The organism is Ruegeria sp. CDSA034, from assembly GCF_059612275.1.
In genome coordinates this window covers 1-113490 of the sequence record NZ_JBXWQH010000011.1, presented here as the reverse complement: position 1 = coordinate 113490, position 113490 = coordinate 1, and the positions used below count along the sequence as shown (strand labels likewise).

Genomic DNA, 113490 nt, shown 5'->3' with positions numbered 1-113490 from the left:
TCGCGCCTTCACCTTACGACCCGCAGGGCAAAGCGATGAGGGGCTAAGCATGATCGGACAAACATCCGAACGCGGGCGACGACGGCGCGGGCGAAGCGCCGAGGCCGCCCCTGCGCCCAGTCGGGACGTGAATTATCGCCAGTTGAAGAATCCCTTCCCGTTGATGGAGGTGTTCCCGGCTGACCAGATTGCGGATATGCACGAAACGGCCTTGCGAACACTTCAGGAGTTGGGCGTCAAATGCCTGCTTCCGGAAGCCCGGCGTCTCTTTGCGAAAGCGGGCGCGCGGGTGGATGAAGATACCGAGATGGTCTTCATCGGCCGCGACATTGTTGAAGCCGCCGTCGCATCAGCACCAAAGTCGATAGCGTGCCATGCAGGCGCGCGACACAGAGACTTCACCCTTGAGCTAGGTAGTCTGGTGTTTCAACCGGGGGCAGGGGCACCGAACGCGACAGATCTTGAACGCGGCCGCCGTCCCGCCACAGGGCAGGATTATCTGGAGTTCCTAAAGCTTACGCATCATTTTGATGTGTTCCAGATGATCTCGCCTCAGGTCGAACCGCAGGACGTGCCGACCCATCTGCGCCACTATTTCACGACGCAGGCGCAGATGGAGCTGACCGACAAGTTCCCGTTCTTTTTCTCACGCGGGACGCCGCAGGTGATGGATTGCTTTGAAATGCTGTCCATCGCGCGGGGGCTGTCGGACGATGAGTTTCAGGCGGGCGCACACTGCTACACGATCATCAATACGAACAGCCCGCGCACACTGGATATTCCAATGGCGCAGGGTCTGATTGATTTCGCCCGCAACGGCCAGATGTCGATCATCACACCGTTTACGCTGATGGGCGCAATGGCCCCGATCACCGTGGCCGGAGCTATCACCCTTTCGCATGCCGAGGCGCTGGCGGCGCTGACGCTGACACAGCTGACCAAGCCGGGTGCGCCGGTGTGTTATGGCACGTTCACCAGCAACGTGGATATGAAATCGGGTGCGCCCGCATTTGGAACACCCTCACATTTCCAGGCTTCGCTTGCCGCAGGTCAATTGGCCCGGCACCTTGGTCTGCCTTGGCGGTCAGCTGCCGGATCAGCGTCGAACATCAACGATGTACAGGCGGCGAATGAAAACCAATTTGGTCTTTGGGGCTGTCTGATGGCAGGGGCGACGGTAATCATTCACTCGGCCGGTTGGCTGGAGGGTGGCTTGACAGTTTCTTTTGAGAAAATGATCTGTGACGCCGAGGTCCTGAACATGGTCGCCGAACTGAGCGCGGGGGCGCAGGCGGGCAAAGCTGAGATCGGTTTCGACACCGCGCTGAGCGAAGTCGAACCCAGCGGGCACTTCTTTGCCTCTAGCCAGACGATGGAGCGCTACAACACCGAATTCTATGAACCGCATTTGCACGATTATGCAAATTTCGGAACCTGGACAGAGCGCGGATCGATGGATGCCAATCATCGCGCAACCGCGGTTTGGAAGAGTATTCTGTCTGACTTCAAAGCGCCTTCATGTGACAGCGACCGCATGGGTGCCTTGCATGAGTTCATTGCGCGCGGTACCGCTGAGGGCGGCGCTCCACCGGAGAGCTGAATGAGTACCAAGCCCATCCTGCACAGGGACGACCCCGAAGCCGAGCCTTTGGTCGGCAATATTAAGGTCACGCGTGACGACTGGCTGAACGTGGCTATGGATGTGCTGATCTCGGACGGTGTAGATCAGATCAAGGTCCTGAACCTGGCTGAACGAATGGCTGTGTCGCGGTCGTCCTTCTATTGGTACTTCAAATCCCGGCAAGAGCTTTTGGATGCCCTGCTAGCGCGCTGGCATGCGACGAATACGGCGGCTTTGGTCGCGCAGGCCAATGCCCCGGCGGATACGATAACCGCAGCCGTTTGCAACGTGCATCGTTGCGTGGTGAATACTGAACTGTTCGATACCGCGTTGGATTTTGCCGTCCGGGATTGGGCGCGCAAATCGGGGAAAGTACGCCGGGCGCTTGATCAATCGGATGCGCGCAGGCTCGAAGCGCTTCACGCCATGTTCGCGCGTTATGGCTATTCCGAGGTCGAGGCCGAAACGCGTGCCCGCGTGCTGTACTATATGCAGATCGGTTATGATCTGGCGCAGCTGAACGAGCCAATGTCCACGCGGATCGCAATGGTTCCGCATTACCTTTATGTCTTCACTGGGGTTGAGCCCAAGTTCGAAGAAGTCGAAGAATTCAGCGCCTATTCAATGCGCTATTGGAAGGGAGAAGCCTCATGAGTCAACCTGACGCAATCATCATCGGAACAGGTGTGATCGGCGCGGCCATCGCCTTTGAAATGGCCAAAGCAGGCTGGAAAACCCTGTCGCTGGACCGAAACAGTCAGGTTGGCCACGGTTCGACCGCGGGGTCATGTGCGATTATTCGGATGCATTATTCGACCTTCGATGGAACGGCGTTTGCATGGGAAGGTTACCACTATTGGCGCGATTGGGCGGACTACCTCGGCCTGCCCGAGGATGTTAATCTGGCGCAATTCCGCGAGACCGGCTGTCTGGTGATGAAGACTGATGCCAATGGTTTGCTTGAAAAGCACATGAAGAACAGCGCCGATCTGGATTGCCCGTTCGAAGAATGGTCATCAGATAAAGTCAGTGAGCGCCTGCCGATCTACTCGCAGGACAGTTTCGCGCCGGCGCGCCGGATGGATGATCCGGAATTCGGGCACCCGAACGGGCGCAAGATGCAGGGCGGCGTGTTCTGGCCGCAGGCGGGATATGTCACGGACCCGGCTTTGTCCGCGCAGAACTTGATGGATGCTGCTAAGCTGCATGGCGCAGAAGTGCGCACTGGTGCCGAAGTGGTCGAGATATTGTCCAGCGACGGTCGGGTTTCGGGTGTTAAACTTGCCTCGGGCGAAGAAATCCACGCAAAAGTCGTTGTGAACGTCGCGGGCCCCGGCTCAGCGATCATCAACAAGATGGCGGGTGTCCTGGATGATATGACGATCGAAACCCGCCCGTTGCGGCAAGAGGTTGTGCACGTCCCCGCACCCGAGGGGTTTGATTTCGAAAACGACGGAACGATTGTCTCGGACAGCGATATTGCCTGCTACTGTCGACCCGAGCACGGCAACCACATTCTGGTTGGCTCGGAAGATCCGGAATGTGACCCGCATCAGTGGTGCGAGGATGATGTGGATTACAACCACGACTTCACCGACCAGTGGACAACGCAGGCCATGCGATACGCGCAGCGCGTCCCAAGTCTTGGCATCCCGTCCAAAACGCGCGGAGTTGTGGACCTGTATGACGCATCCACAGACTGGATTCCGATCTATGACAAATCCAACCTGCCGGGGTTCTACATGGCCTGCGGGACCAGTGGGAACCAGTACAAGAACGCGCCGATCGCAGGCAAGATGATGACGGCCCTGATCGCGTATTGTGAAGGGGGCGCGGATCACGATGCGCAGCCGCTGCAATACGAACTTCCCTATATCGGGCGGAGCATTGATGTGGGGTTCTATTCCCGCAAGCGCCCGATCAACGAAGAAAGCAGTTTTTCTGTACTGGGGTAGTTAAGGAAAAAAAACGCTCTATCCTTCCGGGGAACTAAAAAGGGCAGGGCCCAGAATGGTCGAACCGATGCATCGCGTTTTGATACTTGGAAGTGCACCGGCCGCCGCTGCAGCTCGGGAGTGGTCGCGGGATCCGTTTACCCACATCGTTGCAATCAACAACGCCTGGCGTATCCGCGACGATTGGGATTTCCTCATCCATCCCGAGGACTTCCCTATCTGCAATCGCCCGGACGAGCTGGTTCGCAGCCAAAGCATCGTCGAGGCGGATGAATACGTTCCGCATCAAAACAAGTTTGGCGGATTTGTTTATGCCGGTGGCACGATGGCGTTTACGGCTGGTTACTGGGCTTTGGCCGCGCTTCAGCCAGCCGTCTTGGCCTTTTTTGGCTGTGACATGATTTACCCGAATTACGGCAAGACCCATTTTTACGGCAATGGAGCAGCCGACCCTTTGCGCGCTGATGTGACGCTGCGATCGCTCGAGGCAAAATCCGCCCGGTTGGCTTTGTTCGGTGCCGCGCAGAACTGCCGCGTGGTTCGACTGTCGCAGGGTGAAAGCCGGCTGGTCTTTCCTTCGGTGACGACTGACACCCTAATGTCTGACAGGCTGCTTTCGACAAAGGGTATGCAAGCGGCACTGCAGGCAGAGGCACAGTTGAATTACTTCGTTTCGTCTGGTCGCTATTGGGAGGAAGAAGAACGTTTCGATGCCGCTAGAATCGACCAATTGGATCGAATGTGGCTGGACGCGTATTGTCCGCAATCCCTGGAAAACGTCGCCTGAAGCAATCGCTGATCAGGTCGCGAATTCAGCCCAGGCCCAAACCATGGCGATGTATGTCAGGTTGTGCAGGCACTGGTCCAGACCCGCAGCCCGCCAAAACGCGGCTTGCGTCGGCATCAGTTGTTTTTTGTCCGAATAGCTAGCTTTGGCGAAATCAATATTGAAGTGAACAACCCATTCCAGTGCAGCAATGATCAAAATAAACGACCACGGCGCGCCAAAAATCAAAAAGACAATCACTGACCCGATGACATGCACGCCCGCATGCTGCGCACGGCCCACGTGAAAATACTCACCGCGCCCTGCCAACATTTTCGGAGTCTGGAGAAAAAAATCCGCAAACATATGTTTGATCTGCAACAAGCAGAGCATCAATAGCACTGCGCCTATACTGGCAGTCAAATGAGTCCTCCCGATATCGTCCCAGACAGAGTCTAGGCACTAATCTGTGGTTGCGCAAATGAACTTGTTCACACTCGGCAATTAACTGATCAGATTGGAAACTATTTGCCTCTTTTGGCTGGACTAAGGTAAATTCAGAGTGTTGGGTTTACGACACTTTCGTCAAGATCGTTTCGGTGATCCTTAGTAGGGGCAGGTTCCATAGAACGTTCAATTTTCCAGTTTATTTGGAAATACTCGAAACGCGACCAGTTGATTCTGCTGGCCGTGACCTCGACGTTGTTTCCACTACTTTATTTGACGCTCGAATTGCCCAAACGCATCATCAACGATGCGATTGGCGCGGCCAGCCCGGTTGTAGATGTCTGGGGTTATAGCCTGCCTCAGACGACATTCCTCATCATTCTGTGTATCGGGTTTCTGATCGCGGTGCTGGCGCATGGACTGATGAAAATGCGCATCAACACAATGAAAGGCGTGCTGAGCGAGCGTATGTTGCGCCGGTTCCGGTACGTGCTGATCAGCCGCGCGTTGCGTTTCCCTCAACCCTATTTCGAACGCGTCAGCCAAGGTGAGCTGGCATCGATGGTCACCGCCGAAAGCGAGCCGATGGGCGGGCTCATGGGGGACGCGATCAGCCAACCGGTTTTGCAGGCGGGTCAGATGATCACCATCCTGTCCTTCCTTTTTCTGCAAAGCTTCTGGTTTGGGCTGGCGGCAGTCGCGCTGATCCCTCTGCAAGCCTGGCTGATTCCGAAACTGCAGCGTCAGATCAACCTTCTGAATAAAAAACGCATTCAGGAGGTTCGGCTGCTGGCTGCCCAGATTGGCGAGAACGCGGCGGGCGCATCCACATTGCGGGCCAATGGCGGGTGGCGATACCGCCGGGCGATGGTGTCCGAGCAGCTGGGGCGCCTTTTTGGTATCCGGTTCGAGATCTACCAGAAGAAGTTCTTTATGAAATTCATAAACAACTTCATCTCGCAGATGACACCGTTCCTGTTCTATTTGGTTGGCGGTCTTCTGGTCCTGCAGGGTTCGGTTTCGCTTGGTGCGCTGGTTGCGGCCCTGGCTGCGTATAAGGATCTCAGCTCACCGTGGAAGGAACTGCTGACCTATTATAACCAGACACAGGACATGTCGCTGCGCTGGGACGTGGTGACGGAACGGTTTGCACCTTCCGGAATGCATGACGAAAAACTGTTCGATGGCGAACCCGAGGCCACGCCAAGGCTGAACGGTGACATCGTGCTCGACCATGTTTCGGTCCGCGATATGGACGGTAACCAGGTTCTGGATGATTTGGACCTGTCCTTTCCCAGCGGGAAAATCATCGGGATCGCGGCCCCCAGCGAAGAAGATCGCCGTGCGATGGCCGAGTTGCTGACGCGGGAAATTCTGCCCAGCTCGGGCCGGGTGCGGATCGGTGATATCCGTTTGTCAGAGCTGCATCAAAGCGTTGTGGCCGCCCGTATTGGGTATGCTTCGTCACGACCCGTAATGTTCCAGGGTACGCTGGGCGACAACGTCATGATGCCGATGCGGTTCAAGCCACAGACATCCGAAACAAACGACCCCGGATATGATGAGACGTTGCGGGCCGGCAATAGCCCGGACCCCTTCAAGGCAAACTGGCTGGACCCGACGACTGCGGGATTAGACAGCGCTGAAGAGGTGCGCGACTGGTGGTTGAAACTGATTGACGGGATGGGTTCCGGCGCGGCGCTGTTTTTGCGCGGGGCCGAACAGGTCTTCGATGCCGCCGAGCATCCCGAGCTGGCCGACAAACTGGTCGAACTGCGACCTTTGGTTCAGGATGCGGTGAAAGCAACAGGGCTAGAGCAACAGGCCCTGATCTTTGACCGCAATCGCTATAACCCTGCCTTGCCGGTTGCGGAGAACTTGTTGTTCGCCACCCCCAAAGTCCCCGTCACACAAGAGCTTTTGGCGCAGCAGACCGTGTTCCTTGAGCAGTTGCGCGAATTTGGTTTGGACGAGACACTGGTGAGCCTGACACGCGATGTGATTGAGATGCTGCGCCAGATTTTCGGCCTGGACGGCACCGATCACCCGCTGTTTCGCAAACTGGGACTAGAGGCGCAAACGTACGAGGCTGCGGTCGAGCTTGTCGAAAAGACCCGGAACGAGGGCGTATCGGGGCTGAATGATGAACAGTTGGCAAACCTGCTGGCCGTTCCGTTTGTGATTTCGGCGGAACAGATCGGACCAGCCTTCACCGACGACCTCAAGGACCGCATCCTTGAGCTGCGACATAGCCATTCCGAAAAGCTGCTGGAGCGGTTGCTGGATGTATTTGTGCCCTTGGACAAATCAAAATTCGCGCCCGGATTGACAGTTCTTGAGAACGCCCTGTTTGGAAAGGTCAGTCAGATCGGCGGCGCCCGTTCGGACGAGGCGCGCAAACTGATCGTGGATGTATTGAGCGAAAACGGTGCGCGCCCGTTGGTGGTTGAGCTGATCTATGACGTGCCGGTGGCGCTGGGTGGTCAAAACCTGCCAGCGGTCTTTGCTGAACCTCTGTCTTTTACGCGCGCGACGATCAAGAAACCGGATATTCTGATTCTTGAGGACGCGTTGGCCAGTTATGACATGGCCTCGAAAGTGGCCGTGTACAAAAATCTACGCGCTCTGCTGCCGGATACCACGGTGATCTACCTGAACGACCAGTTCGAAAACCCGAGCGTGTTCGACATGTATGTGGAAATCAGGCAAGGTCGGGTCGTCTCGGATGAAGGACCTGCGGACGTGGAAGAAGACAGTGCCGCCTCGGCTGACCTCTCGCGCAAGCTGCGCGCGCTGGAACAGACACCGCTGTTTTCCGGGCTGGACCGCCGACAGCTGCGCCTGCTGGCCTTTGGCGCGCGCTGGTTCGATGCCAAAGCAGGAGAGGTTGTTTTCCTTAAAGACGATCAGCCAACCGACGGTGCCTATGTGGTGCTGGACGGGGAGGCCGGGTTGTACCTTCCGCAAACTGACGGAGTGGATCAGTTGATTGCCACGGTCGGCCCCGGTGCCCTGGTCGGAGAGTTGGGCCTGATCCGCAAGGAACCTCGAGCGCTGAGCATGATCGCCGAGACGGAACTGTCGTGCCTGCGTATTGGTGAAGAGGAATTCCTGGCCGTGGTCGAAAACGACGCCGCAACCGCGTTCAAACTGTTGCAGGTGATCGCGGGCTATGTATCGAACTAAGGGTTATTCGCTTTCGGGGCTGCAGAACATGTCGTAAAGTACAGCGATCACCTGCGCCGCGCCGTCGTTGTTCAGCGAGTAATAGATGGATTTTCCGTCCCTGCGCGTTGCAACAATGTTTTCAGCGCGCAGGCGCGCCAGCATCTGACTGACCGCAGCCTGACGGATACGCAACAAGGCCTCCAATTCACCCACGGATTTTTCGCCGTCGGCCAGATGGCACAAAATCATCAACCGACCCTCATGCGCGAGCGTTTTTAGAAACGCAGAGGCCCGAGCCGCGCTTTCTTTCATTTCAGATAGCGCAGCTTCGGTTTGTTCGGTTTGGTCGTCTTCGAGTGTCACGCGTGGCCTGTTTAACACCTATGGGTTGGGTCAATGTGCCCCAAGACCTATTGGGTTGTCACCCCTCGGTTGCAGGGGCACCACCTTGAAAGGCGTTTCCGTTCACGTAATCACAGGGCTCTTCCTGCATCTGCAGATGCAGGCCATCACCGTTAAAAGGGTGCGCCCGTGCAAGGTCTTCGTTCACCTCGATGCCAAGGCCCGGTGCGGTCGGCGCGGGGACAAATCCGGCCTCAACCTGCAATGAGCCGTTGATGAGTTGATCGTGAAACGGCGTGTCTATGGTCTCAAGCAGCAGCAGGTTGGGGATGGACGCGGCCAGATGGATATTCGCGGCCCATTCAATCGGGCCGGCGTATAGGTGTGGGGCCATCTGGGCGTTGAACACTTCGGCGATGGCCGCGACTTTCTTCATCTCCCAAATTCCGCCGGCACGCCCCAGCGCGGGTTGCAGGATCTCCGCCGCCCCAGCCCGCAAAACGGCAGAGAATTCGGCCTTGGTCGTCATGCGTTCACCGGTTGCGACCGGGATCCGAACGTTCCGCGCGACACGAGCCATATCTTCAATCATGTCCGGAGGTGTCGGTTCTTCGAACCAAAGCGGTGAATAGGGTTCAAGCGCCTGACCCAACCGGATTGCGCCCGCGGTGTTGAATTGCCCGTGGGTGCCGAACAGCAGATCGGCTTTGTCGCCCACGGCCTCTCGGATTGCTTTGCAGAACGCAACAGACATCGAGATATCGGACATCGCAGGCATGTGCCCGCCCCGAACAGTGTAAGGCCCGGCGGGGTCGAACTTGACGGCTGTGAACCCGCGCCGGACCATTTCGGCGGCACATTCGCCCGCTTGTTCAGGCGACGTCCAGAAATCGTTCAGATTATGTTGGGGCAGGGGATACAGATAGGTGTAGGCCCTTATGCGTTCGTTCACCAATCCGCCCAGCAAGGCGTAGACCGGGCGATCGCGATCTTTGCCCAGAATATCCCAACACGCGATTTCCAATCCGGAAAAAGCCCCCATGACCGTCAGATCGGGGCGCTGTGTAAACCCGCTGGAGTATGCTCGGCGGAACATCAGCTCGATGTTTTCGGGGTTCTCGCCCTGCATGTGCCGTTCGAACACGTCCCGAATGACATGGCGCATCGCCTCGGGGCCAACCGAGGATGCATAGCATTCCCCCCAGCCCGTAATCCCAGTATCGGTCGTGACTTTGACCAGTATCCAATATCGCCCGCCCCATCCGGGCGCAGGAGGGGCGGTGACAATGATATCGAGGTCTTGCAGCTTCATCAGGTGGTCTCCTGCCCTGCCGGGTTAATCCCTGTCGAAAACGATCACGTTACGCTTGGCGGATCCGGTTTTGGTGTCCTCGATCGCTTCGTTGATCTGCGACAGCGACCACCGGCCCGAAATCAGCTCATCCAGTTTCAGGCGTCCCTGATCATAAAGGTCGATCATCCACGGAATATCCCGCTGGATGACAACATCGCCCATTTTTGATCCGATCAAACCCTGACCCAGCGCGGCCAGAACTACCGGCTCGTAGCTTGCCATATCCCCGGAGTGCGGCATCCCGATCATTACCGCCTTACCACCCGGACCCAAATAACGAGGGGCCTGATCGTAGGCAGGAATCGCGCCGACGGTGATCAAAACGGCATCTGCACCGCGACCCCCAAGCGCCTTGTAGGCGGCCTTCCAGGGGGCTTTCTGATCGGCCAAAACGCCGTGAGTCGCGCCGAATTCCTTGGCAATGGCTAGCTTCTCTTCGGTCATGTCCACGGCCACAATGCGGCGTGCACCGGCGATGCGGGCGCCCTGAATTGCGTTCAGCCCGACACCTCCGGCGCCGATCACCACCACATCCTGTCCGGGCCGCAACCCGGCGGCGTTGACGGCGGCGCCGACGCCCGTGATCACTCCGCAGGACAGCAGGCTGGCGACGTCTTTGGGCATCGACTGTGGTATTTTGACAATTTGCCGGTGGCTGACCACAACCTTTTCTGCAAATGCTCCGCAGGCCATTGCCTGCTCCAGTGGTCCGCCATCTGCTGTGCGCAACGGCCCGTTGACCTTATCATAAGGCGTTTCGCAGACAGTTGGTTTCCCCCCCGCGCAAGAGGGGCACGAGCCACATGCCCGGATCAGGGTAACGACAACCGGGTCCCCAACCTGAAACACACCTGCCGAGTCGCCGACCGCAGTGATAATGCCCGCAGCTTCGTGCCCGTAGACGGCAGGAAGATGCCCGCCCCACGCACCACCGGCAAATGAAATGTCCGAATGGCAAATTGCCACCGCATCCAGTGTCACCTCGACCTCATCTGACTTGGGCGGCGCGATCTGAATATCTTCGATGACCAGAGGTTCACCGAACGCCCGGCAAACGGCGGCTTTGATGGTTTGCATGCTGTCCCTCTCTCGCTTTGCGCTACGGTGGCGCGCTTATGGGGACGCTGCAAGGCGGAATCCGTCAAAGGGATGTCGTAGTTATGCCATGACCCCACGTGAACGGGAAAACACAAGAAGACAGATCACCATCATGACGAATGCCAAGAGGAATGGTGCGCCTGGCAAGTAGATCGCCGCGTCGGGCTTGATGAACTGAGCGAACACGCTGGTCATGAGCAACGGTGCGATGACCATCGACAAAGCGTGCAAGGATGTCAGTACACCCTGCAGTTCACCCTGTTGCGAGTCGGGCGTCTTGCGCGACATCAGGGCCTGCAGGGCAGGTGTCACAACCGCTCCGATGGCGGTGATCGGGATCAGCATCAAGGCAATGATCCCATTGGTCAGGAAGGCCAGAAGAAAAAAGCTAAACAGCTCGAACCCCATGCCGTAGATGATTGTGACGCGTTCACCCAAGTATTTGGTTGCGGGCCGGATCAGGCCACCCTGAACGGCCGCCATGCCGATTCCGTAGACGCCCAGTGACACGCCGATCATTTGTGGTGACCAGCCAAACCGCTCGGTTGTGAAATACGCCCAAATTGCCGGGTAGACATAGATCGAGATGGAGTACAGGAGATAGACCCACAGCATCGGCCGGATACCGGGCAACGCAGCAATCGCGCGCAGCGAGTTCACTGGGTTTGCCCGCCGCAGGCTGAAGGCCCGGCGTGTCTTGTCGGTGACCGTCTCGGGCATGACACATACACCGATGACGAAGGCCAGGGCAGACAAACCTGCGGCAGCCCAAAATGGTGCACGTGTGCCATATTCGCTCAGCAGCCCACCAAGTACTGGGCCAAAGACAAACCCGACGCCAAATGCTGCGCCCAATAGACCAAAGTTTGCAGCCTTTTCGTGGGGTTTCGACACATCCGCCATGAAGGCCGCCGCCGTTGCATGCGTGGCGGCCGTAATGCCTCCGACGATGCGTCCGGCCAACAGCAACCAGATGCTGCCCGCAAGCGCCATGACAACATAGTCCAGTGACATGACGAACAGCGAGACCAGCAATACCACCCGTCGCCCGTAAGCATCCGAAAGGTTACCCAGAACCGGTCCGAACACAAATTGCATGGCGGCAAACGCGGTGCTGAGGATGCCACCCCAGATCGCAGCTGTCGCCAATGTGCCGCCCTGAACTTCGACGATCAGTTCCGGCATGATAGGCAGGACAAGGCCGATGCCCATGGCGTCGATCATGACCGTGAGAAGGACGAAGAAAAACGGAAGGCGCATTTGAACCGCAAGGATGATAATTTGGGCGGACCTTATCCGCAGACGATGCGGGTTGAAAGGGATGTGCTCAGACTTGTGACCCTGGCAGGTCTTTTGCGATTTTGTCCAACAAATCGGCGAGTTTTTGGGGTTGCGCAAAAAACGGGGAATGCGACGTGGCAATCGTATGCCGCATAGCTTCGGGTGCTTTATGGCTCATCTGTTCCTGGTATTCAGTCGGAATTGTCCGGTCCTTGGTTGTCCGAATATAAGCCTTAGGAACCCGGTCGAATTTGTCGCTCAGGGACAGGGGGGTGTCCTGTGGTGCGATGGCTTGAGGGCACAAGCGTGCAAACGCGTACGGCACCGTTTTGGGTGGGCAGTCATGATAGAACAGATCGTGCATTTTGTCCGGCTTAAACATGTACGACTGACCGTCGGTTGATTTTTCGACGGCATCATGGATTGTCTGCCGGGGTGCTCGCCTGCGCATTTCTACCATCGACAGGCCATCCTGCGGGACGTAGGCGGCGAGGTAGACAAGGGCGCGCATGGCCTCCGGCGTGGCTTCAGCCGCGGCACTGATCGGGTAGCCACCCCAGGAATGACCGACAATGATTGTATTGCGCGAGGTCGCATCCAAAATTGTGTCGCGACAGCTTTCCAACGTCACATCGGCAACGGGCGTCGGATCCGAGCCGTGGCTGGGCAGATCAATGGCGCGGACCTCGTGTCCCAGCGCTTCCAACGCCGGGATAAGATCGCGCCAACACCAGGCACCGTGGCAGGACCCATGGACTAATAGAAGATCGGCCAAACCAAGGCTCCTTCAAACATGTCCGATTTCGGTCAGAAAGCTGTGCAGCAATGCCGCGTATTCTGCCGGTTGTTCCACGCAAGGCAAGTGCCCAGCGCGTCGCATCAGCTCGAACCGAGAGCCGGGGATCAGTTCAACGGTTTCCCGCACAAGATCCGGTGGGGTCGATCCGTCCTCGCTGCCGGCGATGCCAAGGGTCGGCAGGCGTAGGCCACTGGTGGGGGTGTAGAAGTCTGTGCCAGAGATTGCCGCGCAGCAGCCCAGATAGCCATCCACTGGCTGGCGCACCATCATGTTGCGCCAAAGCAGATGCTCGGGCGATGCGCGGAATGCCTTGGAAAACCAGCGCTCCATGGTTGCATCAGCCAGGGCCTCGATCCCGCCCTTTTGTACCGCGTCCATGCGGTCCTGCCAGATCGAAGGGATGCCGATCTTGGCTGCAGTGTTGGACAGCACCAAGGCGCGGACCTGATCCAGACGTTTGACGGCCAGCCCTTGTCCGATCAGTCCGCCGATCGAAAGGCCGACAAAAACGCAATCGCGCACCTCCAGAAAATCAAGCAGATCTTCCGTATCGCGCACGAGGGCGCCCATCGAATAAGGCGCCGGGGGTTGAGAGGACAGGCCGTGCCCTCGCTTATCAAAACGGATGATGCGCAGCCCGGCAGGCAGGTGCGGCAGCAAATCGTCCCACAGCCGCAGGTCGGTTCCCAGAGAATTGGCAAACACAATTGGCGCGCCGCCTGGATCACCATCAACCCGATAGTGGATTTGAACGTTTCCAATGTCTGCGATCTGCACGACTCAATCCCCTGGCGTCATACGCCCAAATGTCAGGTTGCCCCAGCCTAAACGACTTGTCAGGTCAGGTATTCCAGCGCTTTTCCAAAGACTTCGGGGTCGGCGTTGCCGCCCGATGCTACCACGATCACTGCATCGCCTTCGATTTCGTCCGCGCGGTACAGGACCGAGGCAAGCGACACCGCTCCGCCCGGTTCCAGAACGATTTTGAGGCGCAAAAACGCATGCGCCATGGCGCGAAGCGCGTCTTCCTCGGACACCGACAGGCCTGGGCCGCACAGCCGGTTCAGGATCGGAAAGGTAATCTGGCCCGGTTGCGGCGTCAGGATTGCATCGCAGATATTGCCCGATGCGGCGTTGTTGCTTTGAATATGCCCGGTTGCCAAAGACCGTTTGACGTCGTCGAACCCCTGGGGCTCGCACGGGCGGGCGCGCAGCCCCGGCGCGTGGCCTTCCAGCGCCAGCGCAATGCCCGAGGTCAACCCGCCGCCGCCGCAGCACACCAGAACATCCGCCTTCTCGATACCCAAATCGGCCGTCTGTCGCGCCAGTTCCAGCCCGACGGTGCCTTGACCTGCGATGACCAAAGGTTCGTCGTAAGGCCGGATCAGTGTTAGGCCACGTTGAGACGCCAGTGCCTCGCCAATTTCTTCGCGGCTTTCGTTCGCGCGGTCATACAGAACGACCTCGCCCCCCAGCGCGCGGGTGTTGTTGATCTTTAGCTGGGGTGCGTCAGAGGGCATGACGATGACCGATGAAATCCCATGCTGTGTGGCCGCATAGGCCACGCCCTGCGCGTGATTGCCCGAGGAATAGGCGATGACACCGCGTTGTCGTTGCGCGTCGCTGAGCGCCGAAATGGCCGACCAAGCGCCGCGAAACTTGAAGCTGCCGGTGTGTTGCAGGCACTCGGGTTTCACCAGCACGCGGCGGCCCGCGATTTCGTCCAGAAACGGCGAGGTTAGAATCGGTGTCTCGCGAACATGCCCCCTGAGGCGCTCGGCGGCGGCCTCGATCATTTCAAGTGTGCTCATGCGGTGATCAGTACCTTGCGAATGAGTTCTAGCGACTGCGGTTCATCCAGAAACGGGGGATGACCACGGTTGGGTATTTCTGTCGATATAAGATCAGGGTGGCGGTTGTGCATTTCAGTCAGCGTGTCTTTGCCCAAAATATCCGAATTTGCGCCGCGAATGACGCCGGTTGGAATGCTCTGCAGTGCTTCAAAGAGGGGCCACAGATCAGGCGCGGGCCCTGCAGCGGCCTGTTCCAGAAGCGCTGTACGCAGCGCAGGATCATAGCTGAGGGTCAGGCCATCAGGCGTTTCGTCGAATTGGACTTCCGCCTGCTGCCGCCAACGCGCTAGTGACACGCCGGGAAATTGGGGTCCCAAAACGTGCTGCAACGCCCGAGCCGCCAAATCATATGTTTTGGAAACGGGCTGCTTGCCGACAAATTCCATGATCTTGGCGATACCCGATTGTTCCAGCACCGGACCGACGTCGTTCAGAACAATGCTCAACAACCGTTCGGGATGGCTGGCGGCCAGCGCCATGGCAATCAGTCCCCCACGCGAGGTGCCTATGACATTCACACGGTCCAAACCAAGATGGTCCAGCAACTCGATCGCGTCTTGAGATTCGCGAAGGACGTTGTAGTTCATGAAGTCCGGGTCATGGTCCGATCGTCCGCGACCGCGGTAATCCATCGCAATTACTCGCATGTCGCCCAGATGCGGCGTGAGGAACGAAAAATCCTTGCTGTTGCGGGTCAACCCAGCAAGGCAAAGCACAGGTGTACCAGAGCCGGTGTCCTCGAAAAAAAGACGCCTGTCATCTGACGAAGTGAAAAATGCCATTAAAGTCCAGCCAGTTGCGGAATCGTCGTCAGGTCGGACAGTACATGCGCAGGTTTCCATGGCAAGCGGTCCATCGGCTCCCCGGCGCGATTGACCCAGGCGGTTACAAAGCCATACCCGCTGGCACCAGCCGCGTCCCAGCCGTTTGAACTGACGAACAGCACCTCGTCGCGGGCGCGGCGGAAACGCTCTTGCACAAGGTCATAGACACGCGAGTCCGGTTTGAACACGCCGACGCTTTCCACCGACAACACATCGTCCAATACGTCTCCGATACCCGCAGACTGGACAGCGCCATCCAGCATCGGTGGTGAGCCGTTCGACAAAATCGCTGTTTGCAATCCACCCGATTTCAATGCGCGCAGCATTTCCGGAACTTCCGGATAGGCCTGCAATTCCCAGTAGAGATCCAGCAGCCGTTGCCGCAGGCTGGCGTCGCCGTGTAACTCAGTCGCCTCGAGCGCCCAGTCGAGACCATCCTGGGTAACATCCCAGAAATCTGAATGGGCGTCCGTAACCGCGCGCAGCCAGGTGTACTGCAGCTGTTTCAGGCGCCAATGATTGGCCAGTTCGGGCCATTTCTGTCGCAGTTTCTCAAAGCCCGGTTCATCGGCCGCCTGCCGTGCGGCGGCGGCCACGTCGAACAATGTCCCATAGGCATCAAAAACGCAGGTTGTGATTGGCATCCGGTCCCCTCCTGATCGTCCGGCGCAGGTTTGCACAACAATAACGGGCATGAAAGAGGGTGGGGTTTACAATGTCGTGTTACCTCCTAGGCTTGGCCGCTAAACCCCTAAAGAGGCCGGAGACCAATATGACCGAAATCAAACAAGGCGACACGGTTCGCATCCATTACACAGGAACGCTGTTGGACGGAAACGTCTTTGACAGTTCCGAAGGACGTGACCCGCTGGAATTTGTCGTTGGTACGGGCCAGATTATCCCGGGTTTGGATTCGGCGATGCCGGGTTTGAACATTGGCGACAAAAAGCGGGTCGAGATCGCCTGCGTGGACGCCTATGGCCCGATCAACCCCGCGGCACGCCAGCAAATCCCGCGCGAAGGCATTCCGGATGATATTCCGCTGGATCCCGGCACCCAATTGCAGATGCAAACGCCGGACGGACAGGCCGTTCCGGTAACGGTGGTAGAAGTCGATGAAGCAACCGTCACGCTGGATGCCAACCATCCATTGGCCGGTCAGGATCTGATATTTGATATCGAGGTCGTTTCGATCAACTGACCTAGGAAACGAGTTGGATCAGCCTGTTATGAGGCTGATCCAAGCTTTGACGGTTTCCCGCATCTGCGGCTGTGTGAAAAACACAAACAACAATAGGGTGGTCAGGGCCAATAACGCGACAATGCCACGCGTGCCCAGAAATCCGGATCTGCGGCGCGACCGGATGCTGCGAGTGTTGCTGGAAAGGATATGTTCGGCTTTGCTCATGCCGCTATCCCTGCCCGTGAAAGATGGTGAAATCTTGGCACCGGCAGGGAAAGATCGGGTCACATGTGATCGGGCTGCGGCATACCCAAAACGTGGAAGCCACCATCAACGCGGATGATCTCACCCGACGTGCATGCTCCGGCATCTGAAGTGAGGTAAACGGCCGTGCCGCCAACAGCCTCGAGCGTTGCGTTCGAGCGCATGGGCGCGTTCTGATCGCAGAATTTGTAGGTCTTGCGGGCACCGCCGATTGCAGCACCTGCCAGCGTCTTCATTGGGCCGGGCGAGATCGCATTGACGCGAATGCCTTCCGGGCCCAGATCGTTGGCCAGATAGCGGGTCGCCGATTCCAGCGCGGCCTTGGCCACACCCATGACGTTATAGTTCGGAACAACCTTGTTCGATCCCTGATACGTCAGCGTCAGCAGTGTGCCGCCATTCTCTTGCATCAGCGGATAGGCGCGGCGCGCGACCTCGATGAAGGAATACGCCGACACGTCCAACGAGTGCTTGAAGTTGGCACGCGTGGTGTTCAGAAAACGTCCCGTCAGTTCGGATTTATCCGAATAGGCGATCGCATGAACCACGAAGTCAATGGTGGGCCAGCGCGCGCCAAGCTCTTCGAATGCGCGATCCAGCGAGGCGTCATCCGTGACGTCCGCGTCCACCATGAAATCACTGCCCAGGCTTTGCGCCAACGGTTCAAGACGCTTTCCGAAGGCTTCGCCCTGATAGGTGAATGCCAGTTCAGCACCGGCCTCATGCATGGCTTTGGCAATGCCCCACGCGATCGAGCGGTCATTGGCCACGCCCATGATCAGGCCGCGTTTACCTTTTAGAAGATCCGACATTACATTCACCCGTTATACTTCGACAGAATCATGGAGCCGTTGGTGCCGCCAAAGCCGAAGCTGTTGGTCATCACACTGTCCAATCCTGCGTTTTCAACTACTTGAGTTGCAATTTCACCGGGCAAGATGCCTTCGGCAAGCGTGTCGACATTGATCGACGGCGTAATAAAATCATTTTCCAGCATCAGCAGGCAGAAGATCGCCTCAAGCGCGCCTGCGGCGCCCTGTGCGTGTCCGGTCATCGACTTGGTCGATGAAATCGGGGGCACATTGCCTTCGCCAAAGATGCGGCGCACAGCTTCAACTTCGCCTACATCTCCGACCGGGGTCGAGGTGCCGTGGGCGTTGATATAGCCGACTTTGCGCCCTTCGGGCATGGTCGACAGAGCCAGACGCATCGCGCGCTCGCCACCTTCACCGGAGGGTGCCACCATATCGTGGCCATCAGACGTGGCCGCATACCCGGTCACTTCGGCATAAATCTTTGCGCCGCGGGCCAACGCGTGTTCCAGATCCTCTAGAACGACGATCCCGCCACCGCCTGAGATGACGAATCCATCACGGTCCTGGTCAAACGCACGCGAGGCTTTGTCCGGCGTGTCATTGTATTTCGACGACATCGCGCCCATCGCGTCGAACAGGCAGGACAGTGTCCAGTCCAGCTCTTCTCCACCGCCAGCGAACATCACGTCCTGTTTGCCGAGCATGATCTGTTCGGCTGCGTTGCCGATGCAATGCAGCGAGGTCGAGCAAGCCGAGGTGATCGAGTAGTTGATACCCTTGATCTTGAACGCGGTCGCAAGGTTGGCCGAGATCGTCGAACACATGCATTTTGGCACGGCGAAGGGGCCGATACGCTTAGTCGCACCAGTTTTCAGAACTGTCTGATGCGCTGTCAGCATTGCGCTGGTTGACGGACCACCGGAACCGGCAACCAAACCGGTACGCGGGTTCACGACCTGGTCTTCTGTCAAGCCCGCGTCGGCGATAGCCTGGTTCATGGCGATATGTGCGTATGCTGCACCGGGACCCATGAAGCGAAGGGTACGCTTGTCTACATGCTCAGCCGGATCAATCTTAAGCGTTCCGGCGATTTGGCTGCGAAAGCCGTGTTCGACCATCTGCTCGTTGGCCTCGATGCCGGACTTTCCGGCCTTTAGAGAGGCCATTACTTCCTGGGCATTGTTCCCGATGGAGGAGACGACCCCCAAACCGGTGACAACTACTCGACGCATGTGCGTGCTCCTTATTTCGGGCCGGTCAGGCTCAGGCTTCGGACAGAACGACTTTCATGTCTTTGACATCGTAAATCATTTCACCGTCCGCTTCGACGATACCATCCGCCACACCCATGGTCAGGCGGCGGGTCTGGATCGCTTTTTTGAAGTCGATCTTGTAGGTCAGCATCTTGCGGTCAGGGCGGACCATGCCGGTCAGTTTGACCTCGCCTACGCCTACGGCCATGCCGCGTCCCTGCCAGCCACGCCAGCCCAGGTTGAAACCGGTCAGCTGCCACAGGCCATCCAGCCCCAGACAGCCGGGCATGATCGGGTTGCCGGGGAAGTGGCAATCAAAGAACCACAAGTCAGGGGTGATGTCGAATTCAGCCAGAATATGGCCTTTGCCATGCGCGCCACCATCGGCCGAGATGTCGGTGATCCGATCCATCATCAGCATCGGAGGTGCAGGCAATTGCGCATTGCCGGGGCCGAATAGTTCGCCACGGGCGCATTTCAGCAGATCGTCCTTGTCAAAGCTGCTCGGGAATTGGGCCATTCTGCCGCCTCTCCTGCCAGGGGTCCGTTCGTTATATCTGGCCTCGTCTAGCACCCGTATGCAAGGTCCTGCAAGAGCAGCACGTCACATCCTGTTGTGCAGACGGCATTCTTTGCGAATGAATTTCATTTGAAATTACCCGAACACAGCACCTATATATGGTTCAGCAACAATTGGGTTTCGGATTGATGACACCTCAGAGCCAGAACAGAGCTACAGATTGGTTGGTTGACGCGGGGCTGCGCCCAACGCGCCAGCGTGTCGCTTTGGCCGAGCTTTTAGTCGGCGATGGACGCCATCGGCACGTCACTGCCGAAAGCCTGTTTGAGGCGGCCAAAAAGAATGGGGACGCGGTATCTCTGGCAACGGTCTACAACACGCTGCGCGCGTTTTGTGATGCCGGAGTTCTGCAGGAGATTACGGTTGATGGTTCGAAAAGCTATTTCGATACCAATACCCACGATCATCCGCACTTTTTCTGGGAAGACGAAAGCCGCCTGAGCGATGCGCCGTCGGATCAATTGGTGATTCAACGCCTGCCCGAAGCGCCCGAGGGCGTTGAGATCGCGTCGGTCGATGTGGTGATCCGTCTGCGGAAAAAATAACTCAGGCCAAAAACTCCATCAGAATCTGTTCCGCCTGCGCGATGTGTGGCTCTGTAGGGCCGGTGCCATGACGGGCCAGGACCACAGGTTCCGCAGCGATGTCATCCAGGATTCGATGGCTGACCAAGGGCATTCCGTCATAGCTGACGTCCGAGGGCGGGGTGGCATAGCTGATCGCAACCCCCTCGTGATGAGCGGCAAGACTGCGCTGGATTTCCAGCGTTGCCGCCCGGTGTGCCACTGAAGGTCGCAATCCGATCTGCCGAAACAGTCCAAGCACGTGCTGTGATGAGAGGCCTTCGTTTGACAGGATCAGCGGATGGGCGGCCAGCTCGCTCAGCGAAACAGACGGCGCGCGCACCAATGGGTGGTCCGGGGCCATGATGGCGTTTGGCCTGCTGGGGAAAAGGGTCTGCTGTTGAAATCCGGCATCCATGCTCAGGCCGTAAGTCAGCGCCAAATCTATGCGCCCGTCGATCAGGTCGGTAATCAGCCCTTCGAACCCGTCTACCTTGTACGAAACGGTCAAATCCGGCAGTGCCATGCGCAGTGGGCGCAGCGCCTTGGCCAGCAAAAACGGGGCCAAATCCACGAAACACCCCAATCGTAACTGTGCCCTGGTTGCACTGACTTGATCCGCTTTCTCAAGCCGGGCCGCATTGGTCAGCAAGTTTTCCGCGTCTTCGATAAATCTGCGTCCTTGCGGGGTCAGCGCCAGCGCGGCCCCGCGTTTTCGCGAAAATAGCGGATGGCCAAGATGCGATTCGACGCGCGTCAGAGCGGTGGACAGCGCCGGTTGTGACACGTTCAGCTGCTGCGCGGCGGCAGACAAGCTGCCGAAGCGGCCGATAGCACAGACATATTCGTATTGGCGAAGTGAAATATATAACATGAAATTAAACCTACCTTAGAAAGATATTATTTGAACAGAGGGGTCATCCATGTGCAGATCGTCGTACCACCGGCACGGAGACAGACATGACGCACCCCTTGGTTACTCACGAAATGATCGACACCTATCAACGGGACGGCGTGGTCCTGATCAAAGGGCTATTTGCCGATCACGTTGAGGCCCTGCGCGAAGGTGTGGCAGCGAATATGGCGGATCCCGGACCTTATGCATCCGAGAACAAGAAAAAAGGCCAGACGGGTCGGTTTTTCGACGATTATTGCAATTGGTCGCGCATTGAACAATTTCAGACGGTAATTCACGAATCCCCGGCGGCAGAAGTCGCGGCAGATTTGATGCAGTCGGATACAGTGCAGATGTTCCACGACCACGTTTTGGTCAAAGAGCCCGGAACCTCGATGGCGACGCCGTGGCATCAGGATGGGCCCTATTACTTTGTTGAAGGGCAGCAAACGATCAGCTTTTGGTCGCCGCTTGATCCGGTCACGCAAGCCACACTGCGCTGTGTGGCAGGCTCGCACCGGTGGGAGAAAGAGGTCTTGCCGACTCGCTGGGTGTCGGAAGATGGGTTCTTTCCCGACGAAGGCCAGTACATCCCGGCCCCGGACCCGGATGCCGAAGGGATGCGGGTTGTCGAGTTTGAGATGGATCCGGGCGACGCGGTTGCTTTCAACTATCGCACGCTTCACGGTGCGCGAGGAAATCAATCCGACAGCCGCCGCCGCGCGTTTTCACTGCGTCTGGTTGGTGACGATGCGCGATATGTCGAGCGGCCAGGCCGGACATCGCCGCCGTTTCCGGGGCATGACATGGTTCCGGGCCAGCGCTTGCGCGAGGATTGGTTTCCGATGTTGCTGCGGCGGTGATCAGACACCGGATAGGTCATTGAGGCGGGTCAGAACCACTGGCCCGTTTCGATCAGCCCCAACTCAAGCAACTGATTTGACGACCATTCGAACGGAATCGAATTGCGCCAGCGGAATGTCGGAATGTCGAAAGTAGATCCTGCGTTGGTTTTCAAGGCTTTGGCAGCCCGGAACGAGCACACCGCAGCCGTTAGGTTGTGGTGCCACGGGCAGGAATACGTGTTGTATTCTTCGTCGTTGAACGTGTGATCCGGTCGCAATGACAATCCTTGCTTGGATTTGAATAGGGCGATCCGATCAATTCGGCGGCTTTGAGCGGGAACGTGTTCTTCGAACCGCCATCGCAAACCACCAGACATATCCAGCTGGCGCTCCTTCGGGTGCTTTATCGAATCCAGCCGCGCCTGGGCGAAATACCCGGTGCGATCCATCATCGCGTGTTCAGGTGCGACGCCGTTCGGGAATTCGTTCAGATCCTCGGCATAAAGATCGACAACATGGCTCAGCATCGAGTCGCGGCGTTCTTCGGTGTGAAACGCCAGCATTTCACCGATTGTGCGCGTCTCGCAAAAGGGAAAAAAGAGGTACTCGGCGTTGAAGCAGTAATACATCCACAAACTTGGCGCCGCCTGAATGATCCTGTTGATCGTCTCAAACACGACGGTGCGCGGGACGCAGCTGAGAGAGACGCGGTGAACTCGGTCCTCAAGCTCGGGGTCCAGCGCAAATTCCTGCGGCATGAACACGATCAGGGACTTGAAGCCCAGATTCAGATGATGACGGATGGTGCTATCAGTTTCGACGTCATCTTCGACAAAAACCAACGCGAGGGGTCCCTTTGCCAAAGCGGCCTTGTTCGTTTGCAGGAAAGAGTCGAGAGATTCGTATTGCATTGCCTGTCCGCTGCCGCCTTGCTGGAGTTTCGGGTCAAAATCGGGTAATCGCGTCGCCATTGCAAGCGGCGTTCGTAGGGTATAGACGACGCCGATCCCGCGAATGCAAAGGCCGTTTTCATGTCAGAACCCAAAAAGCTGTACATCAAGACCTATGGTTGCCAGATGAACGTATACGACAGCGAGCGTATGGCGGAAACACTGGGCGGTCAGGGCTACGTGGAAACCAAAAGCCCCGATGATGCGGATATGATCCTGCTGAACACCTGCCATATTCGGGAAAAAGCTGCGGAAAAAATCTATTCCGAGCTTGGCCGGTTTAAAGGTTTGAAGACCGAAAAGCCCGACCTCAAGATCGGTGTTGCTGGATGTGTTGCACAGGCAGAAGGCGAAGAGATTATGCGCCGCCAGCCGATTGTTGACCTTGTTGTCGGTCCGCAAAGCTATCACCGCCTGCCCGAGATGGAGGCGAAGACGCGCACCGGTGCCAAGGCGCTGGACACTGATTTCCCCGAAGAAGACAAGTTCGAGAAACTCAAAAACCGTCCCAAGGCGAAACGCGGACCGACCGCATTTCTGACGGTGCAGGAAGGCTGCGACAAGTTCTGTGCCTTCTGCGTAGTGCCGTATACGCGGGGGGCCGAAGTCAGCCGTCCCGCCGATCGTATCCTGCGCGAGGCGAACGATCTGGTCGAACGCGGGGTGCGCGAAATCACTCTGCTGGGGCAGAACGTCAACGCCTATCACGGCGCTGGTCCGAATGGTGACATGACGCTGGCCGGTCTGATCTGGGAGCTGAACAAGGTCGACGGGCTGGAGCGGATCCGGTTCACCACCTCACACCCCAACGACATGGCCGACGACCTGATCGAGGCGCACGGGACGTGCGACAAGCTGATGCCTTATCTGCATCTGCCGGTTCAGTCGGGTTCGGATCGCATCCTCAAGCGAATGAACCGCAGCCACACCGCCGAGAGCTATCTGCGCCTGATCGAGCGCATTCGCGCCGCGCGCCCGGATATCGTGATGTCCGGCGACTTCATCGTCGGCTTCCCTGAAGAGACCGAAGAGGATTTTCAGGCCACCATGGATTTGGTGGAAGAGGTCAAATACGGATATGCGTATTCGTTCAAATATTCGACCCGCCCCGGAACACCGGCGGCTGAGCGGTCTCAGGTTGATCCCAAGGCTGCGGATGACCGTCTGCAGCGGCTTCAGGGGTTGATTACCCGTCACCAGCGCGAGATTCAGGACGCGATGGTTGGTCGGGACGTGAAAGTTCTGTTTGAAAAACCGGGTCGTCTGCCAGGTCAGATGGTCGGAAAATCCGAGTATCTTCATTCGGTTCACGTATCTGACGCTGATGTTGCGGTGGGCGAATTGCGCGATGTCCGGATCATGTCATCGGGCGCAAATTCACTGGCGGGTGCGTTGCGCTAACGCGTCCGTTATTTGGATTTTGGAAACCATACGGATTTGTTAATTCCAAATTTACCCTTGATTTATTACTCGGAATTATGTTCCGAGAAAAATCAGGTTGCTTAGGGGTCGAGTGTTTTGTGCCTTTGGGAAACCTCATCTCTTGCCGACGGGATGGGCAGGTCGGTGAATGGAAAGGGTACGAGTGAAGACTTTGAAACGTTTTTCTGGGCGGCTGTTGAGATCCGCCCTTACAACCGCGATCGCTGTTTCGGTGCTTCCCGGCGTGACCGCTGCAGGCAATCTGGATCAAGGTCTCTCTGACCCTCCTGTCGTCAACCCAAAACGGTTCGGCAGTGACGTCAGCGCCTTTTATCTGGGTGCTACGGGCGCGTACGCTTTCGGGGGCGACGATCGATTTGGACTGACTGGACCCGGCGGAACCTCGGAAGTAGGCGACCTGGACCTGAGCGGTTCGTTGGGTGGCGTGCGTGCCGGGTGGCGCGGCGTTTTGCCTGCGCGCGGCGGGCGCGACTATGTTTACGGGTTTGAGCTTGGGTACGAGTTCGGCTCGCTTAGCGATGACGCCTCCAACCAGATCAACGGCCAGACGGTCACGGGCGGGTCCGAAATATCGGACGTGTTCTCGATTCGGCTGCGCAATGGCCTGACCAATAAAAGCGGTACAGTGTTGTATTTTGTGTCGGCTGGATATGTGAATGGCGACATCAACACAACAAGCAGACAGGCCGTCCAGGGGGGCTCTCAATTCTTCGAAAGTGGCGGCCGACGCAGCGGCTTTACCGCCAGCATCGGAGCCGAACATAACCTGACCGAACACTGGTCGATCACGGGTGAGTTCGAATACGTTCAGTTCAGCGCTGAAAACGTGGATTTCGGCAATGGAACCTCAACCAGATCGACACCAAAATATCGCGGACTGAAGCTGGGTTTGAACTATCGGTTCTGACACGCCGACTAAAACAGCGGCGCCAACAGGTGCAGCGCACGGGCCGGGCGCATTGGCGGTTTTGCCATTTGGGCGGAAAAAATGAAACTGTGGCTTGCGCCCACCAAGACTTCCTGTCTACGCTCAAGGTGAAACGCCAAGACAGGAGAGCGGATTGGCCATCGGTGCCCTAAACCCACCGCAAGATGAAATGCCTCAGCGCGAAGCGTTTGTTGAGTTTCCAGACAACCGATTGTTAATAGACCTGTGCGGGGAATATGACCGCAATCTGACAGATATTGAGCAAAAGCTCTCAGTTCAGATCGTGCGCCGCGGGAATCAGCTGGCCGTGATGGGTGACGAAGACGCCCAGAAGCAGGCCATCGAGGTTTTGCAGGCGCTATACACGCGCTTGGAAGGCGGACGTGACGTCGAAGCGGCCGATGTCGACCGCGAGCTGCGAATGGGTGGCTCGGAGACGGGAACCGGCAGCCGCGACGGTGACCAGCTCGAAATGTTCAGAGGCGGCACGGTCGAAATCAAGACGCGCAAGAAACTGGTCGAGCCGCGCACGGATGCGCAAAAGGCTTATGTCCAGTCGCTGTTCCAGAACGAACTGGCCTTTGGAATTGGCCCTGCCGGTACAGGTAAGACCTATCTTGCCGTGGCCGCTGGCGTGTCGATGTTTATCGGAGGCCATGTAGATCGGATCATTCTCAGCCGCCCTGCAGTCGAAGCTGGCGAAAAGCTGGGCTATCTGCCCGGCGACATGAAAGACAAGGTCGATCCTTACATGCAGCCGCTGTACGACGCATTGAATGACTTTCTTCCCGGAAAGCAGTTGGCCAAACTGATTGAAGAAAAGCGAATCGAAATTGCGCCGCTGGCCTTCATGCGGGGACGTACGCTGGCGAATGCGTTTGTTGTGCTGGATGAAGCGCAGAATGCCACGACCATGCAGATGAAAATGTTCCTGACGCGTCTGGGTGAAGGTAGCCGAATGGTGATCACCGGTGACCGCTCGCAGGTTGACCTGCCGCGCGGTGTTCAGTCAGGGCTGGCCGATGCCGAGCGTTTGTTGAATACGATACCAAACATCAGCTTCAACTACTTCACGTCCAAGGATGTTGTGCGCCACCCGCTTGTGGCCGCCATTATCGAAGCGTATGAGGCCGACTCGGGCCGCGAGAAAGCATAGTCGTCCCGGTTGCAGCCACAGGGCTTTGGACACGGTGAGATGAACCTGGAAGTGACGATCGAAGATGCGCGCTGGCAACAGCTTGAACCGTTGGCTGCGCGCGCGATAAAGGCTGTTTTGGACTTTTGCGATCTGGACGCCGAGCTGTGCGAAGTCAGCCTGCTGGCCTGCGATGATGCGCGAATTGCTGATCTGAACGCGGAATTTAGGGAAAAGCCCACTCCGACCAATGTGCTGAGTTGGCCAGCCGAAGAGCTGACCGCTGACGAAGCGGGGCAGAGACCTGCCCGACCCGCGCCAGACTTTACGGGCGAAATCGCGCTAGGCGACATTGCGATTTCCTTTGATACTTGCGCACGCGAAGCGGACGACGCCAACACAACTATGGACGATCACGTCACGCATCTGATCATTCACGGAGTGTTACACTTGCTGGGCTATGACCACATCCGTGACCCCGACGCCACTTTGATGGAAGAGGTCGAAGTCGAGATACTTGGCAAAATGGGTATAGATGACCCATATAGTATGTAACAGTGGCCGCATTGGCCGATCATTTGGAACAGGATTATGGGCGATACAGACGGCAGTTCTATGGCGGCGCAGAGCGCGCAACCGAAGGACAGCGGTGAAAATGCCAGCAAAAATGCTGGCTTCTTTTCTCGAATAGTGGACGCGTTCTCGCCGCAGAGCGACGAAGAGGTCAGCGCGACCAATGGACATGAGGTCGACATGGTTCAGCCTCGCGGCATGATTAATCTGCGGCGAATGCGGGTCGAAGATGTGGCTATTCCGACGGCGGAAATCGTGTCTGTGCCCTCGACAATCAGCAAGGATGAGCTGGCCCAGGTTTTCCGCGACAGCGGCCTGTCCCGGATCCCCGTCTACGAGGGAACGCTTGATACGCCTTTGGGGTTTGTGCACCTCAAGGATTTTGCGCTTACGCACGGATTTAATGGCACGGGTTCAGAGTTTGATCTGGTCTCGATGCTGCGCACTTTGCTGTTTGTGCCGCCGTCGATGCCTATTGGCGTGTTGTTGACGAAGATGCAGACCGAACGCCGCCATATGGCGCTGGTGATTGACGAATACGGCGGTGTTGATGGTCTGGTGTCGATCGAGGATCTGATCGAACAGGTGGTCGGTGAGATTGCGGATGAGCACGATGCCGACGAAGGCCAGCTTTGGATACAGGAAAAGCCCGGCTGCTATGTCGTGCAAGCCCGCGTCCCCTTGGAGGAATTTGAGGCCGAGATAGGGCGTTCTCTGACAAGTCACGAGGACGTGGACGAGGAAGAAATCGACACCTTGGGCGGATTGGTCTTCATGCTGTCTGGTCGCGTCCCAGCACGGGGCGAGGTCGTGTTGCATCCCGAAGGTCCCGAGTTCGAGGTGATTGACGCCGACCCGCGCCGGATCAAACGTCTGCGTGTCATGTTGCCGGATCGCGTTGAATGAACCCTGCACAGGGCTGGCCGTTTTGGTTGCGGTTAATATCCGTAGCTCTGCTGGGCGCGATCGCGGCGTTTGGGCTTGCTCCGTTCGGCATTTGGCCGGCAACAGTGATCGCACTGATCCTGCTGTCGCCTCTGTTTCTTACGACTGAGACGCGGGCGAGGGCGGCGTGGTTGGGCTGGGCCTTCGCGACCGGGTATTTCGCACATGCGCTCAGTTGGATTGTCGAACCGTTCCTCGTTGATGTCCAGCGTCACGGATGGATGGCGCCTTTTGCCCTGACATTCATGGCAGGCGGCCTCGCTCTGTTTTGGGCGCTTGCCTTTTGGCTGGTGCGGCGTCCCGACAGCGATGGCGTATCACAGGCCGTGTTTCTGGCGATTTCAATCTCACTGCTGGAATTTGCCCGAGGCTATGTCCTGACGGGGTTTCCCTGGGCGGGGCTGGCGCAGGTCTGGGTGAATACACAGGTCGCGCAGCTATTGTCTCTGTTCGGGCCATATGGGCTGGGCGCGGTGACTTTGCTGGCGACTTTGCCGCTCGGGGCCGCGCTGTCGCGGCGCGATGGCTATGTGGTTCCGTCAGTCCTGACCGTTGGAACCGCGTGTTTCGCATTGATTTATGCCATGTCGCGCCCGGTTGTTACGGACACTGACAATGTTGTCCGCCTCATTCAACCAAATGCACCCCAGCATCAGAAATGGGATCCGGATTACGCCCCGCTGTTTTTTGCCCGACAACTAGAGTTTACGGCGGCGGCCCCGCGACCGGATTTGATTGTCTGGCCGGAAACCTCGGTTCCTGCATGGCTGGGCAGTGCGCAGCCTTATCTGACCGCAATCGCCGATGCCGCGCAGGGGACGCCCGTATTTCTGGGTATTCAGAGAGGGGACGGCCCGCGCATTTACAATTCGATGATCTATCTGGATGAAGATGGCCGGCAGCAGGGGCTTTATGACAAGCATCATCTGGCGCCCTTTGGCGAATATGTCCCATTTGGTGACATCTTGGCTCAGTTCGGAATTTACGGAATGGCTGCCACCACCGGTAATGGCTTTAGCGCCGGACCGGGGGCTTCGCTGATGGACGCTGGCAAGCTGGGGAAAGCCTTGCCGCTTATTTGCTATGAGGCGGTTTTCACTCAGGACGTCTTGTCTGCACCGGGTCGTGCCGATTTTCTGCTGCAGATCACCAATGACGCTTGGTTCGGTACGCGCTCGGGACCTTACCAGCACCTGGCTCAGGCGCAAATGCGCGCCATCGAGCAAGGGTTGCCAATGATGCGGTCGGCAAATACCGGAGTGTCAGCGATGATTGACCCGCTGGGTCGGGTTACAGAAGCTTTGCCGTTGGGGCAGGCCGGTTTTGTCGATGCGACATTGCCCAGTGCGCTGGCTCCGACAGTGTACGCCCGGCTGGGTGATGCACCGGTCTTTGTCGCGCTGTTGGCGCTCTATGCGCTGCTTTCACGCAACGCCAGAAGACAACAACGGTAATTTTGGATTGACGCTGTGTTTCATGGTGCGTATCCCCTTGCATGCTCATCACAACGGCTTCCTGGCGTGATGGGAAAACCTTAATGGAGCACTTTCATGTCCCGACAGAACTACACATTTACTTCGGAGTCCGTTTCCGAAGGACACCCGGATAAGGTTTGTGACCGGATTTCTGATGCCGTGCTTGACGCATTTCTGAATGAAGAACCCGAAGCGCGCGTGGCGTGCGAAACCTTTGCTACGACCGACCGGGTCGTCATCGGTGGCGAAGTAGGTCTGACTGATCAGGAAAAGCTGCACGACTACATGGGCCGCATCGACGAGATTGCGCGCGCCTGCATCAAAGACATCGGATACGAGCAGGACAAGTTCCACCACGAAACCGTCGAGGTAACGAACCTGCTGCACGAACAGTCCGCACATATCGCCCAAGGTGTGGATGCCGCCGCAGACAAGGACGAAGGTGCCGGTGACCAAGGCATCATGTTCGGTTATGCGACCACGGAAACGCCTGCGCTGATGCCGGCACCGATCCAGTATTCACACGCGATCCTGCGCCGTCTTGCCGAAGTGCGCAAGAATGGCAGCGAACCCGCGCTGGGTCCTGATGCCAAGTCGCAATTGTCGGTCGTTTACCGTGACGGCAAACCTGTGGGTGTCAGCTCGATCGTATTGTCGACACAACACCTGGACGAAGCGCTGAGTTCCGCCGACATCCGCGCGATTGTTGAGCCTTACATCCGTGAAACACTGCCCGAAGGGTGGTTGAGCGACGAAACCGAGTGGCACGTGAACCCCACTGGCAAATTCGTGATCGGTGGCCCGGATGGTGACGCAGGTCTGACCGGGCGCAAGATCATCGTAGACACTTATGGTGGCGCAGCCCCGCACGGCGGCGGCGCGTTCTCGGGTAAGGACCCGACCAAGGTGGACCGTTCGGCCGCGTATGCCGCGCGTTACCTAGCCAAGAATGTTGTGGCCGCCGGAATGGCAGAACGCTGCACGATCCAGCTAAGCTATGCGATTGGTGTGTCCAAGCCGCTGTCTATCTATGCCGACACTCACGGCACTGGTGAAATCCCGGACGCAGAAATCGAAAAGGCTGTTGGTCAGGTCATGGATCTAACCCCGCGCGGTATCCGGCAGCACCTGCAGATGAATAAGCCTATCTATCAGCGCACGGCGGCTTACGGCCACTTTGGCCGCGAACCCGAGGCGGATGGCGGTTTTAGCTGGGAACGGACCGATCTGGCCGATGCGCTGAAAGCCACGGTCTGATCCGAATTATCAAAGCGCGCCGACATCGGCGCGCTTTTTTGTTGAACGGTGATTACTACGCCCCTCTTGAACCAACCTCGGCGTCGCAGTATGGCCACCGCCATGAGCACCCAGACCCCACAACGCCCGCGCAGAAACTTCTATGGCCGCTTCAAAGGGAAAACCCTGAAGCCCAGCCAAAAGACCTATCTGAACGAAGACCTTGATGCACTGTCACCGGGTGCGGTGGATTGGGAAACCAATCCCGAACGCCATCCGCTGGATCTGAACGCTCTGTTCGATGGCAGGGACGTCTGGCTTGAGGTCGGCTTTGGTGGGGGTGAGCATCTTGTGCACCAGGCTGCCAGCAACCCCGATATCGGCATTATTGGGGCCGAACCGTATATTAACGGCGTCGCGATGCTGTTGGGTAAGATTCGTCAAGCCGGGGTTGAAAATCTGGCGGTGCATCCGGGCGATGTGCGCGATCTGTTCGATGTTCTGCCCGGGGCCAGCATCTCTCGCGCCTTCCTACTGTATCCCGACCCATGGCCCAAGACACGGCACCACCGTCGCCGTTTCGTGACGCAGGAACATCTGGAGCCTTTGGCCCGTGCCCTGAAGCCGGGGTCTATTTTTCGCGTTGCTACGGACATTCCCGACTATGTGCGCCAGACATTGGAAGAGGTGCCGCGCGCCGGGTTCGAATGGCTGGCCGAGCGTCCTGCTGACTGGCGCGAGCCCTGGGATGACTGGATTTCCACCCGCTATGAACAGAAGGCCCTGCGTGAAGGCCGTACGCCACACTACCTGACCTTCCGCCGCAAAGACTGATTGCGGCTGGACCAACCGGCCCCAATTCGCTAATCCGCCTTGAACTGATAGCGAAAACAGGAGCCCCCATGTCCGGACACGGCACGCCCATCCCGATGACCTCGCATCCCTGCGGCCCGCTGACCGGAACCGCAGAGGTGCCCGGTGACAAGTCTATTTCGCACCGGTCGCTGATCCTGGGTGCGATGGCCGTGGGCGAGACCCGGATCTCGGGTCTGTTGGAAGGTGAAGATGTTCTGGACACCGCCAAGGCCATGCGCGCCTTCGGGGCTGAGGTCACTGACCATGGCGGCGGCGAATGGACTGTGCATGGTGTAGGTGTCGGTGGCTTTGCCGAACCCGATCAGGTGATTGATTGCGGCAACTCGGGCACCGGTGTTCGCTTGATTATGGGCGCGATGGCGACCTGTCCGATTTCGGCGACTTTTACGGGCGACGCTAGCCTGAATAAACGCCCCATGGCGCGGGTCACAGATCCGCTGGCGCTGTTTGGAACGCAATCGGTGGGCCGTTCAGGGGGGCGCTTGCCGATGACTATCGTTGGCGCGGCTGACTCCACGCCGGTGCGCTACGAGGTACCCGTGCCTTCCGCCCAGGTAAAATCTGCGGTGCTGCTGGCTGGCCTCAATGCCCCCGGCAAAACTGTGGTGATCGAGAAAGAGGCCACACGGGACCATTCCGAGCGGATGCTGGCGGGCTTTGGTGCGGAAATCACCGTTGAGGACACCGATGAGGGCCGGGTTATCACTCTGACTGGTCGCCCCGAGTTGAAACCGCAGGTCATCGCCGTGCCACGCGACCCGTCCAGCGCGGCCTTTCCGGTCTGCGCGGCGCTGCTCACGCCTGGGTCGGACGTTTTGGTGCCGGGCATCGGCCTGAACCCCACCCGTGCGGGGTTGTTCACTACGCTGCGCGAGATGGGTGCAGACCTGACCTATGAGAATGAGCGCGAAGAGGGCGGCGAACCTGTCGCCGATCTGCGCGCAAAGTACTCGCCGGATATGAAGGGGATCGATGTTCCACCGGAACGCGCGGCCTCGATGATTGATGAATACCCGGTTTTGTCCGTGATTGCGGCAAATGCCACCGGTGTCACGATGATGGGCGGCGTAAAAGAACTGCGCGTAAAGGAAAGCGACCGGATCGACGCAATGGCCCAGGGCCTGCGCGCCAATGGTGTAACTGTCGAAGAAGGTGATGAATGGTGGTCGGTTGAAGGGTTGGGCATCGGCAACGTCCCCGGTGGCGGCACCTGCGAAAGCTTTCTGGACCACCGGATCGCCATGTCGTTCATGATTTTGGGGATGGGGGCCAAAAAGGGTGTAACCGTCGACGATGCGGGCCCGATCGCCACTTCGTTCCCGATTTTTGAACCTTTGATGGCCACGTTGGGTGCGAAACTGCAGCGAAATAATCGGTAGGTTTGATGTCGGATTTAAAGTTCACAATCGCCATTGACGGACCAGCTGCAGCGGGCAAGGGCACGATCTCAAAAGCGGTCGCGGCCCGGTTTGGGTTCGCGCATCTGGACACCGGGCTTTTGTACCGCGCGGTCGGCAGACGGACCTTGCAAGGACTGGAGCCGATTGCGGCAGCACAAGCATTGACCCCCGAAGAGTTGGAGCAGGGCGATTTGCGCACGGCCGAGATTGCGCAAGCAGCCTCAAAAGTAGCCGTGATTCCCGAGGTTCGGGCCGCGTTGGTTGACTTCCAGCGGGCGTTTGCGCGCCGCTGCGGGGGCGCTGTGCTGGATGGTCGCGACATCGGTACTGTGATTTGTCCCGAGGCCGAGGTGAAACTGTTCGTCACCGCCAGCCCCGAAGTTCGGGCCGAGCGTCGGTTCCTTGAGCTCAGCGCGAAGGGCAATGATATCTCGCGTGAACAGGTGCTGTCGGACGTAAAAGAGCGCGACGCGCGGGATACGGAACGCAGCACTGCGCCGATGAAGCCAGCAGAGGATGCAGTCTTGCTGGACACGTCAGATTTGAGCGTCGAAGCCGCGTTGGAAAAAGCCATCAAGGTCATTGAAGCAAAAAAGCCTGCACGGTCGTAACCGTGCAGGCCTTGGTCTTTTGTGGCCAGATTACAGTTCTCCGACCGCGATACTTTTGATCTTGGACCACTGATTGTCAGCGGTTTCGGATGTGGCAGAGACATCTTCAAGGAACGCCGCGCGAGTATCAGCGTTCAGGAACAGATACAGCTTTCCGTCAGCCACAAGGTATTGATCCGGATCGCCGTCGAATTTTTTGCCCACAGAAACGCCGAACGAACAGAACCCGCCATGTTGTGGCAGGTAGGCCGCCGGGTTGGCCTCGAACGCTTCGCGGTTGGCGGCGCTGGTGAAGTAATAAGATGCGCCGTCATAAGTGGCCGAGTGGGTGGCAAAGCCATCGACCGGGTTGCCGTCGTTAACGAGAGTCACCAGATCGACCCCATGCGCGGCAAGCGGCGCACCGGCGGCAGAAATACCGTTTGATACGTTGATCTCATCCGCAGCAAAGGCCGGGGCTGCGATCAGGGGCAATGTGGCGATCAGGGTGGTAAGAACGAGAGACTTCATTTGTATTTCCTTTCCGGTTCAGAGTCCGGCCAGCAGGTCTGCCAGCCGCTGAACTAAAGCTAGGAACTAGGTTCTGAACGAGCTATCGCAGAAAGCCCCGAGTATCTTGCAGATCGTTCAAAGCTGTCGGTGCCTTCGAAATACTGTTCACCAAGCTTTGTTTGGTCAGGTCTGCGCCCCGACCCTATTGTCGATCCATAGCCTGCAGGAGCGATGCCATGATCCGACTAGCCTTATTGATGATTTTCCTTGCCGGAGGTGCATTGGCCCAAGAGACGGCTGAGCCGGAACCCCCAATGACGTATGAGCGGTTGGGAAAGATCATCTTTGCGCTCGATCCTGACGCGAAACCGTTTGGACCGGGGTTTGAACTGAAGGTTGGGGACGTAACGGTGCTGGTTGTTACGGATATCAATGCGGATCGGATGCGGGCCATGGTCGCGATTGGCAGCGCCGAAGATTTGTCGCCCGCTGACCTTGAACGCGTGATGCAGGCGAATTTTGACAGTACGCTAGACGCGCGTTACGCGCTCGCGAATGGTATCTTGTGGGCTGCGTACATCCATCCGCTATCCCGGCTGGACAAGAACCAACTGATCTCGGGGCTGGCCCAGACAGTGAATATCGCCAAGACTTATGGCACCTTGTACACCGGTGGCGCGGCGGAATTCGGAGGGGGCGACAGCCAGGATTTGCAGCGCGATCTGATCGAAGAGCTTCTGAAAAAAGGTGAGGAAATCTGACACGCGCCCGGGAATTGCGTTTGCTCTGATTTCAAGTTGCCGCGCAGAAGCTGCGGTCCATCGGCGGCCCGGTCTGCCTTTAACACATCGCGGTTATGTGTACTGCCCGGGGCAGGGTGCCGTGACTGAGCGTCGCTTTGCCGAAAGAAGGAAAGTACATTCAAGACAGGGCGCGCTAGACCCTAGCTGGACGCAGGAAACCTGCTATGCTTTGCCCATGCCAGAAGGGAAGGCTGCCATACAATCCTCAAAAACAAAAAGGGGAAGCAGCCAAAAAATCCCTCAAGCCAACAGGGACAGAACAATATGAATAATCGTTTGCGTAAGATCACTATCGTGGGTGGTGGCACAGCGGGTTGGATGACCGCGCTGATACTGGACATGGTGTTTTCACGCACCTCGGCCCGCAAGGATCGCCCGCGCATCTGCCTGATCGAAAGCCCCAATATCGCCACCGTGGGTGTCGGTGAGGCCACGGTGCCGCGTATGCCGGTCACACTGCGCCAAGCGGGCATTTCCGAGCGGGATTTTTTTCGCGAGACCAATGCATCGTTCAAGCTGGGCGTGAAGTTCTGCAATTGGAACAAGGACGCAAAGGGCAACCGCATCGACTACGTGAACCCTTTTGCCCACGGTCAGTTGTTGGAAGGATTGGAAGCCGCCGAATACTTCTTGCGCTTTGGCAATGGTGATCGGGACTTTACGCAATCCATCTCGCCGCATGACGATCTGGCCCGCCTGTGCAAGGGCGGGCGACCGCTGGGTCAGCCCGAGTTCGAACAACGGTTTGGCTACGCATATCATCTGGACGCCGTGAAATTTGCGGGCATGCTGACCAAGGTCTGCACCAAGCGCGGGGTTGAGCACATTCAGGATGAGGTGCAGGCGGTTGAGCTGGATGAACAGGGCAATGTCAGCCATCTGATGTTAGAGCGTAAGGGCCGCCACGACATCGAGATGGTCATAGATTGCACCGGGTTCCGCGGTTTGATCATCAACAAAGCACTGGGTGAGCCGTTTATGGATTACTCGGATTACCTGCCCAACGACCGCGCCATGGCGTTGCAGATTGAACATCCCGACCCAGAGAAAATCGAAAGCGTCACCCGGTCTACCGCGCTGGGCGCCGGTTGGACATGGCGGGTGCCGCTCTACAACCGTGTGGGCACAGGATATGTGTATTCATCGGCGCATCGCACGGATGATCAGGCGGCAGATGAATATCTCGAATGGCTAGGCGACAGCGGCAAAGGTTTGACACCGCGCGTGATCCCGATGCGCATCGGGCGCGTGCGCAATGCCTGGGTCAAGAACTGTCTGGCAATCGGTTTGTCTGGCGGGTTCATTGAACCGTTGGAAAGTACCGCAATCCATATGGTTGATCACGCGGTGCGCTGGTTCGCAGAACACCTGCCTACACGCGACATCGAACCATCGCTGCGGGCAAGATATAACCGGCAAATGAACCAGATGTATGATGAGGTCCTAGATTTCATCTGTCTGCACTATCGCCTGGGCAACCGCACGGATGATCAATATTGGATCGATGCGCGCACAGAGATGAAGATACCGGATCGTTTGGCCGAAAACCTGGAATTGTGGCAGCACCGCCTGCCCATGGAACACGATATCGAATTCGCCACACTGTTTAATTTCCGCGTTTATCAGACGGTTCTTTTGGGCAAGCAGGTCTATGACACCGGCTATGGGACCGGCATCCGTGATCGTCTGCGGCCGTTGAAGAAACCGATTTGGTTCCAGTGGTGGAAGGGCGCGAAGGTGGATCTTGCGCAGATCCTCAAGGCGATGCCGGATCACAAAACACTGTTGCGCGATATCCGAGGAGAGCTGGAGCAGCCCCCAGCCTTTGGTATGGCGGCTGCGATGCAACCGACCGTCGCGATGCCGGGCGAACAACTTGCACCCGTGGCAATCCAGAACATGCCGAACCTTGCCGAAATCCAAAGCGGCAAGAAGGACCTGCAACTGTTCTAGAAGGTCCTAGCGCTCGGCGCAGCTTTGCGGTGGTGGCAGCATTGAACTGCGCTGCGCGGACCGAGGACCCACTGGAGAAATGCAAAATACCTGCGCTAAAGCGCGGGTCCTTCACGCAGCTTTTCCTGCTCGGACGGGATCGGCGTGTGATTGAAGACAAAGGCCGTGCGGCAGGCTTCTTCTCCGCCTAGGTCTTCGATTTTCTTGCGTTGATCGGCAAAGGCGCAGGAGTTGACCTCTTCGGGGTCGCAGATTTCTCGCAGACGGCGTTCCCCTTCGACCAGCGCAGCCTGAACCTGCGGGTCATTTACCCGATCCAGCGCGCGGTTGGCCTGTTCTTGAGGATCGGTTGACAGGTCGAACAATTGCGGGGGCTGTCCGACATAATAGACGTATTTCCATTCGTCCCATCGCACCATGAAACTGCCGGTTCTTGACCCACCATCGTGGTATTCGCTGAAGCCGGTTCGGTCGGGGTCGTCCGGCGCATTTGCCAACTCGATCAGAGACAAGCCGGGTTGACCCGCGTTGCCCTCGTCGGCTTCGACGCCGCAGACGTCCCGGGCGGTTGCAGCGATATCGGTCAGATTGGTACATGTGGTGACGCGTCGCCCCGACGGGATACCCGGGCCGGCCGCGATCATCGGAATTCCTGCACTGGCCTCATACATTACCTGTTTGGTCCAAAACCCCTGATCCCCCATCATGTCACCGTGGTCGGATACATAGATCACGACCGTATTTTCAGCATGACCACTGTCGGACAAGGCTTTCAGGATGCGCCCCACGCAATCATCCATCAGTGAGGTCAGGCCATAATAAGCCGCCTTGGCTTCGCACATTTTCTGTTCGTCAAAATAGTCATCGTAGTTGAAGAACGCGGCGATGTTGCGAAGCTCTTCATGATCCGGCAGCCCTTTGCCATACCCGACCGGCAAATCCATCTGAGCAGGGTCGTAAAGGTCGTACCATTCCTTGGGACAGGTCAGGGGATAGTGCGGACTGACCAGCGACACAAATGCTGCCCAGGGTTTGTCCTGGCGGGTGGGATCGGCCAGCCAGGCCTCGGCTGCTGCGGTAATGTCCAGATCGTAATCGGTGTAGGTGCTGGGCCCGACGCCCACATCGCCTGCCAGCTCGGATGCCGAATCATAGTCTGGTGGGTTTTCGCGCAAAAGCCCAACGGCCCAGCCGACACCTCCGACCACGTGCATCGGCAGGATCTCCTCGGAGAAGCCATTGTCGTCTTGGTTGGACCTGAAGTGCAGTTTTCCAATAGCGACGACCTCGCGCCCGGCGTCGTGCACCTGCCTCATCCAGCTGCGCGGGTGCCCGTCATAGGGGGTTGCGCTGTCCCAGTTTCCTGTCGTGTGAACCCAGTCTCCGGTCGCAAGCGCCGCCCGTGCGGGTACGCACATGGGTGAAGGCGTGTAGGCGGACTCAAACATCGTTCCGCGCGCGGCCAGTGCATCCAGATTGGGCGTTTTGACAATCGGATGGCCAGCGCATCCCATTGCGTCTTTGCGGTGTTCGTCTGAAATGATGACGAGAAAGTTCAGGTCTTGACGCATGAGATCCTCCGACTTTTTCAAAGCTTCGCAAGTGGCGCAGACTTTGCTGTTCGAAACACGACATTCTTCGCAGGAATCGAGCAATGCCATTACGAGTGCGGTTGCACATGGATATTACCAATGTAATAACATAGCAAAACTATCGAGCGAGCATGGCAATATCCACTGACACCTGACAGTCTAGGTTCGTGCGCGCCGATGAACGGAGCGCACAATGACTGACCGCAGAAAGAACCGAAACCTGCGCAGCCAGATCAAACGCCGCCGGCGGACGGGATCACCAATGCAAGCCTATGACGCGTTACCTGCTGAGTTGCGATTGTGGCTTGCCTCGGCTTGTTTGCCGTGGAGCCCGGCCTCGGCGCTGCGCATTTGGGATAAGGTAGGCGGAGCGAATGATCCCGATGATGCCTATTTGCGTTTGAATGCGATTGAGCACTCCATGTTGCAACGGGACCGGCGCGTTTGGGACATGGCGAGCCAGGTGTGACGGCGGCCGATGCCCTGTATTTCAAGGCTTTCCTCTTGCACATGTCGGGAATTCCGCATATACGCGCGCTGTCACCACAAGGGCGGTCAACGTCCGGATGACGTTACTGAGCAGGGCCGGGTAACCTCGGCCCTTTGTGTTTGTTTGCTCAGGGGCGCACCGGATCACGTCCGATGACACCATGAAACAAGACCGGCGGAGACAACCGCTCGGCCAGTAAAAACGTATGTAAAGGAAAACACTGCCAGATGGCTGATACAACCATGGAGGAATTCGAAGCCCTCCTGAACGAAAGCTTCGAAATGGACACGCCCGAAGAGGGTTCTGTTGTCAAAGGCAAGGTACTGGCGATCGAAGCCGGCCAAGCCATCATCGACGTTGGCTACAAAATGGAAGGCCGCGTTGATCTGAAAGAATTCGCAAATCCCGGCGAAGCCCCTGAAATTGCTGTTGGTGACGAGGTAGAAGTCTACCTGCGCGCCGCAGAGAACGCCCGTGGCGAAGCCGTTATCTCGCGCGAGATGGCCCGCCGTGAAGAGGCATGGGACCGTCTTGAAAAAGCATATGCCGACGACCAGCGCGTCGAAGGTGCAATCTTTGGTCGCGTCAAAGGTGGCTTCACCGTCGATCTGGGTGGCGCAGTTGCGTTCCTGCCCGGTTCGCAGGTTGACGTCCGCCCCGTACGCGACGCTGGCCCGCTGATGGGTCTGAAGCAGCCGTTCCAGATTCTGAAAATGGACCGCCGCCGTGGCAACATCGTTGTTTCGCGCCGCGCTATCCTGGAAGAATCACGCGCCGAACAGCGTGCCGAAGTCATTGGCAACCTGACCGAAGGTCAGACCGTCGAAGGCGTGGTCAAGAACATCACCGAATACGGTGCGTTTGTTGACCTGGGCGGCGTTGATGGCCTGCTGCACGTCACCGACATGGCATGGCGTCGTGTGAATCACCCGTCCGAGATCCTGACGATCGGCGAAACCATCAAGGTTCAGGTCATCAAGATCAACAAAGAGACCCACCGCATCAGCTTGGGCATGAAGCAGCTGCAGGAAGATCCATGGGATCTGGTTGCTGCCAAGTATCCGCTGAGCTCGGTCCATCAGGGTCGCGTCACCAACATCACCGACTACGGCGCGTTCGTCGAGCTGGAAGCCGGTGTCGAAGGTCTGGTGCACGTGTCCGAGATGTCCTGGACCAAGAAAAACGTCCACCCCGGCAAGATTGTTTCGACCAGCCAGGAAGTAGACGTCATGGTTCTGGAAATCGACGGCGCCAAGCGTCGCGTGTCTCTGGGTCTGAAGCAGACCATGCGCAACCCGTGGGAAGTGTTTGCAGAAACACACCCCGAGGGCACCGAAGTCGAAGGCGAAGTCAAGAACATCACCGAATTTGGTCTGTTCATTGGCCTCGAAGGCGACATCGACGGCATGGTTCACCTGTCCGACCTGTCGTGGGACGAACGTGGCGAAGATGCGATCCAGAACTACCGCAAAGGCGACATGGTTTCGGCCGTTGTCTCGGAAGTTGACGTGGAAAAAGAGCGTATCTCGCTGTCGATCAAAGCCCTGGGTGGTGACAAGTTCGCAGAAGCCGTTGGCGGCGTGAAGCGCGGTTCGATCATCACTGTAGAAGTCACTGCGATCGAAGATGGCGGCATCGAGGTGGAATACGAAGGCATGAAGTCCTTCATCCGTCGTTCCGACCTGTCGCGTGACCGTGCAGAGCAGCGCCCCGAGCGTTTCTCGGTTAACGACAAGATCGACGTCCGCGTCACCAATGTCGACAGCAAGACTCGCCGTCTGGGTCTGTCGATCAAGGCACGTGAGATCGCCGAAGAGAAAGAGGCCGTGGAACAGTACGGTTCTTCCGACTCGGGCGCATCGCTGGGCGATATCCTGGGTGCAGCGCTGAAATCCGGCGACTAAGCTCAGGCTGGATTTTCAGCCGAATTTACGGCCCCGTGCAGACGCGCGGGGCCGTTTTTGTTGCGAATCAATATGTTCCAAAATTTGGGCTTATTGCGGCCGTCGTTCACGCTTTAAGAGCGGATTTTGCCTGAACAAGCAAAAAATCGCGCGACTTTGCTGTAAAATGAATGCTTTGCACACAGAGTTTACGTTCCCCCGATCACGGTTTTTTCCTATACTGTCCAGAAGTATAGACATGGTTAACCGGTCGCCTGGGAGGGTAACACTCATGATCCGTTCAGAACTGATTCAGAAAATCGCCGACGAAAACCCGCATCTCTATCAGCGTGATGTCGAGCGGATTGTGAATACCGTGTTCGAAGAAGTGACAGATGCCATGGCGCGTGGCGACCGTGTCGAACTGCGCGGCTTCGGTGCGTTCTCGGTCAAACAACGTGACGCGCGTGTTGGCCGCAATCCTCGTACAGGTGAGACCGTGCAGGTCGAAGAAAAATGTGTTCCGTTCTTCAAAACTGGCAAGTTGCTAAGGGACCGATTGAACGGTAAAGCCTGACACCATGATGCGTTACCTTCGATATGCTTTCCTGGCGATCCTCGGGATCGTTCTTGTGTCAATCTCGCTGGCCAATCGCCAGATCGTCGAGTTGAAGCTGATGCCGGATGCCCTGGCCGAGTTGCTGGGGCTCAATTTCTCAACGTCTTTGCCACTGTTCATCGTGGTGCTGGGCGGCGTCGTGGCCGGTTTGATCATCGGCTTCCTGTGGGAATGGCTGCGCGAGCATAAACACCGCCGCGATGCCTCGACCAAGACCGGAGAAGTGCGCAAGCTTGAGCGTGAGGTCAAGAAGCTCAAGAAAAAGCAGAACGAGGGCAAGGACGACGTTCTGGCTCTGCTGGACGAAGCCAGCTAAGGCACTTTTATGACGAACGTAGCTGTTAAAATCTGCGGGCTGACCGCACCTGATCACGTGCGCGCTGCGGCTGATGCCGGTGCACGCTATGTCGGCTTTGTCTTTTTCTCAAAATCGCCGCGGCATCTAGCCCTTGATGCAGCGGCAGGGCTGGCGCAGCTTGTTCCTGCAGGCGTGGCCAAGGTCGCGCTGACCGTGAATGCGACGGACGAAGAACTGGACCGTATCATCGCACGCGTGCCCTTGGACATGTTGCAATTGCATGGCAAGGAAACACCGCAGCGGGTTTCAGAAGTACGCGACAGATTTGGCCTGCCGGTGATGAAAGCAATCGGCATCGCCGAGGCCGAGGATCTGAGCGCAATTGACCTGTATTCCGAGGTTGCAGATCAGTTGCTGATCGACGCGAAACCTCCGCGTGCATCCGAACTGCCGGGCGGGAATGGATTGGCCTTTGATTGGCGGCTGCTGGCCGGCCGGAAATACTGGCGAAAGCCGTGGATGCTGGCCGGGGGACTGACGCCAGACAACGTTGCCGAGGCGATCCGGATGACCGGCGCAAAACAGGTTGATGTATCTTCCGGCGTCGAAAGTTCGCCCGGAGTTAAAGACTCCATTAAGATTTCTGAATTCGTGTCCGCCGCCCATTGATCTGCTTGCTGACCTCCCCCGTATATAACGTCGGGGAGGAGCAATGATGCTTGCAGCGATTGGCGGGGTTACCCTGAACCATTGGTACAACGCGCCAGAGTTCTTTTGGCGCGCGGGGCAAGCGTTGAAGCAGGCGCGTGGTGACCCATTGTGCGTTCATGCGCAGTTGTTCCCGCACGGTGGGCTCTACTTTTCGCTCAGCGTTTGGCAAGACGCCGAGGCCTTGCTGACATTTGCCCATTCGGGACCACACAGGCGGGTTCTTGAGGCATCGGACCGGTTGTCCATCACGCATGAGTTCCATCATTTCTCATGCATCGCGGTGCCGACCGAAGAACAGGCCCTGCGGATCTGGAAGCATCGCTACAGACCCGCGAAATGATACGTTTTGCCATGGCAAAACCTGGCAGCACCTCCTATGAACAACGGGTACGACGAGGGAGACACCCATGGCCAACGATCTATTCAATTCCTTCATGTCCGGTCCCGACGAACAGGGCCGGTTTGGCATCTTCGGCGGACGGTTTGTCAGCGAAACGCTGATGCCGCTGATCCTGTCGCTTGAAGAGGAATATGAGAAGGCCAAGGATGATCCGACCTTCTGGGCCGAGATGGACGATCTGTGGGCGAACTATGTGGGTCGCCCCTCGCCGCTGTATTACGCGGAACGCCTGACCGAGCATCTGGGCGGCGCGAAAATCTATCTGAAACGCGACGAACTGAACCACACGGGCGCGCATAAAATCAACAACGTGTTGGGCCAGATCATTCTGGCGCGGCGCATGGGTAAAACCCGGATCATCGCGGAAACCGGTGCGGGGCAGCACGGCGTGGCGACAGCTACCGTCTGCGCCAAATTCGGCCTGAAATGCATCGTTTACATGGGCGCACACGACGTTCAGCGTCAGGCGCCCAACGTGTTCCGTATGCGTTTGCTGGGTGCCGAAGTGATTCCGGTGACCTCGGGCCGTGGCACGCTTAAGGACGCGATGAACGACGCGCTACGTGATTGGGTGACCAATGTGCGCGACACGTTCTACTGCATCGGCACTGTGGCGGGCCCGCACCCGTATCCGGCGATGGTGCGTGATTTCCAGTCGATCATCGGCAAGGAAGCTAAGGAACAGATGCAAAAGGCCGAAGGCCGTTTGCCCGACACGCTTATCGCCGCCATCGGCGGTGGGTCGAATGCGATGGGCCTGTTTTATCCGTTCCTTGACGACAAGAGCGTCAACATCATCGGTGTTGAGGCGGGCGGTAAAGGCGTGAATGAAAAGATGGAACATTGCGCCTCGCTGACCGGTGGTCGTCCGGGTGTGCTGCACGGAAACCGTACCTACCTGCTGCAGGATGATGACGGCCAGATCCTCGAAGGCTATTCGATCTCGGCCGGTCTGGATTACCCTGGTATTGGCCCCGAGCATTCTTGGCTGAATGATATCGGTCGCGCGAACTATGTCTCGATCACCGATAAAGAGGCGCTGGAAGCGTTCCAGCTGTGCTGTGCAACCGAAGGTATCATCCCCGCGTTGGAGCCCAGCCACGCGTTGGCGCATGTCATGAAGATCGCGCCGGAACTGCCCAAGGATCACCTGATCTGCATGAATATGTGTGGTCGCGGCGACAAGGACGTTCAGACGGTCGCCAAATACCTGAACTTTGATATGTCCGACACCGAAGGCCGTTCGGCCGGATAACGCGCGCCCGGGGCTTTGCGCCCCGGGTCTTTCATGCCACGCTGCGTGGTATGCAGGACGCGTCCAGTTCAGATAAACTCGCTCAAAAGTACGATGCCGCAGCCCCCGGCTGGGCGGATAAGATGCGTCTGCTGGGCTATTTTGATGCCTATCTGGGGTTTCTATCGATCGGTTCAGCGGATGATCTAGGCCGGAACGGGCTGGATGTGGGGTGCGGGACAGGTGCTTTTGCCGAGGCACGGGCGGTCATTCAGCCCGAAGGTAAGGTCACACTGCTCGAGCCGTCCGGGAAAATGCTGAAACAGGCCGAGGGTGCGCTGGCCCTAAGGGGCGTTACAACCCATACCGCGCGATCCCGGTTGGAGGATTTTCCACCAGCCCAGCCTTTTGATTGCGTTCTGGCAGCCCATGTCCTTGAACATTGCGATAATCCTACCGATGCCCTGCGCCACATGCGCAGGCAGGCCGCGCCAGCGGCAAAGCTGTGGTTGGTCGTCAGTAAACCACACTGGTGCAACGCGATTATTTGGCTTCAATGGCGTCACCGGTCGTACAGACCGCAACAGGTGGCCAAGATGCTTAAGGAGGCGGGGTGGGTGTTGGAGGCGGAGCACAGTTTTCCAACTGGTCCGCCCTCGCGCACATCGCGCGGCTATCTGGCGCGCGCCGTGTAATCATCAATCCGGTGTTGGCGACATGGATTGATCAGTTCTGATACAAAACCGTTTCGAACCCCTCGAACTGAGGTGGTCCGATCAGAGCCGACTGCGTCTTGCCGTTGCCAGCGTTTTTGTGCGCGTCCCGGAATTGTTGGGATTTGGTCCAGGCCGCGAAATCGCTGCGATTGTCCCAAATCACGTGGCTGGAATACAGCCGATACCCGTCGCCCTCGGGGCCTTTCAGAAGGCGGAACTCCTGAAATCCTTGCAGTTCTTTCAACCGGCTTTCGCGGTCTTTCCAAACGGATTCGAAATCGGCTTCGCTGCCCAAACGGACTTTGAAGCGGTTCATGGCGATAAAGCTCATAGCCTACCTCGTTTTTTGACGGTTTCGCGCTTGCTAAACAAAGTGTCGGCTGGCGGGCTTCTTTGATGTCTTTTTGCCCCTGAGGTCAATCAGGTTCGACGGCATTTTCGCGTAAAATTCCAATAGGGACAATGTCCAGCGCCTGCTGATGCGTGGCCTCCAGATCAACCTTGGGCGCGCAGCCTTCGTCATGGGCCTGCAGGAACCGCCCGGCACACAGGCACCAGTTGTCACCGGGCTTGAGACCGGGAAAATCGAACTCGGGGCGCGGTGTGCTGAGGTCATTGCCAACATACTTGGAATAGGCCAGAAACTCGGCCGTCATGACCGCGCAGACCGTGTGACTGCCCTGATCTTCGGCGCAGGTGTTACAGGCCCCGTCCCGAAAAAAACCGGTCTGTGGATCGCGGGAGCAGGGGGCAAGGACGCCCCCCAGAACGTTTATGCTGTCCAGTTTTTGCATAGGCACACCTTACAGGCTTTGGGCGATTGTGCGGAACATTTCTATGTTTGTTTCGTTGACGCCATCGTCACGGAAACTGCGATCAGCCCCGGTTGAAACGATAACAACACCGCGCGGTTGGTCGAAATAGATGTACTGACCATAAACGCCACGGGCCAGAAACTCGCCTTCATGCGCGCCGACGGGGATCCACCACTGGTAGCCATACCCGATCTCTCCGGCTTCGGTCGGGGCGCTCGGAAAAACGGATTCCGCAATCCATTCGGCGGGCACGATCTGCTGGCCATTATGCTCGCCGTTTTGCAGGATCATCTGTCCAAACCGGGCAAAGTCGCGAGTAGTGAAGTTCAACCCGCCCAAGACGAAAGCCACGCCAGCACCGTCGGTGACATAGTAGCCGTCGCGTTCAAGGCCCAGAGGTTCAATGATCTTTTCGGTCAGCAAGTCAGCCACAGACCGATCCGTCGCACCGCGAACAACCATGCCGATAACGTGTGTGTCGATCGAGACATATTGCCATGTCTCGCCGGGCTCGACGAAGGTTTCGTTCAGCGAGGCGGCAAAGTCATCCAGCTCTCCACCCAGGGCGACGACGCGACCCATTCGGTTGATGTCGGAGTTGTAGTCCAGATAGTCCTCGTCGAAGGTCACACCGCTGGCCATGTTCAGAACATTGCGGATCGTTGCGCCGTCATAAGCGGTGCCCTGCAGTTTCGGGGCGTATTTGACCACCGGATCGTCCAGCGAGTCGATGGCGCCTTCGGCCATCAGGATGCCGAACAGGGCGGACAGATAGCTTTTGGCGACCGACCAGGATATCCGGCGATCCTCGGGGGCGGTCCCCAAATAGTATTCTTCGAACCTGATCTGCCCGTCCTGCATCACCAGCAAAGAGGTTACAGCCCGGTCTTCGACCCATTTGTCCGTGCCCTCGGGCAGGTCAAAACCGGGGCCGTAGGGCAGTTCGAATGTCGCACCTTCCCCCCTTGGCAGGTCGACAGTCAGGAAGGCGTCATCCATGTGAGAGAAGTTGTGAATGATCTTTTCTTCGGAAAACAGAGAGTTCACGGCCATCAGGCGCTGAATCTCTTCACGCTTCCAAACGCCAACGACCACCGCTGCCAGCACCAACATCAAAACGATGCGCAGCACCCATTTCATCAGGGTTCGCATATGTTACCTCCCGCTTTTGGTGTGCATTGGAGCGCGGACTGGCGCAGTTCGCAATTGAGACGTAGCGGCAACATCGTTGGCCTTACTTGAACTTGTCCATCAGTTTTTGCATGGCGGACCTGGTGTCCGCCTCGGGTTCAGGCGTAGCTGCAGCGACCGATTTCGAGGAGGCCGCAGCGGTTTTTGATGACCGTGGCGGTGCGGTGCGCAATGCGACCGCGTTCATGAATTTGCCACCATCGCCATCTGCCAAATGACCAGCACCGTCGGAAACCCCCCGCAAGACGTCTTCCAGCCAATCCGAATCTGCCTTGGCAAAGTCACTCAGGACATAAGGCGAGACCAGTTCCTTACGGCCCGGATGCCCAATGCCCAGACGAACTCGATCATAGGCCGGGCTGATATGGTCATGGATCGACCGCAGACCGTTATGCCCGGCGTGACCTCCACCTGCTTTCGCACGCACCTTACCGGGCGCAAGATCCAGCTCGTCGTGAAAAACAGTCACATCGGTTGAGTCCAGCTTGTAAAAGCGCATAGCCTCACCCACGGATTGACCCGAGCGGTTCATGAAGGTTTGTGGCTTGATCAGCAGCACCTTTTCCGAACCTAGTCGCCCTTCGGCGATTTCTGCCTGAAACTTTGATTTCCACGGGCCGAAACCGTGATCGTCGGCAATCCTGTCCAGTGCCATAAAGCCGATATTGTGCCGGTTCCGGGCATATTTCTGCCCCGGATTGCCCAGCCCGACAAAAAGTTTCATGGTTCTGCTCCGCGCGTCATTGTACGACTTGCTTCCTCATGCCCCGAATTGGATCGGAATTCCAGTGAGACTTCGTCTGCCATTGCCTGTCACTAACAGCAGTAGGTGAGGCGCGCCTGGCCAGTAGGGGCCGTGATTTCAATCCGCCAGAGTGAATGCCGGAGCCGGCGGCAAGCTAGCGCGAAGATCCGCATTCGACAAAAAAAAACGGGGCTCCAAAGGAGCCCCGTTTCAAATTCAAGGTACTGAAACCTGAACTTATTCTTCGGCTTCCTGACCGACGACTTCAACTTCGTCTACGGCCACTTCGCCCTCTTCACCCTCTTCGTCATCATCCGTTACCAGACCGGTCGGTGCCGAGATGTTCGCGATCACGAAGTCACGATCGATGGTCGGCTTGGTGCCTTCGGGCAGGTCGACCGACGAAATGGTGGCAACGTCGTTGATGTTCATGCCGGTCACGTCAACAGTGATCTTCTCAGGAATATCACCTGCGGTGCACAGCAGTTCGACTTCCGGACGGACAACGGTCAGAACGCCGCCCTTCTTGATGCCGGGTGCTTCTTCCTCGTTGATGAACTCAACCGGGATGAACAGCGCGATCTTGGTGGTGCGACGCAGGCGCATCAGATCCAGGTGGGTCGGCAGGTCTTTGACGACGTCACGCTGAACGTCGCGGCAGATGACGCGGACGTCTTCCTGGCCTTCAACTTTCAGGTTCCACAGGGTCGACTTGAACCGGCCAGCTTTCAGACGCTTGAACAGTTCGTTGAACGGGATCTGAATCGGCAGCGGTTCTTTGTCGCCACCAAATACAATGCCCGGAACCATGCCGTCGCGGCGTGCCTGACGAGCGGCGCCCTTGCCTGTCCCCGTCCGTTCCAGAGCTACGAGATCAGGAATCTCTCCAGCCATGATAATTCTCCAATGTTAGGGCGGGCATCCTCCAAGGCTGTATGCCCGCGTGAAGCCGCGTCCTTAGCTTGAATTGTCAGGTTTGAAAAGGGGTTTTTAGCGGTCTTCATACTTTGCGAGGCTCTGCCTCGCGCTCCGGGATAATTGGGGCCAGATGAAGAGCGGATCCCCTGCTTCAACGGGCAAAAAATATCCCGGGGGATTCGCAGTTTGCTGCGGTGGGCGTAGTGCCCCCTTTAACATGGCTTGTTGAATGGTTTTGCGAGATCAGGCTTGCCATCGGCCGCCGAAATCCTCGGGGATCAGCAGGTTGTGACGACCCAGACTGCTCACATCCCGCTCGCCGCACAGGGCCATCGTGGTATCCAGCTCTTTGTGGATGATATCCAGCGCGGTGGTGACACCTTGTTGGCCCATCGCACCCAGCCCATAGACAAAAGCGCGACCGATGTAAGTGCCCTTGGCCCCAAGTGCCAGCGCTTTGAGAACGTCCTGCCCGGACCTGATGCCGCTGTCCAGATGGACTTCGACGTCATCACCAACGGCGTCCATGATTTCAGGCAAAACGCGGATCGAACTGAGCGCCCCGTCCAACTGTCGCCCGCCGTGGTTTGAAACAACGATGGCATCTGCGCCCAGCTTAGCCGCCATCTTCGCGTCTTCGGCATCCAGAATGCCTTTCAGGATCACCTTGCCGCCCCATTGTTCCATCAGCTTTTCGACCTTTTTCCAATCGAGGCTGGGGTCGAATTGCTCGGCCGTCCACGCGCCCAGCGATGAGGCATCAGAAACGCCTTCGGCATGACCAACGATATTGCCAAATTCGCGCCGATGTGCGCCCAGCATTTCTATCCCCCAAGCCCATTTGGTCATGAGGTTTGCGATTGTCTTGGCTGTCAGTTTCGGAGGTGCGGACAAGCCATTTTTCAGATCTTTGTGGCGCTGCCCCAGAATTTGCAGGTCCAGGGTGATCACCAATGCGGAACATTTGGCATCCTTGGCGCGCTGGATCAGGCGACCGACGTAATCCTGATCCTTCATTGCATAAAGCTGGAACCAAAAGGGTTTGCTTGTATGCCCTGCGACATCCTCGATCGAGTTGATCGACATGGTCGACAGGGTGAAGGGCACGCCGAACTCCTCGGCAGCCTTTGCGGCCTTCATCTCACCGTCCGCGTGCTGCATGCCTGTCAGGCCAACTGGGGCCAGAGCCACCGGCATCGCAACATCCTGCCCGATCATCTGCGTTGCAGTCGAGCGTCCGTCCATGTCCACGGCGACCCGCTGGCGCAGCCTGATATCTTCGAAATCCGAGCTGTTCTCGCGGAAGGTTTGTTCGGTCCAACTGCCGCTTTCGGCATAGTCGAAAAACATGCGCGGCACGCGGCGTTCGTAGATGCGTTTCAGGTCGTCGATATTGGTAATAACGGGCATTTGTTTCGGCCTTCGCGGAATTGGTTCTTTTTGTTTACCAACCATTTGAGGCCCTCGCAACGTCGGGACTTTGCGATGCGACGCCACGAATTCCGGGCAAGAAAAAAACGCGGCCGGACAGGGCCGACCACGTTGAAATTTGATCAGGCCTCGCTCAGGCCGAGTGGGCGCCGTCAGCCAGAGATTTCACGAAATCTAAAACTTCGCCGGTGGGCTTGCCCGCAGCGATCTGGCTGACGATAGCGGAGCCGACCACTGCACCATCAGCAACAGTTGCGATTGCCTGTGATTTTTCAGGTGTATTGATCCCGAACCCGACGATCACTGGTAAATCGGTTGCGGATTTGATGCGGGCGACCTCGGGGCCAACATTTGTAGCTTGGGCTTCGGCCGCACCGGTAATGCCGGTGATTGACACGTAATACACAAAACCCGAAGTGTTCTGCAGAACGCGGGGCAGGCGTTTGTCATCGGTGGTTGGCGTGGCCAGACGAATGAAGTTCAATCCAGCAGCCTGCGCAGGCAAGCACAGTTCTTCGTCTTCCTCGGGCGGCAGGTCGACGACGATCAGACCGTCAATTCCGACCTCTTTGGCATCTGCAAGGAACTTATCGACGCCGCGGCTGTAGATCGGATTGTAGTAGCCCATCAGCACAATCGGAGTGGTGTCGTCGGTCTCGCGGAAAGCTCGGGCCAGATCCAAAGTCCGCTGCAAAGTCATGCCGCTGTCCAGTGCGCGTTGACCGGCGGCTTGGATCGTCGGGCCGTCTGCCATCGGATCGGTAAAGGGCAGACCCAGTTCGATGACATCGACACCTGCGCCGGGCAGGCCCTTTACGATTTCAAGCGAGGTTTCGAAATCCGGGTCACCGGCCATGATGTAGGCGACGAACGCCTTCTTTCCCTGTTCTTTCAGAGCGGCGAACTTGGCGTCGATACGGGTCATAAGCTGTCCTTGCAATCAGGTTCAGGCCTGATGTGCAGAAACTTTGAGGGGAAATCAATCCCGCCGGGGCAGATTGCTTCAGAACGCGTAATGATACCGCAGCAAAACGGAGTTGACGCCCGGGTTATCGTCCTGTGTGCTTGCGTTCGATTTGTGAGTAATTGCCAGGGACACGCTGTTGCCGTTGTTCAATGTGTAACCGAGGCCCAGCAAGCTACGAATCTGGAATTCACCACCCAGATCGTTGAGTGCGTCACCTTCTGAAAAATACCCGGGCATAACGCTTCCTTCGACGAACCAACGGTCGGCAAAGGTGTATGTCCCGATCAGGCCAATCCCGATATGAACGTCGGCGGCGGTATCTATGGTCAGGGCACCACCCCATGTGGCGGAAAAACGCGTGGCCTCGTGAAAGGGACGGTGATGGTATTCGAGCGAGATTACGGCTTCATCGTCAGAAAGGCTGTCAGAAAAATCCGAGAACCCGGCGCCAAAGACAACGGATTGAGCGTGCGCCGCTTGGGCAGCTAAAAACAGCGCAACGGTAGCAGTTAAATACTTCATATCTCATATTCACTATTTGTTTGTTCACAAAGTCTTACATGGTGAGCTTAGTGTGTTGGTTTCAATCCGGGCAAGATCACGAATGCGCAACTGGGTCGTGATGTTGTAATTCGGATCAGCGGCGCCTTTTGCAGTCCGGCTTGCGCATTGCCTCGGACCTGCATAGAAGCAGCGCTCGAATGGTATGCAGGAGGCCGTCATGGGCTTTAAAATGGGAATCGTGGGTCTGCCGAATGTGGGTAAGTCGACCCTCTTCAACGCGCTGACCAAGACCGCAGCTGCTCAGGCGGCGAATTTCCCGTTCTGCACAATCGAACCCAATGTGGGTGATGTTGCCGTGCCCGATGATCGGCTCGACAAGTTGGCGGCGATCGCAAGCTCGAAACAGATCATTCCCACGCGGATGACCTTTGTTGATATCGCTGGTCTGGTGAAGGGCGCCTCGAAGGGCGAGGGGCTGGGCAACCAGTTTCTGGCCAACATCCGCGAGACTGATGCGATTGCACATGTGCTGCGCTGTTTCGAAGATGGCGATGTGACCCACGTGGACGGCCGCGTCGATCCTGTGGCCGATGCTGATACCATCGAGACCGAACTGATGCTGGCCGATCTGGAAAGCATCGAAAAGCGCCGCGCCAATCTGGTGCGCAAGCTGAAAGGCAATGACAAAGAGGCGCAGCAGCAGGAACGTTTACTGGCTGAAGCGCAGGCGATGCTGGAAGACGGCAAACCCGCGCGTCTGGTCGAAGTCTCTGACGAAGACGCCAAAGCATGGACGATGCTGCAGCTGCTGACCACAAAACCGGTTCTCTATGTCTGCAACGTGTCCGAGGAAGAAGCCGCCGAGGGTAACGAATATTCCGCCCGCGTGGCTGAAATGGCCGCCGCTCAAGGCAATTCCCACGTCATCATCAGCGCCAAGATCGAAGAAGAGATTAGCCTGCTGGAAGAAGACGAGGCGCAGATGTTCCTGGAGGAAATGGGTCTGGAAGAGCCCGGTCTCGACCGACTGATCCGCGCGGGTTACGACCTGCTCAAGCTGGAAACCTATTTCACAGTCGGCCCGAAAGAGGCCCGCGCCTGGACCATACGCACTGGCACCGCGGCGCCACAGGCCGCTGGTGTGATCCATGGCGATTTTGAAAAAGGTTTCATTCGCGCTGAGACGATCGCCTATGACGACTATATCGCCGCCAATGGCGAACAGGGCGCGAAAGAGGCGGGCAAGATGCGGGCCGAGGGTAAGGGCTACGTCGTCAAAGACGGCGATGTGATGCACTTTTTGTTCAATACCTGAGCGCCGATTGACCCTGCGTGAAGCGGACCATTCAGATGCGTCGAGCATCGCTGCGATCTCGATTGAAGTCTGGATTGGCACCTATCTCAAACGCGGGGTTAGCGGTTTTTTCGCGGATTACGCGCTGACCGAGTTCACGCCAGCGCGTATCGCTGCCCTGATCAGCGATCCGGAAGAGTTCATCCTGGTGTCGAATAATTCACAGGGGATCGACGGGTTCATTCGCGTCTCTCCGGTCTGTGACGCCCCTGTCGCGGGGTGGTCGGGTATGGAAATTTCGACGTTCTATGTTCAGCCGCGTCATCACGGCAAAGGGATCGGCACGCGCCTGCTTGCGGCAGCGCTGACGCATTGCCGAGAGCAACGGGCCGATTCCGTCTGGTTGACCACGAATGCAGAAAACGATCCGGCCATCGCCTTCTATCTGGCAAATGGGTTTGTACAGATTGGCGAAACCGAGTTCCGGATCGCAGATCAGGGTTATCTCAACAATGTCTATGCCTTGTCTTTGACCTGAACGCATCGCTTTCCCCCAACGTAAAAGCCGCTAATCTGGGTTTCTGGCCTCACCTTGGGATACCGAAACATGATCGAAATCCGCGACCTGCAATTGCTTAGCGCTTTGGCGCGGCATCGTCATTTTGCCAAGGCGGCCGAAGAATGCGGAATTTCTCAGCCAGCGTTTTCCATGCGCATTCGGAATCTCGAGGACCGGCTGGGTGTCTCAATCGTGCGCCGCGCCAACAGGTTTCAGGGTCTGACTGAAGAAGGCGAGATGATCGTCCAGCGAGCGCGGCGCATTCTGGATGAGACAAAGGCGCTGGAACAGCAGGTTCTGGCCTCAAAGGGTGAGATTACCGGGACACTCAAACTTGGCGTGATCCCAACCGCGATTGCCTTTACCGGACGGCTAATCAAGCGGCTGCATCAGGCGCATCCGCGCGTTGTCACACGGATCGAAACCATGTCGGCCTCGGCCATTCAGCACCGGTTGGACGAGGGTAGTCTGGATGCGGGTATCACCTATGGCGACAGCATTGGCACCGACCTGCGGCAGGTTCAGCCGCTATACGAAGAGACTTACGTGCTGTTGATCCCGTCACATATGACCGATGAAACCGGACCGATCCCATGGACAGAGGTCGCCGAGTTTCCACTCAGCCTGCTTGAGCCGCAGATGCAGAACCGTCGCATTCTGGACCGCATCTTTGCTGAGCAGGGCCTCCACCCCCAAGTGGTCGCTGAAACCAGCGGCTTTACAGCCTCAATGGTCATGGCGCGTGAAGGGCTGGCAGCCACCGTTGTCCCCCGCGTTCTGGTTCGGGCGCTGGGTGAACTTAAGGGTACGAAAGTGCTGCCTCTGGTCGATCCTGTTGTAAGTAAACCGATTTGTCTGGCCACCTTAAGCCGAGACCCGGAATTGCCTACGGTTGGGGCTTTGCGCGCTGTTGTGACGTCTTTGCGGTGATAAGGTGTCGTTATCGTGCGATAGCGATAAGCGATTTGACGATATACTATTCTGATGAGACACGGAGCCTTAATCGGAGGGCATCATGGCACCATTAGATACCAAGCCATCAGGCGCACCCAAGGGCGTCTGGAAGTCAGGTAAAGGCAAAGGGCGGCATACGCCCAAAGGCCGTCAGTTCACGGATGAGGCGCAGGCCGAGATTGCGCGCCTACTGGGCGACCGCCCGCGTCGTCGCGATCTGTTGATCGAATTCCTGCATTTGATCCAGGATGAGCACGGCCATATTAGCGCCGACCATATCGCCGCGCTGGCGGTTGAGATGCGGATCGGTCAGGCCGAGATCTACGAGACCGCGACGTTTTATGCCCATTTCGACGTAGTGAAAGAAGGCGAGGTGCCGCCGCCTGCCTTGACGATCCGTGTCTGCGACTCTCTCTCCTGCGAAATGGCCGGTGCCCAGCAGTTGCAAAAGGCCCTGGAAGATGGCTTGGACGCATCCGAAGTGCGTGTAGTGCGCGCGCCCTGCATGGGGCGTTGCGATACGGCCCCGGTGCTTGAGATTGGTCACAACCACATCGACCATGCGACCCCTGAAAAGGTGCAGGCCGCAATTGCCGCTGGTGATACTCACGCCCATCTGCCCGATTACGAAACCTTTGCCGCCTATGAGGCAAACGGTGGCTACGCCAAGCTGAAAGAGCTGCGCGAGAGCGGCGACTGGGAGAAAGTACAAGAAGACGTTTTGTCCTCAGGCCTGCGCGGTTTGGGTGGTGCTGGCTTCCCGTCCGGCAAGAAATGGGGCTTTGTACGCATGAACGAAGGCACCCGCTATCTGGCCGTGAACGGTGACGAGGGCGAACCCGGTACCTTCAAAGACCGTTATTATCTAGAGCGTGCGCCGCATGTTTTCCTTGAGGGTATGCTGATCGCTGCTTGGGCGGTCGAGGCAGAGACGTGCTTCATCTACATGCGTGACGAATACCCGGCGGTGCTGGAAATCCTCGCCCGCGAGATTGCCGCGTTGGAAGAGGCCGGGATCGTCGAAAAGGGTTACATTGACCTGCGCCGGGGTGCTGGTGCTTACATCTGCGGTGAAGAATCCGCGATGATCGAGTCGATCGAGGGTAAGAAGGGCCTGCCGCGCCACCGTCCTCCGTTTGTGGCGCAGGTTGGGGTCTTTAATCGTCCGACCTTGGTGCACAATGTCGAGACGCTGTATTGGGTCTCGAAGATCTGCCGCGAAGGGCCGCAGATTCTGAACTCTGTCGAAAAAAATGGTCGCAAGGGCCTGCGCAGCTATTCAATCTCGGGGCGGGTGACCAAGCCGGGTGTTTACCTGCTGCCTGCGGGTTCGACCATATTGGACGTGATTGAGGCCGCTGGCGGCATGATCGAAGGTCAGACCTTCAAAGCGTATCAGCCGGGTGGTCCATCCTCGGGTCTGCTGCCTGCGTCGATGGACGATATCCCATTGGATTTTGACACGCTGCAGCCACATGGCACCTTTATCGGATCCGCCGCTGTGGTGGTTCTGTCCGATCAGGACACCGCACGCGATGCAGCGCTGAACATGCTGCGCTTCTTCGAAGATGAAAGCTGTGGGCAGTGCACGCCTTGCCGGGCGGGCTGCGAAAAGGCTGTGAAGCTGATGCAGGCTGACAAGTGGGATCAGGATCTTCTGGAAGATCTGTGCCAGGTCATGGGCGATGCCTCGATCTGCGGTCTGGGGCAGGCGGCCCCGAACCCGATCCGTCTGGTCATGAAACACTTCGCTGACGAAATCTGAGGGAGACAGAGCCATGCTTGATGCAAGCCCAACCAAGACCGTCACCTTCAACCTGAACGGCGATGATGTCACCGTGCCCGAGGGCTGGACCATCTGGGAAGCCGCCAAGGGGCAGGGGTTCACGATCCCGCACTTATGTCACAAGCCTCAACCCGGCTATAAACCGGATGGCAACTGTCGCGCCTGTATGGTCGAGGTGGAGGGCGAGCGCACTCTGGTCGCCTCGTGCATCCGTCCGGCTGCGGACGGAATGGTGGTAATAACCGATAGCGACCGGGCCGAGAAATCGCGCGCCATGGTCATGGAATTGCTGGTCGCCGACCAACCCGAAGAGGCGCACGATAAATCTAGCCACTTCTGGGAGATGGCCAAGCTGAACGATGTCAGCGACAGTCGCTTCCCGGCGAAAGAGGCCGAGAAGATCCCTCTGCCGGATGACAGCCACGTTGCGATGCGCGTCAATCTGGACGCTTGCATCAACTGCAACCTCTGTGTCCGTGCTTGTCGCGACGTGCAGGTGAATGACGTGATCGGCATGGCCGGTCGCGGACACACCGCGCAGGTGGTGTTTGACCAGAACGACCCGATGGGGGATTCGACCTGTGTCGCCTGTGGTGAATGTGTTCAAGCCTGCCCGACCGGTGCGTTGATGCCAGCCACTGTGTTGGACGAAAAGCAGCAGGGCGACAGCAAAGACTACGATTCCGAGACCGAAAGCGTCTGCCCGTTCTGCGGCGTCGGCTGCAAAGTCTCGCTGAAGGTCAAGGACGGCAAGGTCAAGTATGTCGAGGGCATCAACGGCCCGGCCAACGAAGGCCGCTTATGCGTCAAAGGCCGCTTTGGTTTCGACTATATCCACCACCCACACCGCCTGACCAAACCGCTGATCCGGCGTGAGGATGCGCCTGCAAAAGGGTTGAATGTCGATCCGGGCAATCTGGGCACTCATTTCCGCGAGGCGACTTGGGAAGAGGCAATGGATCTGGCGGCCACCAAGCTGAAGGCGCTGCGTGATGAAGATCCGCGCAACGTTGCTGGCTTTGGTTCGGCCAAATGCACCAACGAAGAAGCTTATCTTTTCCAGAAGTTCATTCGTCAGGGCTTCAAGCACAACAACGTCGACCACTGCACCCGTCTGTGCCATGCCTCGTCCGTGGCGGCGCTGATCGAGAACGTGGGCTCAGGCGCGGTGACGGCCACCTTTAACGAGGTCGAGAACTCGGATGTGGTTATCATCATCGGGGCCAACCCAATCGAAAACCACCCCGTGGCGGCAACCTACTTCAAGCAGTTCACCAAGCGCGGTGGCAAGCTGATCGTGATGGACCCGCGCGGCGTCGGTATGCGCAAGTTCGCAGACGAAATGCTGCAGTTCCGCCCCGGTGCCGATGTTTCGATGCTCAACGCGATCATGAACGTGATCGTCGAAGAGGAACTGTACGACAGCCAGTACATCCACCGCTGGACCGAGAACTGGGAAGCCGAAAAAGAGCATCTGCGCGCCTTCACACCCGAGGCGATGGCGCCGATCTGCGGCATTGAGCCAGATCAGTTGCGCCGTGTCGCGCGTACCTTCGCGCAGGCCAAGGCTGGTCTGATCTTCTGGGGTATGGGCGTCAGTCAGCACATCCACGGCACGGATAACTCACGATGCCTGATCTCGCTGGCATTGATGACCGGCAATGTCGGTAAACCCGGCGCCGGTCTGCACCCGTTGCGCGGTCAGAACAACGTCCAGGGAGCCTCGGATGCGGGCCTGATCCCGATGTTCCTGCCGGATTATCAGTCGGTTATGGATGACAGTATCCGGGCCAAGTTCAACAACGTCTGGAACTCGGACGACTTCTCGAACGAGAAGGGCCTGACCGTCACCGAGATCATCGATCAGGCGTATGCGGGCAACATCAAGGGCATGTATATTCAGGGCGAAAACCCGGCTATGTCCGACCCTGATGTTGGTCACGCACGGGAAGCTTTGGCAAAGTTGGAGCTGATGATCGTGCAGGATATCTTCCTGACCGAAACGGCCAACTATGCCGACATCATCCTGCCTGCCTCGGCGTTGTATGAAAAGAACGGCACCGTGTCGAACACCAACCGTCAGGTTCAGCGTGTGCGTCCGGCTGTGGCACCTCCGGGTGAGGCGCGTGAGGACTGGAAAATCACCGTCGAGCTTGCGCAGCGCATCGGGCTGAACTGGGATTACACCGATGTAAGCCAGGTGTTTGATGAGATGAAGCTGACCATGGCGTCGCTCGACAACATCACCTGGGAGCGGCTTGAGACCGAGACGATCACCTATCCGTCGCTCAGTGAAACCGATCCGGGACAGGCGATCGTGTTTGGTGATGGCTTCCCGCGGACAGATGGACGGGCCAAGTTTACCCCCGCCAGTGTCATCCCGCCGGATGAAGCGCCGGATGAGGAATACCCGATGATTGCAACAACCGGCCGTCAGCTGGAACACTGGCACACCGGGTCGATGACTCGCCGGTCCAACGTTCTGGATGCTGTGGAACCGGAAGCAAACTGTTCGATGAACCCGCGCCAGCTGAAACTGATGGGGATCGAGCCGGGCGAAATGATCCGTCTCACCACGCGGCGCGGCTCGATCGAAATCATGGTTCGAGCCGATCGGGCGATCGCCGAAGATATGGTGTTCATTCCGTTCGCCTATGTCGAGGCGGCAGCGAACATTCTGACCAACTCGGCCATCGACCCGTATGGCAAGATCCCCGAGTTCAAGTTCTCGGCCATTCGCGTCGAAAAGATCGAAGACGCCATCGCGGCGGAGTAAATCCGCCACATACAGTCTTGGAAAGGCGGCCCATTGGGTCGCCTTTTTCTTTCCTTGACAGCAGCTTACCTGCGGCCAACCCTGTCACCGTTCTTGGTGGAGGAGTTTTACATGGCGCGCCGCTTCGTCGATCTGTCAGTTCCGTTGGAAACCGGCATCGTGTCGGACCCGCCGATCATGTTACCCGAAATCGAATATCTGGCCCATGACCAGACCGCCGAACAAGTCATGTCCTTTTTTCCGGGCCTGCAGAAAGATGACCTGCCCGGCGGTGAGGGCTGGGCCATCGAACGCCTTCAGATCGCCACGCACAATGGCACCCATCTGGACGCGCCTTACCATCACCATTCGACCATGAACAATGGTGAGAGGGCGATCACCATCGACGAGGTGCCGCTGGAATGGTGCATGAACCCCGGCGTGAAACTGGATTTTCGCCATTTCGACGATGGTTATGTGGCGACCGCCGCCGATGTCGAAGCCGAGTTGAAACGGATTGGTCACGAATTGCAGCCGTTGGATATCGTAGTCGTGAATACCTCGGCTGGCACGCGTTATGGGTATCCGGACTATCTGGCCAAAGGATGCGGCATAGGGCGCGAGGCAACGCTGTATCTGACCAATCGCGGGGTGCGCGTGACAGGAACTGACGCCTGGAGCTGGGACGCACCGTTTCCATTGACCGCGCAGGAATATGCTGAAACGCAAGATGCATCGATTATTTGGGAAGGGCACCGGGCCTCGATGGAGGTTGGCTATTGTCACATGGAAAAACTGACGAACCTTGAAACCTTGCCGCCGACTGGGTTCGAGATTTCCTGTTTCCCGTTCAAGATCAAAGGGGCTTCAGCTGGATTCATCCGCGCGGTTGCGATCTTTGAGACCCAAGAAGGAGCATCCAATGCAACTGACGCCTGAAGCGCTGGCCGGACATGACGGACCCTATGATGCCCCGCTTGTCTTCCGCGGGTTCAAGGCGCGCGCCGAGTGGATCGACTATAACGGTCACATGAACGTGGGCTACTACGGCGTTGCCTTCGACAATGCGCTGGAGCTGTTGATGGTGGATCACCTTGGGTTGGGTGAGGCGCAGGTCAATGCGATGGGGCAGGGACCTTACATTTTGCAATCCCACATGAATTTCCTACGAGAAGTACTGGAAGGTGAGGCCTTCAGCATCCGGTTTCGGATGCTGGACGCAGATCACAAACGTGGCCACTATTTTGCGCAGATGGTGTCTGAAAAAGACGGTGCTATCTGCGCCACTCAGGAAGCGTTGTTCATGAATGTCAGCCATACGACCGGCCGGTCGGTTCCCTATCCGGACTGGGCCGTCGCGCGTCTTCGGAGCATGGTGAGGGATCATGCGGCGATCGACCCGGCCCCAGAGGTCGGCCACCCGATAGGCATCCGCAGAAAGTGAACTGAGGCCTGCTTAGTAGTCGTGCGAAAAGAAGACCCCAACACCGGTCTCACCCCGGCCATCTACAGTGCCTTTCACGGTGAAACTGTCGGTGACATCCAAGTTCAGATTCACCTCGGTGTCGCCTTCGGTGTTGACGGTGAAATCGGTGTAGAGGTTGTCGCTTAGATACGCCCCGGCGCCGAGCCGGCCCGCGCCACCTTCGGACACGCCGATGTCCACGGTATCGACGCCCGTTGACTCGCGCAGGCCTTTGGTCGCGTCTCCGCCAGCGCCGCTGAGTTGCGCCAGCGAGGCCGCCATCTGAGCGATTACGAACGGTGACAACTCTGAGAAGCGATTGCCGAACAACAGCATTGCCAGCGCTTCCTCGGCTGGGCGCTCTGGGTCGGAAAAGACGTTAACCTCAGGCGAGTCCAGTGGTCCGGCGATCTCGATCGTTGCGGTACCATCAGAAGTGCTGGTTGAGGATTCGAATTCGATATAGGGCGTCAGGTCCCCTTGCAGCGTCACAATGCCCTTGGTCAGGGCCAGCCTGCGCCCCAGAATGTCAAAGTTACCACGAATCAGTTCGATCTGGCCCGATGGGATCACCGAGGACGTGGTGCCGCCGATGTTTATTCTTCCACCCAGCTCTGCGTTGACACCACGCCCGCGAACAAACACGGCCTTGGGCGCCAAAAGACTGACATTCAGGGCGATACGAGAATCGCTTTTATTGCCGTCTTCACTTTGGACGAGGCCCGCGCGTTCACGGGTCACATAGCCTGACCCGCTTTCATTCACGTGAACGATGTCTGGGATAGGGGCCGCCCCCACGGCACCTGATGCGGCCGCTAGGTTGATATTGGTTTCGCCAAACGTGACCTGTCCAGCGATCGAGCTGTTACCCGCCAGCGCCCCGGTCATCGCAATTTGCCCGTTCAGCGTGGTTTCATACAGCAACTGATCGGTCAGCACGAGGCTGTTAAGGGCGGTCGAGATATTGGCATTGAATGGTGGTGAAAGGTCTACAGGCCCGCTGACGGTAAAATTGCCGCCTGCCCGTGGTCCGCCACTTAGGGAAATCGTGGCGCGGCTATTCGCAAGTTGGACCGATCCGCTGATGCCGGTGATCGTTTGTCCCGCGCCGGGAATTGCCAGCGACGTACCGGAAGTGGTGATCGAACCGGACAGGGATTCCAGTGCGGGTTTGCCCGACAGGGTAAGGTCATAGCGAGCGCTGCCGTCGATCTTGTTGGGCGTGATAAAGATATTGGCAATGCCAAGATTGACGCCGCCAACGGCTTTCATGTCCGCTTCTCCGGTGCTTTCGTCGAAGGTACCAGAGACTTTGCCGCTAATCTCCGCAGGCCCGTCGGCTTGGGCGTCGATTGTCCAGACACCCTTGTTGCGCTTAGCGCTGCCATTGGCGGCCACTGTACCCGGAAACTCAGGTACAAAACGCTCGATCCGGTTGAACTTGGCGTCAAAGTCCAGATCCGCCGACCCATCGCTGTCCACCGTCCCGGCAAGCTTGGCGTATGAGCTGTCGGGGCCATTCAGGTTGACCGTGCCTTCCACGCCCTTGGATGTCGGGGCAACGTTTCCATCCAACGTCAGTGGACCGGACATCGTGTTCAACACCCGCGCCAGATCGTCCAATTTGACCGAGAAATCCAGCCCGCCCGCTTGACGGTCCAGCTTGCCCGAAGCCGTCGCGGTTATGGCCGTTCCGTTCAGGCGGAACGTTTGAATGCTAAGGCCATCTTCCCCATTCTGTGCATCTACGGACAGGGTCGTCTGGCCCTGAATCAGCTTGTCCACGGCCTCGATGCCGGTCTGAATGTCGTTGGCATCGAGATTACCTTGAACATCGAAGGCTCGGGTAGACAGGGTACCGTTGCCTTGCACGTTTGCCGCGATCGAACCCGCCAGATCACGCCCGGCCAAACCGGAAAACAGGGACAGGTTCGGCACGCTCAATTGCGCTTGCCCATCTGCCGACAGATCTCCGGTAGGGTCGTCGACGGTTGCCTGAACCTGTGCGCTAAGGGCGCGGCCATTCACCGAAGCGCTGCGGATGTCGATACTGTCTGCGGTTCTGGCACCGTCCCATTCGATCTCGGTTCTGCCGGTCAGTAGCGGGTCAATATCGGCCATGCCGGTCTTGACGTTCTGACCTGTCACGCTGGCCGTGCCGTCAAATTCCAGCGATTGTACCGTGCCTGTACCGTTCACGGTCGCCTGTAGGGAACCGCCAAGGTCGCGTTTTGCCAAGCCAGAGAAGACCGACAAATCCGATGCGTTGACCCGGGCCTGCCCATCAATGGTCAGGTTGCCGTCGGGCGTCGTCACAACACCGCTGGCCACGGCTTTGGCGGCCTCACTGTCCAGATCGAATTCACGGATAGTTATGCCGTTTGTGCCGCGGCTTGCGTCCAGAGTGATCGTGGTCTCTCCGGTGATAACCGGGTCGATATCGTCACGGCCAGTAGACAAGTCGCGGCCCTGAACCATGACTTTGCCGTCAAAGCTGCGTTCCAGCGGTGAACCTTTTCCGGTCACGCTGGCCGAGACCTGCCCACCAAGGTCCAGCTTGGCAAGGTCCGAAAAGCGCGACAGGTCAGTTGCGTCCAGCTTGGCTGTTCCGTCGACGCTCAAGCCGCTGGTCAGCCCGGAAATCAGCGCGTCCAGCGCCAGCGTGTAGTCAGAGCCCACAAGCTCGAACCCAGAAAGGTTCAGTGACTGGTCGCTGCTATAGTCGAACTGGCCATCAAGCGTGATGCGATCGCCCAAGGCCGTGGTCAGCGCGTCATCGGCCATGTCTATTCCGCCGACCGCGATTTGTACGTCGCCATCGATAGTCAGAACCTCGCCCTGATCCAGGGTGCCTTGTGCGGTGATCCGGGCATCACCCAGCTTGACCTGCGGGGACGCGAATTCGTTGGCCGTCAGGCTCAGATCCCAAAGATTGCCGTTCTGGCGGTCAAACAGGGCCGAAATTTGTGCCGCCTTGAGCGATGTGTCGCCTCCTGCCACGGGCAGAACGACGGCTTCCCCATCTGGCGGGGTGATGCGCCCTTGCAGGGCGGCCAGTTGCAGAGTGCCGCCTTCAGCCAGCTGCAATTCACCTTTCAGATCCAGCGCCTGCGTGGTGAGTTCCAGATCCCAGATGTCCAGCGCGCCTTCGGGCTTGGTCTGGCCATCGACATAAAGCCGTGATTTTGGGCCGAAGAACGGATCGATGTCCTCCCCCAGAAAGGGTGTCAGATCGCCGTTCAGATCAGCGGTGAACGCAATGCCTTTCGCTGCGCTGCTCTCGGCCGCCTGCAGCTGAACCTGCCCAGTGACGCGCATCTGATTGTCGCTGCTCAGCCCGATATCGGCGGTAAAGTCCGTCAGAGGACCCGCGCCCTTGGCTGTCAGGCCGATCGGTGGGCTGTCAGGGATTTTCAGCGCGGTTGAAATCAGACCGCCAGAGGCTTCGTTCACTTGCAAATCCAGATTGATCTCACTTGTTGAGTTCTGGAAACCAGCGGCCAGCTTGATCTCATCACCTGCGCGATCCAGTCGGATCACGTCCAGATTGGTGTCCAGCGCCCCATCTGCCAGCGACAGGTTGCCTGTCACGCTCAGATCAGCAGCGACACCGATCAACGGCTCACCCAGAGACAGCTCATCCACCCGGATTTCACCGATTTCGATGGAAACCGGCAGTTCGGGCAGTTGAAACGGTTGCGTTTCCGCCGAAGCAGGTGGTTCTTCCTTGGTCGTTGATCCCGGCGCACGGGCAACATCGATTTCCTGCGCGGTCAGAGAGTTGACCGAAAACCGGCCGCGGATAAGCGCCAGACGGTTCCAGTCAAGTTCGGCGTCCTTGATGGTCAGCCAAACACCTTCATCATCGGCAACTGTGATCTCGTCAATTGTCGCGCGGGCGCTCAGCGCGCCTTGCAGGCCCTTAACGGTCACGTTTTGGTCGTCGCCGGAGAGCGTATCCTGCAGGAAGTTTTCCAGCATGCTGCCGCCTTCTTCCTGCGCGGCAAGTGGCAGAGGGGCAGACAGCATCAGCCCCGAAAACAATAACGGATATGCGCGACGTCCAATCAAAATGCCTGTCCGATCCCGATATAAAACTGCAAACCGTCGCCGGTGTCGCCCTGCACTGGAACGGCCAGATCCAGCCGCAAAGGACCAAAACCGCCCAGATCATACCGAACCCCAAGTCCGGCACCCGCGTGATATTCTGCGCCGCTGCCGATGAATGAGGATGTGTCAACGGTACCGTAGTCATAAAACCCGACCAGAGATATGGCTTCGGTGACTTTGCCGCGCACCTCCGCGGAAAGACCAAGGAAAGATTTGCCGCCTGCGATCCCAGTGCCGACAGGGATGCCAAGACTCTCGTAGGGTTGGCCCCGAACCGTTCCGGCACCGCCCGAGAAAAACAGGAAGTCTGGCGTTACACCGTCCGGCGACGGCCCGAGCACTGATCCCAGCTGTACGCGCCCAGCCAGAACCAGCCGTCCGCCGGTGCCGAGGCTGGTATAGCCGCGCCCATCAAAAAACATGCGTATGCCGCTTTCGGTTTCGGACAGACCAGCAAAGGGCGTGATCTGCGCGTCCAGATAAAAGCCGCGCGTTGCGCTGACTTTACTGTCGCGCTCGTCCCATTCCGAACGCAAGGGAAGGATGAAATATCGGAACCTGCGGTCATCGCCATAGGCGTCGTCCGCGCTGGACCACTGAAACCCGGCTGAGGCTTCGGCATATAGCCGATCAGAGAACGTGCGCCGGGCACCGTAGGCCAGCGACGCAACGGTGACATTGTAGTTTTCTGTGTTGCGCCGTTCCAGAAGCGTGTTCCAGAAAGTGTTGTCATCGGGACCAAGCCGGTCGGGCTGATCCAGACGCAAGCCGATCCGGCCGTCGATATCCTCGGCACCGCCGATATTACGGACTGCCGCCTCGAACCGCAGGCGTTCGGCACGTCGGAATACGTTGCGATGCGTCCAGGTCGCGGTCACGTCTACACCGTCGCGCGACGCGATCTCGGCGCCAAAGGTCAGTCGACGTTTTGGCAAGTCTTCAAACGTGGCGTCGAAATCCAATGTGCCGTCCGGGTTCGGAGTGTCCCTCTCTTCAATCGAAACAACGTTGAATGTCCCGGTCCGCCGTAACCGTGTGCCGACCTTCTGGATTTTCTCTGGCGAATATACTTCGCCTGCCGGAAACCCGGCGATCTTTTCTATTGACCGGTGGCGCACATCGGTGTCGCCCTTGATGAGCATTTTGCCAAATCTCAGGCGCGGGCCGGGGGTAAGGTCGATCTCGGCATCCAGCTTGGCCTCGGCATGGCGGGCAATGACTTTCTGGCCTTCGACTTCGGCCTTGGCATGACCCGCGTTGCGCCAACCCTGCACGCCAGCTGACGCGGCTTGTTGGATCGCGCCGGTGGTCGCGAGTTTGCCGACCGCAAACTCCTCGGGCAGAACTGTTTCGGGCGTTATCGGTTGTACGATGGCTTCGCCAAAGGTGAACTTGGGGCCGGTGTTGACCGTGATTACCGCGCTATTGATCTGCGCTGGTACGCTGAGCGAGCTGATCTCAGCTGCTTCTTTTCCGTCCAGTTTGATGCTTACGACTGGGCTGAAATACCCTTCGTCATAAAGAATTTGGACTAGAGTGCGATAATCCGAAAGCGCCGCCGACAAGATCTCAAGCGGCGTGTCCAGCCCGCGAGATTCGGCCGTCGTAACCGAGGAGGTTTCCTCCATCCGCTCGACAAGCTCTTTTGAAGCACCCGGAGCTGTTAAGGTGGTTTCCAGCGCGGCCAATGCGGTCGGCAGGGTCATTGCAATCGCGCCGAGAAGGCATCTCTTCAAAAAGGCGCGCGGCCTGCTCCCCGGCATCTGATAGCTCCAACTGCCCCAACTCGAAATCACATTTGCCGTTTTTTGCAAAGCAACGGCTGATTACATTCATGTTAGAGCATCAGAGTCCTTGCAGGAAAAGACTAAATCCAGCGTCGCCTGAATTTTGCGACCTGTGTGATTGATCGGTCTCGGGATCAGGAACCTGCGTTGCGAAACCAGCGGATGATTGCCTCTCGGTCCTCGGGCTCCATGTAGGTGACGTTTGCGGGGGGCATCGCGTGGCTGACCCCCGCCTGCAGATAGATTTGCTGGGCGTTGCGGGCAATGTCGCCTTCAGTTTCCAGCAATACGCCCTTTGGCGCCCACAAAATGCCCTCCCACACCGGTTCGCGCGCGTGGCACATCGAACAGCGTCCAAGAACAACGTCATGGGCCTCTTCAAAGCCATCGGCGGCAGCATATTTCTGTTCAAACGGTGTCAGTGGCTGTGCTTCGGCCTCTTCCAGAGGTTTGTACATAGGGGCAGTAGACAACCACATGATTGCGATGAACAACAGTGCCGTGACCAGCCACGTCCAGGTCGGATCGCCTGCCCGTGCGTGGCGCGTGTTGAAGTAGTGTCGGATGGTCACGCCCATCAGGAAGACCAGAGCCGCGATGATCCAGTTGTATTCTGTCGCAAAGGCCAGCGGGTAGTGGTTCGACAACATAAGGAACACCACCGGCAATGTCAGGTAGTTGTTATGCGTCGAGCGCAGCTTGGCGATTTTGCCGTACTTTGGGTCAGGTGTACGGCCGTTCTTCAGATCGTCTACCACGATGCGTTGGTTCGGCATGATGATGAAAAACACGTTGGCTGTCATGATCGTGGCCGTGAATGCCCCCAGATGCAGCATCATCGCACGACCGGTAAATACCTGATTATAGCCCCATCCCATAACAACCAGCAGCACAAACAACAGCACCATCAGCAGGGTAGGACGTTCACCCAAACCCGATTTGCATAGGAAATCATAGATCAGCCAACCGACAGTCAGCGAGGCGGCCGAAATCAGAATGCCTTGCCACAGCGCCAGATCGGCTTTTTGTGCGTCGATCAGATAAAGCTCTCCGCCCACCCAGTACACGATCATCAGCAACCCGGCCCCGCTGAGCCAGGTCGCGTAGCTTTCCCATTTGAACCAAACCAGGTGTTCCGGCATCCGTTCGGGCGCAACTAGGTATTTCTGAATGTGGTAAAAGCCGCCGCCATGTACTTGCCATTCCTCGCCATCCGCCGGGCCGGGGATGTCGCGGTTCAGACCAAGGTCCAGTGCGATGAAATAAAATGAGGATCCGATCCAGGCAATGGCGGTAATAACGTGCAGCCAGCGCACGGCAAAAGCCATCCAGTCCCAGAACACGGCGAAGTCGTACATGAGAAAGCTCTCCGATTGGTTGCCGTCACACTAGGCAAAGGGCACTTTCTTCGGTATTCCCTGATATTGTCAAACTGTATCAAAAAAAACGAAAAGATGTCCTATCTAGACAACATCCGTACCTTTGTCAGGGTTTATGACCTTGGCAGCATGTCCGCTGCTGGGCGAGACCTGCGAATCTCGCCTGCGGTGACGTCGGCGCGGATATCTCAGCTTGAAGATCATCTGGGCGTGCGCCTGTTTCAAAGAACGACGCGCAACCTCAGCCCGACAGAGCAGGGGCGGGCATTCTATCTCGGTGCTGTGGCCGTTCTGGATGCGGTGGACGATGCCGAAGCGCAGGTCGTCCATCTGACCGAGGCCCCGCGGGGATCGTTGTTTGTGGCTGCTCCACTAGGGGTGGGGCGCAGGGTTTTGGCACCGCATGTGCCCGAGTTTCTTGCGGAATATCCCGAGATCGACGTGCGCCTGCGGTTGACCGACAGATCCGTTGATCTGACGACCGAAGGTTTGGATCTAGCCTTTTTCATCGGCCAACCTGAAGACAGTACCCTGCGTATTCGAAAGATCGCTGACTGCCAGCGCGTGCTTTGTGCCGCTCCGGCCTATGTTGAACGCAGGGGCATGCCAGCAACGGGCGCGGACCTGGTGTCGCAGCGCCATGAATGCCTGAATCTGAGGTTTCCCGGCGCGACCGAGTTTCAGTGGCAATTGGAAACGCCTGACGGTCCCAAGCGGTTCGCAGTCTCTGGCCGGTTCGAATGTGACGACGGTGACGTGCTGACTGACTGGGCGCTGTCGGGGCAGGGGATCGCGATGAAACCGGTTTTTGAAGTGGCCGAACACCTCAGTTCGGGGCGTCTGGTCCCCGTAGCGGTCGAAACGCCGCCGGTATCTGTTCAAATGGCCTGCCTATACACACATCGCCGCCATCAGGACCCCAAGGCGCGTTTGTTCATGGATTTCATGATTGCGCGGATCGGCAAGGTCGTGCGTGGGTCGGAATCTGCTGACACATAGAACTGCCGCTTAACGGTAACCCCATCCCGTGGTTCAACTGCCCCGGTAGGTCGAATAGCCGTAAGGGGACAGCAGCAGAGGTACATGGTAATGTGCCTCGGCATCAGACATGCCAAACCGGAGCGGCACCTGATCCAGAAACAGCGGGTCATCAGCTGCCTGGCCCGATGCGCGCAGATAGTCTCCTGCGAAGAAAACCAGCTCGTAAGTACCAGTTTTGAAAGAGTCTTGTGGCAAGATTGGGCTGTCAGTGCGGCCGTCCGAATTGGTCTCCATCTCGGCGATTTTGCGATGGGAGTTCCCCGACACCCGATAGAGTGCGATTTTCAATCCTTCAGCCGGGCAGCCGCGTGCAGTGTCCAGAACATGGGTCGTCAGATAGCCAGCCACGGGTCTCTCCTTTGATTTGTCTTTTGCTTTGTCGCAGTGTGGCGCAAAGTCCGAAACAGTGGAAATGCCGAAAGAACCGGAAACAGCGTTCGGATTGATTTGATAATCATCGGTGTGTTTCTGGGGTAAGGCTATTCAAAAGATCAAGAATGGAAGATGCCATGCAGCCCTCTCGCTATCCTCGTGACATGATCGGATATGGTGCCAACCCGCCAGATGCCAAATGGCCGGGCGGCGCGAAGCTGGCCGTTCAGATCGTACTGAACTACGAAGAGGGCGGTGAAAATTGCGTGCTGCACGGCGATGCCGCGTCCGAGGCGTTTCTGTCCGAAATCGTGGGGGCCGCCCAATGGCCGGACCAGCGCCATTGGAACATGGAGTCGATCTATGAGTACGGCTCTCGCGCTGGGTTCTGGCGACTGCACCGGTTGATGCAGGACCTGCCAATAACAGTCTATGGCGTTGCATCAGCTTTGGCTCGCTCGCCAGATCAAATGGCCGCGATGAAGGCAGCGGGGTGGGAGATTGCCAGCCATGGTCTGAAATGGGTCGAACATAAAGACATGCCAGCGGATGAAGAACGCGCACAAATTGCCGAGGCTATCCGTCTTCACACCGAGGTCGTCGGAGAACGCCCGCGTGGTTGGTACACAGGGCGCTGTTCCGAGAATACTGTTCAGTTGGTAGCAGAAGAGGGCGGATTTGCCTATGTGGCCGATACATATGCGGACGACTTGCCCTATTGGGTGCAAGCGGGTGGGCGGGATCAGTTGATCGTACCCTACACGTTGGATTGCAACGATATGCGCTTTGCCACGCCGCAGGGATTCAATGCGGGTGACCAGTTCTATTCCTACCTGAAAGACAGCTTTGATGCGCTATACGCCGAGGGCGAGGGCGGAGCGCCCAAGATGCTGTCGATCGGCTTGCACTGCCGCCTGATCGGACGACCTGGCCGGGTGATGGCGTTGAAACGTTTCCTGGAATACGCGCGCGGCTTTTCCGATGTCTGGTTTGCGACACGGTTGCAGATCGCCGAACACTGGGCGGAACACCATCCGGCGGTGCCGCATCCGAAGCCTGCTCAGATGGATCGGGACGCGTTTGTCGCGACGTATGGCGGCATCTTCGAGCATTCCGCCTGGATTGCCGAACGGGCGTATGAGCTGGAATTGGGACCGGCCAATGACACGGCAGGTGGGCTACACAATGCACTGACCCGCATGTTCCGCTCCGCCTCTGCGGACGAAAGGATGGGTGTCCTGACCGCGCACCCGGATCTGGCCGGAAAATTGGCACAGGCAAAACGGCTGACGCAAGAAAGCACGTCCGAGCAGGCTTCGGCAGGGTTGGATGCCCTGACAGATGAAGAGCGTTCGATGTTCACCGGTTTGAACCAGAAATACACCGAGAAATTCGGTTTTCCGTTTATCATCGCCGTACGTGATCACGACAAAACGTCTATCCTTAAGGCGTTTCAACGGCGCATCGATCAGGATAAGGACACCGAATTCGCCGAGGCTTGCCGTCAGGTCGAGCGGATCGCCGAATTCCGGTTGCGGGACGTTTTACCCTCATGAGCGCGCAAGTCAGGACTGCGCCATTGACGGCCAAGGCATTTGCCCCGTTTGGCGATGTCATCGAAGTGACCGGTGATCCGGACAAGATCATCAATCAGGGGCAATGTGGCCGGTACCATGATCTGGCACGACTGGATTTCACAGACGGACGCGCCGGGATCAGCCTGTTCAACGCCAATTCGCGATCCTTGCCCTATCAACTGGATATGGTTGAGCGTCACCCCGAGGGCAGTCAGGCATTCATACCAATGACACATCAGCCTTTTCTGGTTGTCGTGGCCCCGGATGAGGGCGGGAAGCCCGGGCTTCCTCAGGCGTTCGTAACCAGGCCCGGACAGGGTGTGAACTATTTTCGCGGCACATGGCATGGGGTGCTGACCCCATTGCATGGGCCCGGCTTATTCGCTGTGATTGATCGGATTGGTGAGGGGGCTAATCTGGAGGAGCTCTGGTTTGACACTCCGTTTGAGATCATAGGCGAATAGGGAACTCCCGCTCGTTCAATGCGCATCAAAGATGCTTGTGACCCGTTGGGCCAAGCAGCGCGCGGGCAAGCCCGCCCGCTGCGCCCGCGCAAATTCAGCGATCTGTCATAAGGCGGGCAACATCCAACATGCGTGCCGAAAATCCCCATTCATTGTCATACCAGCCGAAAACACGGACCTGATGTTCGCCGACCATGCGTGTTTCGGGTCCCGCTATAACCAGCGACTCTGGGCGTGTACGCAGGTCTGACGAGACCAGAGGGGAATCGGTCCAGCCCAGCACAGGCGATGTCTGGACGGCCGCGCGCAGTTCGGCTTCGAACAACCCAGGCGACATTCCGCGATCCAGCGTCACCACCAGATCAATGGCGGATACACTGGCCGTCGGGACCCGAACAGCAGCGCCCGAGATGCGGCCGGCCAAATGCGGCATGACTTCGTCTATCAAATGAGTGGCGCTTGACGTGGTCGGCACCATAGACAGCGCGCCCGCGCGCGAACGGGCCAAATCGCCGCGTGGCGCGTCCACCATAGGCTGGCTGTTCGTATAACAGTGAATTGTTGTCATATGGGCTGACGCAATCCCGCCAATCTGGTCCAGCACTTTGACCAAGGGCGCAAGCCCGTTGGTTGTGCAAGACGCGTTGGACACGATGCGAGCATTGCCCAACTGATCTTCGTTGGCGCCCAGAACAATGGTGATTTCGGTCGCGGGCGAGGGGCCAGAGATAAGCACCTTGCGGGCCCCGGCGGTCAGGCCCTGACTGGCCACATCCGAGGTACGAGCAACGCCGGTGCAATCCATCAGAACGTCGACACCGGACAGATCGACATGTGCCAGATTGGGGCTGTGCGTCATAGGGATTGTGCGCCCATCGACGACGATTGCCGCGTCGCCCTGTTCTACCGTGCCGGGGTAGGGGCCAAAGGTGCTGTCGTATTTGAACAGGTATGCGCAGGTCTCAAGCGGGGCGATGTCGTTGATCAGAACCAGCTCAATATCTGTATCCTGCGGCAAAGCCAGCAGCTGCCGCAGGATTGTGCGGCCAATACGGCCGAATCCGTTGATTGCAAGTTTCATGCGCAAGCTATGGCAGCGCGCTGCCAATAGCTCAATGCCCGTTGTGACCTATGGTCAGTTGCAGCTGACCTGCGAAAAGAACTGACCCGAAATGTTCTGGTACATGCTGGCCACGATCGGTCTGCACCCAGTCGCTTGCTGAAAGGCGGCTATGGCCTGAATGGTGCGCAAGCGCGGCGGTGGGCCAAAGGGGTTCAGGTTGTTGTTGTCGCGCGTCGCACGGTACACGACCGGAGCGTCCGAAACCTGTGTCACCGCCCAGGTACGGCTCATGACAGAAACCTGTTTTGTTTCTTCCTTCGCGGCGACAGGTGTTGCATCAAATGCCGTCAAACCAATTGCAGCTGCCAGTGCCAGCATCGTTACACGCAGTACCATTGAACAATCTCCAGTGCTAAAAACTGCTGTTATTTCACCAGATTCACAGGCTTCTGTGAACCCCTGACCGAAATAAAGCGTTTAAAAGCCTAGCGTTTGGACAGTGTCAACGGCATGTGCCGGTTCACATCCTTGTAAAGCAGATAGCGAAAGCGCCCCGGCCCACCCGCATAGCAGGCCTGCGGGCAGAAGGCGCGCAACCACATGTAATCGCCGGCCTCTACCTCGACCCAATCCTGGTTCAGCCGATAGACGGCCTTGCCTTCCAGCACGTACAAACCGTGTTCCATGACATGGGTTTCGGCAAAGGGAATCACGCCGCCGGGTTCGAAATTGACGATGTTGACATGCATGTCATGACGCAGATCCTGCGGATCTGTGAAGCGGGTTGTGGACCAGCGCCCCTCGGTGCCGGGCATCTCGACGGGCGATACATCACGTTCGTTGGTAATGATCGGATCTGGTGCGGGCAGGCCGGGAACGGCTTCATAGGCTTTGCGAACCCAGTGAAATCGGGCGGTTTTTTCGGCGCGGTTGTGCAGGGTCCAATCCGATCCAGACGGGATATAGGCATAACCGCCGGTATCGAGGACATGCTCAGTTCCACCTAACGTCAGGGTCACCTCACCTTCGACCACAAAGAGAACACCCTGCGCCTTGGCGTCTGTTTCTGGGTGTTCGCTGCCGCCGCCGGGCTGAACTTCCATGATGTATTGCGAAAACGTCTCGGCAAATCCGCTGAGGGGGCGGGACAGGACCCAAAGCCGGGTGCCTTCCCAGAACGGCAGGTTGCTGGTTACGATGTCGCGCATGGTGCCTTTGGGGATAACCGCATAGGCGTCGGTAAACATGGCGCGGTCGGTCAACAGTTGGTCTTGTCCGGGGTGTCCGCCTGTGGGCGCGTAATAGGTGGGCTGTGCCATTTCATGCCTCTGGTTCGTGTTTGAGGCACTATGAGGCGATTGGCGCGGCGGTCCTAGCACCCGAGTCGCGATAGGTTTGTTCGGTATTATTTGAAGGTCGGCCAGCGGGGCTTGGCCCCCGTTCCCCGGCGGTATAGTCTTGTGACCAAACTTATTTCAGCAAGGCGAGAAGATCATGAAAGCCTGGATTTCACCCTTTTTTGCAGCAGCCGTTGTGATCGGCGCAGTTTCACTGGCACAGGCCAAGCCACTTTCGAGAATCATCGCTGAAATGGGATTGAGCCCCGAAGACTATAGTGTCGTCAACGCCACGACCAATGCGATGTTGGCAGATGGAACGCCTCAGGTTGGAACCGAACGCAACTGGTCGAACGACGACACCGGATCAAAAGGCACTGTCCGAGTGCGCGAGGTCCGGGACAATTGCGTGCATCTCCAGCATTTCATCGTGCCCGCCGGGGCCGAACAATCGCGCGAAGTCAGAACCCGCAACTGCCGGGACGCCGGCGGGAACTGGATTCTGACGCCCTGATTTCGACTCAGTAGCCGCGTGTGCGGTCGACTTCGTGCAGTAAGGGCTTTCCTGCGGACAACCGTTGGAAATTCTCGGCAACGTCGGCCAATGCTTCACCTAAGTGCCAGCCAGAAACATGCGGAGTGATTGTGACGCCCGGGTGTGTCCAGAGCGGACTGTCTGACGGTAAGGGTTCTGTACTGGTTACGTCCAGAACGGCGTGGCCGGGCGTTCCACGCGCCAAGGCTTCGATCAGCGCATTTTCGTCAATCAGATCACCACGCCCTGCGTTCAACAGCTGACTGCCGGGCTTCATAGCGGCCAGCATCTGCGCATCGAACAAGCAGACGGTTTGCGGCGTGGACGGCAGAATGGCGCAAACGTGGTCGCATTGGCCTAGCAACGTCGGCAGCGCATCCTCGCCATGCAGGCAGGTCACGCCCTCGATCTCTTTCGGGGATCGGCTCCATCCCATGACCTGAAAACCGATGGCGCGCAGCATTCTGGCGCTGCGGGCGCCGATATGGCCCAGACCCAGAACGCCCACTACGGTGTCCGGCGTGAATACCGGCGCTTTGGGTACCCATTCTGCCTTGCGCTGGGCGGCTTCGTGAAAGGCCATATTCCGTTGGTGGTGAAGGACATAGGCGACGAACCACTCGGCAATACCTTGCGCCGGCGCATCGGGCTTGAGTCGTGCGATACGGACGTGATCGGGCAGGCTCGGGTTGCCAACAATCGTTTCAACGCCCGCGCCCAGTTTCTGGACCAGTTGCAGGTTCGGCAGCCGTTTGGGGTGGTCGTCGTTCAGGCCGACAACAGCGACCATGGTGATTTCGCTTGCATCTCCAATCGTTTCCCGGGTGCGCACATCCGCACCGGGGTTTATGTTTCGGATCGTTTTGGCGATGTCATCATCGCTTATCCAGTCGGTTAGACCGGTTTCGATCAGTAGCGCCATGAATCACCCTCGCAATTTCATTTTGATTGAGTTGACGTTCCGTCACACAGCTAGACATTCTATCGGCAGCTAAGTCATTCTCTGTTCAAAGGTAAAGCCCGCTCTTTGGGCCTGAGGAGGAAAGCTCATGAACATGTCATTCGGTCTGCGCGAAGAAAACCGCGCGCTGCTGCAACGTGTGGCAGATATGATCCGGGATGAGATCATGCCGCTGGAAGAAGAATATCAGGCCGAAATCGATAAAGGCGACCGCTGGCAATACACCGAACGTCAGGCTGAAATCCTGGAAGGGCTGAAAACCAAGGCCAAGGCTGCCGGATTATGGAACTTCTGGCTGACCGACAGCGACAAGGGCTTCGGTTTGACCACGGTCGAGTATGCTTACTTCGCCGAAGAGATGGGCAAAACTCCCCTTGGGGCCGAGGTGTTCAACTGTTCGGCCCCCGATACCGGTAACATGGAAGTGTTCGAGCGCTACGGCACGGACCAGATGAAAGAGCAGTGGCTGAAACCCTTGCTGAACGGCGATATCCGGTCCGCGTATTTAATGACGGAACCGGATGTGGCGTCATCGGATGCCACAAACGTGTCGATGTCCTGTGTGCGGGATGGGGATGATTTTGTTCTGAACGGAGAAAAATGGTGGTCATCGGGGGCGGGTGATCCACGGTGCAAGGTCTATATCGTCATGGTCAAGACGGCAGGTGACGAGCAACCCAAACACAAGCGGCAGTCGATGATTATTGTGCCTGCTGATGCGCCGGGGATCGAAGTTCTGCGGCCGATGCAGGTTTACGGCCACGATGATGCCCCGCACGGCCACATGCATATTCGCTTTACCAACGTCCGGGTGCCAGCAGAGAGTATTCTGTTGGGCGAAGGCCGCGGGTTCGAGATCGCGCAAGGCCGTCTCGGGCCCGGTCGTATCCACCATTGTATGCGCGCAATTGGGCAGGCTGAATCGGCGCTGGAACAGATGTGCAAACGGTCGCTGCAGCGCGAAGCCTTCGGCAAGAAACTGGCGCAACTCGGGGCCAATTTCGATATCATTGCCGAATGCCGGATGGAGATTGAAATGGCGCGCTTGCTGTGCCTGAAGGCTGCTTGGTACATGGATCAGGGCGATGCCCGTGCGGCAGCACCCTGGATCAGCCAGATCAAGGTCGTGGCCCCGCGTGTCGCACTCAAAGTCATCGATGAGGCCGTTCAGATGTTCGGCGGGCAGGGGGTCAGTCAAGACACGCCCCTGGCGACGGCCTGGACCCATGTGCGTACATTGCGGTTGGCCGATGGACCGGATGCGGTACACCGCCGTCAGGTGGCACGGGCCGAATTGAAGAAGCATACCCAGGAAAAAGTCTGAGGTTTTAGGTGGTGTTGAAACCGGATCTGAAAGAACAGGCCTATTTCCACGTTCGGGCTGACGGCGCTTTTGTCGGCAATGATCCCGCACGCGGGCCGTGGTCTGCGGATCATTGTCATGCGGGCCCGGTCGCGGGGCTGATCGTTCGTTCAGCTGAAACAGAGGTTGGGCCGGAAAAGATGCTGACACGGCTGACCGTGGACTTGCTGCGCCCTCTGCCGCTGACAGGTCTGCGTGTGGCGGCGGAGACGACGCGACACACCAAGACGCTAGCCACAACCCGCGTCACTGTGCACGATCTGGACGATACACTATGCACTACGGCCACCACGATGCATATGGTGCGTCGCGATTTGGGGGCGGTTCCCAACGTCTCGCTTGCGACACCCGGCTTTGAGGACGCGGTGACGGGCCCGTTTCCGATTGGCGAAACGCGTCACGACTTGCCGGGGTTCGCAAACCATTCGGACATTCTCTACCCCAAGGGTGGCAACCAAAAAGCCGGTCCAAAGACGATCTGGATGCGCACCCCGAAGCTGTTGGAGGGCGAGGCGCAATCGCCGATTCAGGCGCTATGCCCGCTGGCGGATTGTGGCAACGGGATCTCGTGGAATGCACCGACGTCTGAGATGGGGTTCATGAACACCGACCTGACGGTGCAGATTCATCGTGAACCCAAATCGGACTGGTTGGCCTCGCAGTCCGTATCTCATTGGCAACCGTCAGGAATAGGGATGTCGCAATCGGTTCTGTTCGACACCGAAGGCCCGGTTGGAACAGCGTTGCAGACACTGGTTTTGTTCCCGCCGAAGTGATTGGTTTGGCCAGTTCCTGCATAGGCCCGCCGAAACACGTTGCCGGGCACGGGCCAAGCCCCTATCTTTCGCCTATGCGATGGCTCATTACCCTTTTCTCCTGTTGCCTGCCGGTTCCGGCATTGGCCCACCCGCATGTCTTTATCGACACCGGGCTGGAATTCATTGTGGACGACAGCGGCCAGTTGACCCATGTCAGGGTAACCTGGGCGTATGATGAGCTTTTCTCTTTGTTTCAGTTGGAAGACATGAAACTGGATCAGGATTCTGATGGCATTCTGACCGAGAGCGAAGAAAAGTTTCTGTCCGGCTTTGATGCCCAGTGGGTCGAAGGATATAATGGCGATATCGTGGTGTTCGCCGATGGCGCGCCGGTTGATTTGTCAGGGCCGATGGAGGCCAAAGCGACCACCGAGGATGGTCGTATCGTGACAACCCACCTGCGCGCGGTGGAAGGCGGCGGAGTGCCGGCAACCGCCGTCGTCGCCAAAGCATATGATGAATCCTATTACACGGCTTATGAAGTGACCCGCCCGGTGACGGTGTCCGGGCCCGCCGCTTGTCAGATCAGCCGGATTGACGCGGATATTGACGGGCAACTGGCGCAGATGCAGGCGTTCCTGCAGACCCTGGATGCCGACTATGACCTTGAAGAAAACGATATCCCGCTGGTTGGGGAAAACTTTGCGTCCGAGATCCGCCTTTCATGTCCAAGTACCTGATTATTCCTGTCGCCATCTCCATTGGTTTGCTGCTGTGGTTCTGGGGCAGTGGTGGCTTTGACCACTTGGCCGCATGGGCTGCGGGTGAGCAGCGCGAGTTCCAAAATCAGATCGCGCGTTCCCTACGCGCAGCCCGCGCGGAACAGCCCGAGGCTGTAGCGACGCTGCTGACGGTCTGTTTTGCCTACGGCTTTTTTCACGCCATCGGCCCCGGCCACGGCAAAGTTTTGATTGGTGGCTATGGGCTGGGACGCAACGTGGCGTTCCTGCGTTTGTCTGCAATCAGCTTGTTGTCCAGCCTGGGGCAGGCAGTCACTGCGGTTGTTCTTGTCTATGCCGGGGTACTGGTGTTCCAGATGTCCCGGGCAAGCCTTGTCGATACCACCGAACGGGTCATGGCTCCGATCAGCTATGGTGCTATCGCGGCGATTGGATTGTGGCTGATCTTTCGATCCATTCGCAGTTTCGCGCGACGTCATCGCAGCGAAAAAGCCCATCATCATGAGCACAAGCACGACCATCACCACCCGCACGACGAGGACCACAAACATCACGACCATGACCATGGCGTCTGCGCAGATTGCGGGCATCGCCACGGTCCCACCGCCGACGAAGTGGCCCAAGTTGGCAGCCTGCGCGAAGCCGCGCTACTGATCGCTGGGATTGCCGCACGTCCCTGTACCGGAGCGCTGTTTGTGCTGATCCTGACCTGGCAGATGGGCATCGCAATGGTTGGCATTGCCGGCGCTTTCGCCATGGCGTTGGGGACAGCGACTGTCACAACACTTGTCGGTTGGACCTCATTTGGTTTGCGCGGAGGGCTGCTGGCCTCAGCCTCGGCGACGCGATTTGCCTCGGTTCTGGCTCCGACGATTGAACTGGTGGCAGGGCTGCTGATCGCCGTGATTGCAAGCGGTCTGCTGTTGCGCGCGATTTAACAGAACACGGACTCCGGGTACCTGACCCGCGCCAGATACAGCCCTTGCGGCGGACATACCGGCCCGCAAGCGGCGCGGTCGGTGGCCTCCAACGCATCCCGTACATCTTCGGGCGACCATGTTCCGGCACCAACACGTTCAAGCGTTCCAACAAAGCTGCGCACTTGATTGTGCAGGAAAGACCGGGCGCGAACGTGGAAATGGATTTCTGGCCCGGAAAAACCTTCAACCTGTTCGACCCGCAGTTCGTCCAGGGTTTTGACCGGGCTTGCAGCCTGACAAATCGAAGACCGGAACGTGGTAAAATCATGCCGCCCGATCAGCATGTCCGCGCCCGCCTGCATCGCGTCTACGTCCAGTTGATGGTTGATCCGCCAGACCTGCCCAGCGTCATGCGTAGCAGGTGCGCGGCGCATCAGGATGCGGAACAGGTATTGCCGTTCGAGCGCTGAAAACCGCGCATGCCAGTCATCGTCTACCCGTGCTGCTTTAACGATGGCAACAGGCTGCGGTTTAAGGTGATAGTTCAGCGCCTCAGACAGGCGGAACGGATCCCAGTCCTTGATCAGATCACAATGCGCAACCTGTCCCAGTGCGTGCACACCCGCGTCTGTACGCCCGGCCGCGGCAATTGTGTGATCGCCGGGTTGAATACATGACAAGGCCTGTTCGATTGCCCCTTGAACAGACGGCAATTCCTTTTGCCGCTGCCATCCGGCAAACGGTTCCCCCTGGTATTCGACTTTCAGCGCGTATCTAGGCATGGGCTGCTGGTAACGCGCCGTGCTGCAACGGGCAAGAGTGGGAAAGCGCTGGTATGTCCGACAGCCGCTACCTATCTTGGGAAAAACGAAAAAAGCGGGGCGACGGTTTGGTCATCTCATCTCTGGCAGACAGTCTGACGCGCGGCGTCGAATCCGTGGGTGACCGCGTGTCTGAGGCATTGTTTGAGCCGGTGATCCGACTGGGTGTCACCGGGCTGGCGCGTTCAGGAAAGACAGTATTCATCACGTCTCTGGTCGCGAACTTGCTGGACCGGGGGCGGATGCCGGGCCTCGTGGCGCAGCAAGAAGGGCGGATCAACGCGGCTTACCTGCAGCCGCAACCAGACGACACCGTGCCCCGGTTCGACTACGAAAACCACCTGGCGGCGCTGACCGGGCTTCAGCCGCACTGGCCCGAAAGTACGCGCGCAGTGTCAGAACTGCGTTTATCGTTCAAAGCCCGTCCCGCGGGGCTTTTGTCAGGGTTGCAGGGACCACGCACTATCCATCTGGATATCGTGGATTACCCCGGCGAATGGCTGCTGGATCTTGCGTTGCTGGACAAAACCTATGAGGTCTGGTCGCAGGAAACACTGGAGCGCATCGCCAATCGCAATGAGGCGACGACCTTTCTGGCGCAGGCAAAGGCGGTTGACCCTTCTGACAGCCACGACGAACCAAAGGCCCAATCACTGGCCAAAGAATTCGCCTCTTATCTGAACGCAGCCCGCGACGCCGGGTTTTACGACTGCACGCCAGGGCGGTTCTTGCTGCCGGGCGATCTGGCAGGCTCGCCGGTGCTAACATTTGCACCCTTGCCAGTCGAGGGTCACGGCTCGCGACGCAGTCTGCACCGCGAGATGGCCCGGCGATACGAGGCCTATAAATCTCAGGTCGTGAAACCGTTTTTCCGCGATCATTTTTCCCGGATCGACCGTCAGGTGGTTTTGGTGGACGCGCTGGGCGCGATCCATAACGGGCCACAGGCGGTCGAGGATATGCGTCGCGCGATGGCCGATATCCTGTCGGCGTTTCGGCCCGGACGAAATGCGTGGCTTAGCCAGTTGTTGCTCGGCAAACGGGTCGAGCGCATCCTGTTTGCGGCCTCCAAGGCGGACCATTTGCACCATCTTCAACACCACCGCCTGACCAATATCATGGAGGCCCTGACCCGCGAGGCGCGCGATCGCGCCAGCTTCGCCGGGGCCGAGACGGCGGCGCTGTCGCTGGCCTCGTTAAGGGCAACGACCGAGGAAATCCGCACCCATAACGGAGCCGAGCTGCCCTGCGTGCGTGGAACCTTGCTGGGCAGCGGCAAGCAGGCCGCTTTCTATCCCGGTGATCTGCCGGAAGACCCGACGCATTTGCTTGGCCCGGCGCGCAACGGGTCCGAAGGCTGGCTGGGTGAGGATTATGAGTTCATGGCATTCGCGCCGGCACACCTGACACTGCGGCCCGGGGATGGCCCGCCACACATTCGGCTGGACCGCGCAGCTCAGTTCCTGGTCGGAGACCGGCTATGAATGTCATTCTTCGACCCGCCCGCAGCACGGATGCCGGTGCCACCGGAGAGATTTTGCATGGCTTCGCCCGTGAAAACGATTGGATGCCGGAACTGCACTCGCAGGCGGAAACCATCGCGTTTTGTGGCCGTATGATTGAATTGGATTGGGTGACCGTGGCCGAAACCGGTGACGGTGTGATCGGGTTTTTGGCGCTCAACGGTGCCGAAATCCACTCACTGTACCTGGCGCCTGGCGCACGGGGGCAAGGAATCGGTCGGCAATTTCTTGAGCTTGCCAAGTCCCGCCGATCCGAATTGTCATTGTTTGCGTTTCAGGCAAACCATCCAGCGCGCCGGTTCTATGAATGCAACGGCTTTGCTGAGGTTGCACGCAGCAGCGGCGCTGACAATGACGAGAACCTTCCCGACATAAAGTATGTCTGGAACAGTGAAGGAGCAGCCAATGGCTAAGGGGCCGGTTCTGATTGATCTGGAGGGCGATGAACCCGCGGCTGATGTGTCGCAAGCACCTCCGGTCCCGGATATCGCACAGCCTCAGGGTCAGGCGATGCAAGGTGCGGCGCGTTTGGCGGCGCGCAAACCTTCGGCCCTGTCGCGGTGGTTCTGGGGTTTGGCGCTTGCCGCGCTTGGGGCTGTTGTTTCAGTGGCGGCTTGGGACTTTGTGAATTCCCTGATTCTCCGCGCGCCGATCATAGGATGGGTGATTACGGGTTTGTTTGCAGCGCTGGTGCTGGTCGCATTGATCATCGCTGTGCGCGAGCTGGCCGCAATGGGGCGGTTGTCCCGTGTGGACGGGATGCGGCGTGCGGCAGATACTGCCTTGGCCGAAGATGATCTGGCGCAGGCACGCGCAGTCACGAACCGATTGATCTCGTTCTACAAAGGGCGCGAAGAAACCCGTTGGTGGCGCGATCGGCTGTCCGAACGGATCGATGAACAATTTGACGCGTCTGGTCTGCTGACCCTGGCCGAGGACGAGCTGCTGGCCCCGCTGGATGTCGCTGCCAGTCGCGAAGTCGAGGCTGCCGCGCGTCAGGTTGCAACGGTGACGGCGTTGGTGCCTTTGGCGCTTGCGGATGTTGCAACAGCGCTGGCCGCTTCGTTGCGGATGATCCGGCGCATCGCTGAAATCTATGGCGGGCGCGCAGGATTTTTGGGCAGTTGGCGACTGACGCGGGCCGTGTTCGTGCACCTTGTGGCCACCGGGGCCGTGGCCGTCGGGGACGACCTGCTGGAACCTGTGCTTGGGGGATCTATCCTTAGCAAACTGTCGCGCCGGTTTGGCGAGGGGCTTGTCAACGGCGCGCTAAGTGCGCGGGTCGGGGTCGCCGCGATGGAGGTCTGCCGTCCGCTGCCCTTCTCGGATCGGCACAAGCCATCAACCCGCAGCATCATCAAACGTGCTCTGGCTGGCCTGTTTTCCAAAACTTGACCTGACGCAAGGTACAGTGGTTGGCTGTCGTGCATAACAGTGTCAGAGCCAGCCATGACCGATCACGGACACAGCCAACAAGAGATTGCAGAACGCATCAACGCGCCACCAGGTCGCGGTGTTTTGCGGGATGTGGTCTATGGTGGGATCGATGGGTCCGTGACTACCTTTGCCATTGTGGCGGGTGTAGCTGGGGCGGGCCTGTCACCCTTTATTATCGTTGCGCTGGGACTGGCCAATGTACTGGCGGACGGGTTTTCCATGGCGGCGGGTAATTACTCGGGCACCAAGGCCGAGCTGGACAATATCCTCCGCATCCGGTCCATCGAAGAACGTCACATCAGGCTGTACCCGGAAGGCGAGCGAGATGAAGTACATGCGATCTTGTCGCAAAAGGGTTTGTCGGGGCGCGTTTTGGATGAGGCGACGGATGCCATCACAGCCAACCGCGACAATTGGATAAATCTGATGATCGAGGGTGAATACGGATTGGGCAGCGTCGATCCGAACCCGTTCAAAGCCGCGATGGCAACGTTTTTGGCGTTTCTTGTGGCCGGCATGGTCCCGCTGCTGCCGTTTCTGCTGTCGTTCGATCGGGCCTTTCATCTCTCGATTATCATGACCATGGCGGTCTTTTTTGTCATCGGAGCTTTAAAAAGCAGATGGTCACTGGCTCCGTGGTGGCGGTCAGGTCTAGAGACTTTTGCGATCGGCGGCGCGGCCGCACTGATGGCGTATTTTGTTGGCTCGTTGTTCCATCCCTAGTGATAAGAAGTACCGCTGGGCGCGCGGTGTAGATTGTCAGTATTTCAAAGTCGTTGATGGACCCGGATCTGATCCTGCGATCGCTACATACTGTCGACGCCTGTTTCTCATTTGGTTCGATTGCCGCTGTGTTGGTCATCATCTGGTTGATGGTTGCCGGACTGTCCCTTGGCTGGGGATAAGGCGTTCTGAACTGCGTAGCCCGCAAAAACACGGTTTTTCGGACTGTTGCGCAAATCGACACCCGGCTAGGTTGACGGCACATTTGCCCGGAGGCCTCTGTTGGAATCGCTGCTCGTACTCGTTGGATTGATCGTTCTGGCCGTCCCGGTGGCCATCCTTGTTCTGTTGGTATCCCAGGTTCGACTGCGCCGCCGGGTGGAGCAGCTTGAACAGCAGATCCGCACACTTGGTGGCGACCTGCCAGCGCCAGAAATAGTACCTGAATCGATGCAAGCGAGGGATAAAAAGAGCTCTCCGTGGCCGGCAATCAAAACAGAACCACCCGAGGTCGAAACGAAAGAAGGCACCTCAGCACCTGAGCCACAAAAGATACCCCTTCCCGAAACGATGAAGGACGATCGAATCGCCGCACTGAGCGCTTGGCTGCGCGAGAACTGGTTCTATGCGGTATCCGCCCTGTCTTTGGCGCTGGCTGGTGTTTTTCTGGTCCAATACGGGGTCGAAAGCGGGTTGTTGTCGCCAACGATGCGCGTCATTGCGGCCCTGATGTTCGGCGCGACGCTGATCGGCGCGGGTGAGGTGATCCGCCGGAAGTATGGCGATGACGAGTCTTCAGCCACAGCTTACCTGCCATCGGTCTTTTCTGGGGCCGGGCTGGTGACGCTGTTCGGTGGCTTGCTGGCTGCAAGGCAGTTGTACGATCTGCTTGGTCCCGAAGCGGCCTTGATTGCCATGATTGCTGTTGCGCTTGTGGGGCTTGTTTTGGGCTGGTTCCACGGCCCCTTGCTGGCGGCCGTCGGTTTGATTGGTGCGTTTGCGTCACCCTTCGTGGTGGGCGGGACCTCGACCGATCCCGGCTGGTTGTACGGCTATTTCTTTGTGATCGCCGTCCTTGGGTTGGGTATCGACACCGTGCGGCGCTGGGCGTGGATATCCGTTCTGACGCTAGTCGGGGCTTATTCCGCGTGCCTGCTGCTGGTGCTTTCGGCACCCGCGACCGAGTCGGGGTATCTTGTCGGCGTAACTGCATTGGCGATCATCGCGATCTCGATCCCCGTGCGGCGGATCTGGCCGGAACACGAGGGGCGCATGATCAGCGAAATCGTTACGATCCAAAAAGGCCTCCAGTGGCCAGAGTTTCCGACACGCCTTGCCTTTGGCGCGGTGAGCGTCAGCGCAGTAATCCTGGCGATACACTGGCCAGACTCAGCGGCCGAATTTTGGCTGGGAATCATGCTGTTGGCAGGCCTGACGCTGGGTTTGCTGACCTGGGCAAGCCAGGCGCGGGCCCTGCAAGACCTGACCATACTGCCAGCCGCTGGTCTAACTTGGTTCGTACTGATCCAAGGGTGGGACAACGGCTCTGTCGCGCGCCGCTTCGCTGAAACCTATGCCGAAACCGCCGAGGCGGATTTCCCGTGGGCGGTTACCCTGTTGGTGGCACTGGGTGCATTGATCTCAGGCCTTTCAGCTTGGCGATCGTTTCGCGCAACCGAGTACCGGGCTGTATGGGCGGGTGGTGCCGCAGTATTTGCACCGTTGTTGGCAATCGCGCTGGAGCTTGGATGGCATCCCGATGAAGTTATCGGAGCCTATCCGTGGGCGCTGCATGCGGTTGCATTGGCGCTGATGATGGTTGTTCTGGCCGGGCGTTTCGCGCGCGTCGACGGCGAAAACCGGCTGCGGGCGGCTTTGGTGACCTTGTCGGCTTTGTCTTGCCTGACCTTTGCCTGCGTGATTGTCCTAAGTTCGGCTGCCCTGACAATTGCTTTTGTGGCCGTGATCGTGGCCGCGGCGGTGCTGGATCGGCGCTTTGATCTTCCACCTATGGGTTGGTTCATCTGGGCTGGCGTCTTCACTGTCACGCTCCGGCTTGTACTGAATCCCGGTCTGGATTGGGCAAACTCGGCACCGGTCGCAGAAATGGCGCTTGTCTATGCCACAGCTGCTGTTGGATTTCTGGCGGCCTGGGCCATCCTGCGCCCATTGAACCGTCCGGTCATCGCGCTGCTTCTGGAAAGCGCCGCCTGGGCGACCGCTGGTATCTTGCTGTCCTTGCTGTTGCTGCGCTGGCTCGAAGGGTTTGGCAACGGCGGTGCCCATGACAGCCACTGGGGGCTGGGGCTTTTGTCCTTGATCTGGCTGCTGCTGGCCTGCGCGCAGGTGCGGCGGTTCGAACTGGGCGGAAAACTGAATTATGCGCGCTACGGGCTGGCGTTGTTCTTTGCGGCACATGGTGTTGTTCGCTTGGCGCAGGCGCTGACTGAGGCGAACCCATTGCTGAATGCCCAAGCTGATCCGGTTCTTGGGGTGCCAATATTGAATACTCTCGCCGTGGCTTACCTGTTGCCCGCCATTGTTTTGGCCCTGTCGGCTGCTTGGCTTCCAGCACTGCATCCGCGATGGAAGCAGGGGTGCTTCGGTCTGGCGGCGGCATTAGGTGCGATCTGGCTGGGCCTGGCCATTCGCCATGTCTGGCAGGGGGCCAGCGGTATGTATGAAGGCAACGGCGTGACCCAACCTGAACTTTATTCTTACACCATGGCCCTACTGCTGATCGGTGCGGGGCTGTTTTATCAGTCACTCGCCCGTCGGTCGGACATGATGCGCAAAGCCGGGTTGGCCGTCATTGGGCTTGCCGTGGCCAAGGTGTTCCTGGTCGATATCGCTGGTTTGGGTGGCCTTATCCGGGTGTTCTCACTGCTGGCGCTGGGCCTCGCGCTGGCCGGTTTGGCGTGGCTGAACCGGTGGGCCATGCTGCGCCATTCGCCGCATGGGGCGGAACCTCTGGACCATTAGGCGCGGGCGTCCTATAAGCCCGGCATGTATGACCGGATGGCCATCATTATTCGAATTATATCCCCGGCGCTCTGATTTCGCGAGACGCCGGGCAAAGGTGCTTGAGAATTCGCACTGACCGCTTCGATCCACACACGACAAGATCATCCTGAGGACGCCCCAAATGTGCGCCGACACGACCCAAACACCTGACTACAAAGACACGCTGAACCTGCCAAAAACCGATTTCCCCATGCGCGCTGGTCTGCCCAAGCGCGAACCCGCATGGCTGGATCGTTGGGAAGAGATCGGCGTGTATGATCGCCTGCGCGAAAAAGAAGGCCGCACGCCCTTTACCCTGCATGACGGCCCCCCCTACGCCAACGGTCACCTGCATATCGGCCACGCGCTGAACAAGACCATCAAGGACATGATTGTACGCAGCCATCAGATGATGGGTCATGACGCGCGTTATGTGCCGGGATGGGACTGCCACGGCCTGCCGATCGAATGGAAGATCGAAGAACAATATCGCAAGAAGGGCAAGAACAAGGACGAAGTTAACATCGTCGATTTCCGTCAGGAATGTCGCAAGTTCGCCGAAGGCTGGATCGACGTCCAGCGCGAAGAATTCAAGCGCCTTGGTATCACCGGCAACTGGCCCGATCCCTACATCACGATGGACTATCACGCCGAGGCCGTGATCGCCGACGAGTTCATGAAGTTCCTGATGAACGGCACTTTGTATCAGGGCTCAAAACCTGTGATGTGGTCGCCCATCGAGAAAACTGCGCTGGCCGAGGCCGAGGTTGAATATCACGACAAGGAAAGCTTCACCATCTGGGTGAAGTTCAAGGTCGTGAATGCGGGCGATCTTGATGACGCTTTTGTCGTGATCTGGACGACGACTCCGTGGACCATGCCGTCGAACAAAGCGGTAGTGTACGGCAAGGATATCTCCTACGGCCTGTACGAAGTCACCGGCGCACCTGAGGAATGCTGGGCCGGTGTCGGAGACAAGTTCCTGCTGGCGGACAATCTGGCCGCCGACGTGCTAGGCCGCGCCCGCCTGAACGACGACCAGTGGACCCGCGTTCGCGATGTGACAGCCGATGAACTGGAAGGTGTCCAACTGACCCACCCGCTGGCTGGTGCCGAAGGCGGCAATGGCGAATGGGACGAAATCCGTGACTTCCGTGCGGCTGAGTTCGTGACCGATACCGAAGGTACCGGCTTCGTTCACTGTGCGCCGTCGCATGGTATGGAAGAATTCGAGCTCTATCGCGATCTGGGCATGCTCGAGCAGGTCATCACCTATAACGTGATGGACGATGGCTCGTTCCGCGCTGATCTGCCGTTCTTCGGTGGCAAGTACATCCTGTCCCGCAAGGGTGGCGAGGGTGACGCGAACAAGGCGGTCATCGACAAGCTGGTCGAGGTTGGAGGGCTGCTGGCCCGTGGCAAGATCAAGCACAGCTATCCGCACTCGTGGCGCTCAAAGGCTCCGATCATCTATCGCAACACGCCGCAATGGTTTGCATCCGTTGACCGCAAGCTGGACGATGGCATGGGTGAGATGGGCGATACCATCCGCGAACGCGCGCTGCGCTCAATCGACGAGCTGGTGAAGTGGACGCCGCAGACCGGCCGCAACCGCCTGTATTCGATGATCGAAGCGCGCCCGGATTGGGTTCTGTCCCGCCAGCGCGCCTGGGGCGTTCCGCTAACCTGCTTCACCAAGAAGGGGGCCTTGCCCACCGACGCGGATTACCTGCTGCGCAACGAAGAGCTCAACGCCCGCATCAAGGCGGCGTTCGAGAAAGACGGTGCGGATATCTGGTACACCGACGGGTTCAAAGAACAGGTGCTAGATGGCATCGCCAACCCGGATGACTACGATCAGGTATTTGACGTTCTGGACGTGTGGTTCGACTCTGGTTCGACACATGCCTTTGTCCTGCGTGACCGTGAAGACGGAACCGAGGACGGCATCGCGGACGTTTACATGGAGGGCACCGACCAGCACCGCGGATGGTTCCATTCGTCGATGCTGCAGGCTTGCGGCACCAAGGGGCGTGCGCCGTATCGCAACGTTGTAACCCATGGCTTCACGCTGGATGCCAAGGGCAACAAGATGTCCAAATCTCTGGGCAATACCATCGTGCCGGAAGAAGTCATCAAGCAATACGGTGCCGATATCCTGCGCCTGTGGGTGGCTCAGACCGATTACACCGCCGACCAGCGGATCGGGCCAGAGATTCTGAAAGGCACCGCCGACAGCTATCGCCGCCTGCGCAACACCATGCGGTTCATGCTGGGCTCGCTGGCCGACTTCACCGAAGCGGATCGCGTCGCGCCTGAAGATATGCCGCGTCTGGAACGCTGGGTTCTCAGCCGTCTGGCCGATCTGGATGAGCAGGTGCGCAAAGGCTACGCGTCTTTCGACTTCCAGGGCGTGTTCAGTGCCGTATTCACCTTTGCCACCGTCGACCTGTCATCGTTCTATTTCGACGTCCGTAAGGATGCGCTATACTGTGACGGCGACACCCTGCGCCGCCGTTCTGCGCGCACCGTGCTGGATATCCTGTTCCACCGACTGACCACATGGCTGGCTCCTGTTTTGGTCTTCACCATGGAAGAGGTCTGGTTGGAGCGTTTCCCAGGCGATGACAGCTCGGTCCATCTGGTGGATTTCCCGGATACACCCGCCGATTGGCGCAACGCTGAACTAGAGGCCGGTATGTCCAAAATCCGTCGCGTGCGTCGTGCCGTGACCGCTGCGTTGGAAATCCAGCGTCAGGACAAGGTCATCGGTTCCAGCCTTGAGGCCGCGCCGATCGTGCATGTCGAAGACAGTGACACCCGCGACCTGCTGGCAACCTTTGACGTGGACGACATGTGCATCACGTCTGGCCTGACTGTTTCGGGCGATCCGGCCCCAGCCGAGGCATTCCGCGTACCTGAAATCGAAGGGGTAGGCGTCGTCTTCGAAAAAGCAGATGGCGAGAAATGCCAACGATGCTGGAAAATCCTGCCGGACGTCGGTCGGCATTCCCACGCGGGTGTGTGTGGGCGCTGCGACGAAGCTCTGGGCTAAACAATCGAACCCCCGGCGTGACTCGCCGGGGGTTTTTCTTTCCCGGCTTGCGCTGGACCCGGCGATCTGAAACGCTGTGTTTATGCCGATGATTTCCGTTGATACGCAGTTTGGCCGCCTTGGCATTGAAGAAACAGATGGCGCCATCACACGCCTTGTGTGGGATGGGCAGGACGACGGGCCGGACACACCCCTGTTGCAGGAAGCCGCCGCGCAGTTGACCGCGTACAACGAGGGGCGTCTCGAACGGTTCGATCTGCCGTATCGTGTTGCCGGTTCAGACTTTCAGCGTAAGGTCTGCGATCTGATGTATGCCATTCCGCTGGGCGAGACCCGAACGTACGGGGACATCGCGAAGGAACTCGGGCAGCCACCGCAACCGGTGGGTCAGGCCTGCGGCGCGAACCCCATTCCGGTGATCATACCTTGCCACCGGGTACTGTCTGCCAAGGGTCTTGGCGGTTTCTCGGGCGATGGTGGGGTTGAGACCAAAGTGGCCCTTCTGCGCCATGAACGCGCGGCGGGCCTGCTGATCTGAGGCGCGAAAACCAGTTGCAATCCCAGAGTTCGCGGCCCAACCTATATCAGTTACTGAATTTGAAGGACCGTATTGCATGACCGCCCATACAGACCCGGCCGCTCGCAAAAAGGCCATCATAGACCGCCTGATGTCGCTGGAAGAGCAGGAACTGGCAACTGCGCAGGCGCATTACGACGCATTTCTCAAGGACTCGCAGCTGGACGACCGCGAAGGGCATGACAAGGATGACATCGCCGCCTCACGCGAGAATGCAGATCTGGCGGCGGCGTTCGATGCACCCGTTCATGCGCATCACGCCAAGATTGATGTGATCGAGAACACGGATTTCAGCCTGACGGACCGGGTTCAGCCGGGCGCTGTTGTCAAGTTCAACAACCGCCGTTTCGTGGTCTGTGTCTCAACGACCCGCTTTGAGGTCGACGGTAAGACCTATATGGGCATCTCAACCCAAAGCCCGATCTACCTGACAATGACCGGTCTGCAAGAGGGTGACGTGTTCACCCATAACGGCACCGAGTTCGAGGTTGAGGAAATCCTATAACGTTCAGTTGTTGCGCAGCGGGACAAGTTGCTGCGCAATGCCAGCTGAAACCAGGTAGAGGCTTGTAATTACCAACCCCCAATGCGCCCAGCTTTCGGGGTGGAAGTCGACCCAAGCTGCCCAACCGGCGAAAAATGTCCAGGCGAACGCGATCGGCAGTGATACATTACGCCAGCGTTCCGTCCGCACCGGGTGAATGAACTTCAACGGTAGGAACATCGCCAGCGACAACAGTGAAACCAGCAGCAGGATCACCCAGAAATTGGGCTCCAGCGCGAAGATCACGATGACGAACATGTTCCAGCACCCCGGAAACCCAGAGAACGAGTTGTCCTTGGTCTTCATCCGCGTGTCCGCGAAATACATGGCGCTGGCAAAGGTGATCACGATGATCGCAAACCAGCCTGTCCAACCGTCCATCAGCCCCGATTTGAACAGCGCAAAGGCCGGAATGAACACGTAGGTCAGATAGTCGATGATCAGGTCCAGAAGAACACCGTCAAATTCCGGTGCGTTCTTTTTGACATGGTAGTGGCGCGCAAGCGGGCCGTCGATTCCGTCCACGATGAACGAGATCACAAGCCACAGATACATAAGGCTCCACTTTTCTTCGACCGCGGCCAGCATGGCCAACATTGCAAAGACGGCACCGGTCGCGGTGAACAGATGTACGGAAAGGGCTTTGAGTTTTATTGTCATTTGTGTCTCTTGGACGATGTGCGCTGCAGATGCAAACTAAAAGCCGGGCACAAGTAATAACCCAAACGTCGTCGTAAGGCCCCGGGATCAGGCCTTGGGGTGCGCGCGGTTGTAGACTTCCATCAGTCGGGCCGTATCTACGGCCGTATAGGCCTGCGTGGTGGAAAGCGAGGCATGGCCCAACAATTCCTGAATGGCGCGCAGATCACCCCCAGCGGACAACAGATGGGTGGCAAAACTGTGCCTTAAAGCGTGCGGTGTGGCGGTTGCTGGCAGGCCAAGCTGCATGCGCGCCTTGGCCATCACGCCCTGAATTGCGCGCGAATTGAGCGCACCACCACGCACCCCGCGGAACAAAGCCTTTTCCTGGGATTGTGGATGCGGACAAAGCTGCAGGTAACGGTCAACGGCGGTGCGGGCGGCCGGAATCACCGGAACGATGCGTTCTTTTCCGCCCTTTCCGACGATACGCAAGCTACCCGGCAAAGGCGCGTCGCTTCCTGTAAGGAACAGCGCCTCAGATATGCGCAAACCGCAGCCATAGAGCAATGTAACGACAGCAACATCGCGCGCCGAGATCCAGTCGTTTGACGACTGAAGTTCGACCGTGTCGATCATCGCGCGGGCCGCGTCTTCGGCCAGCGGGCGGGGAAGTTTTTGGGTAAACTTTGGCGCGCGTGTGGACAGGACGGCAGTGGGTTCGAACCCTTCGCGTTCAGCCAGCCATCGATAAAAGCTTTTGACCGCCGACAGCTTGCGCGCCAGGGATCGCGCGCCAACACCTGCGCTGCGCTGATCGGCCATCCAGGCGCGCATGTCGGACACGTTGATCCGGGCCAGCGCTGCCAATCCCTGCTGTTCACTGTGGTGTAGTGTCATGAAAGACAGGAAGTCGGTAACATCGCTACGATAGGCGGCCTGGGTGTTTTCCGATCGCCCCGCCAGCGCGCTCAGGCTGTCCAGCCAGTACTGTAACGCGTCGCGGCAGGCGGGTGAGATCAGGCTCACGACAACCAGTGGCGCATCGAACGTTCGAAGACGCCAGCGAAGAACGACAGAAGATCAGTGCCCAGCTGCGGCGAGAAGTGGTTGCGGTCCCTTGCGCTCATCACGATCATGCCCGGCAACCGGCCCTCACCCAGATCCAACCGCAGGCAAGCTTCGGACCGCAGGTGATCTGCGTTGGGTCCAAAAATCCTGTGCGTCGGGTGGAGGATCTCGCGCAGAACCACGTCGCGGGCGGGGCCGCCGCGGTCGAAGGTCAGGTAATTGTCCACGAAGCCGGGTTCGACCACGGATAGAACTCCGCCCAGAGTGTCGATGGCGGGGTCTTCCTGCGTTGCAGTGGATTCCAGAATCAGCTTGATGCGATCAACGCGCAGGATTTCGACCACATCCGAGCCAAGCGTGCGCAGGAAATCTTCGAACTCGGCCGGTTCCAGCATGCGGATGACGGCACGATGCACCTGATTTGTGCCTGCAAGGTTTTCATACGCTGCGGCGATAACGGACCGGTGGGTGTCTTCCAGCCTGTCCAGCCGTTCCTCGAGCCGTTGCATGGCGATGCCGCGCAGGTCGATGACGTTGTCACCGCGCGCCTGTTCGTTGGCCGTTACAAGTGCCTGCATCAGGTCCTTGTCGTCCAGCACGGCGTCTGGTTTGGCCAGAATCGCGGCGCGCAAGTTGTCCTGGAGTTTGGTGTTACTGCTCATGTCCCGCTCGGTCTTTTTTTGTTGAGGGGCTTATAACATGAGTTATGGCGGTTTCCTTGGAAAAAATGCATTGGCGGTGCATTTCATTCCCACTGTGACCTACGGCTCCCGCCTGCGAAACCTTGATCAAAGATCAAGGCTTGGCAGTTGGGCCGGGCGCGGCACCTGACGGCGCCGCGCGGTCGCGCAAAGGGTCAGAGGATTTTCTGACCTGTCTTGGCCCAGTCGGCCAGGAAGGTTTCCAGACCTTTGTCCGTCAATGGGTGATCGGCCAGTTTCTTGATCACGGCAGGCGGTGCGGTGATCACGTCAGCACCGATACGGGCGCTGTCGGTCACGTGGTTCACGGTGCGGATTGAAGCGGCCAGAATCTCGGTTTCAAAACCGTAATTGTCATAGACCTGACGGATGTCGGCGATCAGATCCATGCCATCAAGGTTGATGTCATCCAGGCGACCGATGAAGGGCGAGATGAAGGTTGCGCCCGCCTTTGCGGCCAAAAGCGCCTGGTTGGTCGAGAAGCAGAGTGTGACGTTGACCATCTGGCCTTCGTCGCTGAGCGTCTTGCAGGTTTTCAGACCGGCCCATGTCAGCGGAACTTTCACGGCGATATTCGGAGCGATCTTGGCCAGCTTGCGGCCCTCGGCGATCATGTCGTCAGCTTCGGTTGCGACAACTTCGGCTGAAACCGGTCCGTCCACCAGATCACAGATTTCCTTGGTCACTTCCAGAATGTCACGACCTGATTTCAGGATCAGCGAGGGGTTGGTGGTCACGCCGTCCACCATGCCCAGATCGTTCAGTTCGGCAATGGCGTCGATTTCGGCTGTGTCTACGAAGAATTTCATGCGGGCAGTCCTTTGATGGGTTGGCCTTGGTCGCGGATGGCTTTACCTCAAAGAGACCCATGCTGGAACCCCCGAGCCCAAGGATATGCGTTGAGCACTCAGGAGTATTTCGACCACGGAGAGCTGGTTGCGGTTCTGACCGCACAGCCGCTGGACCGGACGCTGGATTACAAGGCGCCCGAGGGGGGCTGTTTTCTGGGGGCGTTCGTAGAGGTCCCGCTGGGGCCTCGTAAAGTTCTGGGTGTCGTCTGGGGGCCGGGACAGGGCGGGTTCGACCTGAACAAGGCGCGATCCGTGATCCGGGTGCTTGAGGTCGCGCCAATGCGCGAAGAAATGCGGCTGTTTCTGGGGAAGGTTGCCGATTACACCCTGACACCGATGTCCGCGATGTTGCGGCTGGCAACCCGAGCGCCGGGTTTGGGTGATCCGCCGTCGATGCGTAAGGTTTATCGGCTGGGTAATGGCGAGCCGGACCGGATGACCGACGCACGCACCCGTGTGCTGGAGGTACTCCGCAACTATGGCGGGCTGGCGTTCACCCTGAAAGAACTCGCCGAACAGGCCGGAGTGACGTCTTCGGTCGTCAAAGGGTTGGTCAAGCAGGGCGCTGTACGGGAAGAAGATAGCCCGCGCGATTTGCCCTATCCGCATCTGGATCCGGATTTGCCGGGCAAAGCTTTGACCGACGATCAGGCGGCGGCGGTTGAGAAGTTGCAGAAGGGCCAGCGGTCCGGGGAATATGGAACCACGCTGCTTAAGGGCGTGACGGGTTCGGGCAAGACCGAAGTGTATTTGGAGGCTGTTGCCGAGGCGCTGCGGATGGGCCGACAAGCCTTGGTTCTGCTGCCCGAGATCGCTCTGACAGCGGAATTCCTGACACGAGTTGAGGCGCGATTCGGTGCACGCCCAGCCGAATGGCATTCCGGCGCGACCATGACCGAACGCCGCCGGGTCTGGCGGATGGTCGGGCAGGGGGATGCGCAAATGGTGATTGGTGCGCGGTCAGCTTTGTTCTTGCCGTTTCGCAACCTTGGCTTGGTGGTGGTCGATGAGGAACACGACACCTCGTACAAACAAGAGGACGGCGTGCATTACAGCGCGCGGGACATGGCGGTGCTGCGGTCTGCCATTTGTGGCGGGCGTGTGATTCTGGCCAGCGCAACGCCTTCGCTGGAAAGCTGGGCCAACGCCGAGGCGGGAAAATACGACCGGGTTGATCTGACCTCGCGGTTCGGGGCGGCGGTGTTGCCCGAGATGAAGCCCATCGACATGCGGGCCGAACAAATGCAACCGGGGACGTGGATCTCTCCGTCTTTACGGCAGGCGGTGATGCAGCGGATTGAGAAGGGTGAGCAATCGCTGCTGTTCATCAACCGCCGTGGGTATGCGCCGGTGACCCTGTGCCGCGCTTGCGGGGAACAGATTGCCTGCGATCATTGCGACGCGCGGATGGTCGAGCACCGGTTTCTGAAACGGCTGATGTGTCACCAATGCGGTGAGACCAAGCCGATGCCCGAGGAATGTCCGTCATGCGGCGTCGCGGGTAAGTTGGCCCCGGTCGGCCCGGGGATCGAGCGGCTGGCCGAAGAGGCTGAGGCGACGTTTCCCGATGCCAAGATCGCGATGCTGAGTTCCGATTTGTTCGGCTCGGCCCGCGCCCTGAAAGCCAAGATCGAAGAGATTGCCGAGGGCGATGCCGATATCGTCATCGGTACGCAGCTGGTTGCCAAGGGGCACAACTTTCCCAATCTGACTTTGGTCGGGGTAATCGATGCCGACCTCAGTCTGCACGGGGCGGACCTGCGCGCCGCTGAGCGGACATTCCAGTTGATGCGGCAAGTCGCGGGTCGGGCAGGCCGGGCGGACAAGCCAGGGCAGGCCCTGTTGCAGACATTCCAGCCCGAGCATCCCGTAATCCGTGCTATTCTTTCAGGTTACGAAGAAGGATTTTGGAAGGCCGAGGCCGCCGGACGGCAGGCGGCGGGTGTGCCGCCATACGGCCGTATGGCCGGGATCGTCCTGTCCGGACCTGAGGTTGGACCAGTTTTTGATATCGGAAATGCAATGGCCCGCAACGATGCGCCGCTGCGCGATATCGGGGCACAAGTCTTTGGCCCGGCTCCGGCGCCTATTGCGCGGATTCGCGGCAGACACCGCGTGCGATTGCTGGTCAAGGCACCCAAGGGCGCACCGATTCAGGACGCGATTGCCCGCTGGATCGCGCCCTTGCGCCTTAAGGGCGACCTGCGTTTGACCGTAGATATCGACCCGCAGAGTTTCTACTGACCTCTGCATCAGCGCAGACCGATTGTGCGCCCACTGCTTCGCCCTCGCCAAAATCTGAAAATGGGCGTAGAGGAGTCCCATGTTGAAACCGATGCCCCTGTCCGAGGCGCAGAGCCTTCCGTTCTGGCGCCGCCCTGTGACGCTCTTGTTCGTCATGGCGTTGACGATGCCGATTGCCTTCAACGCGTGGAGCGCGCTGTTGAACAATTTCGTCATCGAAGTGGCGAATTTTGACGGGGCCGACATTGGGTTACTGCACACTGTGCGGGAGATCCCTGGATTTCTTGCTGTTGGCGTGATCGCGGTGATCATTTTCGTGCGCGAGCAGGTATTGGCGATGATCTCGCTGATGATGCTGGGCGTGGCAACTGCGTTGACAGCATGGTTTCCCAGCCTTGGTGGGTTGCTGTTTGTCACCCTCTTCAGTTCGATCGGGTTTCACTATTACGAGACAGTAAATCAGTCGCTGCAGTTGCAATGGCTGCCCAAGGACCGCGCGCCACAGGTATTGGGCTGGCTTGTTGCCATGGGGTCAGCCGCGACGGCAGTAGTCTATGGCCTGATCGTTCTGACCTGGGACCGGTTTGATCTGTCCTACAACATTGTATTCATGGCCGCTGGTGGTGTGACCGCCCTGCTGGCGCTGTTCTGTCTTTTCGCCTTTCCGCAATTTGACTCGCCAACTCCACAGACCAAAAAACTGGTCCTGCGTCGTCGCTACTGGCTGTATTACGCACTACAGTTCATGGCCGGCGCGCGGCGGCAGATTTTTGTTGTCTTCGCGGGCTTCATGATGGTCGAGAAGTTTGGGTTTGAAGTACACGAGCTGACCAGCCTCTATCTGATCAATCTGATGATCAACATGGCGGCGGCTCCGATGTTGGGTAAGGCTGTATCGTTGTTCGGTGAGCGCCGCACGCTAATCTTTGAATACACCGGCTTGGCGATCGTTTTTGCGGCCTATGGCGGTATCTACTGGTTCGGGTGGGGCGTGGTGCTGGCTGCAACTCTTTATGTGATCGACCATGTTCTGTTCGCTTTGGCGCTTGCCCTGAAGACCTACTTTCAGAAAATCGCCGATCCTGCGGATATTGCACCGACTGCGGCCGTTGCGTTCACGATCAACCATATCGCCGCCGTGTTCCTTCCTGCGCTTCTGGGCCTGCTGTGGGTCATCTCGCCCGGTGCAGTCTTTGCACTGGCCGCTGCGATGGCGATGATCTCGTTGGGTTTGTCCTTGCTGATCCCGCGGCACCCGGAACCGGGAAATGAAACGATCTTGTCGAAATACGCGCCTGCACCTGCCGAATAAGCGCCAATACTTGACCTTGGCGGGCCATCGCCATAGGCGCTGTGTCAATCGATACAGGAGGCCCCCATGCCCACATTCACTGCGCTGACTACACTGACCGGTAAAAAAGCTGCCGAAGGGCTGGGCGAAGCGATGGAGCGTCTGGATCCGGAACCAACCGGCGTTGGAGTATTCGAGGTCGAGGATGGCTCGGGCCTCTGGGAAGTTGGTGGGTACTTCACGGAAACTCCGGACGAAACCGCTCTGGCCGTTCTAGCCGCCGCGTTTGAGGCCAAGCCTTTTGTTGTGTCAGAACTGCCCGATACGGATTGGGTGGCCCATGTGCGCCGGGAACTGGCACCGGTCGATGCTGGACGCTTCTTTGTCTATGGCAGTCATGACGCTGACAAGCTGCCCGAGGGACGTATCCCGCTACTGATCGAGGCTGCAATGGCCTTTGGCACCGGCCACCACGGCACCACATTGGGATGCCTAAAGGCGCTGGACCATCTTCTGAGCCAAGGGTTCACGGCGACCAAAGTGGCCGATATCGGCTGCGGCACTGCCGTGCTGGCCATGGCGGCCGCGCGGGTCTGGGAAGGTGAGATCATCGCCAGTGATATCGACGAAGTGGCTGTTGATGTCGCCGAAGCCAACCTGAAGGCCAATGGCATGGCAGGCAAGGTCCGTTGCGTGGAAGCGGCGGGCTTTGACCATCCCGATTTGGGCGCATTCGCACCCTACGATCTGATTTTCGCAAATATCCTTAAGGGGCCACTGGTTGCTCTGGCCCCCGAAATCGCAGCGAATCTGCGCGTCGGTGGGTACGCAATTCTGTCCGGAATCCTTAACGAACAAGCCGATGACGTGGTCTCCGTTTATCTACAAAACGGGTTCAATTTAGAGGAAAATGACCAAATTGGTGAGTGGACGACGCTAATATTAAGCAAACAGGGCTAAATTTGGACCATTTGCTGGAGCTTTCTGGAGTTTTGCCTCGATTTTGTCGCATTCTGTTTCTACCGTCTTAACCTGGAATCGGGGGGCGGTTTGGAGGCTGCCATGACGGGAAAACAACTGGAATTTGATCAGCGCGTGAATCGCCTGAGTAAGAAGCACGCAAAACTAAGCCGTGGCTATCGCGCGACGATGCGCAAGGACGGGTTGGTTGTGATGAAACCGCAGAGGGTGAAGTCAGCTTTACCGCTTAAGGTTCTACTGATGTGTCTGCTTGGGTTGTTTGCATTCAAGACCTTCTTGCTCACCAGCCTTGGGCCTTCGGGCTATCAATACAGGGTTGACGCATTGAACGAGGGCACCTCGGTTGAACAAGCCGGTGCCTGGGTGATGCAAATCGACCCGGTATCGCTGATGCTTTCGGAACAGCTGGCACGGCTGCTGCCCTGACATCAGGCCAATGAATCAGAAACGCCGCGCATTCTGCATGCGCGGCGTTCTGCTTTGCCCCCGAGGGAGGGAAGGGGCATATGAGTGGGTGTGTTAAATCTTAACTACGACCATCGGCCACGACGTCAATATCGCCACGGCACAGTCCGATATCTTCCAGCTCGCGGTCTGTCAGACCGCTCAGCGTGTTACGAGTCACGCGGGCGTCATTCCATTCGACAACGGCGTTCACGACCGATGCGAAATATGCGCCGATACGGCCGACGAGGCCGAATGAGCCGGTGGTGGTGCGGGTGGTGTCCAGTGCAGCCATATCCTGTTTCCTTCTGGTTTAAGTTTACGTTTTGATCGTTCGATCTGAGCGGCATCTAGTGCCGCCAAATCGGCTGTGCAAGTGCGGAAATTGCAACTGTCCTATGCGTTTTTTGCAAAGCTCTAGATTCATTAGAACCCCTTAATTTATTGGCCATTTTTGCTTCATGAAACGTGTCGATTTCAGACTTTTGACTGTCGCAAACTGGCCGTTTTGTCGCCTGTGAAACAGGTCTGTCGTTTTTGCGCTCTCTGTCAATTCGCTTGGAAAATGTTCACGCTTCGTGCTAATCCGTAAAAAAGATCACAAAAACTCGAGCAGGCCGAGGCGAAATATGCGGATTTTGGGCATTGATCCGGGGCTTAGGACCCTGGGATGGGGCGTCATCGAATCGCATGGCAGCCGCCTGAGCCACGTCGCCAACGGACTGTGCAAGTCTGACGGGGACGATTTGGGCGAGCGTTTGCTGTCTCTGTACAATCAAATCGTCGAAGTCATTGCAGAACATCAGCCCGATCAGGCGGCCATCGAACAGACCTTCGTCAACAAGGATGGGGCTGGTACGCTGAAGCTGGGTCAGGCGCGTGGTGTGGCGTTGCTAACGCTGGCGCAAGCAGGGCTGCCCGTGGGTGAATACGCGCCCAACCGGGTTAAGAAAACGGTTGTGGGCGTTGGGCATGCCGAGAAAGAGCAGGTTCTTCATATGGTCAAACTGCAACTGCCGGGCTGTAAGCCCAAAGGGGCGGATGCCGCGGATGCGCTGGCGATTGCCATCTGTCATTCATATTACGGCGCAGCGCCGCAGGCGCGCGTGAAAGAGGTGCGGGCATGATCGGGAAACTAACCGGACGATTGGACTATCGCGCAGCGGATCACGTGTTGATCGACGTGCGTGGGGTCGGATACCTCGTTTACTGCTCGGACCGGACTATGGCCGCGCTGCCTGGTGTTGGCGAGGCTGTCTCGATTTATACCGATATGGTGGTGCGCGAGGACCTGATGCAGCTTTTTGGGTTTTTGTCCCTTGTCGAAAAGGAATGGCATCGCCTGCTGTGTTCGGTTCAGGGCGTTGGGGCCAAGGTCTCGCTCGCCATTCTGTCCGCGTTGGGTCCGGATGGGGTCAGCCGGGCCATTGCGCTTGGGGATTGGGGTGCCGTCAAAGCGGCGAAAGGCGTGGGCCCAAAGACGGCACAGCGGATCGTGCTGGATCTAAAAGACAAAGCGCCGGGTGTGATGGCGATGGGCGGGACCGTGACCGAAGCGATGGACGGCCCCGGATTGGAAGTCGTTGAGTTGTCTGAACCAGCACCAGTGCCCAAACGGGTGGCAAAACCCGCCTCGGGGTCTGCCGCAGCTTCGGCGGGGGCACTGTCAGCTCTTGGCAATTTGGGGTACGGACCGTCTGAGGCGGCCTCGGCTGTGGCCGAAGCGGCCGCCAGCCTGCCGGACGCAGGCGAAGCTGAATTGATCCGGGCGGCGCTTAAGTTGCTGGCTCCGAAAGGGTAACTGAATGGTAGACGCCGATCCCACATTGCGCCCCGATCCCTTGCCCGAGGATAACGACCGCGCCCTGCGCCCGCAGGGGCTGGACGAATTCATCGGTCAGGCCGAGGCGCGGGCCAATCTGCGCATCTTTATCCAATCCGCGCGTATGCGGAGCGAGGCGATGGATCACACGCTGTTTCATGGCCCTCCGGGTCTGGGTAAAACGACGCTGGCGCAAATCATGGCGCGCGAGTTGGGGGTGAATTTCCGCATGACATCGGGGCCGGTTCTGGCCAAGGCGGGTGATCTGGCGGCGATCCTGACCAATCTGGAATCCCGCGATGTGCTGTTCATCGACGAAATCCACCGTCTGAACCCGGCCGTCGAAGAGGTTCTGTATCCGGCGATGGAGGATTTCGAGCTGGATCTGGTGATCGGCGAAGGCCCGGCAGCGCGGACTGTGCGGATTGAGCTGCAGCCGTTTACTTTGGTCGGAGCAACGACGCGGATGGGCTTGCTAACCACCCCATTGCGTGACCGATTTGGCATTCCGACGCGGTTGCAGTTCTACACGGTGGACGAGTTGCACGAGATCGTTACGCGCAACGCCCGCAAACTGGGCGCGCCTGCTGATGATGCTGGTGCCCGAGAGATTGCGCGCCGATCGCGCGGGACCCCGCGGATCGCGGGGCGATTGCTGCGACGGGTGGTGGATTTCGCCATCGTCGAGGGCGATGGACGTATCACCCTGGATTTGGCGGATGGCGCGCTGACGCGGTTGGGTGTGGATAATCTGGGCTTGGATGGTGCCGACCGGCGATACCTCAAGCTGATCGCTGAGAACTATGCCGGTGGTCCGGTCGGGATTGAGACCCTGTCGGCTGCGTTGTCGGAAAGTCGCGATTCGCTGGAGGACGTGATCGAGCCCTATTTGTTGCAGCAAGGTCTGATCCAGCGCACGCCACGCGGTCGGATGTTGGCGCAGAAGGCTTGGACGCATCTGGGAATGGCGGCACCAAAGGGCCAGAGCGATCTGTTTGGTTGAAGCTGAGGCCTTTAGATTTTATGCCTTCGGCAAGAGTACTTTCGAAAAGATGAAGGATTGGGCGTGACCCCCGAAGACATTCAGTCGTTGTTCACCCGTGAAAACGGAGAGTTTCTGTTCGCGCGTTGGGGTCGGCCCATCGTGCCTATCGTCTTTGGGGTCGAGGAGGAAACTCTGACCACCATCAAGGGCGCATTCGAGGCCGTAGTCAGCTTGGCCGATCATAAGATGGCCGAAACGGATCCAGAACTTGGTGCGAATTGCATGGTGTTCTTTTTCCGCGACTGGAAGGAACTGCTGGAAGTTCCCGATCTGGATCGGCTGGTTCCCGATCTTGCGCCGTTAGTCGACCGACTGATCGCGGCGGATGCAAATCAATACCGGGTGTTCCGCTTTGAGGAAGACGGTGCGATCCGGGCCGCGTTTGTTTTTCTGCGAATGGACGAAGAGCTGTCCAAGGTTCCGGCTGAGACTCTGGCACTTAGTCAGGTAGTACAGACCATCCTGTTGTGGTCCGACACCGCTTTTCGAACGCAGTCGCCGCTGGCGGTCGCGGGCGAGGCGACGATCTTGCGCCCGGAGATCGCCGGGTTGATCCGCGCAGCATACGATCCGGTATTGCCGGGAGCTTCGCAGGATCCGGCGCACGCTTTGCGACTGTTCGCGCGGTTGCAGACGTAGTCTTAAGACCGATAGAGGCTATCTACGATTTGGAGTCGTTTCGGTGTTGAAAGGCAGTCAATAGGTCGCTTCCCGCGTCGTAAAAGGCATCACTACCCACCAAATCCGTAACCCCGTATCTGTCCAGCTCTGACCGCACGTGGGGGTCGACCAGTAGGAAAACCATCTTGATGTTCTTTGCCTGCAGGATCTTTAGAACATTGCGCAGCGTATAGCCTGCCGTGAAATCCACGTCATCAATGGCCGAAGCCTCGATACAGAACCAACGTACTTTGTTATCTGAATCACGGGTGATTGTCGCAATCTCATCCGAAAGCCGCTGTGCATTCGCGTAATACAGGCTGTGAGAGAAGCGATAGATTACAAGCCCGGGTTCGAACTGGTTCGGTGCAGTAATGGGTTTCGAATGCCAACCACCGTCTTTGGTTTTGACGATCACTGAATTTTTGGGGCGGTACCCACGGCGGGTATGGTCGATCAATGACAGCACCATCGCAAAGATGATGCCTTGTTCGACCCCAACGAAAACGACAACTGCAGCCGTGGCGACAGCAATCCAGAATTCGGACCGGGCTTGCCTGTAGATTGCAATCAGGCCTTTCAGGTCGATAAGTTTCACACCGATCAGAAACACGACGGCAGACAGCGCCGCATTGGGCAAGTAGGCAAGTGGGCCCGTCAAAAAGAGGATGACCACCAAGACGATCAAGACGGTCGTCAGTTGTGCCACCTGACTGCGGCCACCGGCGCTAGCCACCATCTCGGTTTTTGTCGGGCTGCCATTTACCACAAAAGTGCCGGTGAATGCCGCCCCCAGATTGGCCAGACCCAGCCCGACAAGGTCTGTGTTCTCGCTGAATTTCTCTTCGTATCGTGCGGCATAAGCTCGCGAAGTTGCGGCGCTTTGGGCCAAGATCACAACGAAGATGGACAGCGCGGTTGGCAGCAATTGTTTGAACAGGGTCCAGCTCCAGTCCACGTTCGGGACAGAGAGCGCAGGCAAGCCGCTGGGAACCGAGCCCAGCACCGCGATGCCGGATGCGGCGAATTGGAATGCCCAGCTGCATAGGATTACCCCAAGTATGGCGAACAACGGGCCAGGTAGTTTCGGTGACAGCTGCCGGCATCCGACGACGATCAGCAGAACTGCCGCTGCCACCGCCAATGTGGGCCAGCTTGTTTGGTCGATGTTCTGAATGGTTGCCTGAAGCTTGGCGATGGTCCCGTGACTGTCGCTTTCGATCCCCAAAAGCCCCGGTATTTCACCGGTTGCGACCTGAATGCCCACGCCTGTCAGGAACCCGACAAGAACTGTCCGGGATAGGAAATCAGCCAAAAACCCCAAGCCGATAAGGCGTGCGGCAATCAGCAGAACAGCTGCCATCAGCGCCAACAGGGACGCCAACGCCAGATACTCGGACGAACCCGACACTGCCATGCCAGCCAGGGCCGAGGCCGTAATCGCCGCCGTGGCAGAATCCGCACCCACCACAAGATGGCGGGACGATCCGAACAGCGCGAACAGCGCCATTGGGACAAGGATGGTGTACAACCCAGTCACAACCGGCGTGCCTGCGATTTTGGTATAGCCCATGACCTCGGGGATCGCGAGGCAGGCAAAGGTCAGGCCCGCCAAAATTTCCGAAGGCAAGGTCGCGCGGTTGAACGGCAAGATGCCCTGAAGGACTGGAAGAAAGAACATCCTCTCTTCTTTTGGTCCTTTAGCCATTGAAACTCCTGTCGGATTCACTTGGTATGTATGAAAGCCTAGAGGGCAAATCTTCGAATTTCGATAGCGGACTTGGGAAGGTGGGAACTTTGTCCCCACAAGGGATTGCAGGAACCGCGACAACCATGCATCTGTTTCAGAGCAGGATTTGCCCCGCGCGTTACATATTTGAGAGACCGGACCTGATATCATGGCCAATGAAGCTGATGCGCCCCACAAGCATATCTTTCCGATCCGGGTCTACTATGAAGACACCGATATGGGCGGGGTCGTATACCACGCGAATTACCTCAAGTTTATCGAACGCGCGCGATCTGACTATGTGCGCCGTCTGGGCAATGATCAGAACGCGATGCGCGATGGCGGGATCGTCTGGGTCGTGCGCCGGATCGAAGCCGATTACGTCGCGCCCGCGAAGTTCGATGATGAGCTGATCGTTGAAACTTGGCTGTCGTCAATCTCTGGTGTGCGGCTGACCATGGGCCAGTTGGTCAAGAGGGGGGAGACCGAGATCTTCCGCGCCTCGGTGACCGCCGTTTGCATGAATGCGCAGGGCAAGCCGGTCCGCCTTCCGGCAGAGATTCGCGCATTGATGTAACAATTTGTCGGTCTGGGGTGGTTATGTTGGCTTTTCGTAACCAACTGCGATAGCGTTTGGAAAAACAAGGCCAAACGAACGGCCGTCAGGCAAAAAACAAAGAGCAGGTTCATGGAAGCTGAAACGCTGGCGCTGGCGCAGGAGATCGATTTCTCCATGTGGGGGCTGTATGCTCGCGCGACCTTTGTCGTCAAACTGGTGATGTTGATGCTGATCGCTGCATCCATCTGGTCTTGGGCGATTATCATTCAGAAATTGATCAACTATCGCGCGGCCCGCCGAGAGGCGCAGGTGTTTGACGAGGCCTTTTGGTCCGGCAACCCGCTGGATGAGCTGTTCGAACATATCGGATCGCAGCCCGACGGCAGTTCCGAGAAGATTTTTGCCGCTGGCATGATCGAATGGCGCAGGTCGCACCGAACGGATGGCGGGCTGATCGCGGGGGCCACTGCGCGGATTGACCGTTCGATGGATGTCGCGATCGCCAAAGAGTCCGAGACACTGCAAAAAGGTTTGCCCATCTTGGCGACGGTGGGATCGACCGCGCCGTTCATTGGCCTGTTCGGGACCGTTTGGGGCATCATGAACGCGTTTATTGAGATTGCCGAGCAGCAAAACACCAACCTGGCCGTTGTGGCACCCGGCATTGCCGAAGCGCTTTTGGCCACGGGCCTGGGTCTGTTGGCTGCGATCCCGGCGGTAATTTTCTACAACAAGCTCAGTTCAGACAGTGATCGGATCGTGGGTGGCTACGAGGCTTTTGCCGACGAGTTCGCCACCATTCTGTCGCGTCAGTTGGACAGCTAAGATGGGTGCGGCGGTTCAGCAGAACGGAGGCGGGAACGGGCGCAGACGCGGCCGTCGTCGCGGGCGGGCGCAGCCGATGGCCGAGATCAACGTGACGCCTTTTGTAGACGTTATGTTGGTGTTGCTGATTATCTTTATGGTGGCGGCACCGCTGCTAACCGTTGGCGTGCCGGTGGACCTGCCCAAGACGGCGGCAAGCGCATTGCCGGGCGACAACGAGGAGCCGTTGACAGTCACGATGACTGCAGAAGGGCGCGTTCAGATTCAAACCACCGATGTTGCCCGCGAAGAGTTGATTGGCAAGCTGCGCGCCATTGCGGCAGAACGCAGCAGTGACCGGGTGTTCCTGCGGGCGGATGGTGCGATCCCTTACGCGCAGGTTATGCAGGTTATGGGTGCGCTGAATGCAGGTGGGTTTTCCAATGTGGGGCTGGTGACTGACACCGGTGGCCCTGCGCTGGACGAAGGTGGAGAGTGAGGCCGCGCGGTGGATACCGGCACCAAGATCTCGGCAATTGCCCATGTCAGTTTGATTTCGTGGGCTCTGTTTGGCGGCACCTTCCGGTCCGAACCATTGCCTATGCCCGTTCAGGATATCTCGGTGATCACGGCTGAACAGTTCGCAGCAATGACGGCTCAGAGTGAGGCGCCAGAGCTGCCTACGCCAACTGCCCTGCAACAGCCCGATGCGCCCGAGGAAGAAATCCCCACCCCTGAACCCGTGGAGCAGGAACCTCCGACACCTGAAGTGTCAGAGCCAAATGAACCGGAGCCAGAGCTGGAACCAGAGCCGCTGGCCCCTCCTCCTGAACCGGTCGTGATCGAACAGCCCCCCGAATTGGCCCCCCCAGAACCCGAGGCCGTCGTTTTGCCCACCCCGCCGGGGCCCGAGGCACAGCCGCGGCCTGCGGATAAAGTAGCGCCTGAACCTGTCGCACCGCCGCCGCCTGAAGCCGCGCCAGATGATATTGAATCCCCGGCTGTATCGCTGGACGAGGGAGCCGAGACTCAGCAAGAACAGCAGGATCAAACGGCACCCGAAGAGGCCACGGATGAAATCGTGACCGAGGCGGATGAAGCCAAGGAATATGCGCCGCGCAGCTCTCCGCGTCCGCTGGTGCGACCGAACCGGCCGACGCCGCTGGCGCAGCCCGAAGTGGCCGAGACCGAAGAACCGACCGAACCAGAGCCCGCGCCAAGTGATGAAACCGCGATCAACGACGCGCTGGCCGAGGCGCTGGGGCAGAGCAGCGAACCGTCTGGCCCACCCCTGACTGCGGGTGAGAAGGATGCTATGCGACTGGCTGTGTCGAAGTGCTGGAACGTTGGTTCTCTGTCCACGGACGCACTGCAAACGGTCGTTGTGGTCGGGTTCTCGCTGACACCGGATGGCAAGGTGCTCGGCGGTACACTGCAAATGATCGACAGTTCCGGCGGGACTGACGCGTCTGCAAGACAAGCCTACGAGGCCGCCCGGCGAGCGATTTTGCGCTGCGGGGCCAAAGGATACACCCTGCCTACTGACAAATACGATCAATGGCGGGATATTGAGATTACATTCAATCCCGAGAGGATGCGGATCAAATGATGAGATTTCTGACCAGCCTTTTGCTTGGCCTGACAGTTTTGGCAGCGCCAGTGTATGCGCAAAGCGGACCCCTGCGTCTTGAGCTGGATCAGGGGATTATTGAACCCTTGCCTTTTGCGGTGCCAAATTTCGTGCCCGACGGGCCAGCAGCCACACAATACGCAAACGACTTATCGCGCGTCGTAGCGGCGGATCTGACCGGAACCGGGCTGTTCCGTGAAATTTCTTCAGACGCATTCATCAGCCGGGTCAGCAGTTTCGAAGCCCCTGTGCAATTTGCCGATTGGAAGGCCATTAATGCCGAGGCCTTGGTGACAGGTGCAGTCAACGTCTCTGGCAAGCGCCTGACTGTGCGATTTCGCGTTTGGGACGTGTTCTCGGGTCAGGAATTGGGCAATGGTCTGCAGTTTTCCGGCACCACAGATGGCTGGCGGCGCATGGCACACAAAGTGGCCGATCAGGTTTATACCCGAGTGACCGGCGAGAGCGGTTACTTTGACAGCCGCGTCGCGTTTGTGTCCGAAAGCGGCCCAAAGAACCAGCGTCTGAAGCGTCTGGCAATCATGGACTACGACGGCGCGAACGTTCAGTACCTCACCGACAGCGCTGCGATTGTTCTGGCGCCACGCTTTTCGCCCTCGGGCGATCGGCTGTTGTACACCAGCTATGAAACCGGTCAGCCGCGCATTTATGTTTTGGACGTTGATCGCGTCAAACGGACCGAACTGAAGACACAAGACGGCACCATGAGCTTTTCGCCGCGCTTTTCGCCGGATGGCCGCTCCATCGTCTATTCGCTGATTCAGGGCGGCAACACGGACCTTTGGAAAATGGATCTCGCCTCGGGCCAAAGCGTGCGCCTAACGAACACACCTGCCATTGAGACCGCGCCCAGCTATTCCCCGGACGGGTCGCAGATCGTGTTCGAAAGCGACCGCTCTGGCACACCTCAACTGTACATCATGCCCGCAAATGGCGGAGAGGCGACCCGCATCAGCTTTAAACAGGGGCGTTATGGTACACCGGTCTGGTCGCCGCGTGGTGACCTGATCGCCTTTACCAAACAGAACAAGGGTCGGTTCCATATCGGCGTCATGCGGACAGACGGCAGCGAGGAACGCCTGCTGACCTCGTCCTTTCTGGATGAGGGGCCAACATGGTCGCCGAACGGGCGTGTCATCATGTTCACCCGTGAATCGCAGGGCGCAAGCGGACGGGCGACACTGTATTCGGTGGATATCTCGGGTCGGAATCTGCGCCCTGTGCGTACACCGGATGGCGGCAGCGATCCATCCTGGGGACCACTGCAGAAGTGATCGGGGCAGGGGGTTGGAAAAGTTCACAAATTTCCTGCACTGTGATAACAGAGACAGCAATAAAGCAATAAAACGACGAGGCACCTGAAATGAATGTATTGAGCAAAGTCATAGCATTGGGCGTGCTAAGTGTAATGGCCGCCTGTACCAACAACGATCCTTCGGCACTGGGCGGTGGCGCGGGCGGTAACGGTTCGATCCTGCCGGGTTCGCCCAGCGACCCTCAGTCACCGGCCTATTTCCAGCAAACTGTTGGTGACCGCGTGTTGTTTGAGGTTGATCAGTCGACCCTGACCGGGCAGGCGCAGACGATATTGCAGGGACAGGCTGACTGGTTGCTGGCCAATACGGATTTCGTCGCCACGATCGAGGGTCACGCGGACGAACAGGGGACTCGCGAGTATAACCTCGCTTTGGGCGCGCGTCGCGCGAATGCGGCGCGTGAATACCTGATTTCACGTGGGGTTGCCGGCAACCGTTTGACCACGGTTAGTTTCGGCAAGGAACGCCCGATCGAGATTTGCAGCACCGAGGAATGCTATTCCAAAAACCGTCGTTCGGTGACGGTCCTGACCGGTTCAACTTTGGGGTAAGATGATGCGAATTGCAGGATGGGTTCTGGCTGCGGTCGTGGCGACTGCGGGCGTGGCAAGTGCACAGGATCAGCAAACCCTGGCGGATATCCGTCAGGAGCTTACGGTGCTGCACGTCGAGGTTCAGCGCCTCAAGCGCGAGTTTTCAACCACCGGATCTCCGGCACCCAATCTGGCTGGCAGTTCCGTTCTGGAACGTGTTGACGCCATTGAGGCTGAATTGCAGCGCCTTACCCGTCAGACCGAGCAGTTGAACCAGCGTGTGCAAAACATCGTCACCGACGGAACCAACCGGATCGGCGATCTGGAATTCCGCTTGGTTGAGTTGGAAGGTGGCGATCTCAGCACGCTTGGCGAGACCTCGACCCTGGGTGGCGAAACCGAAATCACCGCTGCTGCACCCGCAACACCAGCAAACCCGACGGCACCGGCACCGACCGATCAAGGTGAACTTGCAGTGGGTGAGCGCGCGGACTTTGATGCGGCATCACAGGCGCTGGCGGATGGCAACTATCAGGCCGCAGCGGATCAGTTCGCCACATTCGAAACCTCGTATCCCGGCAGTCCGCTGGCCCCCGAAGCCAACCTGAAGCGGGGGCGCGCGCTTGTTGGAATGGGTGACACGCGTGAGGCCGCGCGGGCCTTTCTGGCCAGCTTTACCGGCGATTCCGAAGGTGCATTCGCACCCGAGGCGCTGTTTGAGTTGGGCTCGGCGCTGGGGCGTCTGGGTCAGACCGATCAGGCTTGCATCACTCTGGGCGAGGTGGGCGTGCGGTTCCCGTCTTCGACCTCGGCCACCAATGCCACACAGGAAATGGCAAGCCTGGGCTGTTCTTGACCGAAAACGCTGAAGAACTGCGCGCCGAGATTCGGGCGCGTTTACCCAAGACCCTTCCTTCGCGTCTGGGTGTGGCTGTCTCTGGCGGGGGCGATTCAGTCGCTCTGCTTTTGCTGTTGAATGATATTGCCCAAAACGAGCAGGTTAAGCTATTCGCAGCGACCGTTGACCACTGTTTGCGTCCCGATTCCGCAGTCGAAGCGCAGGAAGTAAGCGAGCTTGCCGCGCGTTTGGGTATCACGCATCAAACGTTGAAATGGACAGGATGGGCCGGTCAGGGGAACCTTCAGGATCAGGCCAGACAGGCGCGTTATCGGCTGTTGAACGAATGGGCCACACGCAATGCGATCAGCGCGATTGCGTTAGGCCACACCGCGGATGATCAGGCCGAAACTTTCCTGATGAGACTGGCCCGCGCAGCTGGTGTTACGGGTCTGTCGGGCATGCCGGTTGAACGGATTTTGGATGGCGTGACGATGTTGCGGCCGATGTTGGGTGTCACAAGGCAAGCATTGCGTGGCTATCTGTCTGGTGAGGGAGTTGGCTGGATCGAAGATCCCTCGAATCAGGACCTCCGGTTTGACCGGATCAAGGCACGGCAGGCCTTGTCTGACCTCAAGGATTTGGGGATCACGGCCAGTTCTTTGACCCGAGTCGCAGAAAACCTTGCACAGGCGCGTGAGGCATTGGAGCGTTTTACGCAGGAATCCGCCCGAAAAATCGCCGTGGTGGAAACCGGTGATGTTTGCTTGGATCGCACCGCCTTTCTGTCTTTGCCTCAGGAAATCCAGCGCCGGCTTGTGATCGGCTGCATCGCATGGATTGCCGGAGCGGGGTATCCACCACGCCAAACGTCGGTGGATCAGGCTGTGAAGGCTGTTAAAGAGGGTATCGCTACGTCGGTCAATGGCTGTTTGTTTGTCCCAAAGGTCAATAAAACGTGGATTTGCAGAGAGCTAAACGCCGTTCAGGGCGAAATCGCGCGCCCCGGCGAGCCGTGGGACAAACGCTGGATTCTGTCAGGACCTTCGACCGCTGGTGTACAAATCCGACCATTAGGCGAGCAAGGCCTGCCTAGGGTTCCAGATTGGCGGGACTTGGGTAAACCACGTCAGGTCTTGTTGGCTTCACCCGCTGTTTGGCTGGGGGATGAACTGGTGTCAGCTCCAACCGCCAGATTGTTGAATGGATGGACGGCTGAATTGGCCCCCGGAACGCCCGAGTTTCATTCTTCTTTTTTATCGCATTGAACCTCCTTGAATCATCTCTATTTTATAGAGCAACCCGGCAGACCCCCATCTGCCGAAATCTTTTGGGAGACTTTCCTTGGGCAACGCTCGTAACATCGCCTTCTGGGTCGTTCTGTTTTTGCTGATCCTTGCACTGTTCAATTTGTTCAGCGGACCAGGCGGGACACTTCAGAGCAATGAAAGAACTTATTCTGATTTCGTAACCGCCGTTCAAGCCGACGAAGTCAAGAATGTGACCTTGGATGGCGAACAGATTCGCTATACCACGCAAAGCGGTGCCAACTATGTCACCATCAAACCCGGCGATGCCGAGGTCACCAAACTGCTGATCGACGAGAACATTCCGGTTCGCGCCGAGAAACAGCAGCAATCCGGTTTCCAGTCGTTCCTGATCACGCTGCTGCCGTTCCTGCTGCTTATTGGTGTCTGGGTCTATTTCATGAACCGGATGCAAGGCGGTGGAAAAGGCGGCGCGATGGGCTTTGGCAAGTCCAAGGCCAAGATGCTGACCGAAAAGCATGGCCGCGTGACATTTGACGATGTCGCAGGCATCGATGAAGCCAAGGAAGAGCTGGAAGAGATCGTGGAATTCCTGCGTAACCCGCAGAAGTTCAGCCGCCTTGGCGGTAAGATCCCGAAAGGCGCGCTGCTGGTTGGCCCTCCGGGCACCGGTAAGACGCTGCTGGCGCGTGCGATTGCGGGTGAGGCAGGTGTGCCGTTCTTCACCATCTCAGGTTCTGACTTTGTGGAGATGTTTGTTGGTGTCGGTGCATCCCGTGTGCGTGACATGTTCGAACAGGCCAAAAAGAATGCGCCCTGTATTGTCTTCATCGACGAAATCGACGCCGTCGGTCGCCATCGTGGTGCCGGGTATGGCGGCGGGAACGACGAACGCGAACAGACGCTCAACCAGTTGCTGGTTGAGATGGACGGGTTCGAGGCCAATGAAGGTGTGATCATTCTGGCGGCCACCAACCGTAAGGACGTTCTGGACCCTGCGCTGCTGCGCCCCGGCCGTTTTGACCGCAACGTGACCGTCGGCAACCCCGACATCAAAGGCCGCGAGAAGATCCTGGGCGTGCACGCGCGCAAGACACCTCTGGGTCCCGATGTCGACCTGCGCATCATCGCGCGTGGTACTCCGGGCTTCTCGGGCGCTGATCTGGCGAACCTCGTGAACGAGGCCGCATTGATGGCGGCGCGCGTTGGCCGTCGCTTTGTCACAATGGAAGACTTCGAAAACGCCAAGGACAAGGTGATGATGGGTGCCGAGCGCCGTTCGATGGTGCTGACGCAAGACCAGAAGGAAAAGACCGCCTATCACGAATCTGGTCACGCGGTCGTCGGACTGTCGCTGCCGCTGTGCGATCCGGTCTACAAGGCGACCATCATTCCGCGCGGTGGCGCGTTGGGTATGGTGGTGTCGTTGCCGGAAATGGACCGTCTGAACTATCACCGCGACGAATGTGAGCAAAAGCTGGCCATGACCATGGCAGGCAAAGCCGCCGAGGTGATCAAATACGGTGAAGATCACGTCTCGAATGGCCCCGCCGGAGACATCATGCAGGCCAGCCAGTTGGCGCGTGCCATGGTGATGCGCTGGGGTATGTCTGACAAGGTCGGCAACATTGATTATGCCGAGGCGCATGACGGCTATTCGGGCAACACTGCTGGCTTCTCGGTTTCAGCGCATACCAAAGAGCTGATCGAGGAAGAGGTGAAACGCCTGATCCAGCAGGGTTATGAGCGCGCGCACAAGATCCTGTCCGACAAGAACGAGGAATGGGAACGTCTGGCGCAAGGCTTGCTGGAATACGAAACCCTGACCGGGGATGAGATCAAGCGCGTCATGAATGGCGAATCGCCGACCGATGGTGATGACGAGGGTGACAAGCCGGATGAAGGCAGCGCGCCCAGCGTTACCGCCATTCCCAAGACCAAGGTCAAAAAGACCCCGCCCGACGGTGGGATGGAGCCAGAACCATCGGCATAAAGAAATCAGACCCGGGCCAAGTCCCGGGTCTTTTCTTTTCAGCTTTTCAAATGGACTGGTTTGACTTTTAGTACGATTTTGACGGCCCGCAGCCGAAGGGGATTTCAAATGCCGGTATTGCGAGAAACAGAGTTCACGGGTGAAGTTGTTTGGCTGGGTCACGTGCCCGCGGGTGGCTCGATCCGGGCCAAAGCGGTCGATGCTTTGAAGCTGGAATTCTCAGGGGACAAAGGCGAACGGCACGAGGGTCTCAACCGGGCCTCTTGTGTCAGGGTCAAGAATCTGTATCCGCAAGGCACCGAAATCCGAAACGTGCGCCAATTGTCTGTTCTATCCGCCGAGGAAATGGACGCCACAGCCAAAGAGATGGGGCTGGATCGGCTGGATCCTTCGTTTCTGGGCGTCAGCATCTTGTTGCGCGGCATTCCGGACTTTACACATCTTCCGCCATCCTCGCGTTTGCAAGGCCGCGACGGTGTCACGATAACCGTGGATATGGAAAACCGCCCCTGCGTCATTCCCGGTCGTGAGATCGAAGCCGATCAACCCGGGTACGGGGCGTCCTTCAAGCCCGCAGCACAGGGCCGAAGGGGTGTGACTGCGTGGGTGGAACGACCCGGACAGCTGCGGTTGGGGGACCAGATGAGCCTGTTCGTGCCAGATCAGCGGGCGTGGGCGCCCTAAACGTCAAGCGTTTTCGATTTGAAACCGGTGAAATGACGCTACGCCGTTTCATGGCTTGAATATGTCGGAATCTCTATCCATCGGGATTGTACACAACGGTATGGATTGACCAGCACCGGCCCAGCTGCGCCGGTTTGCAGGGAATTCAACCGGGGGTTTTGCCCAATGAGCTATAAATCGGACATTGAAATTGCGCGCGAGGCGCAGAAGAAGCCTATTCAGG

Annotated in this window: 111 protein-coding genes and 1 riboswitch (1 of these 112 only partly in view); of the genes, 70 read left to right on the top strand and 41 right to left on the bottom strand. The window is 58.1% G+C overall.

Annotation, left to right across the window (positions count from 1 at the left end; translation table 11 throughout):
* The 5 genes in view from AC2FLJ_RS16975 to AC2FLJ_RS16955 are tightly spaced (at most 55 nt apart) and all read left to right on the top strand, a layout consistent with a single transcriptional unit that may run on beyond the window.
* Positions 1-47, top strand: the end of a protein-coding gene (locus AC2FLJ_RS16975; protein WP_496706854.1) for a GcvT family protein. The gene continues 2356 nt to the left of window position 1, outside the view; 47 of the gene's 2403 nt are visible here — the last part of the coding sequence; its start codon lies off the left edge, out of view; the stop codon is at positions 45-47.
* Positions 48-49: 2 nt separating this feature from the next.
* Positions 50-1600: a trimethylamine methyltransferase family protein gene (locus AC2FLJ_RS16970; RefSeq protein WP_496706852.1), complete on the top strand. Its 1551-nt coding sequence runs from the start codon at positions 50-52 to the stop codon at positions 1598-1600.
* Entirely contained in the window at positions 1601-2275 is a 675-nt protein-coding gene (locus tag AC2FLJ_RS16965) for a TetR/AcrR family transcriptional regulator (protein WP_496706850.1), read from the top strand.
* Positions 2272-3576 carry an NAD(P)/FAD-dependent oxidoreductase gene (locus AC2FLJ_RS16960; RefSeq protein ID WP_496706848.1) on the top strand — a complete coding sequence of 435 codons (1305 nt, stop codon included), beginning with the start codon at positions 2272-2274 and terminating at the stop codon, positions 3574-3576. Before AC2FLJ_RS16965 ends, AC2FLJ_RS16960 begins: the two co-directional genes overlap by 4 nt.
* Positions 3577-3631: 55 nt before the next feature.
* Entirely contained in the window at positions 3632-4363 is a 732-nt protein-coding gene (locus AC2FLJ_RS16955) for a hypothetical protein (RefSeq protein ID WP_496699722.1), read from the top strand.
* Between the two features lie 12 nt (positions 4364-4375).
* Here the strand turns inward: AC2FLJ_RS16955 and AC2FLJ_RS16950 are convergent, their stop codons facing one another.
* Positions 4376-4735, bottom strand: coding sequence for a DUF3307 domain-containing protein (locus AC2FLJ_RS16950; RefSeq protein ID WP_373455762.1), 360 nt, complete (start codon positions 4733-4735; stop codon positions 4376-4378).
* 243 nt (positions 4736-4978) lie between these two features.
* Here AC2FLJ_RS16950 and AC2FLJ_RS16945 point away from each other — a divergent pair, with 243 nt between their 5' ends.
* Positions 4979-7975, top strand: coding sequence for a cyclic nucleotide-binding domain-containing protein (locus AC2FLJ_RS16945; protein WP_496706885.1), 2997 nt, complete (start codon positions 4979-4981; stop codon positions 7973-7975).
* 3 nt (positions 7976-7978) lie between these two features.
* Here the strand turns inward: AC2FLJ_RS16945 and AC2FLJ_RS16940 are convergent, their stop codons facing one another.
* The 9 genes from AC2FLJ_RS16940 to AC2FLJ_RS16900 all read right to left on the bottom strand — a co-directional run bounded on the left by AC2FLJ_RS16940 (position 7979) and on the right by AC2FLJ_RS16900 (position 16152).
* On the bottom strand, positions 7979-8269 hold the full coding sequence (locus AC2FLJ_RS16940; protein WP_282170800.1) for an ArsR/SmtB family transcription factor: 291 nt from the start codon (positions 8267-8269) through the stop codon (positions 7979-7981).
* Positions 8270-8378: 109 nt separating this feature from the next.
* Positions 8379-9611, bottom strand: coding sequence for a mandelate racemase/muconate lactonizing enzyme family protein (locus AC2FLJ_RS16935; protein WP_282170729.1), 1233 nt, complete (start codon positions 9609-9611; stop codon positions 8379-8381).
* Positions 9612-9635: 24 nt separating this feature from the next.
* Positions 9636-10730, bottom strand: coding sequence for a Zn-dependent alcohol dehydrogenase (locus AC2FLJ_RS16930; RefSeq protein WP_496699721.1), 1095 nt, complete (start codon positions 10728-10730; stop codon positions 9636-9638).
* 81 nt (positions 10731-10811) lie between these two features.
* Positions 10812-12011 carry a TCR/Tet family MFS transporter gene (locus tag AC2FLJ_RS16925; protein WP_496699720.1) on the bottom strand — a complete coding sequence of 400 codons (1200 nt, stop codon included), beginning with the start codon at positions 12009-12011 and terminating at the stop codon, positions 10812-10814.
* Positions 12012-12078: 67 nt separating this feature from the next.
* Positions 12079-12807: an alpha/beta fold hydrolase gene (locus tag AC2FLJ_RS16920; protein WP_496706845.1), complete on the bottom strand. Its 729-nt coding sequence runs from the start codon at positions 12805-12807 to the stop codon at positions 12079-12081.
* Positions 12808-12819: 12 nt separating this feature from the next.
* Complete coding sequence (gene pcaD, locus AC2FLJ_RS16915; protein ID WP_496699718.1) at positions 12820-13608, bottom strand: 3-oxoadipate enol-lactonase; 789 nt, start codon at positions 13606-13608, stop codon at positions 12820-12822.
* Positions 13609-13667: 59 nt separating this feature from the next.
* The gene (locus AC2FLJ_RS16910) at positions 13668-14642 is read right to left on the bottom strand and encodes a threonine ammonia-lyase (RefSeq protein WP_496699717.1); all 975 of its coding nucleotides are present in this window, start codon (positions 14640-14642) and stop codon (positions 13668-13670) included.
* Positions 14639-15466 (bottom strand): alpha/beta fold hydrolase, encoded by an 828-nt coding sequence (locus tag AC2FLJ_RS16905; RefSeq protein WP_496699716.1) that lies wholly within the window; start codon positions 15464-15466, stop codon positions 14639-14641. Before AC2FLJ_RS16905 ends, AC2FLJ_RS16910 begins: the two co-directional genes overlap by 4 nt.
* Positions 15466-16152, bottom strand: coding sequence for a haloacid dehalogenase type II (locus tag AC2FLJ_RS16900; protein ID WP_496699715.1), 687 nt, complete (start codon positions 16150-16152; stop codon positions 15466-15468). The genes AC2FLJ_RS16905 and AC2FLJ_RS16900 overlap by 1 nt, the downstream gene beginning before the upstream one ends.
* 128 nt (positions 16153-16280) lie before the next feature.
* On the opposite strand from AC2FLJ_RS16900, the gene AC2FLJ_RS16895 reads away from it, so the two are divergent.
* The gene (locus AC2FLJ_RS16895) at positions 16281-16709 is read left to right on the top strand and encodes an FKBP-type peptidyl-prolyl cis-trans isomerase (RefSeq protein ID WP_058273150.1); all 429 of its coding nucleotides are present in this window, start codon (positions 16281-16283) and stop codon (positions 16707-16709) included.
* Between the two features lie 18 nt (positions 16710-16727).
* Here AC2FLJ_RS16895 and AC2FLJ_RS16890 read toward each other — a convergent pair whose 3' ends face one another.
* The 4 genes from AC2FLJ_RS16890 to fabA are packed head-to-tail and all read right to left on the bottom strand — an operon-like array spanning position 16728 to position 19543.
* Positions 16728-16916 (bottom strand): hypothetical protein, encoded by a 189-nt coding sequence (locus AC2FLJ_RS16890; RefSeq protein WP_058273151.1) that lies wholly within the window; start codon positions 16914-16916, stop codon positions 16728-16730.
* Between the two features lie 59 nt (positions 16917-16975).
* Positions 16976-17767: an enoyl-ACP reductase FabI gene (locus tag AC2FLJ_RS16885; RefSeq protein WP_108860946.1), complete on the bottom strand. Its 792-nt coding sequence runs from the start codon at positions 17765-17767 to the stop codon at positions 16976-16978.
* A 5-nt stretch (positions 17768-17772) separates the two neighbouring features.
* A complete protein-coding gene (fabB, locus tag AC2FLJ_RS16880) occupies positions 17773-19002 on the bottom strand; it encodes a beta-ketoacyl-ACP synthase I (RefSeq protein WP_282170737.1) in 1230 nt (409 codons plus the stop codon).
* A gap of 31 nt (positions 19003-19033) precedes the next feature.
* Positions 19034-19543: a bifunctional 3-hydroxydecanoyl-ACP dehydratase/trans-2-decenoyl-ACP isomerase gene (gene fabA / locus AC2FLJ_RS16875; protein ID WP_058279458.1), complete on the bottom strand. Its 510-nt coding sequence runs from the start codon at positions 19541-19543 to the stop codon at positions 19034-19036.
* A 188-nt stretch (positions 19544-19731) separates the two neighbouring features.
* On the opposite strand from fabA, the gene irrA reads away from it, so the two are divergent.
* A complete protein-coding gene (gene irrA / locus AC2FLJ_RS16870; RefSeq protein ID WP_058273233.1) occupies positions 19732-20148 on the top strand; it encodes an iron response transcriptional regulator IrrA in 417 nt (138 codons plus the stop codon).
* Position 20149: 1 nt separating this feature from the next.
* Here the strand turns inward: irrA and AC2FLJ_RS16865 are convergent, their stop codons facing one another.
* Complete coding sequence (locus AC2FLJ_RS16865) at positions 20150-21040, bottom strand: LysR family transcriptional regulator (RefSeq protein ID WP_496706840.1); 891 nt, start codon at positions 21038-21040, stop codon at positions 20150-20152.
* Between the two features lie 86 nt (positions 21041-21126).
* Here AC2FLJ_RS16865 and AC2FLJ_RS16860 point away from each other — a divergent pair, with 86 nt between their 5' ends.
* Complete coding sequence (locus AC2FLJ_RS16860; protein ID WP_496706838.1) at positions 21127-21924, top strand: phytanoyl-CoA dioxygenase family protein; 798 nt, start codon at positions 21127-21129, stop codon at positions 21922-21924.
* A 29-nt stretch (positions 21925-21953) separates the two neighbouring features.
* Here AC2FLJ_RS16860 and AC2FLJ_RS16855 read toward each other — a convergent pair whose 3' ends face one another.
* A complete protein-coding gene (locus AC2FLJ_RS16855; RefSeq protein ID WP_496706837.1) occupies positions 21954-22817 on the bottom strand; it encodes a hypothetical protein in 864 nt (287 codons plus the stop codon).
* Between the two features lie 120 nt (positions 22818-22937).
* Between AC2FLJ_RS16855 and miaB the strand changes: the two genes are divergently transcribed.
* From miaB to cmk, 10 genes are all read left to right on the top strand, one after another.
* Positions 22938-24257: a tRNA (N6-isopentenyl adenosine(37)-C2)-methylthiotransferase MiaB gene (miaB, locus tag AC2FLJ_RS16850; RefSeq protein WP_282120722.1), complete on the top strand. Its 1320-nt coding sequence runs from the start codon at positions 22938-22940 to the stop codon at positions 24255-24257.
* A gap of 193 nt (positions 24258-24450) precedes the next feature.
* Positions 24451-25206, top strand: a complete 756-nt coding sequence (locus tag AC2FLJ_RS16845) for an outer membrane protein (protein WP_234999079.1) — start codon at positions 24451-24453, stop codon at positions 25204-25206.
* A gap of 154 nt (positions 25207-25360) precedes the next feature.
* Positions 25361-26383 (top strand): PhoH family protein, encoded by a 1023-nt coding sequence (locus AC2FLJ_RS16840; protein ID WP_058273235.1) that lies wholly within the window; start codon positions 25361-25363, stop codon positions 26381-26383.
* Between the two features lie 39 nt (positions 26384-26422).
* On the top strand, positions 26423-26917 hold the full coding sequence (ybeY, locus tag AC2FLJ_RS16835; RefSeq protein WP_496699712.1) for an rRNA maturation RNase YbeY: 495 nt from the start codon (positions 26423-26425) through the stop codon (positions 26915-26917).
* Between the two features lie 36 nt (positions 26918-26953).
* Complete coding sequence (locus tag AC2FLJ_RS16830) at positions 26954-27841, top strand: hemolysin family protein (protein ID WP_496699711.1); 888 nt, start codon at positions 26954-26956, stop codon at positions 27839-27841.
* Positions 27838-29334 carry an apolipoprotein N-acyltransferase gene (gene lnt / locus AC2FLJ_RS16825; protein ID WP_496699710.1) on the top strand — a complete coding sequence of 499 codons (1497 nt, stop codon included), beginning with the start codon at positions 27838-27840 and terminating at the stop codon, positions 29332-29334. The genes AC2FLJ_RS16830 and lnt overlap by 4 nt, the downstream gene beginning before the upstream one ends.
* Before the next feature lie 42 nt (positions 29335-29376).
* Positions 29377-29425: riboswitch (SAM-SAH riboswitch) on the top strand.
* A gap of 5 nt (positions 29426-29430) precedes the next feature.
* Positions 29431-30612 (top strand): methionine adenosyltransferase, encoded by a 1182-nt coding sequence (gene metK / locus AC2FLJ_RS16820; RefSeq protein WP_496699709.1) that lies wholly within the window; start codon positions 29431-29433, stop codon positions 30610-30612.
* A 102-nt stretch (positions 30613-30714) separates the two neighbouring features.
* Positions 30715-31425, top strand: coding sequence for a tRNA (guanine(46)-N(7))-methyltransferase TrmB (trmB, locus tag AC2FLJ_RS16815; RefSeq protein ID WP_282170745.1), 711 nt, complete (start codon positions 30715-30717; stop codon positions 31423-31425).
* Between the two features lie 68 nt (positions 31426-31493).
* Positions 31494-32846, top strand: coding sequence for a 3-phosphoshikimate 1-carboxyvinyltransferase (gene aroA, locus AC2FLJ_RS16810; protein WP_282170746.1), 1353 nt, complete (start codon positions 31494-31496; stop codon positions 32844-32846).
* A gap of 5 nt (positions 32847-32851) precedes the next feature.
* Complete coding sequence (cmk, locus tag AC2FLJ_RS16805; RefSeq protein WP_282170747.1) at positions 32852-33478, top strand: (d)CMP kinase; 627 nt, start codon at positions 32852-32854, stop codon at positions 33476-33478.
* Between the two features lie 30 nt (positions 33479-33508).
* Here the strand turns inward: cmk and AC2FLJ_RS16800 are convergent, their stop codons facing one another.
* Positions 33509-33988 carry a YHS domain-containing (seleno)protein gene (locus AC2FLJ_RS16800; protein ID WP_058273166.1) on the bottom strand — a complete coding sequence of 160 codons (480 nt, stop codon included), beginning with the start codon at positions 33986-33988 and terminating at the stop codon, positions 33509-33511.
* Between the two features lie 218 nt (positions 33989-34206).
* On the opposite strand from AC2FLJ_RS16800, the gene AC2FLJ_RS16795 reads away from it, so the two are divergent.
* Positions 34207-34731 (top strand): hypothetical protein, encoded by a 525-nt coding sequence (locus tag AC2FLJ_RS16795; RefSeq protein ID WP_282170749.1) that lies wholly within the window; start codon positions 34207-34209, stop codon positions 34729-34731.
* Positions 34732-35037: 306 nt separating this feature from the next.
* Entirely contained in the window at positions 35038-36726 is a 1689-nt protein-coding gene (locus AC2FLJ_RS16790) for a tryptophan halogenase family protein (RefSeq protein WP_282170750.1), read from the top strand.
* 95 nt (positions 36727-36821) lie between these two features.
* Here AC2FLJ_RS16790 and AC2FLJ_RS16785 read toward each other — a convergent pair whose 3' ends face one another.
* Positions 36822-38297: a sulfatase family protein gene (locus tag AC2FLJ_RS16785; RefSeq protein WP_496706832.1), complete on the bottom strand. Its 1476-nt coding sequence runs from the start codon at positions 38295-38297 to the stop codon at positions 36822-36824.
* Between the two features lie 214 nt (positions 38298-38511).
* On the opposite strand from AC2FLJ_RS16785, the gene AC2FLJ_RS16780 reads away from it, so the two are divergent.
* The 8 genes from AC2FLJ_RS16780 (at position 38512) to AC2FLJ_RS16745 (ending at position 44648) form a co-directional block, all read left to right on the top strand.
* Positions 38512-38787, top strand: a complete 276-nt coding sequence (locus AC2FLJ_RS16780) for a DUF6525 family protein (RefSeq protein ID WP_496699707.1) — start codon at positions 38512-38514, stop codon at positions 38785-38787.
* A 248-nt stretch (positions 38788-39035) separates the two neighbouring features.
* Positions 39036-40712: a 30S ribosomal protein S1 gene (rpsA, locus tag AC2FLJ_RS16775; RefSeq protein WP_058279471.1), complete on the top strand. Its 1677-nt coding sequence runs from the start codon at positions 39036-39038 to the stop codon at positions 40710-40712.
* 271 nt (positions 40713-40983) lie between these two features.
* The gene (gene ihfB / locus AC2FLJ_RS16770) at positions 40984-41268 is read left to right on the top strand and encodes an integration host factor subunit beta (RefSeq protein WP_037310872.1); all 285 of its coding nucleotides are present in this window, start codon (positions 40984-40986) and stop codon (positions 41266-41268) included.
* Positions 41269-41275: 7 nt separating this feature from the next.
* Positions 41276-41626, top strand: coding sequence for a lipopolysaccharide assembly protein LapA domain-containing protein (locus tag AC2FLJ_RS16765; protein WP_058273237.1), 351 nt, complete (start codon positions 41276-41278; stop codon positions 41624-41626).
* A 9-nt stretch (positions 41627-41635) separates the two neighbouring features.
* Positions 41636-42277: a phosphoribosylanthranilate isomerase gene (locus AC2FLJ_RS16760; protein ID WP_496699706.1), complete on the top strand. Its 642-nt coding sequence runs from the start codon at positions 41636-41638 to the stop codon at positions 42275-42277.
* 43 nt (positions 42278-42320) lie between these two features.
* Positions 42321-42659, top strand: a complete 339-nt coding sequence (locus tag AC2FLJ_RS16755) for a hypothetical protein (protein ID WP_496706830.1) — start codon at positions 42321-42323, stop codon at positions 42657-42659.
* 67 nt (positions 42660-42726) lie between these two features.
* Positions 42727-43974, top strand: coding sequence for a tryptophan synthase subunit beta (gene trpB, locus AC2FLJ_RS16750; protein WP_282120708.1), 1248 nt, complete (start codon positions 42727-42729; stop codon positions 43972-43974).
* A gap of 50 nt (positions 43975-44024) precedes the next feature.
* The gene (locus AC2FLJ_RS16745) at positions 44025-44648 is read left to right on the top strand and encodes a class I SAM-dependent methyltransferase (RefSeq protein ID WP_496699704.1); all 624 of its coding nucleotides are present in this window, start codon (positions 44025-44027) and stop codon (positions 44646-44648) included.
* Between the two features lie 31 nt (positions 44649-44679).
* Here the strand turns inward: AC2FLJ_RS16745 and hmuQ are convergent, their stop codons facing one another.
* The 8 genes from hmuQ to AC2FLJ_RS16705 form a co-directional block, all read right to left on the bottom strand.
* Entirely contained in the window at positions 44680-45000 is a 321-nt protein-coding gene (gene hmuQ / locus AC2FLJ_RS16740) for a heme-degrading protein HmuQ (RefSeq protein WP_058273175.1), read from the bottom strand.
* An 85-nt stretch (positions 45001-45085) separates the two neighbouring features.
* Positions 45086-45463: a DUF2237 family protein gene (locus tag AC2FLJ_RS16735; RefSeq protein ID WP_058279476.1), complete on the bottom strand. Its 378-nt coding sequence runs from the start codon at positions 45461-45463 to the stop codon at positions 45086-45088.
* Between the two features lie 9 nt (positions 45464-45472).
* Positions 45473-46636, bottom strand: coding sequence for a serine hydrolase domain-containing protein (locus AC2FLJ_RS16730; RefSeq protein ID WP_282120704.1), 1164 nt, complete (start codon positions 46634-46636; stop codon positions 45473-45475).
* A gap of 82 nt (positions 46637-46718) precedes the next feature.
* A complete protein-coding gene (gene pth, locus AC2FLJ_RS16725) occupies positions 46719-47399 on the bottom strand; it encodes an aminoacyl-tRNA hydrolase (RefSeq protein ID WP_496699703.1) in 681 nt (226 codons plus the stop codon).
* A 258-nt stretch (positions 47400-47657) separates the two neighbouring features.
* Positions 47658-48314, bottom strand: a complete 657-nt coding sequence (locus AC2FLJ_RS16720) for a 50S ribosomal protein L25/general stress protein Ctc (protein ID WP_058279479.1) — start codon at positions 48312-48314, stop codon at positions 47658-47660.
* Between the two features lie 267 nt (positions 48315-48581).
* Complete coding sequence (locus AC2FLJ_RS16715; RefSeq protein ID WP_496706828.1) at positions 48582-49748, bottom strand: alpha-hydroxy acid oxidase; 1167 nt, start codon at positions 49746-49748, stop codon at positions 48582-48584.
* 154 nt (positions 49749-49902) lie between these two features.
* Positions 49903-50694: a tryptophan synthase subunit alpha gene (gene trpA / locus AC2FLJ_RS16710; protein WP_058279481.1), complete on the bottom strand. Its 792-nt coding sequence runs from the start codon at positions 50692-50694 to the stop codon at positions 49903-49905.
* 78 nt (positions 50695-50772) lie between these two features.
* Entirely contained in the window at positions 50773-51258 is a 486-nt protein-coding gene (locus AC2FLJ_RS16705; protein WP_108860976.1) for an acyloxyacyl hydrolase, read from the bottom strand.
* 199 nt (positions 51259-51457) lie between these two features.
* Between AC2FLJ_RS16705 and ychF the strand changes: the two genes are divergently transcribed.
* The 7 genes from ychF to AC2FLJ_RS16670 all read left to right on the top strand — a co-directional run bounded on the left by ychF (position 51458) and on the right by AC2FLJ_RS16670 (position 60032).
* The gene (gene ychF, locus AC2FLJ_RS16700) at positions 51458-52555 is read left to right on the top strand and encodes a redox-regulated ATPase YchF (protein WP_496706826.1); all 1098 of its coding nucleotides are present in this window, start codon (positions 51458-51460) and stop codon (positions 52553-52555) included.
* A gap of 7 nt (positions 52556-52562) precedes the next feature.
* Positions 52563-53072: a GNAT family N-acetyltransferase gene (locus AC2FLJ_RS16695; protein ID WP_282120700.1), complete on the top strand. Its 510-nt coding sequence runs from the start codon at positions 52563-52565 to the stop codon at positions 53070-53072.
* A 69-nt stretch (positions 53073-53141) separates the two neighbouring features.
* Complete coding sequence (locus tag AC2FLJ_RS16690; protein WP_496699700.1) at positions 53142-54023, top strand: LysR family transcriptional regulator; 882 nt, start codon at positions 53142-53144, stop codon at positions 54021-54023.
* A gap of 85 nt (positions 54024-54108) precedes the next feature.
* Positions 54109-55812: an NAD(P)H-dependent oxidoreductase subunit E gene (locus tag AC2FLJ_RS16685; protein WP_282120698.1), complete on the top strand. Its 1704-nt coding sequence runs from the start codon at positions 54109-54111 to the stop codon at positions 55810-55812.
* A gap of 13 nt (positions 55813-55825) precedes the next feature.
* Positions 55826-58609, top strand: a complete 2784-nt coding sequence (gene fdhF, locus AC2FLJ_RS16680) for a formate dehydrogenase subunit alpha (protein WP_496706823.1) — start codon at positions 55826-55828, stop codon at positions 58607-58609.
* A 111-nt stretch (positions 58610-58720) separates the two neighbouring features.
* A complete protein-coding gene (locus tag AC2FLJ_RS16675; RefSeq protein WP_496706822.1) occupies positions 58721-59527 on the top strand; it encodes a cyclase family protein in 807 nt (268 codons plus the stop codon).
* Positions 59511-60032 carry a thioesterase family protein gene (locus tag AC2FLJ_RS16670; RefSeq protein ID WP_496706820.1) on the top strand — a complete coding sequence of 174 codons (522 nt, stop codon included), beginning with the start codon at positions 59511-59513 and terminating at the stop codon, positions 60030-60032. The genes AC2FLJ_RS16675 and AC2FLJ_RS16670 overlap by 17 nt, the downstream gene beginning before the upstream one ends.
* A gap of 12 nt (positions 60033-60044) precedes the next feature.
* On the opposite strand, the gene AC2FLJ_RS16665 is transcribed toward AC2FLJ_RS16670, so the two are convergent.
* From AC2FLJ_RS16665 to AC2FLJ_RS16655, 3 genes are all read right to left on the bottom strand, one after another.
* Positions 60045-64124 (bottom strand): translocation/assembly module TamB domain-containing protein, encoded by a 4080-nt coding sequence (locus tag AC2FLJ_RS16665; protein ID WP_496706819.1) that lies wholly within the window; start codon positions 64122-64124, stop codon positions 60045-60047.
* Complete coding sequence (locus AC2FLJ_RS16660; RefSeq protein WP_496706817.1) at positions 64121-65869, bottom strand: autotransporter assembly complex protein TamA; 1749 nt, start codon at positions 65867-65869, stop codon at positions 64121-64123. The genes AC2FLJ_RS16665 and AC2FLJ_RS16660 overlap by 4 nt, the downstream gene beginning before the upstream one ends.
* Before the next feature lie 215 nt (positions 65870-66084).
* Positions 66085-67308, bottom strand: coding sequence for a urate hydroxylase PuuD (locus AC2FLJ_RS16655; RefSeq protein WP_113791601.1), 1224 nt, complete (start codon positions 67306-67308; stop codon positions 66085-66087).
* Positions 67309-67404: 96 nt separating this feature from the next.
* Here AC2FLJ_RS16655 and AC2FLJ_RS16650 point away from each other — a divergent pair, with 96 nt between their 5' ends.
* A complete protein-coding gene (locus AC2FLJ_RS16650; RefSeq protein WP_496706815.1) occupies positions 67405-68328 on the top strand; it encodes a LysR family transcriptional regulator in 924 nt (307 codons plus the stop codon).
* 33 nt (positions 68329-68361) lie between these two features.
* On the opposite strand, the gene uraH is transcribed toward AC2FLJ_RS16650, so the two are convergent.
* Positions 68362-68718 carry a hydroxyisourate hydrolase gene (uraH, locus tag AC2FLJ_RS16645; RefSeq protein WP_058273190.1) on the bottom strand — a complete coding sequence of 119 codons (357 nt, stop codon included), beginning with the start codon at positions 68716-68718 and terminating at the stop codon, positions 68362-68364.
* A gap of 161 nt (positions 68719-68879) precedes the next feature.
* Between uraH and puuE the strand changes: the two genes are divergently transcribed.
* Together puuE and AC2FLJ_RS16635 are read left to right on the top strand one after the other, a co-directional pair.
* A complete protein-coding gene (gene puuE / locus AC2FLJ_RS16640; RefSeq protein WP_496706813.1) occupies positions 68880-70298 on the top strand; it encodes an allantoinase PuuE in 1419 nt (472 codons plus the stop codon).
* Positions 70295-70783, top strand: coding sequence for an ureidoglycolate lyase (locus tag AC2FLJ_RS16635; protein ID WP_496699692.1), 489 nt, complete (start codon positions 70295-70297; stop codon positions 70781-70783). The genes puuE and AC2FLJ_RS16635 overlap by 4 nt, the downstream gene beginning before the upstream one ends.
* 94 nt (positions 70784-70877) lie before the next feature.
* Here the strand turns inward: AC2FLJ_RS16635 and AC2FLJ_RS16630 are convergent, their stop codons facing one another.
* From AC2FLJ_RS16630 to AC2FLJ_RS16620, 3 genes are all read right to left on the bottom strand, one after another.
* Entirely contained in the window at positions 70878-71864 is a 987-nt protein-coding gene (locus AC2FLJ_RS16630; RefSeq protein WP_496699691.1) for a type I glyceraldehyde-3-phosphate dehydrogenase, read from the bottom strand.
* A gap of 54 nt (positions 71865-71918) precedes the next feature.
* Complete coding sequence (locus tag AC2FLJ_RS16625) at positions 71919-72242, bottom strand: hypothetical protein (protein ID WP_058273193.1); 324 nt, start codon at positions 72240-72242, stop codon at positions 71919-71921.
* 89 nt (positions 72243-72331) lie between these two features.
* Positions 72332-73165 (bottom strand): bifunctional allantoicase/(S)-ureidoglycine aminohydrolase, encoded by an 834-nt coding sequence (locus tag AC2FLJ_RS16620; RefSeq protein ID WP_496699690.1) that lies wholly within the window; start codon positions 73163-73165, stop codon positions 72332-72334.
* Positions 73166-73340: 175 nt separating this feature from the next.
* Here AC2FLJ_RS16620 and AC2FLJ_RS16615 point away from each other — a divergent pair, with 175 nt between their 5' ends.
* The gene (locus AC2FLJ_RS16615) at positions 73341-73697 is read left to right on the top strand and encodes a hypothetical protein (protein WP_496706811.1); all 357 of its coding nucleotides are present in this window, start codon (positions 73341-73343) and stop codon (positions 73695-73697) included.
* Between the two features lie 7 nt (positions 73698-73704).
* Here the strand turns inward: AC2FLJ_RS16615 and AC2FLJ_RS16610 are convergent, their stop codons facing one another.
* A complete protein-coding gene (locus tag AC2FLJ_RS16610; protein ID WP_496706809.1) occupies positions 73705-74640 on the bottom strand; it encodes a 2-hydroxyacid dehydrogenase in 936 nt (311 codons plus the stop codon).
* Between the two features lie 127 nt (positions 74641-74767).
* On the opposite strand from AC2FLJ_RS16610, the gene AC2FLJ_RS16605 reads away from it, so the two are divergent.
* The 4 genes from AC2FLJ_RS16605 to AC2FLJ_RS16590 all read left to right on the top strand — a co-directional run bounded on the left by AC2FLJ_RS16605 (position 74768) and on the right by AC2FLJ_RS16590 (position 78478).
* Entirely contained in the window at positions 74768-76003 is a 1236-nt protein-coding gene (locus AC2FLJ_RS16605; RefSeq protein ID WP_496706807.1) for an acyl-CoA dehydrogenase family protein, read from the top strand.
* Positions 76004-76011: 8 nt separating this feature from the next.
* On the top strand, positions 76012-76818 hold the full coding sequence (locus AC2FLJ_RS16600) for a thioesterase family protein (RefSeq protein ID WP_496706805.1): 807 nt from the start codon (positions 76012-76014) through the stop codon (positions 76816-76818).
* Positions 76819-76940: 122 nt separating this feature from the next.
* Positions 76941-77540, top strand: coding sequence for a DUF1007 family protein (locus AC2FLJ_RS16595; RefSeq protein ID WP_496706803.1), 600 nt, complete (start codon positions 76941-76943; stop codon positions 77538-77540).
* On the top strand, positions 77525-78478 hold the full coding sequence (locus tag AC2FLJ_RS16590; RefSeq protein ID WP_496706801.1) for a nickel/cobalt transporter: 954 nt from the start codon (positions 77525-77527) through the stop codon (positions 78476-78478). Before AC2FLJ_RS16595 ends, AC2FLJ_RS16590 begins: the two co-directional genes overlap by 16 nt.
* On the opposite strand, the gene truA is transcribed toward AC2FLJ_RS16590, so the two are convergent.
* Positions 78475-79242, bottom strand: a complete 768-nt coding sequence (gene truA, locus AC2FLJ_RS16585; protein WP_496706799.1) for a tRNA pseudouridine(38-40) synthase TruA — start codon at positions 79240-79242, stop codon at positions 78475-78477. The two genes, AC2FLJ_RS16590 and truA, sit on opposite strands and share 4 nt — an antisense overlap.
* A 107-nt stretch (positions 79243-79349) precedes the next feature.
* Here truA and AC2FLJ_RS16580 point away from each other — a divergent pair, with 107 nt between their 5' ends.
* The 8 genes from AC2FLJ_RS16580 to AC2FLJ_RS16545 all read left to right on the top strand — a co-directional run bounded on the left by AC2FLJ_RS16580 (position 79350) and on the right by AC2FLJ_RS16545 (position 90104).
* On the top strand, positions 79350-80765 hold the full coding sequence (locus AC2FLJ_RS16580) for a YcjX family GTP-binding protein (protein WP_496706882.1): 1416 nt from the start codon (positions 79350-79352) through the stop codon (positions 80763-80765).
* The gene (locus AC2FLJ_RS16575; protein WP_496699684.1) at positions 80762-81217 is read left to right on the top strand and encodes a GNAT family N-acetyltransferase; all 456 of its coding nucleotides are present in this window, start codon (positions 80762-80764) and stop codon (positions 81215-81217) included. The genes AC2FLJ_RS16580 and AC2FLJ_RS16575 overlap by 4 nt, the downstream gene beginning before the upstream one ends.
* Positions 81210-82199 carry a YcjF family protein gene (locus AC2FLJ_RS16570; protein ID WP_496706797.1) on the top strand — a complete coding sequence of 330 codons (990 nt, stop codon included), beginning with the start codon at positions 81210-81212 and terminating at the stop codon, positions 82197-82199. The genes AC2FLJ_RS16575 and AC2FLJ_RS16570 overlap by 8 nt, the downstream gene beginning before the upstream one ends.
* Positions 82200-82253: 54 nt before the next feature.
* Positions 82254-82964 carry a VIT1/CCC1 transporter family protein gene (locus AC2FLJ_RS16565; protein ID WP_472724252.1) on the top strand — a complete coding sequence of 237 codons (711 nt, stop codon included), beginning with the start codon at positions 82254-82256 and terminating at the stop codon, positions 82962-82964.
* A 282-nt stretch (positions 82965-83246) separates the two neighbouring features.
* Positions 83247-85946, top strand: coding sequence for a DUF2339 domain-containing protein (locus tag AC2FLJ_RS16560; RefSeq protein WP_496706794.1), 2700 nt, complete (start codon positions 83247-83249; stop codon positions 85944-85946).
* 163 nt (positions 85947-86109) lie between these two features.
* Positions 86110-89022 carry an isoleucine--tRNA ligase gene (gene ileS, locus AC2FLJ_RS16555; RefSeq protein ID WP_496706792.1) on the top strand — a complete coding sequence of 971 codons (2913 nt, stop codon included), beginning with the start codon at positions 86110-86112 and terminating at the stop codon, positions 89020-89022.
* Between the two features lie 82 nt (positions 89023-89104).
* A complete protein-coding gene (locus AC2FLJ_RS16550) occupies positions 89105-89560 on the top strand; it encodes a methylated-DNA--[protein]-cysteine S-methyltransferase (protein WP_496699679.1) in 456 nt (151 codons plus the stop codon).
* A 76-nt stretch (positions 89561-89636) separates the two neighbouring features.
* Complete coding sequence (locus tag AC2FLJ_RS16545; RefSeq protein ID WP_058273207.1) at positions 89637-90104, top strand: hypothetical protein; 468 nt, start codon at positions 89637-89639, stop codon at positions 90102-90104.
* A gap of 3 nt (positions 90105-90107) precedes the next feature.
* On the opposite strand, the gene AC2FLJ_RS16540 is transcribed toward AC2FLJ_RS16545, so the two are convergent.
* The 4 genes from AC2FLJ_RS16540 to fsa form a co-directional block, all read right to left on the bottom strand.
* Positions 90108-90803, bottom strand: a complete 696-nt coding sequence (locus AC2FLJ_RS16540; RefSeq protein WP_058273208.1) for a CDP-alcohol phosphatidyltransferase family protein — start codon at positions 90801-90803, stop codon at positions 90108-90110.
* 87 nt (positions 90804-90890) lie between these two features.
* Entirely contained in the window at positions 90891-91811 is a 921-nt protein-coding gene (locus tag AC2FLJ_RS16535) for a tyrosine recombinase XerC (RefSeq protein ID WP_496699678.1), read from the bottom strand.
* Entirely contained in the window at positions 91808-92515 is a 708-nt protein-coding gene (locus AC2FLJ_RS16530) for a DUF484 family protein (RefSeq protein ID WP_058273210.1), read from the bottom strand. The genes AC2FLJ_RS16535 and AC2FLJ_RS16530 overlap by 4 nt, the downstream gene beginning before the upstream one ends.
* 194 nt (positions 92516-92709) lie before the next feature.
* Complete coding sequence (gene fsa, locus AC2FLJ_RS16525) at positions 92710-93363, bottom strand: fructose-6-phosphate aldolase (protein ID WP_050603155.1); 654 nt, start codon at positions 93361-93363, stop codon at positions 92710-92712.
* A 90-nt stretch (positions 93364-93453) separates the two neighbouring features.
* On the opposite strand from fsa, the gene AC2FLJ_RS16520 reads away from it, so the two are divergent.
* From AC2FLJ_RS16520 to AC2FLJ_RS16505, 4 genes are all read left to right on the top strand, one after another.
* Positions 93454-95649 (top strand): primosomal protein N', encoded by a 2196-nt coding sequence (locus AC2FLJ_RS16520; protein ID WP_496706789.1) that lies wholly within the window; start codon positions 93454-93456, stop codon positions 95647-95649.
* Between the two features lie 79 nt (positions 95650-95728).
* On the top strand, positions 95729-96961 hold the full coding sequence (locus AC2FLJ_RS16515; RefSeq protein WP_496706787.1) for an MFS transporter: 1233 nt from the start codon (positions 95729-95731) through the stop codon (positions 96959-96961).
* 66 nt (positions 96962-97027) lie between these two features.
* The gene (locus AC2FLJ_RS16510; RefSeq protein WP_282120671.1) at positions 97028-97900 is read left to right on the top strand and encodes a 50S ribosomal protein L11 methyltransferase; all 873 of its coding nucleotides are present in this window, start codon (positions 97028-97030) and stop codon (positions 97898-97900) included.
* Positions 97901-98002: 102 nt separating this feature from the next.
* A complete protein-coding gene (locus AC2FLJ_RS16505) occupies positions 98003-98347 on the top strand; it encodes a hypothetical protein (RefSeq protein WP_109312601.1) in 345 nt (114 codons plus the stop codon).
* Positions 98348-98447: 100 nt separating this feature from the next.
* On the opposite strand, the gene AC2FLJ_RS16500 is transcribed toward AC2FLJ_RS16505, so the two are convergent.
* Complete coding sequence (locus AC2FLJ_RS16500) at positions 98448-98660, bottom strand: DUF1127 domain-containing protein (protein WP_282152580.1); 213 nt, start codon at positions 98658-98660, stop codon at positions 98448-98450.
* A 334-nt stretch (positions 98661-98994) separates the two neighbouring features.
* Here AC2FLJ_RS16500 and ruvC point away from each other — a divergent pair, with 334 nt between their 5' ends.
* From ruvC to AC2FLJ_RS16480, 4 genes are all read left to right on the top strand, one after another.
* Entirely contained in the window at positions 98995-99492 is a 498-nt protein-coding gene (gene ruvC, locus AC2FLJ_RS16495; RefSeq protein ID WP_058273216.1) for a crossover junction endodeoxyribonuclease RuvC, read from the top strand.
* Complete coding sequence (ruvA, locus tag AC2FLJ_RS16490; protein ID WP_496699675.1) at positions 99489-100166, top strand: Holliday junction branch migration protein RuvA; 678 nt, start codon at positions 99489-99491, stop codon at positions 100164-100166. The genes ruvC and ruvA overlap by 4 nt, the downstream gene beginning before the upstream one ends.
* Positions 100167-100170: 4 nt before the next feature.
* Positions 100171-101190, top strand: a complete 1020-nt coding sequence (gene ruvB / locus AC2FLJ_RS16485) for a Holliday junction branch migration DNA helicase RuvB (protein WP_109312604.1) — start codon at positions 100171-100173, stop codon at positions 101188-101190.
* 63 nt (positions 101191-101253) lie between these two features.
* Positions 101254-101871 carry a hypothetical protein gene (locus tag AC2FLJ_RS16480; protein WP_496706783.1) on the top strand — a complete coding sequence of 206 codons (618 nt, stop codon included), beginning with the start codon at positions 101254-101256 and terminating at the stop codon, positions 101869-101871.
* Between the two features lie 22 nt (positions 101872-101893).
* Here the strand turns inward: AC2FLJ_RS16480 and AC2FLJ_RS16475 are convergent, their stop codons facing one another.
* A complete protein-coding gene (locus tag AC2FLJ_RS16475) occupies positions 101894-103600 on the bottom strand; it encodes a SulP family inorganic anion transporter (RefSeq protein ID WP_496706781.1) in 1707 nt (568 codons plus the stop codon).
* Between the two features lie 190 nt (positions 103601-103790).
* Here AC2FLJ_RS16475 and ybgC point away from each other — a divergent pair, with 190 nt between their 5' ends.
* The 10 genes from ybgC (at position 103791) to AC2FLJ_RS16425 (ending at position 113267) form a co-directional block, all read left to right on the top strand.
* On the top strand, positions 103791-104198 hold the full coding sequence (gene ybgC, locus AC2FLJ_RS16470; RefSeq protein WP_058273220.1) for a tol-pal system-associated acyl-CoA thioesterase: 408 nt from the start codon (positions 103791-103793) through the stop codon (positions 104196-104198).
* Positions 104199-104309: 111 nt separating this feature from the next.
* Positions 104310-105005: a protein TolQ gene (gene tolQ, locus AC2FLJ_RS16465; RefSeq protein WP_058273221.1), complete on the top strand. Its 696-nt coding sequence runs from the start codon at positions 104310-104312 to the stop codon at positions 105003-105005.
* 1 nt (position 105006) lies between these two features.
* Positions 105007-105483, top strand: a complete 477-nt coding sequence (gene tolR, locus AC2FLJ_RS16460; protein ID WP_108861016.1) for a protein TolR — start codon at positions 105007-105009, stop codon at positions 105481-105483.
* A gap of 9 nt (positions 105484-105492) precedes the next feature.
* On the top strand, positions 105493-106593 hold the full coding sequence (tolA, locus tag AC2FLJ_RS16455; RefSeq protein WP_496699672.1) for a cell envelope integrity protein TolA: 1101 nt from the start codon (positions 105493-105495) through the stop codon (positions 106591-106593).
* Positions 106590-107909, top strand: coding sequence for a Tol-Pal system beta propeller repeat protein TolB (gene tolB, locus AC2FLJ_RS16450; protein WP_282120665.1), 1320 nt, complete (start codon positions 106590-106592; stop codon positions 107907-107909). Before tolA ends, tolB begins: the two co-directional genes overlap by 4 nt.
* A gap of 89 nt (positions 107910-107998) precedes the next feature.
* A complete protein-coding gene (gene pal, locus AC2FLJ_RS16445; RefSeq protein ID WP_472724240.1) occupies positions 107999-108502 on the top strand; it encodes a peptidoglycan-associated lipoprotein Pal in 504 nt (167 codons plus the stop codon).
* 4 nt (positions 108503-108506) lie between these two features.
* Positions 108507-109340: a tol-pal system protein YbgF gene (gene ybgF, locus AC2FLJ_RS16440; protein WP_496706881.1), complete on the top strand. Its 834-nt coding sequence runs from the start codon at positions 108507-108509 to the stop codon at positions 109338-109340.
* Positions 109337-110590, top strand: a complete 1254-nt coding sequence (gene tilS, locus AC2FLJ_RS16435) for a tRNA lysidine(34) synthetase TilS (RefSeq protein ID WP_496706777.1) — start codon at positions 109337-109339, stop codon at positions 110588-110590. Before ybgF ends, tilS begins: the two co-directional genes overlap by 4 nt.
* A gap of 76 nt (positions 110591-110666) precedes the next feature.
* A complete protein-coding gene (gene ftsH, locus AC2FLJ_RS16430) occupies positions 110667-112583 on the top strand; it encodes an ATP-dependent zinc metalloprotease FtsH (RefSeq protein ID WP_058279522.1) in 1917 nt (638 codons plus the stop codon).
* Positions 112584-112691: 108 nt separating this feature from the next.
* Positions 112692-113267 carry an MOSC domain-containing protein gene (locus AC2FLJ_RS16425; protein WP_282170797.1) on the top strand — a complete coding sequence of 192 codons (576 nt, stop codon included), beginning with the start codon at positions 112692-112694 and terminating at the stop codon, positions 113265-113267.
* The last annotated feature ends 223 nt before the right edge of the window (positions 113268-113490 follow it).

Excerpts from the sequence above, each read along its gene's own strand:
- AC2FLJ_RS16530 (WP_058273210.1), bottom strand. The coding sequence starts at position 92,515 with ATGAGCAGTAACACCAAACTCCAGGACAACTTGCGCGCCGCGATTCTG.
- AC2FLJ_RS16860 (WP_496706838.1), top strand. The coding sequence starts at position 21,127 with ATGACGCACCCCTTGGTTACTCACGAAATGATCGACACCTATCAACGG.
- trmB (WP_282170745.1), top strand. The coding sequence starts at position 30,715 with ATGAGCACCCAGACCCCACAACGCCCGCGCAGAAACTTCTATGGCCGC.
- pth (WP_496699703.1), bottom strand. The coding sequence starts at position 47,399 with ATGAAACTTTTTGTCGGGCTGGGCAATCCGGGGCAGAAATATGCCCGG.
- miaB (WP_282120722.1), top strand. The coding sequence starts at position 22,938 with ATGTCAGAACCCAAAAAGCTGTACATCAAGACCTATGGTTGCCAGATG.
- AC2FLJ_RS16630 (WP_496699691.1), bottom strand. The coding sequence starts at position 71,864 with ATGAAACTTGCAATCAACGGATTCGGCCGTATTGGCCGCACAATCCTG.
- ybgC (WP_058273220.1), top strand. The coding sequence starts at position 103,791 with ATGGCCAATGAAGCTGATGCGCCCCACAAGCATATCTTTCCGATCCGG.
- AC2FLJ_RS16930 (WP_496699721.1), bottom strand. The coding sequence starts at position 10,730 with ATGCAAACCATCAAAGCCGCCGTTTGCCGGGCGTTCGGTGAACCTCTG.
- AC2FLJ_RS16865 (WP_496706840.1), bottom strand. The coding sequence starts at position 21,040 with ATGTTATATATTTCACTTCGCCAATACGAATATGTCTGTGCTATCGGC.
- AC2FLJ_RS16970 (WP_496706852.1), top strand. The coding sequence starts at position 50 with ATGATCGGACAAACATCCGAACGCGGGCGACGACGGCGCGGGCGAAGC.
- AC2FLJ_RS16635 (WP_496699692.1), top strand. The coding sequence starts at position 70,295 with ATGAGCGCGCAAGTCAGGACTGCGCCATTGACGGCCAAGGCATTTGCC.
- AC2FLJ_RS16660 (WP_496706817.1), bottom strand. The coding sequence starts at position 65,869 with ATGACCCTGCCGACCGCATTGGCCGCGCTGGAAACCACCTTAACAGCT.
- AC2FLJ_RS16965 (WP_496706850.1), top strand. The coding sequence starts at position 1,601 with ATGAGTACCAAGCCCATCCTGCACAGGGACGACCCCGAAGCCGAGCCT.
- AC2FLJ_RS16960 (WP_496706848.1), top strand. The coding sequence starts at position 2,272 with ATGAGTCAACCTGACGCAATCATCATCGGAACAGGTGTGATCGGCGCG.
- tolB (WP_282120665.1), top strand. The coding sequence starts at position 106,590 with ATGATGAGATTTCTGACCAGCCTTTTGCTTGGCCTGACAGTTTTGGCA.
- AC2FLJ_RS16475 (WP_496706781.1), bottom strand. The coding sequence starts at position 103,600 with ATGGCTAAAGGACCAAAAGAAGAGAGGATGTTCTTTCTTCCAGTCCTT.
- tolQ (WP_058273221.1), top strand. The coding sequence starts at position 104,310 with ATGGAAGCTGAAACGCTGGCGCTGGCGCAGGAGATCGATTTCTCCATG.
- pal (WP_472724240.1), top strand. The coding sequence starts at position 107,999 with ATGAATGTATTGAGCAAAGTCATAGCATTGGGCGTGCTAAGTGTAATG.
- puuE (WP_496706813.1), top strand. The coding sequence starts at position 68,880 with ATGCAGCCCTCTCGCTATCCTCGTGACATGATCGGATATGGTGCCAAC.
- metK (WP_496699709.1), top strand. The coding sequence starts at position 29,431 with ATGTCCCGACAGAACTACACATTTACTTCGGAGTCCGTTTCCGAAGGA.
- AC2FLJ_RS16935 (WP_282170729.1), bottom strand. The coding sequence starts at position 9,611 with ATGAAGCTGCAAGACCTCGATATCATTGTCACCGCCCCTCCTGCGCCC.
- AC2FLJ_RS16590 (WP_496706801.1), top strand. The coding sequence starts at position 77,525 with ATGTCCAAGTACCTGATTATTCCTGTCGCCATCTCCATTGGTTTGCTG.
- tolR (WP_108861016.1), top strand. The coding sequence starts at position 105,007 with ATGGGTGCGGCGGTTCAGCAGAACGGAGGCGGGAACGGGCGCAGACGC.
- AC2FLJ_RS16800 (WP_058273166.1), bottom strand. The coding sequence starts at position 33,988 with ATGAAGTCTCTCGTTCTTACCACCCTGATCGCCACATTGCCCCTGATC.
- rpsA (WP_058279471.1), top strand. The coding sequence starts at position 39,036 with ATGGCTGATACAACCATGGAGGAATTCGAAGCCCTCCTGAACGAAAGC.
- AC2FLJ_RS16650 (WP_496706815.1), top strand. The coding sequence starts at position 67,405 with ATGTCCTATCTAGACAACATCCGTACCTTTGTCAGGGTTTATGACCTT.
- AC2FLJ_RS16925 (WP_496699720.1), bottom strand. The coding sequence starts at position 12,011 with ATGCGCCTTCCGTTTTTCTTCGTCCTTCTCACGGTCATGATCGACGCC.
- fabB (WP_282170737.1), bottom strand. The coding sequence starts at position 19,002 with ATGCGTCGAGTAGTTGTCACCGGTTTGGGGGTCGTCTCCTCCATCGGG.
- AC2FLJ_RS16715 (WP_496706828.1), bottom strand. The coding sequence starts at position 49,748 with ATGCCCGTTATTACCAATATCGACGACCTGAAACGCATCTACGAACGC.
- AC2FLJ_RS16795 (WP_282170749.1), top strand. The coding sequence starts at position 34,207 with ATGATCCGACTAGCCTTATTGATGATTTTCCTTGCCGGAGGTGCATTG.
- AC2FLJ_RS16675 (WP_496706822.1), top strand. The coding sequence starts at position 58,721 with ATGGCGCGCCGCTTCGTCGATCTGTCAGTTCCGTTGGAAACCGGCATC.
- ruvA (WP_496699675.1), top strand. The coding sequence starts at position 99,489 with ATGATCGGGAAACTAACCGGACGATTGGACTATCGCGCAGCGGATCAC.
- ileS (WP_496706792.1), top strand. The coding sequence starts at position 86,110 with ATGTGCGCCGACACGACCCAAACACCTGACTACAAAGACACGCTGAAC.
- AC2FLJ_RS16540 (WP_058273208.1), bottom strand. The coding sequence starts at position 90,803 with ATGACAATAAAACTCAAAGCCCTTTCCGTACATCTGTTCACCGCGACC.
- fdhF (WP_496706823.1), top strand. The coding sequence starts at position 55,826 with ATGCTTGATGCAAGCCCAACCAAGACCGTCACCTTCAACCTGAACGGC.
- AC2FLJ_RS16940 (WP_282170800.1), bottom strand. The coding sequence starts at position 8,269 with ATGAAAGAAAGCGCGGCTCGGGCCTCTGCGTTTCTAAAAACGCTCGCG.
- hmuQ (WP_058273175.1), bottom strand. The coding sequence starts at position 45,000 with ATGAGCTTTATCGCCATGAACCGCTTCAAAGTCCGTTTGGGCAGCGAA.
- AC2FLJ_RS16625 (WP_058273193.1), bottom strand. The coding sequence starts at position 72,242 with ATGGTACTGCGTGTAACGATGCTGGCACTGGCAGCTGCAATTGGTTTG.
- AC2FLJ_RS16620 (WP_496699690.1), bottom strand. The coding sequence starts at position 73,165 with ATGGCACAGCCCACCTATTACGCGCCCACAGGCGGACACCCCGGACAA.
- trpB (WP_282120708.1), top strand. The coding sequence starts at position 42,727 with ATGGCCAACGATCTATTCAATTCCTTCATGTCCGGTCCCGACGAACAG.
- AC2FLJ_RS16950 (WP_373455762.1), bottom strand. The coding sequence starts at position 4,735 with ATGCTCTGCTTGTTGCAGATCAAACATATGTTTGCGGATTTTTTTCTC.
- AC2FLJ_RS16720 (WP_058279479.1), bottom strand. The coding sequence starts at position 48,314 with ATGGCTGGAGAGATTCCTGATCTCGTAGCTCTGGAACGGACGGGGACA.
- AC2FLJ_RS16545 (WP_058273207.1), top strand. The coding sequence starts at position 89,637 with ATGACCGCCCATACAGACCCGGCCGCTCGCAAAAAGGCCATCATAGAC.
- ihfB (WP_037310872.1), top strand. The coding sequence starts at position 40,984 with ATGATCCGTTCAGAACTGATTCAGAAAATCGCCGACGAAAACCCGCAT.
- AC2FLJ_RS16670 (WP_496706820.1), top strand. The coding sequence starts at position 59,511 with ATGCAACTGACGCCTGAAGCGCTGGCCGGACATGACGGACCCTATGAT.
- AC2FLJ_RS16550 (WP_496699679.1), top strand. The coding sequence starts at position 89,105 with ATGCCGATGATTTCCGTTGATACGCAGTTTGGCCGCCTTGGCATTGAA.
- truA (WP_496706799.1), bottom strand. The coding sequence starts at position 79,242 with ATGCCTAGATACGCGCTGAAAGTCGAATACCAGGGGGAACCGTTTGCC.
- AC2FLJ_RS16895 (WP_058273150.1), top strand. The coding sequence starts at position 16,281 with ATGACCGAAATCAAACAAGGCGACACGGTTCGCATCCATTACACAGGA.
- AC2FLJ_RS16705 (WP_108860976.1), bottom strand. The coding sequence starts at position 51,258 with ATGAAGTATTTAACTGCTACCGTTGCGCTGTTTTTAGCTGCCCAAGCG.
- AC2FLJ_RS16955 (WP_496699722.1), top strand. The coding sequence starts at position 3,632 with ATGGTCGAACCGATGCATCGCGTTTTGATACTTGGAAGTGCACCGGCC.
- AC2FLJ_RS16510 (WP_282120671.1), top strand. The coding sequence starts at position 97,028 with ATGCCCACATTCACTGCGCTGACTACACTGACCGGTAAAAAAGCTGCC.
- AC2FLJ_RS16765 (WP_058273237.1), top strand. The coding sequence starts at position 41,276 with ATGCGTTACCTTCGATATGCTTTCCTGGCGATCCTCGGGATCGTTCTT.
- AC2FLJ_RS16785 (WP_496706832.1), bottom strand. The coding sequence starts at position 38,297 with ATGCGTCAAGACCTGAACTTTCTCGTCATCATTTCAGACGAACACCGC.
- ybeY (WP_496699712.1), top strand. The coding sequence starts at position 26,423 with ATGAACCTGGAAGTGACGATCGAAGATGCGCGCTGGCAACAGCTTGAA.
- AC2FLJ_RS16745 (WP_496699704.1), top strand. The coding sequence starts at position 44,025 with ATGCAGGACGCGTCCAGTTCAGATAAACTCGCTCAAAAGTACGATGCC.
- AC2FLJ_RS16575 (WP_496699684.1), top strand. The coding sequence starts at position 80,762 with ATGAATGTCATTCTTCGACCCGCCCGCAGCACGGATGCCGGTGCCACC.
- AC2FLJ_RS16755 (WP_496706830.1), top strand. The coding sequence starts at position 42,321 with ATGATGCTTGCAGCGATTGGCGGGGTTACCCTGAACCATTGGTACAAC.
- ybgF (WP_496706881.1), top strand. The coding sequence starts at position 108,507 with ATGCGAATTGCAGGATGGGTTCTGGCTGCGGTCGTGGCGACTGCGGGC.
- ychF (WP_496706826.1), top strand. The coding sequence starts at position 51,458 with ATGGGCTTTAAAATGGGAATCGTGGGTCTGCCGAATGTGGGTAAGTCG.
- irrA (WP_058273233.1), top strand. The coding sequence starts at position 19,732 with ATGACACCTCAGAGCCAGAACAGAGCTACAGATTGGTTGGTTGACGCG.
- AC2FLJ_RS16690 (WP_496699700.1), top strand. The coding sequence starts at position 53,142 with ATGATCGAAATCCGCGACCTGCAATTGCTTAGCGCTTTGGCGCGGCAT.
- AC2FLJ_RS16425 (WP_282170797.1), top strand. The coding sequence starts at position 112,692 with ATGCCGGTATTGCGAGAAACAGAGTTCACGGGTGAAGTTGTTTGGCTG.
- AC2FLJ_RS16780 (WP_496699707.1), top strand. The coding sequence starts at position 38,512 with ATGACTGACCGCAGAAAGAACCGAAACCTGCGCAGCCAGATCAAACGC.
- AC2FLJ_RS16565 (WP_472724252.1), top strand. The coding sequence starts at position 82,254 with ATGACCGATCACGGACACAGCCAACAAGAGATTGCAGAACGCATCAAC.
- AC2FLJ_RS16500 (WP_282152580.1), bottom strand. The coding sequence starts at position 98,660 with ATGGCTGCACTGGACACCACCCGCACCACCACCGGCTCATTCGGCCTC.
- AC2FLJ_RS16855 (WP_496706837.1), bottom strand. The coding sequence starts at position 22,817 with ATGCAATACGAATCTCTCGACTCTTTCCTGCAAACGAACAAGGCCGCT.
- AC2FLJ_RS16730 (WP_282120704.1), bottom strand. The coding sequence starts at position 46,636 with ATGCGAACCCTGATGAAATGGGTGCTGCGCATCGTTTTGATGTTGGTG.
- ruvB (WP_109312604.1), top strand. The coding sequence starts at position 100,171 with ATGGTAGACGCCGATCCCACATTGCGCCCCGATCCCTTGCCCGAGGAT.
- AC2FLJ_RS16890 (WP_058273151.1), bottom strand. The coding sequence starts at position 16,916 with ATGAGCAAAGCCGAACATATCCTTTCCAGCAACACTCGCAGCATCCGG.
- ruvC (WP_058273216.1), top strand. The coding sequence starts at position 98,995 with ATGCGGATTTTGGGCATTGATCCGGGGCTTAGGACCCTGGGATGGGGC.
- AC2FLJ_RS16735 (WP_058279476.1), bottom strand. The coding sequence starts at position 45,463 with ATGCAAAAACTGGACAGCATAAACGTTCTGGGGGGCGTCCTTGCCCCC.
- AC2FLJ_RS16515 (WP_496706787.1), top strand. The coding sequence starts at position 95,729 with ATGTTGAAACCGATGCCCCTGTCCGAGGCGCAGAGCCTTCCGTTCTGG.
- AC2FLJ_RS16905 (WP_496699716.1), bottom strand. The coding sequence starts at position 15,466 with ATGGCATTTTTCACTTCGTCAGATGACAGGCGTCTTTTTTTCGAGGAC.
- AC2FLJ_RS16610 (WP_496706809.1), bottom strand. The coding sequence starts at position 74,640 with ATGGCGCTACTGATCGAAACCGGTCTAACCGACTGGATAAGCGATGAT.
- AC2FLJ_RS16570 (WP_496706797.1), top strand. The coding sequence starts at position 81,210 with ATGGCTAAGGGGCCGGTTCTGATTGATCTGGAGGGCGATGAACCCGCG.
- AC2FLJ_RS16615 (WP_496706811.1), top strand. The coding sequence starts at position 73,341 with ATGAAAGCCTGGATTTCACCCTTTTTTGCAGCAGCCGTTGTGATCGGC.
- AC2FLJ_RS16910 (WP_496699717.1), bottom strand. The coding sequence starts at position 14,642 with ATGAGCACACTTGAAATGATCGAGGCCGCCGCCGAGCGCCTCAGGGGG.
- AC2FLJ_RS16760 (WP_496699706.1), top strand. The coding sequence starts at position 41,636 with ATGACGAACGTAGCTGTTAAAATCTGCGGGCTGACCGCACCTGATCAC.
- fabA (WP_058279458.1), bottom strand. The coding sequence starts at position 19,543 with ATGGCCCAATTCCCGAGCAGCTTTGACAAGGACGATCTGCTGAAATGC.
- AC2FLJ_RS16790 (WP_282170750.1), top strand. The coding sequence starts at position 35,038 with ATGAATAATCGTTTGCGTAAGATCACTATCGTGGGTGGTGGCACAGCG.
- trpA (WP_058279481.1), bottom strand. The coding sequence starts at position 50,694 with ATGACCCGTATCGACGCCAAGTTCGCCGCTCTGAAAGAACAGGGAAAG.
- AC2FLJ_RS16605 (WP_496706807.1), top strand. The coding sequence starts at position 74,768 with ATGAACATGTCATTCGGTCTGCGCGAAGAAAACCGCGCGCTGCTGCAA.
- aroA (WP_282170746.1), top strand. The coding sequence starts at position 31,494 with ATGTCCGGACACGGCACGCCCATCCCGATGACCTCGCATCCCTGCGGC.
- AC2FLJ_RS16505 (WP_109312601.1), top strand. The coding sequence starts at position 98,003 with ATGACGGGAAAACAACTGGAATTTGATCAGCGCGTGAATCGCCTGAGT.
- AC2FLJ_RS16900 (WP_496699715.1), bottom strand. The coding sequence starts at position 16,152 with ATGCCAATCACAACCTGCGTTTTTGATGCCTATGGGACATTGTTCGAC.
- AC2FLJ_RS16830 (WP_496699711.1), top strand. The coding sequence starts at position 26,954 with ATGGGCGATACAGACGGCAGTTCTATGGCGGCGCAGAGCGCGCAACCG.
- cmk (WP_282170747.1), top strand. The coding sequence starts at position 32,852 with ATGTCGGATTTAAAGTTCACAATCGCCATTGACGGACCAGCTGCAGCG.
- fsa (WP_050603155.1), bottom strand. The coding sequence starts at position 93,363 with ATGAAATTCTTCGTAGACACAGCCGAAATCGACGCCATTGCCGAACTG.
- AC2FLJ_RS16685 (WP_282120698.1), top strand. The coding sequence starts at position 54,109 with ATGGCACCATTAGATACCAAGCCATCAGGCGCACCCAAGGGCGTCTGG.
- lnt (WP_496699710.1), top strand. The coding sequence starts at position 27,838 with ATGAACCCTGCACAGGGCTGGCCGTTTTGGTTGCGGTTAATATCCGTA.
- AC2FLJ_RS16885 (WP_108860946.1), bottom strand. The coding sequence starts at position 17,767 with ATGTCGGATCTTCTAAAAGGTAAACGCGGCCTGATCATGGGCGTGGCC.
- AC2FLJ_RS16655 (WP_113791601.1), bottom strand. The coding sequence starts at position 67,308 with ATGTACGACTTCGCCGTGTTCTGGGACTGGATGGCTTTTGCCGTGCGC.